Source organism: Coleofasciculus sp. E2-BRE-01 (assembly GCF_040221695.1).
Taxonomy (GTDB): Bacteria; Cyanobacteriota; Cyanobacteriia; order Cyanobacteriales; family Coleofasciculaceae; genus Coleofasciculus.
This window is the reverse complement of sequence record NZ_JAVKEA010000130.1, coordinates 1-103,815: the sequence shown is the minus strand read 5'-3', so window position 1 is coordinate 103,815 and position 103,815 is coordinate 1. Positions and strand designations below refer to the sequence as shown.

Here is a 103,815-nt window from a genome sequence, read left to right as displayed (position 1 = left end):
CTTAAATGGTTTATTTCCACGAACAGTTTTTACTCCGAATACTTCTTGAGCTATACAATTCTTCTCTTCCTTGTCTACTTTCCTTCCTTGTCTCCCTTGTCTTATCCCCACCCTAAAGTAAAAAACCTACACCTGTCAGCTCCCCCTCCTACCCTATGCAGTTTGCCCCCCTCTATCCCCTGCTGTACCCAATTCTGAAAACTGTCTTTCCTGATTGTCTTTGGTCAGGTTCACCCCAGTCGCGAACCATTGCGCTCACGTTTGATGATGGTCCTCACCCTCAGTACACCCCCCATCTTCTGCAAGTCCTAGAGCGCTACGATATCAAAGCTAGTTTTTTTTGGTTAGGGACTTGCGTTCAATCAGCCCCAACCGTTGCTAGTGAAGTGTACGCACAGGGTCACTGGATTGGATTGCATGGTTATCATCACCATTCCTTCCCGTTGTTGACACCCGATGCACTCAAGCAAAGTTTAGAAAAAACCCAAGCCACAATTACCCAAGCTTGTGGACTGAACTCCGATCGCCTGCGGGATGTTCGCCCCCCGAATGGTCTGTTTACTCCCCAAACTCTCAGATTATTACACCAATGGCATTACCGACCTGTGATGTGGAGTGTTGTACCAGAAGACTGGGTACGTCCTGGGACTTCAGTCGTTGTCCGGCGAGTCCTACAGCAAGTACAGAATGGATCACTCCTGGTCTTGCATGATGGTTACTGTGGAGGAGAAGATGTTACCCAAACCACAGCCGTGTTAATCCCAATCCTACTGAATCAAGGATTTAACTTTGTGACCATTGACCAACTCTGGCAACTCAAATAAGGCATTCTGACTGCGAACTCAGTTCTCGCTAGCGCTATCTGTAGAGTGGCATCAGCCAAAAACTGGCATTATTTCAACTATATATAGAGTTAAATGAGTTAGATCTCCCCTCTACTGTCTCCCCTCTGCCTTATCTCCATCTCCGACTGCCAGTTTACACAAGATGACATAAGCGTTACGTATTGTAACCATCTCGGCGAATTTTATTCAGATTTTAAACACAACTACTCCTATTGTGTGCTAAAACAAATGTTTTACACACCATCGAGCCTTCGTGACTTATGCATTACCTCTACCCTCAAAAAATTTGTTGCATGTACGCTGAACTTCGCTAACGTGGTCAAAGAAGAAGAATTCTCTCAATACAGAACAGAACGTTTGTACTAAAATAGGGTGTTTCATGAACTCTAGAGAAACTAAGGCTGTTGAAGTGTCAGCTAACTTCATTAAAATGGCTGATCACATTTCAGCGATTTGTCCGGGACGAACCAGTCGAGTCCCAGAGTACATTAAAGAAGGATTGACATAACCGGGAGACATCAAGCAGACGGATTCAGTTTCGATGGCTTTCCCCAGCGTAACAGTAAAGCTTACGACTCTATTCGCGTACTTCCATCAAGTTAAACTTTAGTCCCTCAATTCATTGGCCCATGCAAATCGAGGAAAGACAATCTATAATGGTTTCATTCTTTAGGCAAATATTCATTTCGATTTCGCGCAAAAGCTCTTAACCGCTGAAGATTATCAGCCAATCTAAGTTGCCCAAAAGCGCGAACAAGTTTTTTGAATTAAAGCTAGAATCAGAAAGTCTCAACAGCCGCCAGGAGGAAAAATTACTTTACCCGGCATTCATATCCCTATTGAGTTAAGAGGAATAAATTTCATCTGAGTTTCTCAGGCTCAACAATTCAATAACCGATTAGAATGCAAAAGTAAGATGAAATCGCTGGCTAAACTTTTAAGTAGATTATTAGACATCTACTGGTCTTTAACTGAAGGAGCATGAGGAAAAAGGCATGACCCAGGCACACGACGTACTTGCAACAATTTCTCAGCCTCAAAGCGAGTTTGAATTCTTGCTAGAGGATGACGCCACTCAAGATGATATGGCGGACGTAAACTCGGAAGCCGTTCAACCCCCGGAGGAGGCAGATGGTAAGCCTGGTAAGGTGCGTTCTACCCGCCGTCGCCCACAAGCGAAAAAGAAGCACTATACCGAAGATTCCATTCGCCTCTACCTACAAGAAATTGGTCGAATTCGGCTATTACGGGCTGATGAAGAAATTGAACTGGCGCGTAAAATTGCTGACTTGTTAGAGTTAGAACGGATTCGCGATCGCTTGTATGATCAGCTTGAGCGAGAACCGAAGGAAGGAGAATGGGCAAAGGAGGTAGAAATGGAACTTCCCGCCTTTCGCAAACGCCTTTTCCTGGGTCGGCGGGCAAAAGAGAAAATGGTGCAGTCTAACCTGCGTCTGGTTGTGTCCATTGCCAAGAAATACATGAATCGGGGTCTGTCGTTTCAAGACCTGATTCAAGAAGGATCTTTAGGACTGATCCGGGCGGCGGAAAAGTTCGACCACGAGAAAGGATACAAATTCTCCACCTACGCGACATGGTGGATTCGACAAGCCATCACTCGTGCGATCGCGGATCAATCTCGTACCATTCGCCTCCCCGTTCACCTTTACGAAACCATCTCCCGGATCAAAAAGACCACCAAAATCCTCTCTCAAGAATTGGGTCGCAAACCCACGGAAGAAGAAATTGCCGATCGCATGGAAATGACCATCGAGAAGCTGCGATTTATTGCCAAATCTGCCCAACTTCCCATCTCCCTAGAAACACCAATTGGTAAAGAAGAAGACTCTCGCCTGGGTGACTTTATCGAAGCCGATGGTGAAACGCCAGAAGACCAAGTATCCAAAAATTTGCTGCGGGAAGACTTAGAAAGCGTCCTGGATACCTTAAGCCCCCGCGAACGAGACGTTCTCCGGTTGCGCTATGGGTTAGATGATGGACGGATGAAAACCCTAGAAGAAATCGGTCAAATCTTTGCCGTGACCCGCGAACGCATTCGCCAAATTGAGGCAAAAGCCCTGCGGAAACTACGCCATCCTAATCGCAACAGTATTCTCAAGGAGTATATCCGCTAGGACTAGGACAATACCAGAAAGCTGGGGTTCTAGGATTGAACACCCAGCTATTCTTTCCCCATTGCTTAAGACCCAGGGTGCTGAAAAGCGTGCATTTTGGGTCGCCGAAACCCTTGATATACCGTAGTGTCGTGGCACACCTTATTTGATGAATTAGAATTACGCCCGGAAACCGTAGGGGCGCATGGCGTGCGCCCGGTTTAACCCTGAGCGAAGTCGAAGGGTTAAACGTCAAATCTAATCCACAATTTTAGCTGGGTCACGCCGCCATCGTGGGTTTCGACTCCGCTCAACCCACCAGCATACCAGTCAGTGCCATTCTGCTTAAGACTGTACGATGCCGTATTACAGAAGTCCCCAGAAATGTAACACACCTTGACCGGAAACATATTCCGTAATCAACGCGGCAATAAAGCCAATCATCGCTAAACGACCATTCCAATTCTCAGCGTTCGCCGTGAACCCAAATTTGGCTTCTTTTTGCTGTTGCTCGTCCATAACTTCGTTGTTTTGGTTACATTATGTAAATTAATGTAACGAATTGTTGGCAAAACGACAAGAATTGGGTCAAGGTGACGGAAAGATAGGTGAATATTATGTCCGGAATACTAAGAAAAATTACTCATTAGCTTTAACGAACGACTCCGGAAAAATAAATTTTGTTTAAAGTTTGATTAAGGGATGTCTATCACCGCCACTCAACTGCCCGCTCGACTCAACGATTATTACCAGCAGATTCGGATTATTCTCGATCGCCAAAATCCAATTACCGGATTATTACCTGCCAGTACAGCCGTCAACGCCCATGGTGACTACACCGATGCCTGGGTTAGGGACAACGTTTACAGCATTTTGGCGGTTTGGGGATTAGCCTTAGCGTACCGCAAACTTGACGCTGATAGTGGGCGCACCTTTGAACTAGAACAAAGTGTGGTCAAACTGATGCGGGGGCTGCTGTTTTGTATGATGCGGCAAGCCGCCAAAGTGGAACGGTTCAAAGACAACCAATCCCTGCTAGACGCACTGCACGCCAAGTACGATACCAGCACTGGCGATGTAGTCGTGGGGGATGATGAGTGGGGTCATTTGCAGCTTGATGCTACCTCCCTATTCCTGTTGATGCTGGCTCAGATGACCGCATCAGGGTTACACATTGTTTACACCATTGCTGAAGTGCATTTCATTCAGAATCTGGTGTATTACATTGGTCGTACCTATCGGACACCGGATTACGGAATTTGGGAACGGGGAAATAAAGTTAATCACGGGAATCCGGAACTCAACGCCAGTTCCGTAGGCATGGCAAAAGCCGCATTAGAGGCGATTAACGGGCTAGATTTATTTGGTGTGCGGGGGTCTCAAGCTTCCGTGATTCACGTTCTCCCCGATGAAATTGCGCGATCGCGGATTACGTTAGAATCCCTATTACCACGGGAATCAAGTTCCAAAGAAACTGATGCGGCGCTGTTAAGTGTCATCGGCTTCCCGGCATTTGCCATCGAAGACGTGGAACTGCTGGAGAGAACTCGTCAGAAAATAGTCGATAAACTACAAGGACTCTACGGGTGTAAGCGGTTCCTGCGAGATGGACATCAAACCGTACTCGAAGATACCACCCGCTTGCATTATGAACCCTGGGAACTGCAACAATTTGAACATATTGAATGCGAGTGGCCCCTATTTTTTACCTACTTAGCCCTAGATGGCTGGTTCCGGGGAGACATTGAACGGGCGCGGAATTATCTGGGGCGTTTGGATACATTGCTGGTTGAGCGAGATGGGATGCGCTTATTACCGGAAGTATATTACGTACCTGAGGACAAAATTGAAGCCGAACGCGCTTCTCCCCGTTCCCAGAATCGCAAACCCAATGAAAATTTGCCGCTTGTCTGGGCGCAGAGTTTGTATCTGTTTGCCCAAATGCTTCATGAGGAATTAATTACGCGGGGAGATGTTGATCCCTTAGGGCGTCATTTTTGCGTAGGGCGTCATCAAGATCCGGTAGTACAAATTGCGCTGTTGGCAGAGGATGAAGCATTACAGGCGCAACTGGCTGCTTATGGGATTGCCACCCAGACCCCCAAACAAGTCGATCCTGTGCAAGTACGTCAGGCGACTGATTTATCCCGATTGTATGCCCAAATTGGACGGTGTGACGCTTTGGGATTAACTGGACGCCCGATTCGACGCCTGCGAAGTTTGACCACATCTCGTATTTTTCGCTTCGGGCAAGAAACGATTGTATTTTTGCCGGCGTTTTTAGACCAGCAACAGTTTTATTTAACGCTGGATTATCATTTCCTGGTGGCTCAAATTAAAAGTGAACTGACGTATATTCAACGCCATTGGGGTGAGTTGGGACGTCCAACGGTGACGCTGCTGTTAACTCATCAGATGGTGCAGACGGCAGAAGAAACCAGTCATCCGGGACAAGAGCAACTTCAGGGTTCCGCTTTACTGGAATTAATCCAAGAATTGCAAGAGGGATTCTGTAATGGGGTGCGGGTCAAGTTAGGGCGTTTAAATCAGTTAATGCTCACAGCAGGCGTTGAACGCATTGATACGCTGCAAGGGTTTGAGTTTAGCGACTCTGCGGTTCAAGATGCAGCACCGCCTGAGTATTACCTGAGGAATCATCCGCGAAAAAATGGTCCGTTAAGTCATACGCAGGAATTCTTGCTGGAATGCGAAACGAATCTCCAACCCTTGCTCGATAGTTTGCGGCATTCAGAAAATTTTTATGAGCAAATTGAATTATTACGCACTCTGAAAAACTTGCGGGGGCTGGATTTTGATACAGGATTTGGTCAACCTCAACGAGTGGTGACGGTGGCGGATTTGCTGAATGAAGTGTATACCAGAGCCAGTAGTGAAGGAGCATCGCCTTACTGGGGTGTGATTCGTCAAGCGGCGGGGTTACTGAATAAAGTCGAAATTAGTTTGTCCGATGCGGTAACGGATATTTTGGTGCGCGGGAAACAGATTACTGTTGGCAAAGCTTACAGTGAGGCTTCTCTAATTAAAAACCCAATGTCTCATCTGGAACTCCGGGCAAAGATTGACGAATTTTGCCGAGAAGATATTCGCGATCGCGTTTTAACTCAGGAAATCCTGATTTACTTGAGTATTCTGATTAAATCCGAACCGCATCTGGTTGATGGCTTACTCACACTGCGAGTTGGGTATTTAATCCTGCTGTTGACGAGTGAATTAGCGGCTGAATTAGGCGTGACCCAGGATGAAGCTTATGAAGCATTGATGCGCTTAAGTCCCTTTGACATTAAAATGCGACTGCGTTCCTGTTTGGCAGGGTATGAAGGCGTTAACCAAAAATTACGCCAACAAGAATCGCTGCATGTTAAACAACCGCAATATGCGATTAATTGGGTGATATTGCCAGAGGAGCAAATCTATATCGACGAAGACCTAGCAACGGCGGGAAATTGGCTGAGAAAACGGCAAATGGATGGTAGTGCAGGTCGGGTTCCGAAAGACTTTTACCCGAAAGTCTGGCAAGTGATGAAACATTGTAAGGGTTTGGTGATTGGCGATAAATTAGAGCGTCGCAATCGACTGGATAGCCAACCCCTGCTCTCAGAAATGACACCTGGGGAAAAGAATTTTGCTCTGCGGGTTGAGCATTTACTCAATAAAATTCAAGTACCAACCTATCGACAAGTGAATATTGAGGCACTTGTGGAATTAGCCGCGATATTGGAACGGAATCCAGAGTTGGAAATTGAAGAATACATTGTCCTGGATGTTTTAATTGGTCATGCGGTACGTTTAGGCTGGTTGGAGCGATATCCAGAACGAGCCGATAAATATGACGAATATAAGGCAGCCGCTTGGCGGGCTTTTTATGATACGTCTCCTAAACAGTGTGCGGCTTATATTGCTAAGGCGTTCCAGTTTTTGGCACAAGTCGAACCTGCCAATGTTGTGTGATTTTGTCATTGGTCATTCGTCATTTGTCATTTGTCATTAGTTATTCGTCAGGCAATAGGGAAGGGAGAATACTGACGTGACACACCTTAATTGGTGAATTAGAATTACATCCAGAAACTGTAGGGGCGCATAATGAATTGAAGAACACTAATCCTATTATGTGGCAACTTAATGTCGATGGAGTCCAAAGTCTGATCGATGACTTTACCGCCCAGATGCAGGAGTATGAAGCTCTAATTAATCGGGATGAGAGCGAACCAATCATTTTTGAAATCGGTTCTCTTGCTCAGCTTCCCCGCATTTTGATTCAAGCCCGTATTGCGGCTAAAATTAGCCAAAAAGAACTTGCTCAACGGCTGGGAATTGAAGAGAGTCTGCTTCAGCGATATGAAGATAGAGAGTATGAATCAGCAACGCTGACACAATTATTAGAAATTAGTGGAGTTTTGGGAATTTCACTTCAACCAAAAACGATGGTTAGGGTGGTTGCACCGTTGAAGACGGCATAAACTGGGGTGAACTTGCGTAACCTAAGACAGCTTGAACGGCTGGATTCGCTAGGTTTTTGTAGACGTAATAGAGGGTTCGTTGATAGGGAGGGAATGCTTCGCTTTTTTATACGGAAGGGGGAGTTGGGAAGCACCTCCAAATAACAAATATATTCCGGTTCCCTCCCCTTGCAGGGGAGGGTTAGGGAGGGGTCTTTCCTTCAACCAACAGCATCCAACAGCATCGTACATATCTTAATCTTCTAGCTTTAACGCCTTTGCATGATGGCGAATGTGGTCTTCCACAAACGAGGAAATGAAATAATAGCTGTGATTATACCCTTCCTGGAAGCGTAATGTTAAAGGAACTCCGGCTTTTTCACAAGCTTGGGCAAAGATACCAGGAAGCAATTGCTGCTTTTCTAAAAAAGGATCGGCTGTCCCTTGATCAATAAGAATTGGACGCTTATATCCAACGGCTAACACTAATTCGCTAGCATCATAGATGTCCCAATCTTTTTCATCCTCACCCAAATAATGTGTAAATGCCTTTTGTCCCCAAGGACATTGTGTTGGTGCGGCAATGGGAGCTAAAGCCGAAACAGAGGTATATTGCTCAGGATTTCTTAAGGCACAAATCAGCGCCCCATGACCCCCCATAGAATGACCAAAAATGCCCTGATGATCAATTTGAGCCGGGAAATGTTGGGCAATGATTGCTGGTAATTCCTCAACGACATAACTATACATTTGATAATGTTCTGACCAGGGTTCTACTGTCGCATCGACGTAAAAACCCGCGCCTGTACCGAAGTCCCAGTCGTCATTTTCTCCCGGAATTCCCGTATCACGGGGACTGGTATCCGGTGTCACCAGCATTAATCCGTACTTTGCCGCAAACTTCTGCGCCCCCGCTTTTGCCATGAAATTTTCTTCAGTACAGGTTAAGCCCGAAAGGAAATAGAGAACCGGGACTCGTTCAGATTTGGCTTGAGGCGGTTGGTAAACAGCAAACCGCATTTTACTGTTGCAGGTTTGAGAGTGATGGGAGTAAAAGCCAACTGTACCACCGAAGCATCGATTTTGTGAGATAATTTTGGGGGCTGTGGACATAGATTAATTGTGTAGTGAGCAGCAGTAGATGTGGCTTTTTAAGTCGGCTGTTTTGATACCTGACGCACAACCCATACCCGCAAGAAGGCTAATAGTCGCTATTGATCCGATAAAGCATGAAGCAAGCGTCAGTCCTGTTCTATTCTCCCACAGACAGGGGATCATCGTCTGCTTTAGATTAGTGATTATTATGAATCACTGCTCAGGGGATCAAGTTGTCACAGGTTGAGAAAACGGCTAAGGTATCCGCGATCGCTCATCTCGAAAAATTTTTCCCTATCCCTTACCTACCCTAGCTTTCAATGAAGTGATAGGGAAAGCGCGATCGCAGGAGAGCGAGATGGTCTAGAATCGAAGCACAATCCGGATTGTGCGGCTATAGTAGAGTAGATTTACCTTGAATTCTAGACCTAAGGTAGCTTAAAATACCCACCTGGAAAAATTCTATCCCCCCTCCCAGGCTTGGCAGAGGGGATAGGGGTGAGGGCGAAACCTGTCTGTCAATTCCGAGCATTTGGGTTTAAATTGATACCAATATCAGGAACTATAGAAATTCTTATAACCCTGGTGATACTGCCTAGAAACGCTTTAAAATCCTTGGGGATGGACAATTGAGCCTTTCTCGTTTTCAATTAGAAAACGGACAACAGCTAGAGAACCCCCCCAATAGACTCAATGACGTATAAACTCATAAGGAGTCAAGTCTCACCAACGGCAGTCAGCCTGTATCAGTAACAATGAGTGGTAGTTCAGTTTTAAATGTGAGGTAAGAGTGATGAGTGATGGTATGGCATTCCTAACAGGGGCTGCCTTTGCGGGGGTAGCGGTTCTGTTTATGATGAAAGGCGGAGACAGTCTTGGCATTACCAATGCCCCTCCCTCTCAAACCGCTCAACTTCCACAGAGCAATCCTTATAATCCCTATAATCCGGCTTATGGGCAGAACCCGCAAATGCCAGTTCAGACGACACCGGGTTTTGCCGGTAATGATTTTGAACAGCAACAGGTTACAGTAGAACGCTTGAAAGGTATGCTGGAACAGCAACGCGCTGAAACGGAACAGCTAAAAGCTCAAGTGCAAAACCAGCAAGCGTTGATTGACAATCTTATGGGACAAACTAATCCCAATAATCCCAATAGTTTCATACCCCCTCGGATTGAAGCAGCGCCCCCTGTAACTCCTGTGCAGCAGTCTGAGCAAGATAATTCGATTATTTCCGGCTTGGTTTGGGGATTGGGTGGTATGGCGGTAACGATTAGTGGTGGTGTTGTCGTTGTGGGATTATTAGCAGTGCTGTCGCGACAACAACAACCCCGTCCATCTCGGACGACTTACGTTGTCCCCCATCCCTACAATGCGCTTCCTTATGCCCCCTCAGCTAGGCGGCGCACTGAAGTAATACCGCCTCCTCTTGATGATAGACAAGTGGATTATGTTGAATATGAGCGTTAGTCCAAAAAGGCAGAAGACAGAGGACAGAAGGCTGTAAGGTTTGTATCAAATTCGCATTGCCTAAACTGGGCTTCTGGAGGGGAAGGCTCACATTCCGGACGAGGTAAAACCATGTCCTCTTTCCGAAGTGAAGGTTCCGGCTCCTGGTGAATGAAGAATGCCCACCTCTTTAGGCTAGGGAGTGCTAACTTGCTACCCTAAAAATAGGAATTCTCCCATCCACCCAAGCCCACGGCATCAAGCGTGCAGATAACAAATGTATGAGTATTAAAGACAAACCGAAATCGCCCCACGGTCGCCAGATTGGTCTTATTCTATTGATTCTGGCGAGTGTATGCTTACTAGGGTACTTGTTTGTACCCAAATCTCCTCGGTTTCCCCTAGTACCCTATAGCAAATTTCTCGACCAACTGGACGACGGTAAAGTCACACGGGTTTCGGTGGGGGAAGACCAAGTGATTTTTCAGCTTAAGCCCACTCAAGATCCCCTGAAGGCGACTCAAGACTTGCTGCAAGCCACTCAAGATCCTCTCCAAGCCACTCAAGACTTGCTGGAAACGCCAGAACCGCCCCTAGACACAGAAGTAGAACCGGATCTGGACACACCCGACAATCCGTTAAATTCACCATCTGACGATCCGCTCAACCCAACCGATGAACTGCTCAACCCGGATGAGCAACAAGGACAAATCTATGCCACACTCAGGGTTTATGATCCAGACTTGGTGAACACGCTTCAGGAACAGGAGATTGAATTTTTTGCTGCGCCTCCTCCCAAAAATGGTTGGTTACTGAGTCTGTTAAGTTGGGTGGTTCCGCCGCTAATCCTCGTTGCCGCCTTTCAGTTTTTCCTGCGCCGCAATGACAGAGACGCTGAAGGTGCGCTTTCGTTTAGTAAAAGTAAGGCAAAGGTTTATGTAGAAGGAGAATCGGCTAAAATTACCTTTGCTAATGTCGCGGGGGCGGAGGAAGCCAAGACAGAATTAGTGGAAATTGTCGAATTCCTGCAAAACCCCGATCGCTTTACCGCAATTGGGGCGCGAATCCCTAAAGGGGTACTGCTGGTGGGACCTCCAGGAACGGGGAAAACACTCTTGGCAAAAGCGGTAGCTGGGGAAGCCGAGGTTCCCTTCTTTAGTATTTCCGCTTCGGAGTTTGTGGAACTATTTGTGGGTACGGGTGCGGCGCGGGTGCGGGATTTGTTTGATCAGGCAAAAAAGAAGGCACCCTGTATTATCTTTATTGATGAATTGGATGCGATCGGCAAATCTCGGAGTAGTGGGAATTTCCATAGTGGCGGAAATGATGAACGGGAACAAACGCTGAACCAATTGCTCACCGAGATGGATGGATTTGCGGCTGGAGATGCGACGGTGATTGTCCTCGCGGCGACGAACCGCCCCGAAAGCTTAGACCGCGCCTTGTTACGTCCAGGACGCTTTGACCGTCAGGTATTGGTTGACCGTCCTGATTTAGCTGGACGTAAAGAAATTTTAAGCATTTATGCCCAAAAAGTCAAATTAGGCGAGGATGTGGATCTGCACGCGATCGCAACTCGGACTCCTGGGTTTGCTGGGGCGGATTTAGCCAATCTAGTCAATGAAGCCGCCTTATTAGCCGCCCGTAAGCGACAGGAAACCATTGCTCAAGCCGACTTTGCTGAAGCCATTGAACGAGTCGTGGCGGGGTTAGAGAAGAAAAGCCGGGTTCTCAGCGATGTTGAGAAAAAGATTGTCGCTTATCACGAAGTTGGTCATGCTTTAGTGGGTGCGTTAATGCCAGGAAGTGGTAAAGTCGCGAAAATTTCCATTGTGCCACGGGGAATGTCTGCGTTGGGATACACACTGCAACTCCCCACAGAAGACCGTTTTTTGATGAATGAAGTGGAACTTCGCGGCGATATTGCCACCCTATTAGGAGGACGCGCCGCAGAAGAAATTGTCTTTGGTAATATCACCACAGGGGCGGCGAATGATTTGCAACGCGCCACAGAGTTAGCTGAACGCATGGTCACGACCTATGGCATGAGTAAAGTGTTGGGTCCTTTGGCGTATAATCAGGCTCAAGGCAATAGTTTTTTGGGCAATAGTGGCGGGAATATACGCCGGAGTGTGAGTGATGAAACGGCAAAAGCGATTGATGTGGAAGTGCGAGAAATTGTGGAAACCTCTCATCAGAAAGCCTTAGCGATTCTCAATCACAATCGCGATTTACTCGAACAAATTGCACAACAGATATTAGCAACGGAGGTGATTGAAGGGGAAAATTTACAAAATCTGCTGCAACAAGTGCGCCCAGTGGATAATTTTGTCGCCTTGGAGAATAATCGTGTAGCTTCATAGGGGAGATGGGGAGCTGGGGAAGCTGGGGGAGCTGGGGGAGCTGGGGGAGCTGGGGGAGCTGGGGGAGATGGGGAAGATGGGGAAGATGGGGAAGATGGGGGAGCAGAGGGAGCTGGGGGAGCAGAGGGAGCTGGGGGAGATGAGGTAGAGATTTCCTAATCAACAAATGACAAATGACAAATGACAAATGACAAATGACAAATGACAAATGACGAAATCCCTCCATATTCTAAATCGTCTCAGTTTTGGTGTTCGTCCCGGTGATATTGAACAAATCCAATCGATGGGGATTGAGGCTTATATTCAATCTCAACTTTCGCCAGACTCCATTCCCGAATCTCCCCAAATCACTCGCCAACTCAATCAATGGCGTACTCTAAAACTGACTCCAGTTCAATTACTCAGACAGTATAAACCTCGCCGCCAAAAACAGCGTTCAGAGGAGGAACGTCAGCAAGCTCGCCAAAAAGCTAAACAACCCTTACAGCAAGCAATACAGGCGCGATTACTGCGTGCGATCGCCAGTCCTCGGCAATTGCAAGAAGTAATGGTAAACTTTTGGTTTAATCACTTTAATGTTTTTGCCAGAAAAGGAGATATTAAATTCTGGATCGGTGTCTATGAACAGCAAGCCATTCGACCTTATGCCCTGGGTCATTTTCGGGATTTGCTAGCCGCAACGGTTCATCATCCGGCAATGTTGGTTTATTTAGATAACTGGCGCAATACTGCCCCCAATAGTCCAGGTGCAAAGGGGAGATTTCGCGGTATTAATGAAAATTATGCCCGTGAATTGATGGAACTTCATACTTTGGGTGTTGATGGCGGCTATAGTCAGGATGACGTAATTGCCTTAGCTTATATGTTAACCGGATGGGGATTGGATTTGGATGAGAATAAGGGGGATAGCAATGGCTTTTATTTCGATAGAAACCGCCATGACTATAGTGATAAACTATTTCTAGGTCAACGGATTAAAGGCAGTGGCGTAGCGGAAGTGGAACAGGCGATCAATACTTTGGCTAGCCATCCAGCGACTGCCCGTTATATTAGTTATAAACTTGCCCAATACTTTGTCGCCGATGACCCGCCTTCCGGTTTAGTGAAGCGACTGGCTAAGGAATTTTTGCAGACAGACGGGAATATTCGCGCTGTCTTAGAAACCCTTTTTAAACGTCCTGAATTTTGGCAGGCGAATGATTATGGTCGTAAATTCAAGACACCCTATGACTATATTATTTCCGCTGTCCGGGCGACGGGTACAAAAGAGCCAAATTTAAAGCGAATTTCGGGTATGTTAAATCAACTGAGTATGCCGCTTTATAACTGTTCCACGCCTGAGGGCTATAAAAATACTCAAGAGGCTTGGTTGAGTCCCGATGCGATGCTGCGGCGGGTCAGTTTGGCAACGGCGATAGCCCAGGGACGCTTGGGTGATAATCAATCGGTGGATGCGAGTCAACTTCTGAATACATTAGGTGATAGTATTTCGGCTCAAACTAAAAGGGAGATTGAGAATAGTCCCGAAAAGTTACGGGCAGCTTTGATTTTAGGAAGTCCAGATATTATGTATCGATAATGGCTCAATTAAACTCAGTAACAGTCATTGTTAGGCGCGTAAGCTTCGAGACTTACTAAGCGAAAACCATGAAGCAGGTCAACTTGTGTGGAGCAGTTATTGATAAATCTATTTCTAGATTAGCTCAACCTATACTGCTAATTGACGGGTTATTTTATAAGTCATAATTTAATGAATGATCATTCTCTAAAATTACTGCTCATTTCTAGTCCCGTGGGTCCCTTGGGTTCAGGATTAACGGGCGGTGTTGAATTAACCTTGCGTAATGTGGCTAGCGATTTAGTCAGACGCGGACATCAGGTCACCATTGTAGCAACGCAAGGGTCTACAGGTTGGGGTATGCCCCTAGTGGAAATTGGGGGAACTGTGCAAACTAGCGCTCAAACACAAACACGAGATACACCGATTATTATTCCCCCAGCTTCGGTTTTGGCAGGATTTTGGGATTACGCACGACAAGTACAATTCGACTATGATTTAATTTTCAATTTTGCCTATGATTGGCTGCCATTTTATTTAACGCCATTTTTTAGTCGTCCCATTGCCCATTTGGTGAGTATGGGTTCTATCTCAGAAGCCATGGATGAGATAATTGAGCAAGTGGTGATCGGGTTTCCGGGTACAGTGGCGGTTCATTCTCACGCACAGGCGGCTACCTATACTTTTGGCGATCGCTGTCGGTGTTTGGGTAATGGTATTGATATATCATGCTATAATTTCTGTCCAGAACCCAAACCGTGGTTAGGATGGGTGGGGCGAATTGCCCCAGAAAAGGGGTTAGAGGATGCAGTGGCGGCGTCTCATAAGACTGGGATTCCCCTGAAAATTATGGGAGTGCTGCAAAATCAGGACTATTGGCAACAGATTTTGCGGGATTACCCGGAAGCGCCGATTGATTATTTAGGGTTTTTCTCGACGAGTGAGTTGCAGGAACAGTTACGGCAATGTCGGGGATTATTAATGACGCCGCGTTGGGTAGAAGCCTTTGGCAATGTGGCAATAGAAGCCCTCGCCTGCGGCGTTCCTGTGATTGCTTACCGTCGCGGTGGACCGGCGGAAATTGTCGAGGAGGGGAAAACGGGGTTTTTGGTAGAACCGGATTCGGTGGCGGGATTGGTTGAGGCGATTAACGGATTGGATAGGATTAACCGCTATACCTGTCGTCAACAAGCCGAAGCCAAATACTCGACGCAGGCGATGTGCGATCGCGTGGAGCAGTGGTTGTACACTATTTTGATGGAATGGGACAAGAGAACTTGATCTCTGGCTGGCATAAGTAGGGTCTGCTGAATAAGTGGTGAGGTGAGGGGAAGATGGGGAAGATGCTGCTTTTAGGCTTGCATTGCAAGGTTTTTAACCGTCTAAGTAGTCGGGCAATGAACAGACTTGGGGAGCATCAAAAGCCTCATTTTTTTATCCCGAACCGCCAGAACCGACCCTAATCGCATCCTATTCTTACCTTGATCTTCCCTACACCCTACCCCCTACACCCCACACCCTACCTACCCTTCACATCCCTTTTCATCCCTTTAGGGATATCAATTTTCCACCTTCATCGCCTTCGCCAATTCCGCCGCGACTAAAGGTCGAGAAAACTGCGGCGGAGGTAACTCACCTTTACGCAACAGTTCCCTTACCTTGGTTCCCGATAAGTGAATGCGTTGATCTGGAGTGCTGGGACTTGTCTTGGCTGTTGCCATTGTCTCCGTCACTTCGCAGTAAAAGGCGTGTTCAAATTTTAGCGGAATAATCCCCAATTCATCCGGCTCAAACTCTTCAAAGATATGCTGAGCATCGTAGGTTCCATAATAGTCACCCACACCTGCATGATCCCGCCCCACAATAAAGTGAGTACAACCGTAATTCTTACGCACGATCGCGTGAAAAATCGCTTCCCTTGGACCCGCATAGCGCATAGCCGCTGGGTTAATCGCTAAAATCACCTGGTTTTGGGGGAAATAGTTATCCATCATAATTTCATAGCAACGCATCCGCACATCGGCGGGGATGTCATCGCTTTTGGTTGCACCAACTAGGGGATGCAGGAATAACCCATCAACAATTTCCAAGGCACACTTAATAATATATTCATGCGCCCGGTGGATGGGATTTCGGGTTTGGAAACCCACCACCGTTTTCCATCCCCGTTCTTTAAACAACGTCCGAGATTGAGCCGGATCAATTTGATACTTAGGAAACAGAGGATGGGGATACCGTTGCAATAACCAAACTGGACCGGCTAGATTCACGTCTCCTTGGTTATAAACCACCTTGACACCGGGATGCTTTTCCTCATCAGTGCGGTAAACATTCATCGCTTCCCGCTTTTTGTCATAGCGATATTTTTGCGTGAGTTCTAAAACGCCGACAAAGCGCCCATTTTGGTCATCCAGACGCACTAAGTCGCCTTCCTTTAATGGTTCAGCAACGTCCTCATTAACGGATAGGGTAACTGGGATAGACCAAGGTAAACCATTCGCCAGACGCATATTATCCACGACTGACTCATAATCCCCTTGCTCCATAAACCCGGTCAAGGGACTAAATCCACCGATCGCGATTAAGTCTAGATCAGATGCTGCCCAGGCATCAAGTTGCACCCTGGGTAGGGAATCCGCTTTCTCTAAAAATTCTGATCGCTGTTGTTCTGAGGCAATGCGATTGATAAGTTGACCCCCATGAGGGGCGATTCCATCCGAATGCTTACTCAATGTCTTTTCCTTTATTGCGTCAACTGCACCTCTAAAATAATCTGCTTTATGGGTTCTGGGCAATTATTCGTCTTATGTCATTCGTCTTATGTCATTCGTCTTATGTCATTTGTCATTCGTCCAGCTTACCCAGTTATAGCGGTACTAAGACAGGTTAGGACATTCTTTACTGTTCCCTGTTTCCTCTTGGACGCGATCGCAAGATTTTCTGGTACACTTATCACCATGGAAAAATGTGCCTGCCTATAACCTCTTCATTAAGCCTTTCAGACCAAGATCAGAGAAATCGCGATCGCACCCTGTCTCTGATATAGTCTTTACCGATGACAATGGAGCCTATAGCCTAAATCAGGACACGATGGTATCGTGTCCCTACCCAATCAATTCTCCCGTAGGGGTACGGCATTGCCGTACCCTTGGTTTAAGGCTACTTTCGTTCAATAATTCCGCCGCCTAGCAGCATTTCCCCGTCATATAAGACGGCGGCTTGTCCGGGAGTAATGCTAAACTGCGGCTGATCAAAAATCAGTTTCATCCGATTCCCGTCTAGGGGAATAACCGTCACATCCACCGGACGACTGCGATAACGGACTTGCACAGACGCCTGAATTGGAGTCGTTGGCGGATGAATCGAGACCCAATTGACTCGCCCCACGGTGCAATCAGGTTGAGTTGCACTAGCGCGATCGCCTACAATAACACGATTCGCCCCTGCATCAATCGCCACAACATATAAGGGTTCAGGTGCAGCAATGCCGAGTCCTTTGCGTTGTCCAATCGTGTAATGGTGAATTCCTTGATGCTGACCTAAGACTTTACCGTTAGTATCAACAATATCTCCCGTGGTTTGGGAAATATACTGATCCAGAAACGTCCGCATTGAACCATGGGACTCAACTAAACATAAGTCCTGACTTTCTGGCTTCTCAGCCGTCTTGAGTTGATAGTCAGCCGCAAGCTGTCGCGTTTGCGTCTTCTGGAGTTCGCCTAAAGGAAATATCGAGGCGGCGAGTAAGTCTTGGCTTAAGTCATACAGGAAATAAGACTGGTCTTTATTCGAGTCTACCGCCCGCAGCAACTGATAGCGATCGCTCTTGGCATCATAGCGAATCCGCGCATAGTGACCCGTGGCAATTTTATCAATGCCTAACGTCTCCCGTGCATAAGCCAACATCGGACCAAATTTAACCGTTTTGTTGCACTGAGAACAAGGCAAGGGCGTGATTCCCGATTCATACCCCGAAACCAGATAATCGACGATATTTGCCTGAAAAACCTCACGACTGTCTACAATATGATGAGGAATGCCCAGTTGCTCACAAATAAACGCCGCATCGACCATCCCCTCAGAACAACATTGACCCTTGCCTTTCATTAACCACAGGGTCAGACCAACGACTTCATAGCCTTGATGATGTAGGGTAGCGGCGGCAACTGAACTATCAACTCCACCGGATAGACCGACGACGACTTTATTCATGACATGAATGGACAACTAATCCTTTTGAAACATCAATTGTTGATCTAGGCTAACATCCCCACCTGCTAAGTAGTCGGACTTTCATTCAAGTTGACGGTTGAGATTAGGCAACAGGCAACAGGCAACAGGCAACAGTAAGGGTTTGAGGCTTGTTAACATTTCTTCGTACAGCGGACAGAATTTATGTTCAGGTACTTATTTAGGGTTCGTCTGTCATACCTGTAGTTCACTGCAATACAAATATTACCCTTTTACCATGGTTATCCTTGTTACGTTGGATCTCGTACCTTGACCTAACCTACTTACTACCCGTTTAGCCTTCTACTGATTACTTTTTAATAACCCAATCTTAACCTTGTTTTATTTGCTTAACTTAATGTAAATCTATTGAGTAAAAATGTATAATTTAAATCCGAACTATTTACAAATCGGTGTTAAAATTTTATTTTTAACAGTTGCTAGAGAGAAGAGAGAACCCTTATGGATTCATCGATGTATTCTATACAACAGCCATCTATGCAACTTGAGACATCTTACCCAGAGATAAAACAATTGAGTGTAAATGCGACACTGCAAGAATTACCTCTCTATAATTTTCAATTTGAAGCATCTCAACCTGGAGAGGAAGTGGCTCAGATATTCCAACAAAATCCTGTATTACCAGGAGTTATTTTAATTGAACAGGGGAGATTTATGGGTATACTTTCGCGGCGACGGTTTCTGGAACAGATGAGCAGTCCCTATGGACTGGAACTCTTTTTGCGGCGACCACTTAAATCATTATATCGTTTTGCCCAGACTGAGGTGTTAGTTTTAACCGGAGATACCCAAATTGTTACAGCAGCACGTCATTGTTTAGAACGTCCTCCCGCCTTACTCTATGAACCAATCGCTGTGGAGTTAACCACCCAAACCTACCGCCTATTAGACGCCTATCAATTATTAGTGGCTCAGTTGTATATTCATGAACTAGCCACCCGGTTACTCAAGCAGCTTTATCAGGAGTTAGAAGTCGCCAACCTGCAATTAGAGGAACTCGCCAAGTCTGATGGTTTGACTGGGGTTGCTAATCGTCGGCGATTTGATGACTATTTACAAACCTGCTGGAAACAACATTGTGTGGGAAACTCTTGGCTGTCGCTAATTATGTGTGATGTAGATTGTTTTAAATACTACAATGATACTTACGGTCATCAGGCGGGTGATGATTGTTTACGAGAAGTTGCATCGGCTATCCAGCGTCAAGTTAAGCGTCCCGCAGATTTAGTAGCGCGTTATGGGGGTGAAGAATTTGTGGTCATTTTACCCCTGACTCCTCTCGATGGTGCAATTCAGGTGGCTCAAGCGATTGCAGAAGCGGTGCGGACTTTAAACATTTCCCATGCAACCTCTTTTGTGAGTCACTGCGTTACGTTGAGTATTGGCGTCGCCAGTACCATTCCTAATCCACGCAGATCACCAACAACCTTGACCGCAGCCGCCGATGCTGCATTATATCAAGCTAAATCAGCCGGACGCGATCGCGTGGTTGTTCATACCCATTGGCATTAATTCTGACGGATAACTTTAACCGTCTCTAGTTTATACCAGGGATTCTCTACTTAAATTGGATCGATTTTCCGTATTAGCTTGGTCTTTATTAAAGTTTAATCGTTTCTTAAAACGATATTAACGTTTCAGGGCATCTTCATTTTCTAGAATATTTCGTACCAACCAACTATTAAATCATTTTACAAACCATAAGACAAATAGTTGATTGTGGGTTTATATGAAAAATAGAGGTTTAAATTTATAGGTTTATGGTTTCTCTTCAAGACTACTACCCCGACTTATGCGTCTTGCCCCAAGCCGAGACCGCTAATCTGACGTTGGATTCTACCATCCGAGAACTTAATCTCTATCACTTTCAGGTGGAATCGGTTCAACCCGGTAGAGACGTGGCTCAATCGTTCCAATTAAATCCTCTATTACCCGGAGTTATTCTCACCCAACATAGAAAACTTGTCGGGATGATTTCCCGAAGGCAGTTTTTGGAACAAATGAGCAGTCCTTATGGATTAGAACTGTTCTTAAAACGTCCGCTGCACTCGTTATACCGCTTTGTCAATGCAGATATTTTAATCCTCAGAGGAGATACAAAAATAGTTGATGCGGCTCGTCGTTCACTTCAGCGTACACCAAAATTTGTTTACGAACCCATTATTGTAGAACTAGAGTCAGGAACCTACCGCTTGCTAGATGTGCATCAATTACTCGTGGCTCAGTCGCAAATTCAGGAACTCACCACCCAGCTTTTGCATGATCAAACTCAAGCTCAAATGATTCAAACCGAAAAAATGGCAAGTTTGGGGCAAATGGTTGCTGGGATTGCTCATGAAATTAAGAATCCAGTCGGGTGTATTACCGGAAATTTTGAATTCTTAGATGATTATTGTGACAAGTTAATTCAGCTATTGACAGCCTACGCCGCAGAAGTTCCCCAGCCATCAGCAGATTTAACTCAACTCAAAGAAGATTATGAACTCGATTTTATCTTAGAGGATTTGCCGAAAGTCCTGAAAAGTATGCAATTAGGCTCAGAACGATTAACCAAAATTGTTGGTAGTCTGCAAAACTTCTCACACATGGATGAGTCGAGACATCAGCCTGCGAATATTCATGAGTGCATTGAAAGTACATTAATTATTTTAAATAATCGACTTAAAAAAGGAATTAACATCATTAACAATTATAGCAAATTGCCATTGGTTAATTGTTCATCGGGTCAACTAAGCCAAGTTTTTATGAATCTGATTAGTAATGCTATTGATGCCCTGACTGAAAAGGCAGAAAAAGCTGGGAATGGGTCTGGCTCATGGCAGCCTCAGATTGAAATTAATACTCGCCTAGTGCAACAGGATAAAAGGGACTGGGTTTTGGTACAAATTAGTGATAATGGTTCAGGAATAGCACCCAATATTCAAGAACGAATATTTGAGACATTCTTCACGACTAAGCCAGTCGGAAAAGGGACAGGATTAGGGTTGGCGATTACTCATCAAATTGTCACTGATAAACATAACGGAAAGTTGTTAATGCAGTCGCAGTTAGGAAAAGGTACAACCTTTGAAATTTTATTACCATTAGAGTAATCAATCTGTAACCATTGGATAATTATCTTGCGCCTGTTCGAGCTTCTTGAAAGCTTTCGGCTTCACTTTCATCTCACCAGATGACCAGGGAATTGAGGGTCAGACAGGTTATGGGGTGTAGGGAAAAATTGAATTCTACTAGAGCATCGGTAAGCGTAATAGCGGTTTGTGGAGACGTTCCACGGTCACATCTCTAAAAAAGGGGTATTTTGTAGCTTTTGTTACAGTTTTTTAGCGAGTCTCGTATCGATTTCGATTACTGTATAGCGCTACGCAGACACGTTAGGACATCAGTTAATCCTAGTAATGACCTGATAACAGGCAATAGAGAACTGTAGGAATATCCTAACCTGCCTTGGTAAGGCTATATCACCCCTTCAGGTGTGTTAACCTAACCTAGCTTAACTCACCATTACCACTATGGATAGCGTAGCTGTGTAAGTCCTGACTATTTTTACCTTAAGGATTTAATAAAACAGAGGCATTTAGGCTTAAAATAATAACAGATAGAGGTTAAACAACATCACAATGATTGATATTTATGGCGGTAAAGATCCACGCGACATTCCCACCTACTCGGCTGGGGACGCATCCCGCTACTTGAATATACCATACTCAACCATTCGGTCTTGGACAGTCGGCTATAAATACAAAGTCACAGACGGCAATAAACAATTTGAACCCGTCATTGCCATTGAGAAAAGAAAACCCTTAATACTGACATTCATCAACCTAATTGAAATTCATGTTCTCAGAGCTATCCGCCAACATCATCACATCGACTTAGCAAAAGTCAGAGTGGCATTAGATTACATCAACAAAACAATTAATATCCCCCATTCTTTCGCACATCAAGAATTTTATACAGATGGTGTTGATTTATTCATTGACCATTATGGCTCTCTAATTAATGCCTCACAGGATGGTAAAAGAATCCTGAAAAATGCATTAGAAACCCACTTAGAAAGAATCGAAGCCGATGAGAAAGGTTTAGCCATCAAGCTATTCCCATTCACCCGCAATCAAGAAGAAAATAACCCACGTTTTGTGGTGATAGACCCGCGTGTCGCCTTTGGTAGAATGGTCATTGCAGGTACAGGAATTCCTGTAGATGTCATTGGCGAACGATTTTATGCTGGTGATTCTTCCCAACAGCTTGCCGATGACTATGAATGTGAAATCCAGAAAATCGAGGAAGCTATACGCTGTGTGAGTCGCCCTGTTGCTGCATGAATCTAAAGCCAAAAACAACTGTCTTTTTCATTGATCGCTGCTTAGGAAAACATCCCATTCTAGAAATGCTGAGAGAAACAGGGGTTAGCGTCGAAATTCATGATGATCATTTTCCACAAAATACCTTGGATCAAGACTGGATACCACAAGTTGGAGAATGGGGTTGGATCATCCTAACAAAAGATGCACGCATTGCCAGAAATACCATAGAACGCCAAGCTGTAGCCAGTGCAGGCATTCGGATGTTCAACCTTGCCTCAAGTCTGGAGAAGAAATAGCGACCGCCTTTCGAGATGCCTTACCATCCATGCTGAAATTCATTTCAGAAAATCAGGCTCCTTTCATTGCAAAAGTGTATAAAGATGGCAAAGTGGTGGCTTGGAAAGACGCAACCGACTTACTCGATGAAATTGAGTCTTGAAACCATGGCTATGCAATGGTTTCGATGCTTTCCGGTAAACAATATTACTTGGACTTTCGACTATAGCAACCCTAAATAGGTTGTAATAAGTAAGATAATTGGTACACTTGTGTGGGATCATAGACAATGATGTCCCCTTGTCTTGTGGAAAAGTTGATCAATGAAACAGTTAATTCAGGGTCTGCATGAGTTCCAGACCAATTACTTTACAGCGCACCGGGAGTTATTTGAGTTACTTTCTCAAGGACAACATCCGCGAGTTCTGTTTATTACTTGCTCCGATTCCCGGATTGATCCCAATCTAATTACCCAAACCAAACCCGGGGAAATGTTTATCATCCGTAATGCGGGGAATATTATTCCTCCCTATGGAGCGACGAACGGTGGAGAAGGTGCAGCCGTTGAGTATGCTATTCATGCATTAGGTATTGAAGATGTGATTGTTTGTGGTCATTCCCATTGCGGTGCGATGAAAGGATTGCTGAAACTCAGCAAATTGGAAGAGGATATGCCAATGGTTTACGAATGGCTCAAACACGCGGAAGCAACGCGGCGGATTATTAAGGAACATTATCAAAGCTACGAAGGGGAAGACCTGCTCAATGTGTCTATTCAAGAGAATGTTCTTAACCAATTGGAAAATTTACGCACGTATCCGGTAATTCAGTCTCGACTTAAAGCCGGAAAATTGCAACTTCATGCTTGGGTGTATGAAATTGAATCGGGAGAAGTTATGGAATATAACCCGGTTCAAGGTCAGTTCATACCACCAAGAACCCAATTTGCTAGAGCCACTTGGATTACGCCAGAACAGCAAGAGCGTATTTTTAAAGGCTCTTATTAATTGTCATTGGTCATTTGTCCTTTGTCAGTGGGATATAGTTTACCATTGACGCAGGCAAACCATTTATTCTTAAGTGTTTCTGGTTGTTAAAACCAGTCCCAATTTGATCAGGAAAAAGGACATGAAATCAGGTAGGGGCACGGCATTGCCGTGCCCTTAGGGTTTCGATAAATTGAATCCCCTCTTACTCAACAGCAAAAGGGGAAAGTTTACATTCAACTTGTTTTCCCAGCGAGTGGGAACAGTTCGCTCAGGGAGCCTTACGGAGACTGGGTTTCAGCGTTCGACTGAGCGCTCACGCCGAAGTCCGCCGAATCGACACCACTGATAAAATTATACGCCATCTGCCCAAAAATTGAACCCAACACAGCCCTCAAACCCTATCCCCGTAAGCCATCGACACCACTCGACAGAAAATATAGGGTTTCAGCGATTTGGCGACTGGTGTCGATTTGTCGATTTCACCGCTATCTTACAAGGTGTGTTTTAGTCCGATGAATCAATCAACGCTTTAATGACGCCGATTTTAGCTTGGGAGACTTTTGACCCTAAGGTGGGATTAGTCGAACCAATAAAATATTCTCCAGTTGGCAGATAATGTAAGGCTAATTCAGGATAGGTAATAATCTCCCAATCTTTATAGACTTCGGTCTTTTCATGACTATGGCTGGGTCGATTACTTTCGTAACACCAGCCTGCGGCAAGTAATTTTTCGATTAGGGTTGACATGGAAAATCAGCTAATTAATTCTCGGATAGAAATTTCGGGAAGCTGTCATGCATTGACATTGGATATCGATGAATGCTACTGACTTAGGTTTGGTGGGCAATGCCCACCCTACGGTAGGGTTTAAATGCTCAACAGTTCCGACTAGCTTTTGGTAGATTTCCCTGTATTCGTTTCTACCCTAACATTCGTCATTTGTCATTTGTTAGGGAACAGGGAACACCTCGACTTCGCTCGGTGTGTCACAGGGAACAGGGAACAGGTAAGGTAGAGTTTTGAGTTAACTTCCCCATCTCCCCCATCTTCCCCATCTTCCCCATCTTCCCCATCTCCCTCATCTCCCCCATCTCCCCCATCTCCCCCATCTCCCCCTAGACAACGGGCAGAAACTTTAAGAAACTTTACAATTGGGAGAGATGACACTATAGTCGGACTGCCATGCACCTAACCTACTTCGGCGCCAATAGCTGGCTACTCGAACTTGGGCAAAAACACATCCTGATTGATCCCTGGCTTGTGGATTCCCTAATCTTTAGCAATCTTCCCTGGTTGTTCAAAGGCGACAAACCTCCAGCCTTGGATGCACTTCCTGATCAGATAGACTTGATTCTGCTGTCCCAGGGACTCGATGATCACGCCCACAAACCTACCTTGGAAAAGCTGGACAAGACGATTCCCGTCGTGGGTTCAGAGAATGCAGCAACGGTGGTGAGAGAGTTGGGCTATACTCAGGTGACGCCGTTAGCCTTTGGTCAAACCTTCACCCTCGCTGACCAAATTGAAATCCGCGCCTTACCAGGGGCACCGATTGGTCCTTTTTTGCAGGAAAACGCTTATCTGGTCAAACAGTTAGAGAGTGGTACAAGTCTCTATTATGAACCTCATGGGTATCCACCAGATCAGTTAAAAGAGTATGCTCCCATCGATGTGGTGATTAGTCCCGTGGTGACGTTGGAATTACCTGTGCTGGGACCGATTATCCAAGGTCATCGTACCGCACTGCAACTGGCACAATGGGTGCAACCCCAAGTGTTTCTACCCACAGCCGCCGGAGGTGGAGTTGAATATGAGGGAGTCCTAGATTCCCTGTTGAATCAGGTTGGTAGTCTGGAGGAGTTGCGATCGCAACTGGCACAGCACAACCTATCCACTCAGGTGATTGACCCTCAGCCAAACGAAGCGCTGGAACTTAACCTGACACCTCAAATGGCTTAGTATTTTGCACATTCTTGTCCGGAGTTATTGGTTCAATTTAGGCAATCATCAAGGACAAAGGACAAACGATCAAACTAAACCCTAAGGAGATAAATCATGTTGGAACTGTATCAATTTGAAATGTCGCAGTTTTCGGAAAAAGTGCGGCTGATTCTAGATTACAAAGGGCTAGCCTATCGCAAAATTGAAGTCACTCCCGGAATCGGACAGCTAGACTTGTATCGCCTATCGGGTCAACGGCAAGTCCCGGTTCTCAAAGATGGAGATACCGTCATTGCTGATTCGACTGCGATCGCGATGTACTTAGATCGCAAGTATCCCGACAAGCCCCTAATTCCCACCGATCCCCACCAACGCGCCCAATGCTTGCTGATGGAAGAATGGGCAGATGAATCCATTGGTGTCAAAAGTCGTAAAGTCTTCTATGGGGCATTAAGTCACAATCCCAGCTATCGCACATCAGTATTACCCAAAGATACACCAGATTTCTTCAAAACCGTTCTGGGTGGTGTTCCGGCAGAAGTGTTTGAGGTTTTGGGGATTGGTTTCGGTTGCAGTGCAGACGCTCTCAAAGACGCCAGAGACAGCCTGAAGCAAGACTTAGAAGCCCTCAGCTTAATCTTGTCCGATCGCCCCTATCTGGTTACAGACAGTCCCTGTTTAGCTGATTTTGCCGTGGCTGGGGTGAGTTTACTGCTGAAATTTCCTGAAGGTTCCTATCTGGATTTGCCTGACACCCTTAAAGGGAAAGGGATTCCTGGTTTAGCCGATAGTAGCGTGTATCAAACCTTCTTCGACTGGCGCGATCGCCTCTATGCTGAGTATCGCACGCCATTGACCACAACGGGAACCAGCGATTCGCAACCAACCTCGATTGAGATTGAGTGACATCCTCCCATCCCCAAACCCCTGTTAAGATGAATGGCACTGACTTAAGCTGGGTTCGTAGTAGGCACGAAGCGTGCCAGAAGCGCTAAAGCGCTTACTACAAACTCTAAAGTCAGTGGCATTCCTGTTAAGATAAACGTCAGCGATTTAAGGGCATGGCACTACCATGCCCTTACTCAACGAACCAAAATCAAACAGCTACCGGAGTGGCTTTCAACTCAAAAATCTTCTCAATGGCATCTTCAACCACCTTATCGGGTGTAGATGCTCCAGACGTTACACCGACAACAATTTCACCATCTGGAAGCCAATTTTCCGTCACCGTCATATCTTGATGCAGTACCTTGTGATCAATCCGATTCCCCGGACCAATTCGCTCAGCGCTATCGATGTGATAAGAGGGAATTTTCCATTCAATGGCAATTTGTTGCAGTTGCGTTGTATTGGATGAATTAAAACCACCAATCACAACCATTAAGTCTAACCGTTCTTCCACCAACTCCAACATCGCATCCTGTCGTTCTTGAGTGGCATCGCAGATGGTGTTAAAACTCTGGAAATACTGATTTAGCTGAACCGGACCATATTTTTTCATCATCGTGCGCTCAAACAGCTTACCAATTTGCTCGGTTTCGCTTTTGAGCATGGTGGTTTGGTTAGCGATGCCAACATGCTCCAAATCCCGCTCTGGGTCAAATCCTTCGGACGTGGCGCGGCTGAATTTTGCCAAAAACTCGCCCCGATTCCCACCATTGAGGATATAGTCAGCGACATATTCGGCTTCTTGTAGATTCAGCACCACCAAATATTTCCCAGCAAAGGAACTGGTGGCTATGGTTTCTTCGTGCTTATACTTGCCGTGGATAATGGAGGTGTATTCTTTTTTCTTATGCTTCTCCACCGTATGCCACACCTTGGATACCCAAGGACAGGTGGTATCGACAATCTTACACTTTTTATCATCGAGCAGTTGCATTTCCTGAACGCTAGCACCAAAGGCGGGTAAAATTACCACATCACCCGCACCAACGATGGAAAAGTCTTTTGTCCCATCTTCAACGGGGACAAAGTTGACGTTCATATTCTGTAGGCGCTGGTTGACGGAGGGATTGTGAATAATTTCATTTGTCATCCAGATGCGCTCAGTGGGAAAATGTTGGCGAGTTTCATACGCCATCGCTACAGCGCGTTCCACACCCCAGCAAAAGCCAAATGCCTCTGCCAGGTGAATGGTCACATTTCCCCGTTTGAGTCGATAGTTATTATCGCGGATTTCTTGAATCAAGCTGCTTTGATATTCAGATTGAAGCTGAGTCGCCACCTCAGCATCGTGACCAAATCCCTTACGGTGATAGTTTTCTGAACTATGGAGTGAACGTTTGAAGGCTTTTGTATCCATGAAACTTGTTTAGCAGATGAGTGTATACAATTCTTAATTCCTTTCGATCATAAAATGAATCCGGTGAGTCAGTTGTCATTTGTCATTCATCGTTCGTCATTGGTCAAGTCGGGGCGGGTTTAGTTATATCAGGGTGCAAAGCAAACGTTAGCAGTAAAACCCGCCCCTACAAGAGACTTTCCATCTCCCCCAGCTCCCCCAGCTTCCCCATCTCCCCTATCTCCCCCATCTCCCTCACCTTCCCCATCTCCCTCACCCCATCCCTCGTCACAAACCGCTATCAAGAACAAGTTGATCCGTAACTTGTAGGGCATAGTGCCAAATTAAATAACCTTGAGGACTCAGGTGCAAGCCGTCGGTACTCAATTCCATGTTCAGATTGCCTTCGGTATCGGCGAATAGGGGATAGAGATCCAGGTAAATGACATCTTCCGACTCCGCGATCGCTTTCAATCGCTGGTTAATCTCGACGATACGACGATTGGGGATTTCCATGAGGCGATCGCGCCCTTCCCAGGTGGCGTTTTCCCCGCTATGGGGCAAAATCGATTGGACGATAATTTTTGCTTCAGGATGAGTGCGCCGCAGGTAACGAATAATTAGCCGTTGGTTAGCTAAAATCGTCTCATCTGTGATCCCTCGAATGATGTCATTGATGCCAATCATCAAAAAGATGATATCCGGCTGGGTTTGATCTAACACATCCAAGCGATTCAGCAATCCGGCTGTCGTTTCGCCAGAGATTCCCTGATTCAGCCAGGTTCGTTGCGTGGGTAGCATCTCATTGGGAAACCAGAGACTGATGGAATCTCCCAGGAGGATAGCTAAATCCTCTGGCTTCTGATCCACCATCACCTCAGCTTCTTGCTCCAGCAGCGCCACCCACTGCTGGTAATTGAACTGGTGGCGGGGTCCGAGTTCGGGGACAAGGGTAGGGGTTGCTTCTGCTTCTGGAGCCGCATCAGTGGCTAGAGACTGGCTAACCGCAGAAGGGATAGCTCCTTGGTATTGGCGCAGCAATACTCCCGCGATCGCTAGCACCAGTAAGCCATTGACAGCGAGGGAGAAAACCGCCCAAATTGGAAAGCTTTTCGAGGTTGTGGACACTTGTCTAGATTCAGCATCGGCTCTCTCATCAGATTGTAGTCCTATTCCCCTTTTGCCGATCATAAAAACCATGACAAAGGGGCAATTCATGAATTGCCCCTACAGGATGTTATTGGCGAATTAACTAGCTTCCGTCTAACCAGAAGCGCTCCCGTTAAACTTCTGAGCCGCGAGGAATGTCAGCTGTACTACCACTGACGCTACCAAACGAGCTACTGGTCAACACATCGGATTCCTTGACAAATCCACTGTAGGCTTCCATTCCATGTTCGCTAATATCCAAGCCATGGATTTCTTCTTCGGCTTGTACTCGTAGTCCCAAAGTCGCTTTCAGGGCTAGCCAAACAATGGAGCTAAATGCGACGGTGAAACCGCCAACACAGAGGATACCCAGGAGTTGAACACCCAGTTGACCGAGTCCTCCCCCATAAATCAAGCCGAGTCGTTGACCCGCATCATTTTCAGCGAAGGTGAAGATACCAACAGCAATGGTGCCCCAGATCCCGTTAACTAAGTGGACAGAAATCGCACCCACGGGGTCATCGATATGGATATTGTCAAAGAAAGAAACCGCAAAAACCACGATAATTCCTGCAATCAGACCAATTATGACGGCTGATAGATAGGAAACGGCATTACAGGGGGCGGTAATCGCCACTAAGCCAGCTAAGATGCCGTTAATAATCATCGACAGGTCAGGTTTACCATCTTTTAACCAAGAGGTAATGGTGGCGGCAATACCTCCAGCAGCAGCGGCGAGGTTTGTGGTTACTGCGATGTAGGGAACTTCGGCATCGGCAGCGAGTTGAGAACCAGGGTTAAAACCAAACCAGCCGATCCACAGAATTAAGCATCCCAGTGTGGCAATACTCATATTGTGACCGGGAATTGCATTGATCTGACCGTCTCTATATTTTCCTTCACGGGGTCCGAGAAAGGCAGCTCCCATCAACGCCGCCCAACCACCAACCGAGTGAACCACGGTTGAGCCAGCAAAGTCGGAAAAGCCCATTCCTCCTAGCCAACCACCACCCCAGACCCAGTGTCCGGTAATCGGATAGGAGATTCCCGTCAACAAAAGACTGAAAACGAGAAAGTCAATAAACCTAATCCGTTCAGCAACCGCACCCGAAACAATGGTGGCAGCAGTTCCGGCGAAGGCAGCTTGGAACAGGAAAAACACGGAGATCGGTAACCCGGTAGGAAATGGATCGAGTCCATAAGTACCCGGATCGGTGCTAGTTAAGAAAAATCCACCTAAACCAATAAATCCAGTTCCTGCACCGAACATGAAGGAAAACCCAATTGCCCAAAATGCAATGGTTGCTAGGGCAAAGACAATCAGGTTTTTGGAGAGAATGTTAACCGCATTTTTCTGACGACAGAATCCGGTTTCCAACATCCCGAATCCGGCATTCATGAAGATCACCAGAATCGCAGCAATCAAAACCCAGATCGCGTTTAACGTTCCCTGAAGTTGGGCAACAGCATCGGCGTCAACCGCCTCAGTTTGAGCCACGGCTGCCGTATTCCAAACCACGACAATAATCGCCGTTAGCGGAATACAAGCTAGCCAGTACGGAGAAAAAGATTTGGCTATGGTTTTTAAGGGGTCAAAATAGGGAGAATCCCAGAAGAATTGGGAATATCCTGGTAAATCAACTTGTCTAGTTTTTGGGGGAGACTTTTTTCGGTCGGAAGTTTTCTCGAACGTTCGTCTAGACATCATTTCGCTCTCTTTCCTGTATTTCTGGTGGAACACATCCTAACATTGAGCTAAGAAGCGGTAAATAAAGTCATTGGAAGTATGACGTAGAAGAGGGGGTAAGTATCTGAGTATGACATAACTCCTCGCCTATTTTCTTCGGTTTACTGCCAGCTTTTAAATAGTGCTGCCTGATTAAGGAATCGGGAGTTTTGGAAGTTGGCGTGTCTACGTTAGACAAAACCCTACAAATAAGTTGCCAGATAGTCAAGAGCCTCAATTCTTCTCAATAACTGGGTTCATTATCTTTAGGAAATTCTCAAATCTTCAATTTTCTGGCTGGATATTTCTGTAACAAAATATACTGTTTTTGGCGTGAGTCCTTAAAATATATTGCGGTAGCCCCCTAGCTAAGAGCTTCTGTCATCAAGACTTGGGTCAACCCGCCACCAGTTTGGTAGCCTGAGTTGGCGGTTTTTTACGCGAGAGCGAACCGCCCTTTTGATTTTGCCTAAGCCTATTGATTTGACAATGATTAAGATTTAAGTAAGCCTAAGAATTTAGGTCTCTCAAATAACCTCTTAATTAATTAAGAAAAATTTCTTTGGTGTTAAGTTTTGATTGTTATCGCTAATCTTTTCAGAGAAAGGCTTCAGAGGTGATACTTTAATACTTTTGTGTTCCTTACCGAGAAGCCCCACACCCCACACCCCATACCCCACACCCTGCCTGTGAAGGGTCAAAACTTAATCTACGACATTTGTGATAAATATTGCTGATATCCCAACTCTTCTAGCGCCGCTTGCTTATCCATGACGGATTGCGTTAAAGTCTGGCGGTACTGCTGCACTCGTTCGAGTAACTCAGGTTGTTGGGATGCCAAAATCTGTACGGCTAACAACCCGGCATTTTTAGCATTGCCAATGGCTACCGTTGCGACAGGGATTCCACCTGGCATCTGTACAATCGAGTAGAGGGAATCTACCCCTTGTAAATGGCGAGTGGAAACAGGAACGCCGATGACGGGTAATGGTGTCAGAGACGCCACCATACCGGGTAAATGAGCCGCCCCTCCCGCTCCGGCGATAATCACCTTGAGTCCACGCTGATGAGCAGTTTGGGCGTAGTCTACCATACGTTGGGGAGTTCGGTGCGCGGAAACGATCGCGACTTCACAGGAAACCTCGAATTCTTCACAAATTGCGATCGCACCCTGCATCGTGGGCAAGTCGGAATCGCTGCCCATGATAATACCAATTTGGGGTTTGTTATTTGTCATTTGTCATTCGTCATTGCTAAAAGAGTCAAAACTCGGTCGGGGCGGGTTTAGTTTCATCTGGGTGAGAGCAGAAACGATAATAGTCAAACCCGCCCCTACACAACTCTCGGAATTTTTTATCTCTGTTCCCTGATTATTGATCAAAGATGTATCAGACAATGATGCAGGATTAATGGTAAAGGACAAATGATTATTATTAATGCACGAGTGCCAGGTTATCAAGGGTTGCAACAGGTAAGGGTTGATGGGGAGGGAAAAATTTCCGCGATCGCACCCATGACGGATATCGCCCCCGATTCCCATACACTCGATATTACAGGCGATTGGCTCTCCTTAGCAGGGGTCGATTTACAGATTAATGGGGCGCTGGGTTTGGCGTTTCCGGATTTAACGCTGGGGGATAGCCAGAAATTACAACAAATTTGCCAATTTTTGGGGAATCAGGGGATTGATGGATTTTTACCCACCTTGGTAACCACCTCGATTGAGAAAATTCAACAATCGCTGGCGGTGATTGCTGATTTTTTAACCACCGCTTCCTATCAGGCGGGAATGGCGCAAATCTTGGGGGTGCATTTAGAAGGACCTTTTCTACATCCTCAGAAGCGAGGAGCGCATCCTCAGGAATATTTACTACCATTAAATTTAGAAAATGTCAAGCAAGTTTTGGGGGATTATGGCAAACTGGTTAAAGTGATGACGCTAGCGCCGGAGTTAGACGAGACAGGTGAGGCGATTAGTTATTTGCGTTCTTTAGGAATTACCGTGAGTTTAGGTCATTCCCAAGCAACGGCGGCTGAAGCGGAGGAAGCCTTTGCCTTAGGTGCTTCAATGGTGACTCACGCTTTTAATGCGATGCCGGGATTACACCATCGCCAACCCGGATTATTGGGTACCGCCATCACTCATCCTCAAGTGCGCTGTGGGGTGATTGCCGATGGACAACATGTTTGTCAGACAATGTTACAGATTCTACTGCAAGCGAGTAGGTATGAAGCGGGATTGTTTCTGGTGAGTGATGCGTTGGCGCCGTTAGGATTAGGCGATGGGATTTATCCCTGGGATGAGCGTCAGATTGAGGTGAAACAGGGTACGGCACGATTAGCGGATGGCACATTAGCGGGAACCACTTTACCGCTATTGGTGGGAGTCCAGAATTTGGTAGAGTGGGGACTGTGTGAAATCGAGAGTGCGATCGCCCTAGCAACGGAGTCTCCTCGACATGCGATCGGTTTACCTGGGATTGGAGTAGGACAACCTGCCAATTTGTTGCGATGGCATTGGCATGAGGACAGATCAAAATTGAGTTGGCAGCGTTTCCAATTCAATGGATGATTTGTCATTAATCATTGGTCATACTCGCTTCCCGAAACGAAGCAAGCTACGTTATTTGTTATTCCTTAAAGAAGGGAGAACTCATATATAATTGAGATGTCTCACCTTATTAACAGGTTGATCAGGATGAGCTGGATTGGGGATCAATCGCTGATTTTGACAATCGACCAACAAATCTAATTTCTCTAATACAGTTTGACCAATCAGCACCTCATCACCCAAAACTAACGCATCCTCCAATGTATCACGTCCTTGCCAATCAATTAGAACTCCAACTACGCCTACAGCTTCTGTTCGTCCATCAGCATAACCGGCTACTCGTTGAGCGCGAATGGTTAAACCAAGACACTGCACGACATGAATAGGAAGCACTGAACAGACTGCACCTGTATCAATCACAGCTTCTGTTTCGTATACACGAACCTGATCAGCCGTTAGTTGTCCTCGCCGTACTAATTCGTCATCCGTTGGATTGGTGAGCTTGACTTTTGCTTTAACTTCACCCATGATTTTACGTGGCACGTTCTCTCACAATACATCAACTATCCAAACATTCTATTTCCATTTTATGAGAACATTACGTTAATCAAACATCTCATCATTTTCTGTAAGTTCTCTGCCTTTTGCCCTCTGGCTGATGATTCTTGATAAAGACATGATGGCAGTAACCCCCCTAGCTCATGGTAAAGTAATTAATCGTCCTAACTCCTCCATCCAACCTGACTCTATGAATACCGTTGATGATAAAACCGTAGTTAAAGACTATTTCAACGCCACTGGATTTGACCGTTGGCGGCGGATTTACGGCGAGGGCGAGGTAAATAAAGTCCAACTGGATATCCGTAATGGACACCAGCAAACCGTCGATACTGTTCTAAGCTGGCTCAAGGCTGATGGCAATCTAGGCGAGTTATCCATCTGTGACGCTGGCTGCGGTGTGGGAAGTCTCAGCATTCCCCTAGCTGAAGCAGGTGCGAAAGTCTTTGCCAGTGATATCTCAGAAAAAATGGTCGGTGAAGCCAAAGAAAAAGCTGGCGCTAGCTTGGCGAATTCTGACAATCTTAGCTTTGCCGTACAGGATTTGGAAGACTTGAGTGGTAACTATCACACGGTTATTTGTCTGGATGTGCTGATTCATTATCCCCAAGATAAAGCTGATCAGATGATCTCCCATCTTGCTTCTCTAGCGGAGTCACGCTTAATTCTTAGCTTTGCTCCCAAAAACATTGTATACAGTTTGCTCAAGAAAATTGGCGAATTGTTTCCCGGTCCTTCTAAAACCACTCGTGCTTACCTACACCGCAAAGCCGATATTATCAAAATATTGGAGCGTAACGGCTTTTCCATTCAACGCACAGGAATGACCAGTACCCAGTTTTACTTTTCTTACCTCTTAGAAGCAACCAGAAATTCCGATTAACTTATTAGGTTCATCTGACAAAGCTTCGGCTCCCCTCTCCCACCCCCATGGAACCAAAAACGAAGCATCCTTTGGCTTCCCCATGGAACAAAAAGCGAAACATCCTTTGGCTTCCCCATGGAACAAAAGCGAAGCAACATCTGGTCTCCCCCTTTTAAAGGGGGACGGAAGGGGGATCTAATTGGGAAGAGGGAGATTCAAAAATGGGCAAGGGGGAAATAGAAAGAGGCTGGGAGTGAGGGCTGATTTTCAAGTAAACAAATCAGGATATTGCTCCTTAGCCCACATCGGTAAACCTGCGGCTGGATTTTCAAGCTGACGGTTCAGTAGCTCGATAATATTGGGCATTTTACTTAACAAGTCAAAAACTACAATATTGCAATCCAATCCCTTAGAATCTGTGAACCCTCTGACATTTTTATCCAGTTCCAGATAAAACTTGGGATTCAGTTCACTCCCAAAGCCGATAATCACAATTTTCAGTTCATCCTGACTTTTCAATCTGGCACTGGTGGTCTGAATTAAGTTCAAAAACTTATCTCGGTCATCAAACTGACCATCGGTGTAAATAACAATAAACGCTTCCCGATTCGCTTCACGATTAGCAAACCATTGATTAATCACTTGCTCAAGGGTTGGCGTTATAAACGTACTACTATCAGGTTGATTTTCATCAAAGACACTAGGAACCTGAACGGTATCTTCAATGTAGATTATTTTGTCACAAGGGCGATTGGGACTAAAAAAGGTTAAGGCAATCTCCTCACAAACCTTGTCCCCATCCAGACTGGTTTCATTGAGAATGCGATAGACGTGTCCTTCAATGACTTCCGGTAGAACTTTCCAGCGAATATTATTATTAAATTCTGGATCTCTTCTCACCATTGACCCACTTTGGTCGATGAGCATGAAAACATCTCGGTTAAAAAGCTTTTTACTTGGCATAGAGTCCCCTTTTTGAATAACACCCTGATTGTGGGTTTCAATAATCGTTGCTTGATGCACAATAGGTGGAGCGCTCGGCGTCGTAGCCCTTGTTTTGTTGGGGCATTTTGCCGAGAGACCCGATATCAATAGTTTAATGGTTTTTGCCACCCAGTTATAAATAGACATCTAAAGTCCCTACAGTCCGCAGGTTGATCACCATTGATTTAATTAAGAATTGTTAAGTGTGTTCTAGATATCACATATAGCTTATATGTATAGCGGTTCTCAAGCGCTGATGATACACCAAACGGATGAAGCCTTGTGCCCCACCCATTTGTGTGTAGGGGTGGGTTTCACTACTATCGTTTCTTATCTCACCAAGATGCAACTCAACCCGCCCCGACTAGGTATCTTTTTGGCTAGAGAGTAATTTCACCAGGGATGCTAACCAATAGGAGAGAATCGATATCAACACCATCAGCCAGATAAGGGGATTCTTGGAGCGGATTCCTTCCTGGAAATTAGCGGGTAAAAACCCGGGTTGAGGTGAGAACTCTTGCCAACTCTCGCCCTCTACCAATAACGATAAACTGCGCCACACACCAGCCTCTTGCAGCGCTTCGGGCTTTTTAATCCCAGTGACGACGATGAGAATACCGGGAGTTGGCGGTAAATGACAGGTGCGTAGTTCTTCGGCTAATTCATGTCTCAGCCTCGCGATATTTCGTGCAATTTTTGGGGTGAGAGTCGGCGGTTGATTGGACAGTTGCTGGGGATTTCGTACCACCGTAACCAATCGCTGCATCTCCGGTAATGACACCTGAAAGCCATAGTTACCCCCTAAGCATACCGCTTGATTGAGTTGTTCGACTAGGGGGTGATACTCTTCGTCAATTAATGCAGATGCGGCTAAACTTCGCAGCAGGGGTTCGTCAGCCGTTGCACCCACCCAAGCCATGGCGATGCGGATTTGGCGGTCTAGAAAATCGACTCGTCCTTTGGGTTCAAGCCCTGTCAGTAGCAGCAGCAACTGGTTATCCACTAATCGTTCTAACACAACCGTTGGTGTTTCGCGATCGATTAAACTGGGTATCGTTAATCCGATGGGTGGCAATTTGGGTTGAATTGACCCATCGTTACCAATTTGTAGCCAACGGTAGTCATAATCTTGTTCAAAGCCGCGACTCTGGATATAGATATCCATCAGTTAATCCCTATTTGTAAAATAGTTTTGATTTATATAGACAAATGACGAATATTACAGTGTTAATAGTGATTTGCCTTGGAGAACAGCAAATCCTCCGTTTGTTTTGCATCCTTGAGCAAACTGCTCTACCGCTTGCTTGAGTTGAGCATCAGGGTTGAACAATTCCCGCACGACGTTAAACATTGACCAATTTCGATTTTGAATATAGACTTTCAACAAAAATCGCAATAAATACCGCAGCAACTGTTCGCTATCTTGGGGACTATATTTGGCATCAAAACTCGTCTTGCGAAAATAAAATCGGGGTTGGTTTAGATTTTCAACCTCGATTTTCAAGAACACCACACAACCAACCGTTTGCACTGGAGTTGTCACCACGGCAATTTTATCGGCTCGTCTTGGCTCTTGAAAAAATTCCAGTAATGGTGCATATTTTTCTTGAATTTGTTTGATCAGATTTTGGGCAGATACTTCATCTTGCATATAGGTTTCACATTTGACTGGTGCCAAAATGACTAACTTGGGTTCGTCCAACTTTTGGTACGCTGTCTTAAACAATGTCATAATCTCATCAGGCTTATTTCTCACCTCATGCCATCTGCCATTCAGTTCCATCAGCGCTGGCGTATCAATTGCCACGATAACTGCTGCACATTCCCGCAACATCTTCTGCACAAATCGCCTCCCCGCCACATCACTGGGTAAAATGTAGCCGCCGGGATAATCTCGAAACTGAAGCCGCAGGTCATCTTTTTTGTCATTTAAGCCTAAATCAAAACGGTAAGAGGGTAAGGATTCGGGTCCAGCGACGGCTAGGGTGCCGCGAATTCCTTTGGTGCGTTCATCGGCTTTAAATTCGTAGGTTAAACTTTTGAGTTGAGCCAGATACCGTTCCAGAATTGCTGCTGTTTCGATATCGGGTTTTAAGTGTAGATTGGCTTGACGACTGGTTGCTTCAAATTGTTCATACATTGAGGTTAATAATGTGGTTTTACCAACTCCACTGGCACCTAGCATGGTTATATTGAGTTCTTTAGGCATCTTTCTCCATCCTTTGGGTAGAGACGCGCCATGACACGTCTGTAGGGGCGGGTTTAGGGATTACTATTGATTCTTGTCTTAATTTTTATACAAAACCCGCCCTTAATTTTAATATAATTCTAGAACAAGTCTGTGTATCTTATGTAGGATGTAGGGGCAGTCGCTGAAATCCAGTTCTTATGAAAGCGGATTGCTTTTTTTGAATCGCCACCCGGAAGCGCTAAAGCGCTGACTACGAGCGAATTGCTCGCGCCAAGTCTAAATCAATTCAAAAACTGAAGTTGTTTGAGGGAGTTAGCGGCTATTGCCTGATCTACTAATGATAACCATTGTTGACGATCATCCCCTTCTTGATTATCGCCAAATTCCTTCGACCAAACCTGAGCTTTTTCTTGGAAAAGAAAGATTTGCCATTCATTTTTCACATCTTTAGCTCGCAAAATCTGATCAACAAACTCTTCTACTTCAGCAAAGGCAGCTTGACCCGGTTCACCGTAAAAATTCTCTAAGGCATGTTGACATTTAAACACGGCTTCTTCTTGTAAGGTTTCTAAGTAGGTGAGGATTTCCTGTGCCTTAATATCTCGCGACTCCATGGCATTTGATGCTGATAAGCGCAGATTAGTTTTATCGGGATTGAGATTATCTAAATGAGGACGAATCCGATAGTGAAAGTTAGCTTTATAGGACATTTCAAAATTCGAGAGGGTTTGGAAGGCGTGCTTGAGCCGAACTAAATTATCAGGAATGATTTCTGCCATAGATTTAAGAAACTCTGAGCCTCTGGCTGGGGTAATTTCTCCGAAATTTCCTTGATTTACCAGTACCTCCGTAACTTGAGATTTTGCCTGTTCCACATACTCTTTTAGTCCCATGTCCATAGCGTGGAAATGTCGGGTGAGATGATTGCGGATTTCATGGAGATATTTGGCATAAGTGGTTTGCCAATCCCCTTCTTCAAACCGTCGGGCAATGATTTCGTTGAGGGGTTCCTCGGTGGGTATACCTGTATCGCTTTTGCAGGTTTGGATAATTGCTTCAACCTGTTGTTTAAAGATATCTTGTTCATCGCGATCCTTGGCTATGTCGAGCTGATCTAATAGTTCTTCCAGTCCCCGGGTTAGATTTGCCCAGAGTTTATTGAATAACCGCAAAAATTTGCCTTGTTCATTGATATCATCAACAATTAAGCCACCTGACCAAACAAGACGGGCTTTCTCTAGTTCCGCATTCAGCAAGATTTGCAGTTCTTTAAGTTTTTTCTGGTAAACGCGGGCATGTTGCTCATCTAAGTAGGTGATGTTATTTACCAGATAGTTGAGAACTAAATCGAGAATGGCATTGGTTTCCTCTGGATTGGAGCAATCGGCAATTTTGCAGCGGATGACATCAATATGTTTATCATGAATACTGGTTTGATGTTTCTGACAGGCTTCCATGTTGTCATCGGTTCCGGTGACATGGTTGAGAATCATAAATGAGTGATTCTCTAGATTGTTTAATGCCTCAGCTGCGGTGTTGTATAAGTCTGTATCCCGTTTTTCCCAGCCATAGCGGAGTCTATCGGGACGGCGAATAAAAATCACTAAATCCACCTCTTGTCCGATGGTTTCTAGGATGAGTTTCTCATCGCCTAAACGAGTATCTCCTAAACCCGGTACATCGACTAAAGCGATTTTACCGACATCAGAATTTTTGAAGGGACAGAATATTTTTACTTCGCGAACGGCTAAATGGTCAAAGGTAATTAATTCGCCTTGGGGAAAGCGGCGTTGGGCGACATATTCATGAATTCGTTCTTTGGGAATGGGGGGAAGTTTTCGGGGTGCGCCAGACAGGAGTAAATGTCTGTACATGGGTAAGTGTTTATGATAATCTTCTTTGAGATGTTCATACATCGACTTTTTGGTCGCATCTGTTCCCGAAAATTCTGGCAAAGTTCCGGCAAATTCATCTATGGTATTGGGAGGATGATCTAATTCTAATTCCTGATAATAGGGCTGAATGACTTCTTGTAAAAAAGTCTGTTCAGAATGAACGGTTACCTCGGCGTAGGGTTCTCCGGGTTGATGATAAATCGTGCTGCGAACAGCGGTACAAGCACCGCCTCGGAGGGCGGGAATTTCATCATCGCTGAGTCCACTGATACTCTGGAGGAAGGTACTTTTTCCTTGACCCATGAGTCCAACGACGCCAATATTTAAGGTAGGGCGGGAGAAGCGATCGCGAAGTTGATGCAGTTGCTCCAGTTGCGTGCTAATCTGTAAGCGCAATGGGGAAAAGTCGATTTGGGTAAGGCGATCGCACACTTCGGGTTGGTCTAGTTTATCCTTTAAGATATGACGCCGTTGATCTAGGGAGCGGAGCAAGTTGGTCAGATTTCTCAGATGTTCCTCGACATCAGCGATGCTCTGAACTAAGGGTTGGCGTTGTTCTATAATTTTGGCTATGGTTTCGGCGCGATTAGACATGATAGCGATTAGACATAATAGTTAATTGGGCGGTTAAAACCGCAGCTACACAAACAAAACCCGTCTGCGGGGGTTTCCACACCCCGAGTTTTTTCTCTTTCCTTGTCAAGCAGGCGCAAGGTAAGTTTGGTGTCGCGATTTCCTTTGCAAGATCTGGGTGTAAGGCTATCCATACATAGTAGCGCGATCGCACAATTGAGGGAAACGATACTTCTGTTTCTACCAAGCCCGGAGACTGACTCACGATGATGGGTTACACCACTATAGAGGATTGTGCGATCGCGTGGCTGGGTAAGTTGCTAATATTGCTAGTATCGAAGTAAGCTGTCATGCATTTAAATTGGGTATTAGTAGCGAGCAAGATGCTCGCACTACAAGACTTTCATCATTAAGGACAAATGATGATCTGCTTCATTAACTTTTATTGTGCCTACCTACTTATAAATCGCAACGCTTTTGGTGTCCAATTACGGGCAATATCAAATTTGATTATTGGAAATTTTTGTTATACTAGAAAAGCTAGATTTTTCTAGTATAAAATACTAAAATTTAAATGCTTCTTTCACACTTGATTTATTCAGTAAAATCAAAATTATAACCGGGACAAAAATGCTGATAATTATGATTAAACCAAAGCCAATTGACATCGTGAAAAATGCAAAAGCAATATAGATAATTTGAAGCAAAAACATTGCGAACCATGACCAGGTATTTAAATTAAAAAAACTACAAACAATTATCGTTGATAATCCAGCAGTAACGGGTAATATGCGAAAAATAAGTTGTCCTATAAAATGTAATGGCGAATCGACAAGTATCTCCATCTCTATATTGCCCCATGTTTGTAATAGGAGTAGACTAAACCAAACTATTAGCCAATAAATACTCAAGTAGATACAAGCAATAGAGATAGCAATTACTTCCCCAGGTCGTTGATTCATAGCTCTCTATTTATGTAGATGTCGATTATTGAATTTTAACAAGGGGTAGATGAAAGTGAGGACACGGCAATGAAAGAACCCCTACACCAATGGTAGGCTGTGAGCTGCTACGAATGGGTGATGTGAGAGAGGTGACGGCGGGTTCCCCTGGCTGTCGAGCGGTAAACGGTGAGGGGGGTTTAACCCGATTCATTTATAGTTAGATAGGGAGACTGTCGCTATTCTATCGCCACCTATGCCCCTTTGCATTAACCCCACCTGCCCAAAACCCGACGCCTCAGAGAATGAGCATCAGCGCTTCTGTCAAAGCTGTGGCTCAGAGTTGCTGCTGAATGGGCGTTATCGGGTGATGCGTCTGATTAGTGATAAGAGTGGCTTTGGCAATATCTACGAAGTCTACGAAGGAAGTACACCGAAAATCCTAAAAGTTCTCAAGGATCATCTCAACCAAGACGCTAAGGCGGTGGAACTGTTTGAACAAGAGGCGGTGGTATTAGGGCGCCTGAATCATCCGGGGATTCCGCAAGTAGATAGTTCTTTCCTCTATCAGACGCGCAATAGTTTGGGGTTGCACTGCTTGGTGATGGAAAAGATAGACGGACCCACCTTAGAGCAGTGGTTAGAACAACAGCACAATCGCCCCATTTCTGAAGCGCAAGCGATCGCGTGGTTAAAACAGCTTGCAATTATTCTACAGCTTATTCATGATCAGCAGTACCTGCATCGGGATATTAAACCCTCTAATATTATGCTTCGCCCTGATGGGCAGTTGGTGTTAATTGATTTTGGTACAGCCAGAGAAGTCACCCGCACCTATCTAGCTAAAGTAGGCGCTGGTGGTGGGATTACAGCCGTTATTTCATCCGGGTATACCGCCCCCGAACAAATCAATGGGGAAGCGGTAAGACAATCGGATTTCTTTGCCTTGGGACGTACTTTCGTCTTTTTGTTAACCGGACATCATCCCAGCCAGTTGTATGATGCTCAAACGGATACATTAAACTGGCGGAATCACACCACCGGGATTTCCCCAAACCTATTGCAGTTTATCGATGAGTTGATGGCGCGACAGGTTCGCGATCGCCCGCCAACTGCCCAAGCTATTTTACAACGCCTAGACACCTTAGATGACCAAACTTCCACATTAACCGAAACTCTGAGAGTGGGAGTCGCTCCCCTCCCTCAATCCGAACCCGCCCCAGAACGCCACTCTGGGCGCTGGCAAGTGGTGATTTTAGTGTTAGCGATACTGGTTATTTTAGGGATTGGGATTATCGGTTCAGGCGGGTTAAATTCTCAATGGGTTTGGATATTTACCCCAGCGCAAGCGCCGCAACGAAAGGGAGATGTGGATTATTTTCCTTACGTGGAGGGAGCCGATAGTGAAGGGAGAACGGCTGAATTTAGTGTGGCGGTACTGTCGCGGGAATATAAATGGAAACTGGGGAGTACGTTTCAAGTTAACTATAATCAGCAGATGATCCCTATTAATGAGTTACGGTCAAATTTAGAGGATGAAGGGATACAAAGTTTGATGGAAAATCCCAGTGAAATTATTTCTGTGGGAACCGCTTCTTGTGAAGGAACGCCCGTGGGAGAAGAACAGCGAGCCTTTCAACGCGCCGAGCAAATCCAACTGTTAGCGAAAAAGTTATTTCGGGATGTTGCCTCGGTGGACAACTATCGCCTCTTAAATCTGGGTCAATTTAACCGAGACGATTGTTTACCGGATCAAGATGCTACGTCGTACCAACGTAGTATTATTATTATCGGCGTGAAAAATAAAACCCCTGGTGTGATTGTCGATGAAGCCTTGCGATCGCGCTTGGAACAGACACCCTTTGGGGATTTTCGCCTAGAGGATTACTCCCTGGGTTCGCCTGAGCGGTTTCAAACCATATCCAGTCAGCTAGAGAACCCGGAAACGCCGGAGACACCAGAGACACCGGAAACACCAGAAAACCCGGAAACGCCAGAGACGCCGGAAACGCCAGAAAACCCGGAAACACCAGAAAACCCGGAAACACCGGAAACGCCAGAGATACCAGGATTGTAGGCGTGATAAGTAGGTGAACACAATTAAACTGAACTGTTCCCTGTTCCCTGTTCCCTCTTGGACTAACTGATGTCCTTTCCGTACCTCGTAGTGCTGTAAAGGCGGATTTGGTATAAACTCCAGTTCCAAGCCACAACGCCCAAAATAGTACACAAAAAAATAGTAGAGACGTTACCTGTAACGCCTCTACCTTTAATCTTTTAATACCCCCAAGGGAATTCGAATCCCTGTCGCCTCCGTGAAAGGGAGGTGTCCTAGGCCTCTAGACGATGGGGGCTTGTTTCTCAGACCTTAATAAATATAACGAACATTTTTGGGCTTGTCAACTCCTGAGCCAAAAAATTAATCGGGAAAATTTATTTCTCCAACTGAGTGACCAGATGAATCAACTCTGGTAAAATAAGCTTCTCCATGGCGAGGGTGACCGCTCCCGTAGAACCAGGAAGGGAGAAAACTAGCTTACGGCGATACACTCCAGCGACAGCCCGTGACGCGATCGCGCGTGAGCCAATCTCTTGGTAACTGAGCCAACGAAAGACCTCACCAAATCCGGGTAAGGTCTTCTCTAATAAACTCGCTAAGGCATCATAGGTGGTATCTCGCGCCGCAATCCCTGTACCCCCGTTAACCACAACCGCCTGAATATCCGAACGCTGGGCGAGGACTTGCAGATACGTCTGAATCTGGTTCGGTTCATCCTTCAGAATTTCGTAAGCGACAACCGAATGACCTGCATCACACAGCAATTGCTGGATGCAGGAACCACTGCGATCAGAGTCGGGCGATCGCGTATCACTAACAGTTACCACAGCACAAGCGATCGAGCTTGAGCCTGTATTGGGATGAGGCTGATGAGTCATATCGGCGGTCTTTAGGCTGATCCAGGGGATATCTAAGCTAGCATCTGAGACTAAAGTCCCGTAGATCCCAAAGAATTGAGATCTACAGGTTCAATGCCCACAAGAATACCACTGAGTTACTCATCCTTTGAGCAGTGGGAGAATCAAGACTTACTAAATCCTAAATCATTCTCCTCAGCATAGCGCTCCATGAAACGCATAAAACGATCCCATTCTTCTTGCGATTTCATGATCACAATTGCTTCTAATGCCGTCGGTTGTCCATTGACAAATTTGCCTTTAACCTCTCGGCTGACCAGCTCTCCTTCTTCGTCCATCAGGTATATACCTGTTATTTCTTCACCATAGTTGCCATTAAGCGCCTTGGGATTATCAAAATAAAATGTTGCCGTACCATTGCTGCCATCACGAGAGCGAGTCAGGCGCACATCAGGTACAACTTCTTCGTCAATGCCTTTAATAAATTGAATTTTAGCCATGAGCCGTTCAATCAAAATTTAAGAAGGTTATCACCAATTGAATGATCAGCCGTGCTTGCCATTTGCACAACGACTGGAGTTGGAAATTTCCTCAAGGTGTGAATCCAGTTCTACGTCCAACCCCGAGGAACTGCTGCGTCTTGAGCGTCCAGACACTGATCATCAATTGTTTAATCTCCGCCCATCTAGTCCTACCTGAGAACAGCAAGCGATTTTGGCGTTTAGATTTCATAAGTGATTTTAGCAAAAACTTTACAATTAACAAAAAAATACCGTTTTCCTGCCATAACGACCGAGGTAATGGCAAAATTGATAGAGCAGATCATCAAAAAATTATCAATCGCTCTCTCATTGGCGTTAGCGTAGCTCGGTAAATCCTGGCTCACCTTACCCCCCTTAGAGGAGAAGGTTTTTCAGGTTCCTGCCAAAAATCTGCACCATTTCACGGCGAATCCTCCAGCGCTTGACCCGAAAGCAGGTACAAGCCTGGGACTCTCGCCACCTTTGCTGGACAAATCCTTAACCAATATCAATGGGCAAAAAGCGCGTTCTCTCTGGAGTTCAACCAACTGGAAATCTTCACCTGGGTAACTATCTCGGAGCCATCCGTAATTGGGTAGAAGCCCAGAGTCAGTATGAAAATTTCTTTTGCGTCGTCGATTTACACGCGATTACGGTTCCCCATAATCCAGCAACTCTAGCCGCCGATACCTACACGATCGCGGCGCTATATCTAGCCTGTGGCGTGGATTTGAACGATTCCACCATCTTTGTTCAATCTCACATCCCCGCTCACTGTGAACTTACCTGGCTGTTTAACTGCGTCACGCCGATCAATTGGCTGGAACGGATGATTCAGTTTAAAGAAAAGGCGGTAAAGCAGGGCGAAAATGTTAGTACGGGTTTACTGGATTACCCGGTGCTGATGGCAGCCGATATTTTGCTGTATGATGCGGACTTAGTTCCCGTAGGAGAAGACCAAAAGCAACATATCGAACTGACTCGTGATATTGTGATTCGGATTAATGACCAGTATGGCAGCAAGAAAAAGCCCGTGCTGAAACTACCCGAACCCTTAATCCGCAAAGAAGGAGCGCGGGTGATGAGTCTCACCGATGGCACAAAGAAAATGTCCAAATCTGACCCCTCGGAAATGAGTCGGATTAATCTACTGGATTCTCCAGAGGAGATACAAAAGAAAATTAAGCGCTGTAAAACTGATCCGATTAAGGGGCTAGAATTTGACAATCCCGAACGTCCAGAGTGTCATAATTTGCTCACCCTTTATACCCTACTGTCGGGGAAAACCCAGGAAGCCGTCGCCGCCGAATGTCAGGATATGGGGTGGGGACAGTTCAAAACGGTGTTGAGTGAAGCCACGATTGAAGCCCTCAAACCAATTCAGCAGAACTATCAAGCGGTTATGGACGATAAAGGCTATCTAGAGTCAGTCTTACGTCAAGGGCGCGAGAAAGCAGAAGCGATCGCTCTCTCAACCCTATCCAGAGTCAAGGCAGCTATGGGCTATTCTACACCACTGTAGAGACGTGCCATGGCGCGTCTGGGAGATGGGGAAGCAGGGGAAGCAGGGGAAGCAGGGGGAGCAGGGGGAGCAGGGGGAGCGGATTACAAATGACAAATGACAAATGACGAATAACAAATGACGAATAACAAATGACGAATGACAAATGACGAATAACAAATGACAAACCTTACTAAACCCTCATTCCGAGACGCCGTTAAATCAGGGGAATTCTTAATTACGGCAGAGGTTAGCCCCCCCAAGGGAGGTGACGCCAGTCAGATGATTAATCTGGCAAAACCACTAAAGAATCGTGTCCATGCGGTTAATCTTACCGATGGATCTAGGGCAGTGTTGCGGATGTCTTCTTTAGCCGCCGCCGCTATTTTAGTCCAACATGGGATAGAACCGATCTGTCAGATGGCTTGCCGCGATCGCAATCGATTGGGGTTACAGGCGGATCTGATGGGGGCGCAGGCTTTGGGCATTCGTAACATTCTTGCCCTCACTGGCGATCCGGTAAAAGTCGGTGATCATCCTGACGCCAAGCCCGTTTTTGATCTAGAATCAGTACGTTTGCTCCAGCTAATCGGTAAACTCAATAACGGTTTCGATGCTAATGACAAGCCATTGTCCGATGGAAAGACAGAGTTATTTGCTGGAGCCGCCGTTGACCCTCAGTTAAAAAGTTGGTCTGGATTACAACGTCGGTTTGAGCGTAAACTAGAAGCGGGTGCCCAGTTTTTCCAGAGTCAACTGATTGCTGATTTCCAGCGGCTGGAAAAGTTTATGGATAAAATTGCGGCTGACACCGATAAGCCGATTTTAGCGGGGATATTTTTGATTAAATCGGCGAAAAATGCTCGATTTCTGAATAAATATGTTCCCGGTGTTAATATTCCCGAATCAATTATTGATCGACTGGCAGAAGCCACCGATCCCCTGCAAGAAGGGATGAAAATTGCCGCTGAACAAATCAAACTCGCGAAACAATTGTGTCAGGGTGTGCATATTATGGTGATTAAGCGAGAAGATTTGATTCCCCAGATTCTGGATTTAGCGGAAATCCCACCTCTGAATCGGTAAAATGAATTTCATAGACCGAAATGTTTTCGGTTGCGATCGCGATGTTCTAGATGTGCCATGGCACGTCTGGGAGTAAGGAAAGAGACAGTAATCGTGGTTAAGAGTAGGTCTTTCAGCATTCGTCAGGAGATATTGGCTGATAGAGTGGGCAATGGCTCACCTTCCAGGCAATGTCCTGATTGACCGACTGGGAATGAGGATAAATCAGGTGTAGCTAAAACGTCAAAAATCATCTCTTGAACAGCAAGGATGTTGACGTTTAATTTTTGGGTTTATATTCAAGCTCTGAACTAAGGTTAGGAGCTTGATTTGAGGACAAAGGAACGGATGAATAAGACGGTAGATACCGAAATTTGTAACGTTACAGTGTATGATAACCAGGCGCTAGTCACGCGCCGAGGGGTTGTACAGCTAACGGGTGAGGAACGGGAACTGGTGATTGCTAATTTGCCCGTAACCCTGCTGAGTGAGTCCGTTCAGGTGTCGAGTACGGGTCATGCAGGGGGGCGGTTATTGGAGGTGCGGACGGAACAAACCACTACTCGTGAAGCGACTCACCCCAAAGTTAGCCAACTGTCTGAAGAAATTGGTCAGTTAGAAGATCAAAGACGTCAGGGACAAGATATGCTGACGTTGCTGAATTTACAGCGGAATTTTATCAAAAATTTAGGTAATCAGTATCTGGAACGCTTGACAAAATCCCAAAACCCTGAACCGTTCAACTTAACTCAAATCGGGGAATTGCTGGATTTTGTCGGAGAACGGTGGCAAGATTTATCGGGTGCGATCGCGCAACAGGATCAGGAGCAGAAACAGGTTAACACTCAGTTGCAGGCGGTGCGAGGGCAGTTTCAGCAGCTCTCTACTCCCCAGATTCATGACAGCTTTAATATTATTGTCACCCTCGAACCACCGGGGGCGGGTGAATTGGCGCTAGAGATTTCTTATAGAGTTAAGGGGGCAAGTTGGCAACCCGTCTATGATGTCCATTGGCGAGATAGCCAGCAAACTGCCAGACTCAGTTATCTGGCTCAAATTACCCAAAACACAGGTGAGGATTGGTTAGGTGTAGCGCTTACCCTTTCCACCGCTCAACCGGGGGTAGGGCGACAAATTCCGCCAATTACGCCTTGGTATATTGATTTGCAACAGTCTAGCGCTTTGGCAAATCGGACAACAACCAACCCGAAGGAGCATACCTCACCCCGCCCTACATTGATGAATATGCCCTTTGCGGGGATAGCGCCAGAACCTGAACCGTCGATAGATGAAGAGTTAGAGCGGTTGAGAGCCGAAAAGGAACTGGGGGAACAGCCGGGACAAAAGGGTATTGTTACCTTTACCCTTGACAGTAAAGCAACGATTCCCAGTGACGGGGTGAGTCATAAGGTTGCCATTTTCCACAGAGATGATTATCCCTGTAGTGCTGAATATGTGGCGATATCGCGCCAACTTAATTTTGCTTACCTGAAAGCAACGGTGACGAATCCGTTGAATGGCGTTACTTTATTACCGGGACAGATTACCATCTTTCGCGATAATACGTTTATTGGCACTAGCGAAATCCCGAATATTGCCCCAGGGCAAGAGTTTCAACTCGATTTAGGCGTGGACGATGGGCTGAAAATTGAGCGGTATCTGGTGGAACGACAAATAGATAAGAAGTTGATAGGGAATCAGCAGCGGGAAGCGGTGACGTATGGGTATCGGTTAACGGTAGCAAATTCACGGGAGCAAGAGGCACAGGTTAAGGTGATGGAACAACTCCCGGTGAGTTGTCATTCTCAACTCAAAGTTCGGCTGACTGATGCTAATCCTCATCTGGAAATTGGTGAGTTGGGTGTGTTGGAATGGTTACTAACTTTGCCTTCTCTTGCTTGTCAGGAGTTGTCCTATCAGTTTACGGTGGAGTATTTGCCGGAATTTAGGGTGATCGGATTAGACATTTAGCCATAAAATTAATTAAGCTGTTCGGCATTTAAACCTTAATATCAATAATGGGGAAATCCTTGTAGTGCGAGCATCTTGCTCGCTACTAATACCCAATTTAAATGCATGACAGCTTAAGACTTATTAGGCTACAGTCTGAATTTGGTGGAAGCGAGTCAAGAAAGTGCAATTTTAAGCCTTGATCGGTGAAAAACCTGACCCAATAGCGAGCGAGACGCTCGCACTACTGTTCCCTCCTGCCTCCTGCCTCCACCACAAGACTGATTCAGCAGACCCTAATTATGAGTACCATTAAACCTTCTTTTGATCGTGCTTATCAGGATTTTCTCCAGGAAATCAAAACTCAGGTCATGCAAAGCCGGATTGAGGCAGCACGGGCGGTTAATCGCTCACTGATTGGGTTGTATTGGTCTTTGGCGCAGTTGATTGTAGAGCGCCAAGAGGCGTTAGGATGGGGTAAAGCTGTAGTAGAACGGCTATCGGCTGACCTCAAGGCTGAATTTCCTCAAATAACTGGGTTCTCGCCGCGCAATTTGTGGTTAATTAAGCAGTTTTATGAAGCCTATGCTGAAGCACCTGAATTTCTGCAACAAGTTGTTTCAGAAATACCTTGGGGTCATAATATTTTGATTATGCAGCGCATTTAAGAGAGCAATTCGACATATTCAGCTTATCAATGTCCCCGTTAATAATCCCGTTCAATGGCTAATGAGCGTTACTCATAAATAGGAGCAACCCCATGACTAATACTCAGCATGAAGTTATTAAAAAAGGATATAAAGCCTTAATCGATTCCTTGGGAGTCGTTGATACTATCCGATTTATTCAATACTTTAGCCCAGGTCAAGGCGATTACACCAAAGAACGCCATCAGTGGCAAGACAAAACGCCGTTAGACGAGATTATACTCTCCATGAAACAGCATCGAGACAGCGATATCAATCAATACGATGAAATTATTGAGTAGTGTTCTTACGCTGTTCGCTATTTGTTGCAGAAATTCCTTGAGGTCATAATATTGTGATTACGCAGCGCATTAAGAATGAGGTGGCTCACCTTACGATTGAGTATTTTAGGACTTACGCAAAGCCTCTATGTGTAGGGTGTGAAAGCGCTTGCGTAACGCACCTCATTGGTGTCAACTTAAGGTGAAGAGTTCTTAGAGCGGGGGGTGTAGGGGCGGGTTTTACAGATAACTATTTATTGAGCAATAAATTTGCCAGTAGAGTAGCCAAATAGGGGTTGATTTGAATCGGGAAACCTAGCCAGCTTCCCTAGGTGACAAGGGGGTGAAAAAATGGGTAGAATGAGGAACGGCGCAAAACTTGGTCGCTCGAGTCATCGAGGCAATCCAGGGTTTTGAAGCTAAGTGTTGGACGATGCACCCACTCGCCCAAAATCGTTTACTCAGTGATGGCAGGTTAGTTAGAGTCTCTGATGGCAGTTAAAAAGACAGAACTGTATCGCTCGTTATGGGCAGGATGTGATGAATTGCGCGGGGGGATGGATGCCTCTCAGTATAAGGATTATGTCCTCACGTTGTTGTTTTTGAAGTATGTCTCGGATAAGTATGCGGGTGATCCGGATGGGATTATTATTGTTCCGGATGGGGCTTCTTTTCAGGATTTGGAGGCGCTGAAAGGGGATAAGGAAATTGGCGAAAAGATTAATAAAGTTATTAAAAAGTTAGCCGATGAGAATGGCTTGGATGGGGTGATTAATGTTGCCGATTTTAATGATGAGGATAAACTCGGCAAGGGTAAGGAAATGGTTGATCGCCTCTCTAAGTTGGTGGGTATCTTTGCGGGCTTGAATTTGAGCGCGAATCGTGCCGAGGGGGATGATTTACTGGGGGATGCTTATGAGTATTTGATGCGCCATTTTGCTACGGAGTCGGGGAAGAGTAAGGGGCAGTTTTATACCCCGGCGGAGGTGTCGCGGGTGTTGGCGAAGGTGGTGGGAATTACGCCGGAAACTCGTCAGGATGCGACGGTGTATGATCCTACCTGTGGTTCGGGTTCGCTGTTGTTGAAAGTGGCAGATGAAGCACCGAATGGGTTGACGATTTATGGGCAGGAAATGGATAACGCGACGGTGGCGTTGGCGCGGATGAATATGATTTTGCATGATTATCCGACGGCAGAGATTTGGAAGGGGAATACATTGGCGTCGCCCTATTGGAAAAATTCGGATGGGAGTCTGAAAACTTTTGATTTTGCCGTGGCGAATCCGCCTTTTTCTTATAAGTCGTGGAGTCATGGCATCAATATTATTAAGGATGAGTTTAATCGGTTTGAGGATGGTGCGCCACCGGATAAAAATGGGGATTATGCGTTTTTGCTGCATATTCTTAAATCGTTGAAACCTAGGGGGAAAGCGGCGGTGATTCTGCCCCATGGGGTACTGTTTCGGGGGAATGCCGAGGCGCGGATTCGCCAGAATTTGGTGACGAAGGGGTATATTAAGGGGATTATTGGTTTACCGCCAAACTTGTTTTATGGCACAGGGATTCCCGCTTGTATTCTGGTGATTGATAACGCTGACGCCGACAGCCGCCAGGGGGTGTTTATGGTGGATGCGAGTCAGGGGTTTATTAAGGATGGGAATAAGAATCGCCTCCGCAGTCAGGATATCCATAAGATTGTGGATGTGTTTACTCATCAAATGGAATTGTCGGGTTATAGTCGCCGGGTGGAGTTGGCGGAAATTGCGGCAAATGACTATAACTTGAATATTCCCCGTTATATTGATGCTAGCGAACCAGAGGATATTCATGACCTGAGCGCTCATCTGAATGGCGGGATTCCCCAGGCGGATATTGATGCGTTAGGGGAGTATTGGCGGGTATTTCCCCAGGTGCGAAGTGCTTTATTTGCGCCGAGTCACCGTCCGGGCTATAGTCAGGGTTTGGTGGCAGCGAGTCAGGTGAAGGCGACGATTCTGAATCATCCGGAATTTAAGGCGTTTGCTGATAGTACGTTGGCACGTTATCAGGAGTGGCGACAGTATCATCAGGGGCGATTAAAGGGGATTGGGATTGGGGATAAACCGAAAGAAGTTATTAGGGTTTTATCCGAGGATTTGTTGGCGCGGTTTGCTGGGGCGGAGTTGTTGGATAAGTATGATATTTACCAGCTTTTGATGGATTACTGGGCGGAAACGATGCAGGATGATGTCTATGTGCTGGTGCAGGATGGGTGGGAAGTTGGGAAGGTGCTGCGGGAGTTGGTGGTGAATAAGGGGGAGAAGCTGAGGGAAACGCCGGATTTGCTGATTGGGAAGAAGAAGTATAAGGCGGATTTGATACCCCCCGAATTGATTGTGGCGCGGTATTTTGCGGATAAGCAGGCGTATATTGATGGGTTACAGGCGGATTTGGATGGGGTGACGCAGGAGTTGGAGGGGTTGATTGAGGAGCATAGTGGGGAAGATGGGGCGTTGAGTGATGCTCAGACGGATGGGGGGAAGGTGACGAAGACGAAGGTGAAGCAATTAATCGTTGCTAATGGACAATTAACCATTGATGGTTCGGAGTTGTCTGTTGATGGGGAACAGTTATCGATTCTGGAGCGATGTCTGGAGTTGTTTGAGCAAGAGGCGGAGATGAAGAGGGTGGTTAAGGAGGCTCAGGCGTCACTGGATAAGGCGGTGTTTGCTCAGTATGGGAAGTTAACGGAGGAGGAGATTAAAGGGTTGGTGGTTGATGATAAGTGGCAGAAAACCCTAGAGGCGGCGATTTCAGGGGAAATTGAGCGGGTGACGCAACAGTTGGCGAATCGGGTGAAGACGTTGGAGGAGCGATATGCGGAACCGTTGCCGCAGTTGGTGGCTGAGGTTGAGATGTTATCGAGTCGGGTGGATGAGCATTTGAGGAGGATGGGGTTGGAGTGGAATTGATAATTGATAATTGATAATTGATAATTTTATGAAGGGGTAGGGAGATGAGTTTGGTGATTGCCGAATGAGATTGTGAAAGCGAGTGGGTTGTCAGAGGATGAGTTTTTGGTAGAGGTTGCTTTGCTGCTCTTTCAACAGGAGAAGGTTAGTTTGGGAAAAGTGGCAGAATTGCTCAATATGTCTCAGATTCGTTTTCAGCGTTTGATTGCGTAACGAGGTATTTTACTCCATTATGATGTGGCTGAATTGCAGGAAGATATTGAGCATTTTAGGGCAAAAGGATGGCTGTGATTATTGTCAGTGACACTTTTTCCTTGGCGGCAACAATTTTCTATATAATAGAGAATGATGAGTAATTATAAATTGCCAGAAGGCTATAAGCAGACTAAGATTGGGTTGATTCCTGAAGATTGGAAAGTAGAGAAATTTCAGGATATTACTGAAGTAATTACCTGCGGTCTGGCAGCTACACCTAAATATGTAACGGAAGCAAAAGGCAAGCCTTTCTTATCAGCACAAAATGTCCGAGATGGTAAAGTTGTTTATGAAAATTATAAGTTTGTAAGCAAGGAACTTTTTGCTCAAATCACTAGACATAATAAGCCAAGTAGGGGAGATATTCTTTATACCAGGGTGGGGGCAGGAATTGGAGATGCAGGTGTAATTGAAAATGATTTTGAATTTGCCATATATGTTAGCCTAACTTTAATTAAACTTAAATATGACAAAGCAGATAGCTATTTTATTTCAAATCTTCTCAATAGTGAGCGGTATAAGTTCTTAGCTAAAAATGGATTATTTGCAGGAGCAGGCGTACAGAATTTAAATGTTGAAGTCGTTAGAAATTTTGCAATACCTCTACCGCCACTTCCAGAACAACGTGCGATCGCGCGAGCCCTATCCGACGCTGACACCCTCATAGCCGCACTGGATAAGCTGCTTGCCAAAAAGCGCCACATCAAAACCGCCACCATGCAGCAACTCCTCACGGGCAAGAAACGCCTGCCGGGGTTTGGTGAGGGGAAAGGGTATAAAAAAACTGATATTGGTTTGATTCCTGAAGATTGGGATATTGTAAAAATAGGTAAAATAGCAAATATTTTCGTTGGAAAAGATGTAGATGAGGCGCACTTTTCAAATGGGCAAGACAATAAATATAAATACCCAGTTTATTCAAATACTGTTGATAATAGGGGTCTATATGGTTACTACGACTATGCGGAGTTTTCTGGCGATAGTCTTACAGTCGTAGGTAGAGGTGTTGGATTAGGAACTGCATTCAGTCGGAGTGGTGGTTTTGGGGCTATTGGTCGGTTAGTTGTTGTATTTCCGGCAGCAAAATGCGACAACAGATTTTTGACTGATTATATCAATTATAAAATTGACATATTTAGTGAAAGTAGTGGGATTCCTCAGTTAACGGGTATAGGTCTTGCAAAATATAAGGTTGCACTACCAGTGAAGGAAGAACAACGCGCGATCGCACAAATCCTCACCGACATAGACACCGAAATCGCCGCCCTAGAAAAACGCCGCGCCAAAACCCAAGCCATCAAACAGGGGATGATGCAAGAACTTTTAACTGGAAGGACAAGGTTAATATAATAATGAAATTTTGCATAAAACCGAAGTAAACAATGAACCAATCTAAAATACTCACCCAATTACAAGGCACATCTATCGAAGAGCGTATCCTTATCATTGAAGCAATTCTGCAAACCGTTAAAAACGATATGCGTTCAACTTCCTCTCAACCGCTTCCCTCTGAGGAATACCCCCTGCGAGGGAAAGTCGTTCGCTATGACAATCCCTATCAACCCGTAGCCTTAGAAGACTGGGAAGCCCTAGTATGATTATCCTAGACACGCATATCTGGATCTGGTGGGTTGACGATAATCCTAAACTTTCTACCCAAAACCGATAAGAAAAATAGGCTAATTTTTAAGTATCCTCATCCAGTTATCAAACAGTAGTCATTAGAGGGAAAAACTATTGTGAGCAATGTTGGACAAAAAGAACGAATAACCCAAAACCGAGTAATCAAACTCTTCCAAACCCAACTCGGTTACACCTACCTAGGTAACTGGCACCGTCGAGAAAACAACCGCAACATTGAACCCGAACATTTAACCCAATGGTTAAGTAACCGAGGCATTAACCAAACCCTAATCACCAAAACCCTGCGCCAACTCGAACAAGCCGCCGCCCTCGGTGATAAAACCCTCTATGATGCCAATAAAGCCGTTTATCATCTCCTCCGCTACGGCGTCAAAGTTAAAGCAGGTGCAGGAGAACAAAACCAAACCATCTGGTTAATTGACTGGGAACATCCCGAACAGAATACCTTTGCCATCGCCGAAGAAGTCACCATAAAAGGACACAATAAAAAACGCCCCGATATCGTCCTCTACATCAACGGAATCGCCCTCGGTATCCTCGAACTCAAACGTTCCATCGTTTCCATAAGTGAAGGCATCCGCCAAAACCTAGACAACCAAAAAAAAGAATTTATCCGCCCCTTCTTCACCACCCTACAATTAATTATGGCGGGAAACGATACCCAAGGAATCCGCTACGCCACCATCGAAACCCCAGAAAAATATTATCTGGAATGGAAAGAAGAAAACCCCAACTACAATCCCCAAACCGATACCAACACTCGACAATATCTTTCTAACTCCGACTGTGATACCGCCAATAATCCCCTCGATTGCGCCCTAATTCGTCTGTGTAACAAAACCCGCTTTCTGGAAATTCTCCACAACTTCATCATCTTCGACACCGGCATCAAAAAAACCTGTCGCCCCCATCAATACTTTGGCATCAAAGCCGCCCAAACCCAAATAAAAGACGGCAAAGGCGGCATTATTTGGCATACCCAAGGTTCCGGTAAAAGCCTAACCATGGTATGGCTAGCCAAATGGATACGGGAAAACATCACCGATGCGCGAGTTCTAATTCTCACCGATCGCACGGAACTCGATGACCAAATTGAAAGCGTTTTTTTAGGCGTTGATGAAAACATTGTCCGGATTCTCAATGGTACGATAAAAGAAAAAGGACAAATTCGCCAACAACACTACAGTAACGGCGGCGCTGCCCTTATCGCTACCTTAGAAACCAATGAAGACTGGCTGATTTGTGCCTTAATGCATAAATTTGGCAGCCATTCAGAACACCCTACCGATAAATTTGTAGCCGAATTAGCCACCGCCTATTCCCGCGATCGCCAAATTAAAGGAAATCTATTTGTCTTCGTCGATGAATGTCACCGCACCCAATCCGGGACACTCCACGACGCGATGAAATCCATCCTCCCCAATGCCATCTTTATCGGCTTTACCGGTACACCCCTCCTCAAAAAAGACAAACAAAAAAGTATCGATATTTTCGGCAATTACATCCACACCTATAAATTCGATCAAGCCGTCACCGATGGTATCGTTCTCGACTTGCGCTACGAAGCCCGCGATATTGACCAAACTATTACCTCACACCAAAAAATCGACCAGTGGTTTCAGGTAAAAACTCGCGGCTTAACCGAATCCGCCAAAACCCAACTCAAACGCAAGTGGGGAACCATGCAAAACCTCCTCTCTAGCAAATCTCGCCTCGAACAAATCGTTGATGATATCCTCCTCGACATGGAAACCAAACCCCGACTGATGGACGGGCGCGGTAATGCCATGTTAGTCTGTTCTAGTATTTACCAAGCCTGCAAAATTTACGAGCTATTCAGCCAAACGGATTTAGCCGGAAAATGCGCGATTATTACCAGTTATAAACCCGCCCCATCGGATATCAAAGGACAAGAAACCGGAGAAGGCTACACCGAGAAACTGCACCAGTATGAAATATACCGAAAAATGCTGGCAGATTTTTTCAACCAACCCGAAGACAAAGCCATGTCTCAAGTAGAAGAATTCGAGGACAAAGTTAAAGAACGCTTTATCAAACAACCCGGACAAATGCGCCTGCTGATTGTCGTGGATAAACTCCTGACTGGCTTCGATGCGCCTCCCGCGACTTACCTCTACATCGACAAAACTATGCGAGATCATGGCTTATTCCAAGCCATCTGTCGCGTCAACCGCCTGGATGGGGAGGATAAAGACTATGGCTATATCGTTGATTATAAAGACCTATTTAAACAACTCGAAGGCGCTGTCACCGACTACACCAGTGGCGCATTTGACGGCTACGATCCTGACGACGTAGCCGGATTACTGAAAAATCGCCTGGAAAAAGGGCGCGATCGCCTCTCAGAAACCCTGGAAACCGTCAAGGCGCTATGTGAACCCGTTTCCCCTCCCCGCCACACCTCCGACTACCTGCATTACTTCTGCACCGCCGACACCCGCGATCAAGACGCCCTCGCCAATAATGAACCCAAACGAGTCGCCCTCTACCAATCCGTCAACGCCTTAATTCGCGCCTATTCCCACCTCGCCAATGAGATGACAGAAGCCGGGTATACCCCCCAGGAAGCCAACCAAATTAAAGCCGACGTTAACCATTACAGCCAGATGCGCGATGAGGTAAAAATCGCCAGTGGAGACGCTGTAGACATGAAACTCTACGAACCCGCCATGCGCCACCTCCTCGACACCTACATCCGCGCCGAATCCAGCCAAGTTGTCTCGAATTTTGAGAATTTAGGCTTAATTCAACTGATTGTTAAAAACGGGGTGAACGCCTTAGAAACCCTCCCCGATACCCTACAACAGAATCAAGACGCCGTCGCAGAAACCATCGAGAACAATATGCGGAGAATCATCATTGATGAGAGTCCCGTCAATCCCAAATATTACCAGGAAATGTCCGACTTACTGGATACCTTAATTGAACAACGGCGACAGCAAGCCACCACTTATCAAGACTACCTCGAAAACGTCAAACAACTGGCAGAACAACTTGTCCAACCCGAAAGCACAGCTAGGTCAAATTATCCCCCCTCCCTCGACACCGCCGCCAAGCGATCGCTCTACGATAACTTAGGACAAAATAAAGCCCTGGCGCTGTCTATCGATCAGGCAGTCCGCTGCACCAAAAAAGAGGGTTGGATCGGCAATCGGTTTAAGGAACGGGAAATCGAGCGAGCCATCCGCACCGCGATCGGCGATACTACTATTAATATAGCGGAAATATTAGAGCTAGTCAAGAATCAAGATGAGTATCAATAACCTAGACACAGAACTAACCGTAATCATCCGAAACATTCCCATCCAAATTGAGCGCAAGCCGATCAAAAACTTCCACCTAGCTGTTTATCCCCCCGATGGGCGCGTCCGCGTTGCTGCCCCCTTACACTTCAGTGAAGATAACATCCGCCTCGCCATCATTTCTAAACTCTCTTGGATTCAGAAACAACAAGCCAAATTTGCCGCCCAACCCCGCCAACCGAAACGGGAAATGATATCCGGGGAAAACCATTATGTCTTTGGCGCTCCCTATCAACTGCACGTCATCGAACGACAGGGGCGTCACGAAATCGCGATCGCGAATCCTAACACCCTGCAACTCTTTGTTAATCCCGGTACATCTACCCAAAATCGCGCCGTAGTCTTAACCGAATGGTATCGCGAACAACTCAAAGCCAGAATCCCCGATTTACTCAACCAATGGCAACCGATTATTGGGCAACAAGTGGCTGATTGGGGGATTAAGAGAATGAAAACTAAATGGGGGAGTTGTAATATCCGCGATCGCCGCATTTGGTTAAACTTAGAGTTAGCTAAAAAACCAACTCAATGCCTGGAATATGTCCTAGTTCATGAGTTAGTTCATCTCTGGGAACGCCATCATAATCAACGATTCCACGCCTACATGGATCAGTATTTACCCCAGTGGCGGCAATGTCGGGATATTTTGAATCGTGAACCTTTGGCAGATATGTAGGGTTTGCTGAATATGTCCCTATTTATAGCAACCGCCATAGCGGTTAGGACACATCATTTATGTAGAGACGTTGCATGCAACGTCTCTACAATGGTGCCTTTGTCATAAGTTTAAGAGACATGAGTCTCACCGGAACCAACGATACCCACCTTATGACGGAACATTAATTCACCGCCATACCAACCGCTCGCTAATAGCAGAATTGCCACGATTGAGGAAAGGATCAGTCCCACGGGAATAATAATAGTCACTGGTTTGCCCAATCGCAGGAAAAAGTTAACACCACTCAACACCAGTACCGCCACATTGAGCAGCGCATGTACCCAACCGGCTGTACGCTGGCGGACTCGGGAAATACGCAGGAAGTCTACAAGACCAATTAGCGCGGCTGCAATTGCTGACAGTAATCCCAGTCCCAATAGCCAAACTGAGGCTCTTGACCAAAATACATCGCGGGTTAGCCAATAACCGATATCTGTACCAGCGACACTACTCAAGAACGCGATTGGGAAGATGACAATAATCGGATGGATAGGATGACCAAAAATCGCGACCGAACTGGTAATTCCTGTTCCCCGATATTCTGTCTCCCGGCTATCGATGAGGGGTGGAATGCTGGGATAAGGGACGTTTTCGCTTTGAGTTTGAAAATCTCTAGTCTCCATGGTTTTCTCCTAATGGTTCTATGGAATTAAATCACTGCTTTATTGAGACAGTTTAGAAACATACTCAAGTCGGGATTTAAGCCAATTTCCGGCTTCTTTGACGTTCTGGCTGAAGGGCTGCTGGGTGTTGAGAAATACGCGAGCGCAATTACGTCCGGGTAGACCGGAAATTGAGCCACCGGGGTGGGTTCCCGCCCCAGTCAGGAATAATCCGTCAATCGGGGTTTGGTAATTAGCAATTTCGGGTAAAGGACGGAAAAAGATCATCTGCTCTAGGGTCATATCAATGTGATAATGATTCCCTTTGTAAACGCCCAGGCGATCGCTTAAATCAGCCGGACTCTCAACTCGACGGGCAATGACGGCATCTTTAACGTTTGGCGCATACTCTGCCAGCTTGTCTATGATCCGATCCGCGACTTGGTTCTTTCGCTCTTCTGTCCACCCTGTACCAAACAAACCCGTCCCTTCAGCGCCACGAATTTGATAGGGGGCATAAAACTCAATCCATAGCGTATGTTTGCCCTCTGGTGCCATCGAAGGATCGAGGACGGTTGGCACAGCCACCCACAGCGAGATATCCTGATCCGGAATCTGTCCCATGATCGGCAAATTATGAGCTGCTTCGACCTGATTAATCGAGTCGGCAATTAGCACTGACCCCATTAGATATTCATCTTTATGGTCATACGCTTCAAAACGGGGGGCTTCTGAGAGGGCACAGTCGATCTTCAAAATGCCATCATTACTATTGACAATCCGACGCTTGATCCGCTCGTTTAACTGAGGCGCGATCGCTTGAGCATCGGCTGGATCAATAAGCTGAAGAAAGAGACGCTGGGCGTCAATGCTGGAGATAATCCCTTTTCTGGCTCGATACTCCTGACCCCCTGCAACCCGAACGGCTTCGGCTCGTCCATTGTTGCCCATGAGAATCTGCTCAACATGCTGATCGCATAAGATAGTGCCTCCATGATGGTTCACCAGCTTAATTAAGGCTTGGACTAAGGCACCCGTACCCCCACGCGGTCTGGCGGTACCGGGGTCATGACGGAGTGCCATCATTATCGCCCCCATCGCGATCGTTTTCTCAGCCGGAGAAGCCCCCAGTTCAGAGGCAAGTCTAGCTAAGGGAGCTTTGACAAATTCGGAGTCAAACCACTCATTTAATGAATCCTTAGGACTTGTCAGCATGGTACGGAGCAAGTCCAGGCTTTTATCCACGCCTCCTAGCAATGAGAGCATGTCTTGCAGATTATGCAACCCATAGTTCCCTAAAATATCAATAATCGATTTAGGGGGTGCGTTGAATATAGGAGTAATGGCTTGAATCAGGCGATGCCAAAAGTCCATATACTCTCGATACTTCTGGGCATCACGCTGGCTATAGCGAGCGATTTCTGCACAAGTCTTTTCAACGGAGCGATGAGCTAAGAAATACTTGCCATCAGGATGTGGACAGAAAATCGTGGGATCGCAGTATAGATACTCAAGTCCAAACTTGGTTAACTCTAGTTCTTCAACAACTGGTCCTAGGTGAATAAATTCGTGATCGATCGCACACAGGTTAAAATAGAAGCCCGGAGCTTCTTCCGGCATAGCTTCCTCAGTTGTAGCGGCTCCACCTACGATAGAGCGCTTTTCTAGTAGCAAAACGCTGTAACCTGACTTGAGCAAATACCCGGCACAAACTAAACCATTATGTCCGGCACCGATGATGATGACATCATAAGTTTCCATAAGGGAGAGATATTGGCTGATATTTCTCAGATAGTAAGCAACCTGAATGGTTTGTTGAATCTACCCTAAGGAGTAAGTTACTTAAACAAAGGATACTGACTTATGCAACAGCGAAAGCTGTTGACTCCCCCTTTTCAGGGAGAACGCATGTTGGCTTGTTGATTAGTTTCTTAAAGCTAAGACTGGCTTCCCAGTAGATACAACCTGTTCAATAATATCAGCCGCTCGATTCACTCCTCCAGTCCGATGAATTGCTTGTTGTAACCGTATTGCATTTTGTTGGTAGGAATCTTCTCTCAATACCTTTTCAATTACACCTCGCAGCCGGGAAAGATTTAAGCGTGCTAAGGGGACAAACTCGCCCGTACCCGTCCAAGCAATACGTGCTGCCACACCAGGTTGATCATTAGCAATCGGAATCGCTACCATTGGCACACCATTGCTCAAGGATTCTAGAGTGGTATTCATACCTGCATGAGTAATAGTCAAAGTCGCTTTTTGCAACAATTCCAATTGGGGTGCATAGCCAACAACTAACGGCGAACCGGGTAATTCTGGTAGAGATTCTGGACTCGCAGAACCACCCAGAGAGATTACCAACTGGACATCTAATCCAACACAAGCTTCCGCAATTCGGTTAAAAACAGGCATCAAGCGGTTTTGAAGAGTTCCCATTGAGGCGTAAATTAAAGGTTTTCCAGTTAGCTTTTCAAAAGGGAAAGGAGCAGGTTCTCGACTGGCAGGATTATGATAAGGTCCTGTGAAATGAAAACACTCAGGTAAATACTGCCTGGGAAATTCCAACTCAGCAGGCTGTTGACTCAGTTGAGCCAGTTGGGAGTAAGCATCACGGTAGCTAGAATTAACGGGTAAATTCCACTTTTGGCGGTACTCTGTAATTACGTTTTGGATAGGTCGTCCAAGCCGATCAAGTAACTTGTAACCCAATCGGTTTCGCAGACGCGCCCACCAAGCTGGATTATAGCGCCAGTGAGTGAAAAAGGGAGGAAGATTGTAGTCTCGATTTAACATTAAGGCACAGCAGACAGTCACAAAGGGAATGTCCAATAATTCAGCAACTGTTCTTCCTCCGGGTGAAACTTGATCGACTAGCAGCGCTTCCACACCAGCCGCTTTAATAGCGTCCGGAGCTTCTCGGAAAAACATTGCTGTCCGTTTAGCTATCCAATTGATAGTGTATTGCAAGGCGGGGCGACCATTGAGTTTACCTAATTGGGCAAACAATTCGGCATTTGCCCCAAGAGGGTACTCAGATTCACCAATTGCCCAAAAATCCAGTCCTGCTGCCACAGTTTTGGGCTGAGCATCGAGTATTCCAAACAGGGTAACACGATGACCACGCTTGTTTAGCTCGTATCCTAAGGTAGTCATTGGGTTGAGGTGACCTGCTGAAGCCGGACAGATGATGCCAAAGTGAGTCATATCAGTTTGAGATTGTAAATGGCATGAGCGTAGAGCGATCGCGCCAATACGTTAACCTCCAGAGTACTCTATTAATAGCGATCGCAATAATTATAGGGGTTATGAATGAAACTGTTTGTGCCAGGTCGCCTTTGTCTGTTTGGTGAACACAGCGATTGGGCGGGAGGCTACCGCCGCCTGAATCCTCAGCTTGGAAAAGGCTACACCATTATCACAGGAACCAACCAGGGACTCTATGCCAACGTCAAGCCCCACCCTACTCATTTCATTCTTCACGCTTCCCTGAGTGATGGTATTCGTCCAGAACCCATTCAGTTGCCTATGGAACGCTCTGTTCTCCTTGCTGAAGCCCAAAAGGGAGGGTTTTGCAGTTATGCGGCTGGCGTCGCTTATCATTTTCTTACCTATTTCCAAGTAGGTGGCGTAGAAATCGATAACTATTGCACTGATTTACCCATACAGAAAGGGTTATCATCCAGTGCCGCTATTTGCGTTTTAGTCGCACGCGCCTTTAATCATTTATATGATCTGAAAATGAATCGGCGAGGCGAAATGGAATATGCTTATCTGGGTGAGACAACTACACCTTCTCGCTGCGGACGTATGGATCAAGCCTGCGCTTATGGGAATCAACCAATTGGCATAATTTTTGATGGCGCATCGGCGGATATTATCGAGCTAAATGTTCCAAAAGATTTGTTTTTTGTCATTGTTGATCTGGGCGCGAGTAAAAATACCCAAGAAATCCTCAGTCGGCTGAATCAGTGTTATCCCTTTGGTACTGATAACGTACAGAAGAATGTACAGCACTATCTCGGCACTATTAGTTATCAAATTACTCAAGAGGCGGTTGAAGCACTGCAAGCAGGAGATGCTCCCAAGCTGGGTCAGTTGATGACAAAGGCTCAAGCTGAATTTGATCGCTATCTCATCCCCGCTTGTTCCCAACAATTGACAGCTCCCGTTTTGCACCAACTGCTCAATCATGAGCCGATTCAACCTTATATTTTAGGGGGCAAGGGTGTTGGTTCTCAAGGCGATGGTACTGCCCAATTTATTGTAAAAAATAAGACCAGTCAACAAAAAGTTATCCGAATTATTCAGCAAGACTTTCCCCAAATGCATCCCTTGACGTTAACCATTCATTCCAATTCCGAGTAGTCTTGACCCTTCACTTTGCTAGTTGGGCATGGCGCGTGAGTTTTGAGTGTATAGGGGTGAGTTTATGTGCTTTCGGGCAGCTATTGATGATAACCTTAAGTAGGTGAACACAATTAAAGTTAGCGGTGGAGATTAGGGAACAGGGAACAGGGAACAGGGAACAGTAAGGGTTTGAGGCTTGCTTACATAACTTAATCTAGTTAAGTTTATTTCCACCAACCTACTTACCTCAAAACCATTCTTTCAAAGATAACGTTACCTCAAACCCATTCTTTCCAAATGTAGGGGCGGGTTTCACTACTATCGTTTCCTTTGCACCCAGATGTCACTAAACCCGCCCAGACTAAGTTTTGAATTTTGACCTTTTTAAATAAAATTAAGGCTTTGAGGACGATTTAAGGTTCATTTAGTGCAAGAATAAGCCTTGATAAGTAAAACCAACTGACACAATAGCGAGCAAGACGTTCGCACTACAACAACAACCTTTACCTGTTCCCTCTCCTCACCCCAATACTGATTCAGCAACTTTTAACTAAAATTCCCCCTCGTCGTTATTAGATTCCAGAAATCCTTGTTCAACGAGAAACTCTTTCGCTACTTCAGCAGGTTCACGTTGTTTCCCAGTTACCTGGTAATTGAGACGTTGCATTGTCTCATCTGTAATTGTTGCCGAAAGCTTGTTGAGTATCGTGGCAATTTCTGGGTTTTCTTCTAGGACATCCTGACGCACAACGGGCGCAACTTCATAAGGAGGAAAGAAATTTTTGTCATCTTCCAGTCTGACCAAATTCAGAGCGCTGACTTCTCCATCTGTGGCAAAACCAACGGCAATATCAGCTTGATCTTGAGCCAAGGCTTGATACCTCAATGCGGCGTTCACGGCTTTATACTCTGCTAGTTTGAAATTCCCGTACACTTGCTTCAGCCCGGATAATCCATCAGGACGCCCTTGGAACTCATAGGTGCCAACCATCTTCAGTTCATTAGCTTGAGGCACTATATCAGAAATCGTTTCAATTCCATACTGTTGGGCATCATCGGGCGTCATAAACAGCGTGTATGTATTATTCATGGGTGCGGGTTCCAGCCACTCTAAATTAAACTGTTCCGCATACTCCTGGGAAACGATTTCATAGACTTCTTGGGAATCGCTATTCCGAGGACGCTTCAAAATTGTGATCAATCCAGTCCCTGTATATTCTGGATATAAATCAATTTCTCCCGATTTGAGACTCTCATGAGTCACCTGAGTCCCCCCTAAGTTAAGTTTGCGTTCTACGGGAAAGCCTTCCTCTTCTAATACCAGCGCATACATTTCTCCTAAGATAAATTGTTCAGCAAAATCTTTTGAGCCAACTCGAATCGCTCCTGATTCTGCACTATCACCACCGCAACTGCTGAGGGTTGCGATCGCGAAAAGAGTTAGTAATGGTAGAATTACCAATTGACGGATTTTTTGCATTATGCAGGTTTTCTGGGTTTTCTTCCAAGGGTCTAGCCAAAACAATTTTAGCTGTAGAGACGTAGCATGCTACGTCTCTACAATACAATGATGATTCAATTACTGAATCTCTAAGGGCATCCGCCCAGATAGTAAGGCTTTGGTCGAAGACTCACCTGCTTTTTTCAACTGTCGCGTTAGTTGCAGATTCAACAAGACTAAAGCCAGGGATTGACCAACCAGGGCTAATAATACTGATGTTCCCGCCGCATATTCGATGCTAGCCCAAGGAAACGCCGAAAATAGCCATACCGCAGGGTCTACTGACGGAGACATGGACAACAATTCCAGAATAATTGGCGGTAAGATAATCAGTCCACCAACCACCGTTGCAGCCCAAACCGCCCGCTTCGGTGTTTTCATCAACAGCATAAGCTGTCCAATTGAAGCATAGAAAACGATGAGACTGACAGTTACTAATAGTCCCAAAACCGCAGGTGTCTTGTATTCACTGGGCGACCACAGCAGAATCCATGGCAGTAAAATAGCAGACGCGATCGCTAAATTCAAGAAAATCGCCACAGGGGCGGGACTGGTTTTGCCCCAGATTAAGTCTGCCATAATTCCAGCCTTGCGGGACGAGCGTTTGGCATGGCGGTAACGCGCCCAATCTTGCATCGTTTGACGATGGGGACTCAACGCGGCGATTAACCCTAAAAACAGGATCAAGTTAAACACCAGCAGGATTTCCAGATTCTCAAACAATCCTTCGGCATAGGTTCTCCATTCATGTACCTGAGGATTTAAGCCAAATCCGAGAATCATCACTTCAAAGCAAGCCGTTAACCGATAACTTTGTCGTTTACTCAGTAAGGTAGCCGTAGGATTGTGAAAATTCCGATTTAACCCCTGCCAAATCCAATAACTCCATAAACCCGCATTGAGAATAGCAAATCCCGCCATCATCCAGATTGTCTTACCGATGGGGAGATAAAACCAACCCAAATCCCCAAAATCACCGTTTGGATAAGTATTAACCGCATCTAGATAACTCGAATTAATCAGGTAGGGCAACAAAATTGCCGGATTAAACAAGGTCAGCCAATCCGTGGAGTAATGGTTCATCCCCCCGTCAATAACGCTGGTGATAATCGACAGGAATAGGAGAATTCCGCCACCCCCCAACCAAGCTTGAAAACCTCCCAACCAATTACCGACTAAGCCAAAAAGTAACGCCCCACTGAAAAAGAATAGGCAACTAGCACCTAGAACCGTGTAGAACGCTAGAATCTGACTCAAACCAATGTGACCCGCCAAACCCGCCACCAGATGCAAGGGCAAGGCGAGGGCGGCGACTAGATAAAGTAACAGGGGGACTCCCAATAATTTGCCGCCTAAAATACTCAGCGTTGAACCCGGAGTCAGCCGTAGAAAATTCAGCGTACCCCGACGTTCTTCCTGAGACAAATCACTAATCAGCATATAAGTGCCAACGACTAACAGGGCAAAAATACCGATTAGGCTGAGTCCCAAAAAGACATCCTGCCACCAGAGTGACCAATTGATCACAAATCCACCCAAACCATCGGATAGACAGGTTGGAATCGTGGAGTATTCCTCAGTTGAACCTGTACAATAACGGTTGTAAACCATCATGGTATCTTTAGCCACGGGTAATTGACCCGCGAAAGCCATCAGCAGCAGTAACTGTCCCAGGAAAGACATGGCGACGGCAATTAAAATATTGCGGGGTTTAAGCCGTCCTTTGATTTCCCGAAATAACTGGGGATTCCATTCACCCAGTTGGTTAACTAAATTCAGTGCCATCGTAATCTCAGTCTCCGTAGGTAAAAGCTTATAGTGTTCTAACTCGATAAGTTTTGTGCGTCCTCCAGTTCGTTCCCGATGAGCGAATACTCAACAACTCATCATTACAAGTCGTTCTTCTCCTTCTCACTGCTTCCCCTCTTCCGTAATCCTCAATCCCCATTTTCCCGACAAAATTAAAAAATTGAAACATTGATTCCGGTCAGGGGGGTCAATTAGCCGTTATCATAAGAGACTGCCTGGTCAGTCATAAGGTTCAGGTGTCCACGTTTTGAAATTGTCCCCAAGATTACACGATAAGTTATGGCACAGCAGCACTACCGCATTACCCTTTTGCCCGGTGATGGCATTGGTCTAGAAATTATGGCAGTCGCGGTAGATGTGTTAAAAGTGATTGGCGCACAGTTCGACCTTAGCTTTGAATTCACTGAAGCCTTAATCGGAGGGGCGGCAATTGATGCTACTGGGGAACCCCTACCGACTGACACCCTGAAAAAATGTCGCCATAGCGACGCTGTTTTACTGGCTGCCATCGGCGGTTATCAATGGGATAACCTGCCGCGCCATCAACGCCCCGAAACGGGTTTGTTGGGATTACGAGCAGGATTAGGTTTATTTGCCAATTTGCGACCTGCCACTATATTACCCCAACTCATTGATGCCTCAACCTTGAAACGGGAGGTGGTTGACGGGGTGGATATTATGGTGGTGCGAGAATTGACAGGTGGGGTTTATTTTGGTCAGCCAAAGGGTATCTTTACCACTGAAACGGGGGAAAAGCGCGGTGTAAATACGATGGCGTATACCGAAGCCGAAATTGACCGCATTGGACGAGTGGCATTTGAAACGGCACAGAAACGTCAGGGTAAACTCTGTTCTGTCGATAAAGCTAATGTTCTCGAGGTATCTCAATTATGGCGCGATCGCATGACTCAATTAGCGGCTGAGTATCCGGATGTGGAGTTATCTCATCTGTATGTTGACAATGCTGCCATGCAGTTAGTCAGGGCACCTAAGCAGTTTGATACGATTGTCACGGGCAATTTATTCGGAGACGTGCTTTCTGATGCGGCGGCGATGCTCACCGGAAGTATTGGCATGTTACCATCTGCCAGTTTAGGGGAAAAAGAACCCGGCGTTTTTGAACCCGTTCACGGTTCTGCCCCGGATATTGCGGGACAAAATAAGGCAAATCCCTTGGCTCAAGTCTTGAGTACGGCAATGATGCTACGCTATGGGTTGAATCAACCAACGGCGGCTGACCAAATTGAACAAGCCGTTTTTAAAGTTTTAGAGAAAGGTAACCGTACAGGGGATATTATGTCAGCAGGAATGACGCTTGTCGGTTGTCAGGAGATGGGAAATGCTTTGATTGAGATTCTCAAACAGCCATAAGTTAAGTTAACCAGGAGCGCAGCGACTCGCTCTACAGCGAAACGTCCGACAAGAATCATGGTGGTGAATTAAACAATAGGGTTAGGCGGGTGGTATACACATCACAGCAATGGCAAGAAGAGTATCAAGACACTCGGACAGGGTTACCGATGTTGTTAGACCCGGGTCTTCTCAGAGCCGCTCGGCAGATATACCATACCTATTATGAAGTCCATCCCCACCTGACCCAACGTCCCATGGGTGTGGCAATTGACCGTTTTACCTATCGTGGCAAGTTGATTTTTCGGGCGAAACCGATTCTTTTACCGCAAGAGTGTTTTGTGCCACTGAGTCAGCTTGAGGCGGAAATGTATTAGTCATTTGTCATTTGTCATTTGTCATTTGAGCAGAAAAGACGTGTGGCAACTTTTGGAACTCAATACAGAACCGAAACGGTATGACCTGTTTTCCAACCTAAAACGATCATACCGTGAGAAATGTGAAGCCTCGCGTCTTAAGACCGAGGCTTCACATCAGCTTAGAATCCACTCTCTTTTAAGGAGTGGAGATGTCAACCGACAATGGCAGTTGCTAGGAACATGACTCCCACTGAGCAAATTGCCAAGCCGAAAACCCGCAGGATAGCCAATGCATTCTCACTCCATCGCTTGAGAATAAGTTGACTTGCCATCATCGCGCCGAAAGCAATAATCCCCTGAATGAGCGTAAATCCCAGCAGGTATGCCGCTATCGGATTCATCTCGGCACCAATAATGGCTTCTCCATAAGCATAACCATGGAATAATCCCGCGATCGCAGCCAGTCCAGTTAACACTTTATAATCGAGACGGTATTGCCCTATCAGCATTGCCCCAAACAGAACCACCGAACCCGCAATTGCCAGTTCAGTCATCGGCAAGTCAATCGCTAACAGGTGAATCCCTGTACCTACCATTGCCGTTAACAAAAAGGCAACCGGAATAAAACCACCCCGAACAAGATTCGCGGCTAATAAACCCACAGCCACAACAAACGCCAAATGGTCAAATCCGATAACTGGGTGTGCGAATCCAGAGAGCAACCCTTCCCAGATATTGGCAGGGGTTCTACCCCCAACCGGGTGGTGAGCAGCGGCACGTTCAGCCGCCCCTAAGACACCAATCCAAACCAACAGAGCAATCTGAACCCAGTCAAATCCTGGTTTTTTTAGAGTAGAGCGTTTTAACGGATAGTGCCGCATAGTAGACTGTTTAAACTTCAATCGTTCACACCTCATCAATGACATATTTGGGAAAGGCGGATTTATTATAGCGGTTCTCAGTGTCGGGGCGGGTTTAGTTTCATCTGGGGTTAAGGATAGCTGGGGAAGCTGGGGGCGATGAGGGTGTCTCAAAATTCAAAACTCAACACTAAGTCAGGGCGGGTTTTGCACAAACGTTATAGCAATCGCCATAGCGGTTAGGACGCATCATTTGGTAGAGACGTTGCATGCAACGTCTCTACTTCCTTATCCCTGACTCGCCATCACAAAATTAGAAAAACTAAGTTGATTCACCTGATGCCATTGGTAAATCTGTTCGCGAAAGCCCTTCCACTGCTCGTAAACCTCTTTAAACGTACTATCTTGAGCAGCATTCTCCTCATATATCTCAAAGGATGCCTTCTGAGCCGCTTGCATAATCTCTTGAGAATAGGGCGTCAGCTTCACTCCAGCCTCCAGCAGTTTTCCTAGGGCTTGTTGATTTAAGGCATCATACCGTGCCAGCATATTTAGGTTGGCATCCATGGCTGCCATTTTGAAGACTTCCTGATACTCTTTGGGCAATTTATCCCACTCTGCCTTATTCACTTGCACTTCTAACGTTGCTCCTGGCTCCCACCAACCGGGATAGTAGTAGAGTTGAGCCGCTTGATGCAAGCCGAGTTTCTCGTCATCATAAGGACCCACCCATTCAGCCGCGTCAATCGCCCCCCGTTCCAATGCTAGGTAAATCTCGCCACCGGGTAAAACTTGGGCATTGACCCCTAACCGGGACATCACGTCACCCCCTAACCCAGGAATCCGCATGGTCAAACCCTGGAGTTCCGCCACCGAGTTAACTTCCCGCTTAAACCAGCCGCCCATCTGAGTTCCCGTATTCCCAGCCGGAAAGTTAATCACGCCGAAGTCACTATAAAGCTTGTGCATCGCCTCTAAACCACCGCCATGGTATAACCAGGCATTCTGTTGTTGGGCGTCTAAACCAAAGGGAACAGTTGTGCCAAATGCCAAAGCTGGGTTTTTGCCGATGTAATAATAGCTAGCGGTGTGACCACATTGCACCGTGCCAGTTTGTACTGCATCTAGCACCTGCAATCCGGGTACAATTTCACCAGCAGCAAAGGGCTTAATCGTGAACCGTCCATTGGTCATTTCACTGACACGCTGGCTCATGGTTTCTGCGCCGCCAAAAATAGTATCCAACGATTGGGGCCAACTCGTTGCCATGCGCCACCGAATTTGGGGTTGGCTACCGCTTTGCGCCCCTGAATTAGTGGCGGTTGGGCGACACCCCGCTAAGGCGGCGGTGCCTGTTGCACCAATGACAGCATTCCCGACAAATTTTCTACGTTTCATGAGTTTGCCCGTTGCACCAAGTTGATGACTGACTGTCCCAGCTTGCCCTTGGGATTTTGGTAATCTGGGATACTTTTTCTCTGCAAGCCCTGATTTTACCAGAGGAAGTTTCCCTTTGAGTATAAAAGTATAACCTGCCCTCTGTAGAAACGTGCCATGGCACGTCTCCAGTCAATTGTCGGAGCGGGTTTAGCTACTGTAGGGGCGGGTTTAGCCACTAAAGCTTGCTGATCACTGATAACTGAAAAACAAAACCCACCTTGGCTTGTGACCGATAACGGTCACCAAAACCCGCCCTGATTGATCAGTCATAAGTTATACATCAAAAAATGATGAGTTTCATAGATTGTAGTTATTCAATAAATTCCAATTGCCCATGACTTGGTTTATATTTGCTACCCTAACCGCTGTTTTTGAATCGCTCAAGGATGTCACCAGTAAACATGGTTTAAAAACTATTAATGTTTATATTGTCTCGTGGTCGTTAATTGTCTTCACACTTTCCTTATTGCTGCCTTTTTTATTTTTTATTAACATCCCTGAACTGGGGAATCGGTTTGGACTTGCCTTGCTCGTTGGTGGCAGTCTCAATGTGATTTCGATGATTTTATATATTAAGGCGATCAAGGTATCTGATTTATCGATCACAGTTCCTTTAATTACGTTTACTCCCCTGTTTTTATTAGTCACCTCTCCGCTGATTGTTCAAGAATATCCGACAATCATGGATGCCATAGGCATGGTCTTGATTGTCGCCGGATCTTATATTTTGAACTTGAAAGAAAAAAAGCAGGGTTACTTGGCTCCTTTCAAATCTCTGTTCCGGGAAAAGGGACCGAAGCTGATGATCCTGGTGGCGTTTATTTGGAGTATCACCTCTAACGTTGACAAGGTTGGGGTGCAAAATTCCTCACCAACTTTTTGGGCGATCGCGAATTATTCGTTTATTGCAACAGCGATGACACCAATCATGTTGTATAAGGCTTATGATCGCTTAACCCAAATCCGCCAAAATTTTATCTCCTTGGTACCTATTGGACTCTTTCACGGTGCAGCCGTCCTCTTCCAAATGCAGGCGATTAACATGACACTGGTGGCTCATGTCATTTCGGTCAAGCGCATGAGTGTCTTACTCAGTGTACTGCTGGGGCATTTTATTTTTAAAGAAAAAGGCATCAAAGAACGGTCAATTGGCGCAGCAATTATGATTTTTGGGGTTGTGTTAATTACACTCTGACTACAAATTAATAGAGGCATTGTCTGGTTTTTTTTTGTTGCTGTAGAGTTCCAATCGGGTGAATTTTATGAGGTTAGAATAAGATCCCCCGTCCCTGGATATTGGGTAAACCACTGAAAACCAATAACCTTTGGCTCAATACTTTAGGGGGATATTATCTTAGCTATCAAATTGCCACAAACTCTAGTCACAAGAAAAAAGCGATGGTAGCCACAAATAAAAATATAGTTTACGATCAATGTATAGGTTTGTAAATAGACCAAAAAATTAGCCTTTCGGTAGATACCTGCCTGTCTATCCGGATATAACAGAAGTAAAGGTTTAAAGAGGGTGTATTCAACGACAACCATCAAGAGTCTAAGCTAACACACATTTCAATGTCTGTCTTGACATCCTGGCTGTTTGCAGTGTAAGGACGGGGTCAGTTGATTCCGCAAAAACGGACAAAACCCATAACTATAGCAGATAAAATGTATAACCGCTTAGTGGAACCTGTGAGTCTAAACCTAGGGTCACCAATTGCCTGAAAAAATCTTGATGGGAGTAATTTAGGCAGCACAAAACGTTGTAGCAGTCTAGGGAATCACCAGTTGTGAAAATAGCATTGCTGATTGGGGTAAGTGAGTACGGCTATGGTTTTCACCCCGTACCCGGAGCCGTTAACGCTGTTGAAGCGATGCAACGTGTTTTGCAGTATTCTTTTGATGAAGTAGAAACGCTGATCAATCCGAATCCTCCCGTGATGCGGGAAACCATCGAAACGCTATTGAGTAAGCGTGACGAGGAAGATGTCGTGTTGTTGTTTTTCTCAGGTCAATGTATCCAAGATTATAATGATACCGTATATTTAGGAACTGGCATCACCGCCACTCGCATGACTGATGACAATTCCCTCAAAGAATTAGTCAAGGCAACCGTTGTTCCCGCTGGTTTAATCCAGGATATACTTAGCAACAGTCCCTGTCCGCAGAATATTGTGATTATCGACGGTTACTGTAGCAATATTTTGGATTGGGAAATAACGGCAAACGACTATAATCAGGTGGGGTTAAAACAACAAATGACGGGTGAGAAGTGGGCACTTCTGAGTTGTTTTAGTTCCATACCCTATTTCAACCAATCCGAGCAATCTCAACCCTCGGATTACACTCGTTACTTAATCGAAGGACTAGCAACAGGACTCGCCGATCGCAATCATGATGATTGGATTTGTGTCAAGGAACTTCATGACTATGTTTCTCAGCAGCTTAAAATCGTTGCTCCCGCTTTAAAACCTAGATTATATGCTAGCGAACCTTACCAAGCGATCGCACTGAGTCAAGTTCCCCTGAATCGCCTCAGCTTGAAGTATCGTAAAGAAGCACAGCGCTGGATCAGAGGGGGTGAAATTTCTGTTGGCGGTCGTTCGGCTCTGGATACATTAGCCCAAAGTCTACATCTCACTCCAGCCGATTGTGCGGCAATAGAAGCCCAAGTTTTAACTCCCTATCGCGAGTATCAGGAAAAATTACAGCGATATAAAAAAGCGTTTCGGGAAGTTTTCCGAGCCGATAATTCACTCAACCCCAAGTCTCGTAAACTCTTAAAAGATTTACAACAGTCTTTAGGATTGAAAGATCAAGATATTAAAGACACCGAACAAATAATTCTATACCAAAAGCAATCCCGCCAAACGTCCCAGTCGAATCCCAATAGTAATCGGGACGTCGAGAGAACAGGAGGAACAGACATTAGAGAATCTCTAAGTCGGCGTTCTGTTTCACTCATTCGAGATCAACGAGATCAAGAAGAAACCACCGACGTATCCACACCCATGGAGGTGTCACCCCAATCAGTTGAGCCTACAGAACCCACTGTTTCAGCTTCTGCACCTGGGGAGGTGTTACCTCCAGCCGAGGAGAGTCTCCCACCGACTCAACCCGTTGATTCCCCAGCACCGCCGATCCCGCCATTCACGCCGACAGAGGGATCACCCCAATCACACAAGAGTGTCTCACCCAATCAACCCGTTGATTCCCCAGCACCACCCGTCTCCGCCTCCACACCGCCAGAAGTTCCATCGCCACAACAGGAGAGTGCGATCGCGCCCTCATCCACCTTTGACTCGATTAATCCTGAACCAACCCAAGAATCAACGGCATCCAATGGCAATCAACCGGATCGACTCCCATTAAAACCCAATTCTATCCCCGAATGGTATATGCAAACGCCAGAGGAACCGGAAACCGAACCGACTGCTGGCGTCCAAGTATCATCAAATCTTAGCAATTTCTTAAATCCTGAACCCGCCGTTTCTAAATCCTCCAATAAACTCCTCCTTTGGGCAGGAATTGGTGGCGGTTTAGCTACATTAGCGCTACTGATTAGTTTATTTAATCGTGCCGCCGTCCAACCGTCAACCGATGCAACCGATACCGTTGTATCATCATCAACACCCTCTCCCACAACGACAAAATCCCCCAACGGCGCTACTTCCAGTCGCTCCCCATCTCCATCTCCCTCTCCTGAACCTAAACCATCGCCAGAACCTGCCACTTGTTCAGTGATTGTTACCGGAAATGTTCGTTCTGATCCCGCATCATTTCGCGATAATGTGATTACCTATTTAACTAGAGAACAAGTACCAATAACAGGCAAACAAACCAAAGGTGGCTGGATAGAAATAAAACTTCCCAATCAAGGTTTAGCTTGGGCGCATCGGGAGGTAATCTTAGACGAAGAGGATATAGATTCCTGCATGTTTGAACAGGGAATGACGATTGAACTGGTTCCCGATATTCCACCGCCGCCCGATTTCGTTTATGACGATGACGAAGATTAACAACGGTAGAGACGTTTCCAGGGAACGTCTCCAAGACCTGACATCTTATTTCTCATTGGTTAAACTAAAATGAAATAATGCCATCTAAACCCTTAACGCCAATCGGTGGATATGAAAGCCAGCTACACCCTAAGTCAATCGTTAATTGCCGCAGACAGTCCCTCGACGGTAGACTTACTGATTACCTTTCAAGGATCAGAGTCGAGTCAGCAGAACTCCTCGCGTCGTCCGCTGAATCTCAGCTTAGTCCTAGATCGTTCGGGTTCAATGGCGGGAGCTCCCCTACGATATGCCATTCAAGCCGCCCAAAATCTGATTGATCATCTCAGTGCTGATGATTTTATTTCGGTGGTGATTTATGATGACACCGCCGAGGTGATTATTCCCCCCCAATTAGTTGGTGATAAAGCCGCCCTTAAAGCAAAAATTGGTAAAATTCGCGCCAGGGGCTGCACCAACTTAAGTGGCGGATGGTTGTTGGGATGTACTCAAGTTCAAGCTAACCAAAGTCCAGAACGAATTAATCGCGTCTTACTTTTAACCGATGGATTGGCAAATTATGGGATTAAAGATCCGCAAGTGCTGACGAAAACAGCCTTAGAAAAAGCAGAAGCGGATATTGTCACCACAACCTTAGGGTTTGGTAATTATTTTAACGAAGATTTACTGATTAACATGGCGAATGCTGCCAGGGGAAATTTCTACTTTATTCAGTCTCCTGATGACGCCTCCCAAGTGTTTGACATTGAGATGGAAAGTTTAGTCTCAGTTGTGGCGCAAAATCTCAGGGTGAGGCTACAACCGGAAGAATTTGTTAAGGTTGGTGAGATTCTCAATAACTATCGTTTTTCCCAGGTAGGTAATACGATAGAGGTTGTGTTGGGGGATGTGTATGGCGTTGAACAAAAGCCCTTAGCGATTCCCTTAACCGTGTCGCCGCGATCGCAATCCGGAATGACGACGATTGCTACAGTGACGTATGACTATCAAACCATTGTCGAAGGCAGTATCCAAGACATTAGCAATCAGTTTTCCATTACCTTAACCGTCGGTTCAGAAGCAGAAGCCAAAGATATCCAGCCTGATCCGCAAGTCTTGGAACAAACCTCTCAGTTAAGAATTGCCAAATTAAAAGATGAAGCCGTTTCCCTGGCGGACAAAGGAGACTTTCAACAAGCAGTGGTTAAGCTGCGGGAAACGATCGAGGAACTCAAACGTAAGACATTAGACGAATTCTTTGACATTGCTGAAGAAATAGCCCAACTGGACTACTATGCCCAATGTTTAGAAAATCGACGATTTGACCGGGCAATCCGCAAAGAAATGCGGGATCAATCTTATCAAACCCAAACCCGCGATCGCGAAGATTTAAAATTCCGTGGAACCACAACAGGTGCCGCCAGTGGGTTAGAGGTAACAACGAATCCCGACAGTGGTGTTTTAGTCAAATGTGAACGGGTTGGGGGTAAGCTACGAGTGCGGGTTATTTCTGAGGGATATAATCCGGATTTAAACGTGCAGTTTCCCCGCAGTATCCGCGAACAAGGTGTCACTTATGTCGTGGATGAAATTACCCCTTCTGCTAATGGCACATTTTATCGCGCCTCAGGCAACATTCGCCGCCTGGTTAAACCCGGTGAAGAAAAAGCATCCACTCAAAAAACCCGCCAAGCTAAACAATTACAAACCGCTAAAGCCCAAGGAACGGCGGCTGATTTAGAAACCACAGATACGGTGGGAGATGGAGTTCTAGTTCAGTGTATCAAGGACGGGAAAAAACTGCGAGCCAGAGTGGTTTCGGATGGCTATAATCCCGACTACAATATCCGTTTTCCGCGCACGATTCGAGAGGAAGGGATATTATATGTAGTGGATGAAGTTAAGGAAAATCCCCAGGGAGGTTCCTATATTGCTTATGGTAAAATTCGCAAATTAGTTCAGTAGTTGTTGGGGGAATTAGATAGATCATTAAAACTCAGAGTTTGCTAAACTAGCACGATTAGGCTGAATACTTAAATAGCCGCAAAATCCCTATGGTTAGAACATTAACCCACTGGACTGTCGCCGATTATCATCAGATGATTGAAACTGGCATTTTGGCAGGTCGGCACGTTGAACTAATCAATGGACAAATTATCGATATGGCTCCAGAACTCCCGATTCATCGGGTTACCTATCGACGCGGTGTGAAGTACCTAGAAGCTCTTTTAGGGACTCAAGCGGTTGTCTTTGCCACAGCCCCAGTTACATTACCCAGTAATAGTGAGCCACAACCGGATATTTGTATCGCCATACCCCCAGAATCGCGTTATGATCAGCGTCATCCGCAACCCAACGATATTTATTGGCTCATTGAGGTATCCAATTCAACCCTTTCCTATGATTTAAACGAGAAGGCTCAGATATATGCGCGGCATCAAATAGTAGACTATTGGGTGATTGATATTCCAGGGAATCAGTTGTGGGTGCATCGTGAACTTAACCAAGGAATATATCAATCTGTGGTTAAGTATTCGACGGGTATAATTATGCCATTAGCATTGCCGCACGTCGAAGTGGACGTGCTTAGATTATTACAGTGACGTTTTCAATCCTCAAACCCTTACAAATGACGAATGACGAATGACGATCCCCACCGTTAACTTTAGTTGTGTCCACCCAATTAAACCAAAGGAGACTGATGATAATTATCGAGTAAATCCGCCGGATTTTGATACACTTTCATACAGCCTGCTTCTTTTAACTCGGCTTCCGAGAAACCACCGCAAAGCACGCCAATAACATCTAGATTTATTTTACAGGCGGCTATAGCATCATAAGGACTATCCCCCACCACAATTGCATCTTGGGTTGTCACCCCATCCAGCTTCCCTAATGCGGCTTGAAAGATGTCGGGATGGGGTTTGGACTTTTCAACATCGTCTGTAGAGGTTGCACCATCCACTAAGTCTTCAATATCCAACAGTTTTTTGTAGTGAGTCAGGGTTTCGGTTCTGGCTGAAGACGCCACGACAACCTTTTTGCCATCGGCTTTTAAGCGTTCAAAGAGTTGGCGCACTCCCTCAAAGGGACGCACCTGAGACAGAAGATTTTCTTGATAGAATTTTTTGCGATAAGTGGCAATATCCTCACCAAGGCGTTCAAATTCCGCTTGAGAAATAAAGACAGGGATGATATAGTTACTCCCCTTACCGATTTGATGACGGATTTTATCGTAAGGCACATCATAGCCAAACTGTTTAAACGCTTCAACCCACGCCTGGGCGTGCAAATCAACGGAATCAACTAAGGTGCCGTCTACATCAAAAATAACAGCCTTTGGCATCACAGGTTCTCCTTTGGTTTCCCTTCATTATGCCGATGCCATTCTGGGAAATCAATCTAGCCTGAGAGAGATAATACCAAATCCATCTTTGTCACCCTCTTTTTAGCTTGGCTTCTTTTTCCTTGGAACCTTCTGCCTTCTGCCCTCTGCCCTCTGCCTTGCCTCAACCCAAAACATTAATGTCAACCTACTTAGTAGCGAGCAAGATGCTCGCACTACAAATAATTTCGTTATTATTGACAATTGGGTGAGTCTAAAGAAACTTAACTATGGTAAATTAAACATATAAGTACCCCTAACCAATGACAAAGGACAAAGAACAAAGGACAAAGGACAAAGAACAAAGGACAAAGGACAAAGATTTAGTCCTGATCGGCGGCGGTCATAGCCACGCGATCGCACTGCGGATGTTGGGGATGAATCCCTTGCCCGGAGTACGGTTGACGCTGATTACTAATGTGTCTCATACCCCCTATTCGGGAATGCTACCGGGTCATGTGGCTGGGTTCTATACCTTTGATGAATGTCATATCGATTTGCGGCGTCTTGCTCAATTTGCTGGCGCTCAATTATATATTGATAAAGCCGTAGGTTTGGATTTAAACTCGAATAAAGTTATCTGTGCCAATCGTCCTCCCGTTGCCTTTGATGTCTTATCCATTGATATTGGCAGTACCCCGGCTAAAGAATCGGTTCCTGGCGTAGCTAAATACGCGATTCCGGCTAAACCTGTCCCCCAATTTTTAACGCGATGGAATCAAATCATCGAAACAATTAGCCAACATCCTCAGCAATCTCTGAGTTTAGGAATTGTTGGTGGTGGTGCAGGTGGCGTGGAACTGGCAATGACAATGCAACGGCGTATTCATCAGGCAAAAAACTCCCATCACACCTCGGTCAATATTCATTTATTTAATCGGGGGGATCAACTCTTGTCGGGGCATAATTCCTGGGCGCAGCGATATGTTGAGAAGTTGCTAAAAAAACGGGGAATTCAGGTGCATTTAGGGGAAACGGTTTCTCAGATATTGCCGGATAAAATTTGCTGTGATTCAGGTTTAGTTGTCGATTGCGATTACAGCTTCTGGGTAACCCAAGCCTCTGCACCAAGTTGGATTGCGGAATCAGGACTACAGACGAATTCAAAAGGGTTTATTTTAGTTGGTGATACGTTACAATCCTTCTCTCATCCTTATATGTTTGCCGCTGGTGATATTGCCACCATGGTAAATCATCCGCGTCCGAAAGCTGGGGTATTTGCGGTGCGCCAAGGGAAGCCTTTAGTCGAAAATTTGCGTCGCTTTGTACAGGGAAAAACGCTACATCCTTACAAACCCCAACGGCGGTATTTGAGTTTAATTGGCACAGGTGATGGCGGCGCGATCGCATCCTGGGGTCCCTTTGGCTGGCACTCCCGACTGCTATGGCGTTGGAAGGATCATATTGATCGCAAGTTTATGCGGCAATTTAGGGATTTGCCAGAAATGGAATCGGCTAATCCTGTTCCAAAGAAAACGCCGAACTTGACGAAATCCCCCCGTTTAGTGAAGCCGAAAAACGCCCCACCGATGTATTGCGCTGGCTGTGGTTCTAAGGTGGGTAGCACTACCCTAGAACGAGTGTTAAAACGGTTGCAGGCTGAGTATCATTTCTCCACACCAGATGATATTATTCTCGGATTGGGAACGGCAGATGACGCGGCGGTGATCAAAGTTCCCGCCGATAAACTATTAGTGCAAACGGTTGATTATTTTCGCACTTTAATCAATGATCCCTTTATCTTTGGACAAATTAGCACTCATCATTGTCTCAGTGATTTATTTGCCATGGGTGCAACGCCTCAGAGTGTTTTGGCAATGGTAACGGTTCCCTATGCGACAGCCGCCCAACAGGAGGAAACCCTCTATCAATTATTATCGGGGGCGATGAAGGTATTATCTCAAGTACAAGCGCCGTTGGTGGGAGGACATACAACGGAAGGGACAGAATTAACTTTTGGTTTATCCTGTAATGGGTTAGTGCATCCTCAGCAAATTATCAAAAAAAGTGGGATGAAACCGGGCGATCGCGTAATTCTGACTAAAGCCTTAGGAACCGGGATTTTGTTTGCTGCACATCAACGTTTACAAGCAAAAGGGCGCTGGATTGATCAGGCGGTTGAGTTGATGCTGTTATCGAATCAGGAAGCAGTTAAAGTATTTCGAGATCATGGGGTAACGGCTTGTACTGACGTAACCGGATTTGGCTTGGTGGGACATCTGGTGGAAATGGTGCAAGCATCGGGGGTGACGGTGGAATTAGAGTGGGATAAAATTCCCCTGCTGGAGGGGGTGACGGAACTTGTGCAGCAGGGAATTGTCAGTTCACTGTATCCCCAGAATGTCCAAGCTGCACAGTTTATCAGCAATCAGGAAGAGATGTGCGATCGCGTTAATTATCCGGTACTTTTTGATCCGCAAACGTCTGGCGGGTTATTAGCAACAATTCCTAGTGAACAGGCGGTAAACTGTGAGCAAGTTCTGCAAGAATTAGGATATAAAGATAGTCGCATTATTGGTCAAGTCATGCCAGCTAGTTCCGATGTTCCACCCTTACGATTCTTCTAGGCGGTCTCTAAAGAAATGTAAAGCTTGCAGAAGATTAGTAGGACTTACGCAAAGCCTCTATGTGTAGGGTGTGTTAGCGAAGCGTAACGCACCTTTCCCCTGAAATTTTGGCTGGTGGGCAATGCCCACCCTACGGGATATCAAGGGTTTCGGCGCTGCAAAAAGCCTTAATCAGCGTGCCATTGACATTAGAGTTTGTAGTCAGCGCTTTAGCGCTTCTGGCACTAAAGTGCCTACTACGAAACCAGCTTAAGTCAGTGACATTTGTCTTAGTCAAGGTGTTTTACTATGAATGTAACGGTGCGAGATGTTGAATGTTTAAAAAGCATAGAACCTAAACAGCTTCAGGCATATTTAAAAGCTCATGGCTGGTATGAAGACCGTCCATTTTTGGATAATGCTATGATTTGGCTCAAGCCGGATGAGCAGCGAGGAGAATTTGAGATTTTATTGCCCCTAAAAACCAATCTAGGGGATTATGTAACTCGGATTAGTGAGGCGATTGAAACGTTAGCCGTTGTCGAGAATCGTTCTCAAGTTGAGATTTTGAGTGAACTGCTTTCTGGTGGAAAAACGATTACACTTCAGGGAGTAGTCATGCACATGAACACGCCTAATTCCGACCCCTTAAGCGGTCAGATAACATTGCTGGGTGTTGTTGGAGATAAGCTGCGGAAAATTAAGACTGAGTTAACAGGTTATGACTATATTTTAGCGGTGAAAGCGTATCAAGAACGTTGTCCGATAATCTGTCGGGGTGAATTAAGCAAAGAGAATGGTAGTTTTGTGTTAAAAAATGTTCAGGATTTGATGTTTGATGAATCCTGGGAGCATTAATATATATTGGTTTCCGACTAGACCATTAGTCTAGTAAAAGATTGTCATACTGGTGGCTATAACCTAAAATGATCATCATAATTTCCCCACCCGACAAAATTAGGCGCTCTTTCTGTATCCCCAAAATGTCCAAGCTACCCGGTTGATCAGCACTCAAAAACAACTGTGCGATCGCGCGGTAGGATGAGGATCACGCTACAATAACCCTGATATCTAATGGTTGAAGTCAAAATGGAAGTTTTTCAACTGACAACTACTGTCAATGCCTCCGGTCATTTGATCCTTGATATTCCCACACAACTCTCTCCTGGACCCGTGAATATTGTGTTGGTACTCAGTTCATCTGTTGCATCTAAAGTGCAAAACCAGAACTATGATTTTTCTGATTTGGCAGGGCGACTGAATTGGCGAGGAAATGCAGGAGACGAGTAGGGTGGGCAAATGGATATAATTTCTGGTGAAATTGTTAAATTAACGTAACTTGCCCACCCTACAAGATATGCGATCGCACTTACCTTTCAGCGATAGCCCGCACAGTCTCCACTGGTAACGATAACGCTTCAGCAATTTGTTCTACAGTTAAACCCATTGCCAATAACTTGGGAATCGCATTTCGTTGCGCTAACTCCGCTTGTTCTCTTGCCTGTTGTTCTTGTATTTTTTCCTGTTCAGCTTGTTCTTTTGCCCGTTTTTCTAACCTTCGCTGTTCAATAATTTCCACAAACGAAGCAAATCGCTCCCCATCAGGATGGTATAGCTGTAAATTTCCTGCTTCCAATTCAAATCGAATGCCCAGACGGGGACTAATCCAACCCGACATTCTCGGAATTGGCTGTAATACTTCGTTATCCCGTTGCCATCCTTTGAGGATTCCAGGCTGAGGATTAAACAGGTAATATTCCTCGACACCATAACGTTCATAAAAATAACGCTTGGTTTCCTCTAATTCTGTCTTCGTATTACTGTGAGAAGCGATCTCGAAAACCACTTGGGGCGGAATATTGTCTTCTTCCCACTGTTTATAGGAACGTCGATCACCCTTGGGACGTCCGATGACAACCATGACATCAGGCGCTTGTCTAATCCAGGGTTCGCCTTCCACTGGATACCAGAATAAATCTCCAGCAACGAAGACATTAGGATTCTCAAGAAACAGGGCATCAATTCCACCTTGAATGGTGACAATTAAGCGGAATTGGATTGTATTGTCTGCCAAGGGTTGACCGTCACTTTCGGGGTAGATGATTTTAGAGAAGGTAGAAAGGGGCATGATATCACAGGAACAAACATTTTTTGTCACTTTAGCATATCCCCAAAAGACGCTGGAGAAATCCATCGTGCGCTGTATTCCCAGACTGTACAAGCCGCCAGGTTGATCAGCACTCAGGAACAATTGTGCGATCGCGCCAAGTCTCAAGAATTTTTTGGTAGCTAAGGCTACAGTTTTTCGGTTTTGTCAACTTAAGCCCTGGGGATGAAAACTATGCCGTTAATATTTCTAAATATTTTTAGCTTGGCAGTGTAGAAAATTAGCGGATAGAATAACTGGAATATCCATCATTCAAGGTTAAATCAATGAAACTGCCCTTCGCGATCGTACTGCTGGCGTTGATTGGTGTGATGGTGTTTTTGATATGGCGCGATTCCCAGCATAATGAAGGGATAGACCCCCATTTACTCAAAGCCGTAAAAGGGAATAAGGGTTTAGCCAAACGACTGCTGGATCAGGCGCAAATGAAATATCCCGGCAAATCTGATCGGTGGTACGCGGAGAAAATTATTTATGATTTAGAGCGTGACGGTGCGGGTAGTGGGCGTCGTTCCAGCTATGGGGTTAATCGCCGAGAATTGCGGGAGAATATTTTCCTGGCTGGCTCGATGATATGGCTGGTGAACTCAGTTACCTCCTTGGTTGGTCGTTTGTTGAGATGAGTCATCTGTCATTTGTCAGTTGTCATTGGTAACGTTAGCTATTTCCGGTGTTCCACCCTTGAAATGATCAGCAACGGCTAGATTTGGGAGTCAGGGATTTGGTAATCGTGAAGAAGTCGGGGATCTGGTAGTAGTCTGAAAACAACCATTACCCAATTTCTTACTACGGTTATGAGCAATCGCGAGAAACTACGCCAACTCCTACTCCAACTTGACAACAAGAGCTACAAAGCCTACAAGGATATTAAGGGACGCTATAACTTTTCGGATTTCACCTTAATTGTCGATCGCGTCCAAGGTGATCCCTTTGCCAGTCCCAGTCATGTTCGGGTGCAACTGTCCCAAGCGGTGGCGGATTTTCCCAAAACCCTTTACCAAAGTCGTAGTCGAGAAATCGCTTTACGGGATTACCTGACACGCCAGTTTGATTTAGTGGCGCGAGAATTCAGTTCCCACCGGGGAACCGGGAATAGTGGGCGGATTGCAATTATGTCTGTGGGACAATCGGTAATTGAGCGCACGGCTGCATTTATCAATGATGAACTCGTCGAAGTTCGCTTTGTCGTCGGATTACCTGCACGGGGACGACGTATCTCTGGGCGTCAGGCGGCGGAAATGTTGTGCGAGGATATTCCAGAGATTGTTGATCAAGCGCTGAAGTACGACTCTCTGGATGCCGTAGAGATTAAACAGCACGTTGAAACCATTGAAGATACAGACTGGATGCGTCAACAGTTAGCCGAACGGAATTTAGTGGCATTTATTGCCGATGATGCCATTCTACCCCGACGCAGTGGCGTGGATGATCGCCCATTAGAGGACAATGCCTTACCCTTCCAATCCCCAGAAACCTTGCGGGAAACGTTTAATTGTCCCAATCGGGGAGAGGTAACCGGGATGGGGATTCCAGCAGGAATTACCCTGATTGTCGGCGGTGGTTATCATGGTAAGTCTACCGTCTTGCGATCGCTCGAGGTGGGGGTCTATAATCACATTCCCGAAGATGGACGGGAATTGGTGGTGACTCAAGCCTCAGCCGTAAAGATTCGGGCAGAAGATGGGCGTAGTATTGCCAGTGTCGATATTTCGCCGTTTATTAACCAACTACCTCAAGGTCGGTCTACTCGTCAATTTTCCACCGCCAATGCGAGTGGGAGTACCTCCCAGGCGGCGAATATTATTGAAGCGTTAGAAGCCAATACCCAGTTATTACTCGTGGATGAGGATACGGCGGCGACAAACTTTATGATTCGCGATCATCGGATGCAACAGTTGATTGCCAAAGACAAGGAACCGATTACGCCGTTTATCGATAAGATACGCCAACTCTACACCGATTATGGGGTATCCACGATTGTAGTCATGGGGGGTAGCGGTGATTACTTTGATGTCGCTGATACTGTCATCGCCATGGATAACTTCCAACCCTACGATGTTACCGAAAAAGCCCGCGCGATCGCGAAACAGTATCAAACGGAACGGATTCCCGAAGGCGGAAAAGAGTTTGGCGAGATTGCGCCGCGTATTCCGTTACCCGAAAGCATTGACCCCAGTCGCGGTTCACGAGACGTTAAGCTGAAGGTGCGGGATGTGGATGAAGTTGTCTTTGGCAAAGAGGAAATTGATTTAGCCGCCGTTGAACAGATTGTGGAGAAAGGGCAATTACGGGCAATTGCTGAAGCGATTGTTTATGCCAAACGACACTATATTAATGGGCGACATACAGTTGCCGAAGTGCTAAATCGGATGATGGCAGATCTTGAATCTCAGGGATTAGATTTGCTGGGAAATTTGCCAGAAGGAGACTTAGTATTATTCCGGCGATTTGAGTTAGCCGCCGCCTTAAATCGATTGCGAACATTGCAGGTACGGGATCATCATTAACATCCTCTCCTACTCGTCTAAGTCGGGGCGGGTTTAGTTACATCGGGTTGCCACCGAAAAGATAGTGGTGAAACCAATATAGTGGTGAAACTCGCCCCTTCACCTACCAGTCGCCTGTTCAAAGCCAACCCCCGCTTGCCAGCAGGGGTGTTGAAGACGTTTCCATGCCTATAGATGTTCCTCAGCAACCTCTACTTACATGCTTTTATCTCGGCTTACTGGTAAACAAAAAGTAGAGGAGTGCGATGCCAGCCGGGATTCCCAGATACGGGGAATAGGTTGAAAGCGTTAGAACAAGTACAATGACATCTAGAAGGTTGTGGAATAAATCGAAGTTGTCCATAATGTAATGTGGAATGGTGATGCACTACTCTTTGATCACAACATGCTGCTAACCGGGTTATTGTTGAGTTGTTACGGAGATAGACCTGAGTTATTAGTGAATTAACCGATATTAAAGAATCCCCATCATATACAGAAAAATGCGGTTATGATATAAAACAGGATTGAGGGTGTGCATAATGACGCGATCGTTCAGGGTAAAGCAAGACTACATCGCTAAAGTTAAATTAGCCGTTCAATACAAGGGTTATCCCCGTCAACAAGATTTAGCTGACGAGTTAGAGCTATCTCTTGCCACTGTCAGTAATTTCCTGAATGGCAAATTTGTCTACAATCTAAACTTTCAAGAGATTGCTGAAAAATTAGGATTTGATTGGACAGAAATTTGCGAAACACAAAACAAGGAATCACATAAATCAAGAAAAGAAAATATAAAACGGCTGAATCCAGAACTTTACGTTGAGCGAGAACCTGATAATTTTCAATATATTGAGAGAGAACCTTACGAATCTCAATGTTATGAATTTCTGGCTAAACCTGGTGCATTAATTCGGATTAAAGCACCTGAAGAAATGGGCAAGACGACGCTCTTAAGTAGAGTACTCAGTCGGGTAAATCAGCAAAATTATAAAACACGAACCCTAAGTTTTGAGCTAGCTGATTGTACAGTATTAAACAATTTACGCCAATTTTCTCGCTGGTTTTGTGCCAGCGTCGCCAAAAAACTGGAACTTCCAAATAATTTGGATGATTATTGGGATGATATTTTTGGCTGTAATAGTAACACCACCGCTTACTTTCAAGACTATTTACTACCCAAAATAGACAGTCCTTTAGTTCTCGCCTTAGATAATGTTGATCGAGTTTTTGAACATCAGGCTATTGCCGATGACTTTTGCCGCCTTTTACGTGGCTGGTATGACTTAGCCAGACGCAGCGATCGCAATAGTGCTATCTGGAATAAACTTCGCTTAATCATAGCACATTCAACCGAAGTGTATAGTGCGCTCGATGTTAATCACTCCCCTCTAAGTAATGTAGGGTTTGTTATTGAATTAGCCGAATTGACTATAGAGCAAGTACAAAATTTAGCCGAACTGCATGAATTAAATTGGCAAGCTAGCCAAGCCAATCAACTCATGGCAATGGTGGGCGGACACCCCTATTTAGTGAAACTTACGTTGGATTACATTTACCGTCAGAATGTGACTTTAGACTATCTTTTGCAAATAGCACCAACAGAAGCGGGAATTTTTCGTGATCACCTGCGGAAACATTTAGGAACTTTAAAGCAACATCCAGAGTTAGCCGCAGCATTTTATGAGGTAGCCATAGCAACAGAGCCTGTCCAGATTAGTTCAGAACAAGTTTTTAAATTACACAGTTTAGGTTTGGTCAAGCTGCAAGGTAATCAAGTAACACCACGTTGCAATTTATATCGTCAATATTTCCCAGAACGTCTGGGTGTTCAAGGACAGATGGTTTATAATTCATAGTTTTTAACATGGCTTACAAATACGTATTTTCCGGAACCTTGCCACTTGATGCACCCAGCTACGTCAAACGGCAAGCAGATGACGAGCTTTATCAGGGACTTAAAAAGGGAGATTTTTGCTATGTCTTGAACTCACGGCAAACGGGAAAGTCAAGCTTGCGAGTACAAGTGATGCATCGGCTCAAACAAAACGGATTTTCTTGTGCTGCTATTGATGTTTCAATGGATGGTACGCAGCGAATTACTCAAGAGCAGTGGTATGCTAGCATTACCCGCAGGTTGGTTCAAGACTTTGAACTCGATGTCAATTTACGTAGCTGGTGGCGTGAATATGATATGTTTCCTCCCTTAGTACGATTAAGAGAGTTTATCGAAGGCATATTATTAGCACAAGTTAGCCAAAACATTGTAATTTTTATCGATGAAATTGATAGTGTTCTCAGCCTTAATTTTTCAACGGACGATTTTTTCGCCTTTATCCGAGGTTGCTATAACCAGCGTGTCGATAAACCAGCATACAAACGCCTAACATTTGTGCTACTAGGAGTGGCTACACCATCCGATTTAATTCGAGATAAGAAGCGAACACCTTTTAATATTGGTCGGGCGATTCAACTGCATGGTTTTGAATTACAGGAAGCTAAACCATTAATCAAAGGATTAGAAGGAAAAGTTAGCAATCCCCAGAACGTTCTGCATGAAATCTTAAACTGGACAGGAGGTCAACCGTTTCTGACACAAAAGCTTTGTCAATTAGTTTGTAACTGTTCATATAGGTTGACCGATGGTGATGAAGCACAGTGGGTTAAACAGCTTGTGGGACAGCATTTAATTGAAAATTGGCAAGCACAGGATGAACCGGAGCATTTGAGAACAATCCGCGATCGCATCTTGAGCAACGAGCAACGAGCAGGTCGGCTGTTAGCATTATACCAGCAAATTCTCCAACAGGGAAAAATAACGGCGGATGGTAGTTCTGAACAAATGGAACTAGGGCTATCGGGGTTAGTCGTCAGACGACAGGGTGAATTACAGGTAAAAAACCGTATTTATGAGTCTGTTTTTCATAAAAACTGGGTTGTACAAGCCTTAGACAATTTACGTCCGTATAGTCAAGAAATTAATGCTTGGATTGCTACCCATGGTCAAGATAACTCCCAGTTGTTGCGTGGCGAGAAATTGCGAGACGCTTTGGCTTGGGCATTAAATAAAAGTCTCAGTGATCAGGATTATCAGTTTTTAAGCGCCAGCCAAGAATTAGAAAAGCAAAAAGCTCAGAATGCTTTATCTAAAATTAAAAATTATTTAGAGGCACGCCGACAGGGAACACTGAATCCCGCGTTAGCAATAAAAACTCAAGAGACGGTTTATGAGTTTCTGGAACATCTTTCTCTTGACAACTTTAGAGAAATCGTATTTGACCTAGAAGTTGGATTTGATGTTGTCAATCAAACCCTATTAATGATGGATAGTGTACCAAAAAATCAAAAATTTGATGCTATTCTTCATGAAATGCTACGTTCTTTGACACTCAAAACAGGAGAAGTGATTGGGGCAGATCGAACAACTATTTATTTATTAGATGAAGACAAAAATGAACTTTGGTCACTGAGCGCCGAAGGTTATAATAATAGCACTCTTGAAATTCGGATTCCTGTGGGTCAAGGAATTGCCGGAGAAGTTGCCCAAACCAAGGAAGTTATCAATATTCATTATGATTTTTATGATGATCCACGCTCTACAGCGTCCAAAAAGTTGGACAATAAAACTGGATATCGCACCTATACAATGCTGGTTTTGCCACTGGTAGACGAGCTGGGTAATTTGGTGGCTGTTGCCCAATTACTCAATAAATTAAAACAACCATTAATCTCCCGAAATCCTCTATATGAACGAATTGATAAGCAAGGCTTTACATCAGACGATGAAAATATTTTTCGGCAATTTGCTCGTTCAATTCAAATGATTCTTAAATCATCTCAGTTGTTTTATAAAGCCGCTCAAAAACAAAACGCTGCATCGGCACTAATGAAAGCCACTCATTCTCTTAATCAGAGTAGTTTAGACCTAGACCAAACCCTTAAAAAAGTAATGGAACAGGCAAAAGAGTTGATGAATGCAGATCGGAGTACATTATGGCTGTTGGATGAAACCGGAAATAATCTTAAAGCCAAAATACCTAAACCGAATGGTTCCATAAAAGAAGAATTTATACCTATTGGAGTTGGTTTTGCGGGTCAAGTTGCCGCATCCCATGAACCGTTAATTATTCCCTTTGATTTGTATCATGATCCACGTTCTAAGATATCCCAGGAATTTGATCAACGCAACGGGTATCGGACTTGTAGCTTGCTCTGTATGCCTGTATTTAATGCCGACAAAAAATTGATTGCTGTTACCCAATTAGTTAACAAAAAGAAACAGGGAGATTTTCCAGGCTATAATCCAGCCGATTGGCCCCAAGCTCCCGATTGTTGGAAGGCAAGTTTTGATCGTAGAGATTTAGAATTGATGGAAGCCTTTAATATTCAAGCAGGTGTTGCGCTTCAGAATGCTAAGCTATTTTATGAAGTTAAGCAACATCAACAAGAACAGCGAGATCTGATTCGGAATATTTCTAGTGGTGTAATTTTTACCGATAAACTCGGTTTTATCACTCGCGCTAATGACAAAGCAAAGTCTTTGTTAGGATTACGTGATATCGTCGGAAAATCATTGCATCACTTGCTCCGGCTACAAAACTGTGAATTTGCCGAATTGCTTGATGCGGTTTTGACGGCCACTGATGATAAAAATTATGAAAAATTATATGTGTCTCAAACTTTATTATCAAATACATCTGTAGATGTATATCTGGTTGACTTACGCATTATATCAGTTCCAGATTCTAGGGATGCAACTCAAGTCTCTGCCACAATCGTGATGTTAGATGACAGCAATAATCCTCAAGGTAAGGAAGCACAGAATAGTTGGGATAAAGCCTTTGAACTAGATTTTACAAGTGAGGTATAACTAATATCTGACACCAGTTACAATGACCAAGACTATTATCGGGCAATGCCGACCAAAGTCTCGAAACAGATCATCAAAAAGCTGGTGGAGAGTTGGAAATCTTAGGTGGAGGCTCACAAAGACTGGTAAAAGCACCCAGACAAATACAAGAACAAGAGTGAACCCCGCCTTCCTAGTGCGCCGTGCCGCCGATACTGGTCAATCCATTGTGCAAGACTGAACCCATAAGTTTCTATAAGTTCAGTCTACACGGTATAATCATCCCAGTCGTAAACTTGCTCACGATTCTGCCCCACCATGGCTCAATTAAAAATTGTTAACAATTTTGATGGCAGCTTTGTCCTTGAACCAGACGCCCAGACCCATTTATTTAGCTTGTTGAACGGTGAATCATTCCGCCAGCAAGTCGCGGGACAACTGCACTGTCAAGACTTGGAATTCACCGAGTTACTGTTTCAACCTGTCCCCTACAGCGAAGGGACTCCCAAGGGGATGCCACGGCAGTTTGAACAGTATCACGAATCGGACGATTATGCAATTATAAACGTCCCGCCCAACTTCATGTTCAAAGCCAAAATCTTCAACCCCAGCCGCCTCTGCGCGATTTATAGAAAAATAGCCTAAGGATTGCTGATGAGTTCTGAAACGCCAATTCCCGCTCTCTCTGACCTAGAGTATATCCCTTATCTGGACGAGGAGGGTAATCTCCCGGAATCCTTATCCGGTAAAATCGGTGTCTATGCCATTTTTGACCAGGATAAAACTCTGCAACTGGTCAACTATTCTCGTGATATTTATGTCAGCTTAAAACAACACCTAGTCCGTCAGCCTCAATCCTGCTATTGGTTGAAAGCGGAAACCATTGAGCGCCCCAATCGCACTCGCTTGGAAACAATCCGCAAGGCTTGGATTGAAGAAAATGGAGACATTCCGCCAGGGAATGGTCAAGATGAAGCGATTTGGAATCAGCCGATTGATGCGAAAAAGGCGATGACAGATGAGGATAAAGCCACCTATAACAAGAGTGAAGAATTAGGTCAAATTAAGCTGTTAAAGAAAATAGCACGGCGCGTTGAAGCGGAAATAGTCGAACAATTAAATGCCCGTGGTGTGCAAGCTGAGATTCGTTTTAATCCTAAGTTAAAAGAGCAGGGATTACTGGATTTAAAATAAAAGTCTGGTTAGTGAATCGCCCAGAAAGCAGGTTCCTTTCTTAGATATCTATAGTAACTAGCCCAGAAACCGGGTTTCTTTGAGTGAAAGGTTGATATAACGTTGTCATCCTCACGAGAAACCCGATTTTTAGGAATACAATTCGGTTTCTCAGAGTTGCTTAAGATATCATAATTCATATTCATCATTCATAAACAGCTTGCCTAAATCGCTCATGACGCCAACGCTGCTCAATAATCGCTATCGCATCCTCCAGACGCTGGGGGCAGGTGGGTTTGGGAATACCTTTCTCGCTGAAGATACTTACATGCCGTCGGGACGTAAGTGTGTGATTAAGCAGCTTAAACCCATGACTCATGATCCCCAAACCTATCAGCAAGTAAAAGAGCGATTTCAGCGGGAAGCGGCGGTTTTAGAAGAGTTAGGTGAAAGTAATCACCAAATTCCCCGATTATTTGCTTATTTTTCCGAGTCTGGACAATTTTACTTGGTTCAGGAATGGATTGAAGGGGATACCCTGACTCAAATTGTAGACCGGGAAGGTCGGCTGAATGATGGTCAAGTCAAGGCAATTTTGTTGAGTCTGTTGCCTGTACTGGATTACGTCCACAGTTGTCACATTGTTCACCGGGATCTTAAACCGGATAATGTGATTGTCAGGCGGCGAGACGGATTACCTGTGCTGATTGATTTTGGTGCCGTGAAAGAAGCGATTAAAACGGTTGTTCATTCCCAAGCCAATACCACCCCATCGATAGTCATTGGTACACCAGGGTTTATGGCTGCCGAACAAGCGGCAGGACGTCCTCGCTATGCTAGTGATCTGTATAGTTTGGGCTTAATTGCGGTATTTTTGCTCACGGGTAAATTACCGCAAACCCTAGAAACCGATACCCGCACGGGCGAAATTTTATGGCGTCGGGATGCGCCGAATTGTCACTCCCATTTAGCTACGGTGATTGATCAGGCGATTCGCTTTCACCCGCGCGATCGCTTTGCGGATGCTAAGGAAATGCTGGACGCCTTAAACGCCCATCCAACAACGATCGCGACACCCACATTATCCCTTTCTAGTTCTAGCGAATCTGTCCCTTCTACCCGTAAGCCAGCCGTTCCGCCAACCGTTCCCATCCGCAGAAAACCTCTACAAGCAGACGAGGAACAACCCTCTCGGCGCTTCGGCGGTTTAATTGCTGGTGGCTTACTCCTGAGTGCTGTGGCGATTGGCTGGGGTTTAAACCGTGTATTAGAACCCTCCAATCGCATACCGTCACCCTCAGAGTCAGTATCCGCCTCCTCTGGAAACACCCCTCTGCCCTCACCTACACCGCCCCCAACCTCTTCACCTCCGCCCACTCCGCCGCCTAAACTGGTGAACCCGGAATCTCCAACATCCCTATACCCAACTGATCCCACATTCCGTATCCAAGAATCCCCAGAACTCCTGCCGTCTCCTGATCCCCCCGCACCCTTTGCCTCTGAACCTTCAGTGTTATCCTCCCCCTCTCCTTCCCCGTCTCCTGTCGCTTCCCCAACCCCGACACCTTCACCCTCACCTGCACCCGAAAACCAGACGCCCAAACCGCCTCTATCCAATAAAATCCCTGGATTCACACCAGGAACCTCTCGAAAAGTTGTCGAAGCCGCCTTAGGCACGCCAACCCAGCTTTCCAAAGGGTTGTGGCATAATACCCAGGCGTTACTCTATGAAGATTTTATTCGCGATCGCGTCAGTCTCGGTTATCTGTTTGATCGCGATACCAAGCGTTTGCGCCAAACTGAGGTGGCTTTTGCCCAATCAGTGGGATTAGAAACCATGGCAGATACCTTAGATAAAATGCTGAGTCGCAATCTCTCACCAGACATTCGCCAGGGATTAACTCAGGTTTATCAGCGTCAATCCACTCGTTATCGTTTCACCAGCAACAATGGTTCTCCCTTAAAAGGGGTGATTGAACGCAATGAACGCGATCGCATTTATATTGGGGTGTGGGAAGCTGATTTACATTAAGGTCATTCGTCATTCGTCATTCGTCATTTGTCATTCGTTCAACATATTCGCGTGAATCCTCGCCCTCAACTCTCGTAGGGCGAGGAGGGATAGCGGGATGCCGGAAGAATGGAGGCATCCAATTTTTTACGCTACACATAAGCCGTTATTTCTCTTAATTAACTCGACTTTGCTAGGAGCAAACTGCCCAATCCGTTTCCAGGTATAGTCACAAACAGAGATATTTTTGGTCTTTTTGGTATCGGTAAACCCGCCAACGTAACCGATGTAGATTTTTTCGGCTTTCTCTGCTCTAACCAAATCACCGATCCTTAGACCAAACGGAGTGATTGTCCCGCCCTTACGTTTCCTTGTCCCTGACTTATCCGGTACTTCAAAGTGTAATTGACGGCGGAAAAAGCCATACTCTTTTCCCCGCTTCACCGCACCAGGGCGGGTGATGATTTTAAACGGAGAGGAAGTGACGTTAACGCTACCCCTGTGGGTGTAACCGTATGAGTTAGAGCCAGTGAACGGGACATATCTGACAAAATACCCGCAAGCCAACGTCACCCCATCAACCGCGTGAGTTTCTGGTTTGGCTATGGACTTGTTAACCTTATCCTTCTCTAACCCTAGCTGGGTTCGGAGTTGGGATGTACCGTTCCCATCCTTTTGCCAACCTTCGCGGACATAGACAGGGGCGATTGTTTCCATTTGGGATATTGCCCAATTCTGACCTGTCATCACTGGGGAGAAGCCCTTGCCCGATTTGGCACGTTTGCGTTGGGTTTGATCTACATCAGCCTTGACCCGCTCATAACCAATCGCCGTCACCGGGAAGATAGCCGCTAATTCCGTGACTACCCGTAACTCCAACTGCCGGGAAGCTTTGATAGATGGGGGTATTTTGCATTGTTTGCGATTGTCAAATCTGCATTGCCGATGGTTACGCTGTTTGAACGGGACATTCCGATTGATTCTTCGTCCCCGCCGTCCCCGTCGTAACATGGCACGGGTTTCCATCCGTTTCTTGACCCGTCCAAACGGGAGGATTAGATGTAGCTGTAGCAGGGTGCATTTAGCGGACTGGACACCGATACCGGAATAAGATTTGCCCGGATCGACTCCAACAGAAATGGGCTGCATCTCCTCAGCCGATGTTGGTGTGGTGAGTTGGACGTAATAGACTTCTAGGTCTGACCATTTTCCCACTGCTCTACCAACATTCACCCACCGTCTAGCCCTGGATGGTTTGGTGGGCATTAAAGGTTTTCCTTCTTTACTGACTACTGGAACACGATTCATAGATATAATCCACTCGTGTAATGTTTACGTCTCTTAAGGCATTGATAGGGGTGTGTCCTGGATTTAGAGGGTGCCTAGAGATTCCTAGACCTACAGTGATCCAAACTAGAGAAACGTTCGGAAGTGATTGCCCCCTACCAACTCATGCCCTATTCATGACTTCCTGGCAGGTTCCCTCTGCCAATCCCTAACCTCAACGAAGTAGGTTAGGGTTCATGAACACTCAATCCGCCAGTATTTTGCTCCAACTTTGGGAACCAATAATACCATCAGCCGTGATCCCTTGTTGTTGTTGGAATCGCTTAACGGCGGCGGCTGTCGCTGGACCATATACTCCATCTGGTGTCGCCCCGACACGACGTTGTACATATTTGACCACAGATCCTGTGGCATGGTTTTCTCGCAACACTGGCATGGCTAAGATTTGAGTAATGATCTGCCAGGTTTTAGCATCAGCAGTACCTGTGGGTGTAACCCCAACGATCGCCTGAAAGGTTTTGAGTGCTGCTGTAGTATCCGCTTCGTTGGAACCATCTTCTTTTAATGGTGTACCTTTGGGACTTCTGATTTTGAGTCGATTTAAGGCTTTTTGAAGGTCAACAATTGGATTTTGGGAAAGAGGAATCGTCGGTGATGCGGTTTGTCCAGTTAATCCTGTGACAATTGCATTTGCCACGGCTTCGGCATCGTAGCGATCCATGTCCTCTTGATTATCGCAGAAACAGCACTCAACTAGAATCGCTGGCATTGCGGTATTCCGGAGAACGTACAAATGGGAACCATCTTTAATCCCGCGATCAAAGTACCCTAGCTCTACAATATTATTTAATACAGGCTTAGCCATATCCTTCCCTGTATTGCTGATGGCAAAGACTTCTGCGCCTTTAGCTTTGCCGTTAAAGGCATTAAAATGGATGGATATAAATTGATCGACACGATTGGTATTCGCTGTATTGCACCGTTGTTGCAGGGAGTTGCTCACACTCCAAGCACGACTAGGTGTACAGTCTACGACTTGATGACCCAGGGATTTGAGCTTCGAGATCACTCTCGTCCCCACCGCCTTAGTCATATCATCTTCTTTTCTGATATTGCTAGCACCAGTATCTGGAGGGCAGTTATGTCCGATATCAATTCCGTATTTCATTGTTGACTCCCAATTGGTGATGAGATGTTAGTTCACTTAACTCGAATGTCGCTGACTTAAACTGGGTTCGTAGTAGGCACGAAGCGTGCCAGAAGCGAAGACAGCGCTTACTACAAACTCTAAAGTCAGTGCCATTCCACTTAACTCTGATGATGACCGATGACTGAACCGATGCACTAGGGGTTGACATCCCTACCACCCTTTTGTTCCGTTTGTGAAATCGGCAATAGTGGTTCAGAACATCTGTCTGCATCTCCCCAATTCCGATAATCCGATCCGGAGAAAATTCTGGAAACGTACTAATCTAGAGAAATTTTGGGAATTCTAGGATAGCAAGACTATGGATGAGTTTATGGCAGCCGCGATCGCTCAAGCCAAGCAGGGACTCCGGGAAGGGGGAATTCCCATTGGTTCGGTGTTAGTCAAAGAGGGTCAGATTATTGGTCAGGGATATAATAAGCGCGTTCAAGATAATGATCCTGTGACCCACGCCGAGATTGATTGCCTGCGTCATGCGGGCAGAATCGGCAACTACAATGACACAATCCTGTACTCTACATTAATGCCCTGTTACCTCTGCGCCGGGGCTGTTGTGCAATTTGGGATTAAAAAAGTGATTGCTGGCGAGTCTCAAACCTTTGCTGGTGCTAGGGAATTTATGGAATCCCATGGCGTCGAGGTTGTGGATTTGAATCTAGAGGAGTGCCAGCAGATGATGAGCGACTTTATTCAACAGCATCCCAAACTCTGGAATGAAGATATCGGCGTTTAGCCGAAGAGATGGGGAAGATGGGGGAGATAGGGGAGATGGGGGAGATGGGGGAGATGGGGGAGATGGGGAAGATGGGGGAGATAGGGGAGATGGGGAAGAGTTTTGAAAGTTGTAGGGGCGGGTTTCACAACTATCTTTTCGGTTACACCCAGATGTAACTAAACCCGCCCCGACTTGACCAATGACCAATGACCAATGACCAATGACAAGTTAATAAAAGTTCATCAGAACTTCACTGAGTTTTTTTTGGACTTTATCTGGACTTGATAGACGATTGGCTAATCTGGTAAATAAGCTAAGGCAAGTCGATTCACACCCAAGCAATCTCTCCTGCCAACTGGCTTAATCAGCATCGGCAATTTGCAATTTGGTGAAATTTGAGAAAGACGCCTTGTTTCGCACAACTGATACTGGAAATTGTTACTAGGACTTATTAATCATGACTGGTTCTCCTTTAAAAAAATTTCTCTTTACGCCGATAATTCTTTCAACCGCCGTCTTCTCAGCTTTGACCTTACCTCTAGCGTTCTTCGGAGATCAAGAGGTCACGATCCAACTCCAAGAAGAGCCTGTACATCATGGAAAACTCCGGGATGTTGCTACTCCTTACCTAGGGTTGGCAAGTGTTTTAGGTGTAGGGACGGGAATCGCGACAATCGCTGTAACCGGGTGGCGGCAATCGTCTAAGAAATCTGCCCAAGCTGAAGAACAGCTTTCGGATTTAGAGCGAAATCTTCAAGAAAAGGAACAACTTTTAGAAGAACTGAAACTTTCTAAATCTCGACTCGCAGCGGCTGGACTCAATAATTTTTTAGAGAAAGAAGGCGAACAAGAATCAGGTCTGCTTTCTGAGAACGAAGATCAACCCCTGGTTGAAGAAACTGTTAAAGCAGAACCGGAAATCATTCCACCTTCTGAAAATGAAGCTCAACCTCTAGTCGAAGAAACGGTTGAACCCCAGCCTGCACTAACACCTACTGTGGTGAAATCTGAGGAACAGCCAATGAGTGTTCCTTTCACCATCACCACACAACCCTTCTATACTCAACCTGTTACCGCTCATCCCGTTAGCAGCCAAACAGCGTCAGCGAAATTTGCCTCGGCTCAAAGCTTCCTGGGTTATCAACCCAAAACATCGGTTCCCTCTGCATCAACTGGGGTAGCAGTTGGTTCATCTGAGGTTGAACAACTTCAGGTTCAACTACAAAACATCATGTCTCAGATGATTGTCATGCAAGCCGAACTACAGGCGGCTCAAAAGGGACATGCAACCCAACCGCGCCATTCAACATCACTCAAGGCGATTCAGTCTTGGTCTCAACACCCTCAGGCGGTAATTTAATAGTCCATACCCCCCCTTTTTTTAGCTATACGTCCGATCCTCTCTGGTTGAATACTGACACTGGGATGGAGACAAGGCAGATGGCAGCAGGTTACAGGGTATAAGGGAAAGATAAGGGTTGCAAGGTAGAAGGAAATAATGACGGTTTCGGTGAATATGATTTCAGACAAACAACTACGCTTCGGGATAAAAAATTAGCGTCAAATGATGACTCTCACCTCTAGTTAAGGTGTGAGAGTTTTCCCTTTTATCCACTTTTGTTTGGTTAGGGATCTGCTTGAGATGGGGAAGTCCGCGTTATACTCACAGAGTTAGCCTGGGCAGGATTTCACCAACCATGTCTACCGGATCTTACGAGAAAAGTAATTGGGCTTGGCAGTTTCAGCAGTGGCAAAAACAAGTAGGGGAATGGTGGGAACTCCAATTGTCCCGATTTTCACCGGATTTTCCAGGGGGTTCCGATTGGTCTTTACCCGCTTGGTTAAGTTCGCCAGTTCTGTTCTTTATTGCTAGGGTAATCTTTTGGGTACTGATTGCTTTGCTGGTATGCTGGATTGCTCTACAACTCATGCGACGGTTTTCTCCTTATGTTTATTCGTGGAGAAACCAACTGCATCAGCAATCTGAGAAACTTACAACCACGCCAGATAGAACCTTATCCGTTGCTGATTGGTTGGCGCGATCGCACAACGCCCAAACTCAAGGTAACTATCGTGACGCCTGCTTGTGCCTGTATCGAGCTATGTTACAACAGTTGCATGATAGTGGACATGTTCCCCAACAACCCAGTCGCACGGATGGGGAATATCTGCATTTAGTCCAACAGTTCCCTCAGTCTAGCGCCTATCAACGCTTACTGATCACCCATCAACAGCTTTGTTTCAGTCAGACTCCAGCCTCGCGATCGCTGTTTGAGGAGTGTCAGCAAGCCTATCAACAAATTAAGCAAGGGTGATGAGAGTATCTAAACGACGGTTAGGGGTATTGAGTGCGATCGCGATCGCGGTTCTGATCCTGATTACCCTAGTCGCTGCGCCAGCGAACAATAAACTTAATAGTGGTTCAACCTATAACCGCGCCCCTGATGGCTACGGGGCTTGGTATACATTTATGGCAGAACGGGGAACTCCCCTCCAGCGCTGGCAAAAGCCATTGAGTGAATTCGGCGATCGCCAAGATGTCACCTTGTTGCGCGTTCACAGCCGTTTAGTGCCGCATCAATTAGGGAGTACCGAGGACAACTGGGTTAAAAAAGGGAATACCCTAGTTATCGTTGGTGTCCACCAACCCGTAACCGAAGCCGCATTTAGTACCCTACAGGATAGTCCAGTTGGCAACGTTAAAATTGACACTAGGCGGCGACATAAGTCCAGCAACGATGCCATTCTTAGTGATAACTTTGGCGCGATTATATGGCAACGACAACGCGGAAAAGGACAGGTTGTTTTCGTTACCACTCCCCATTTCGCTGCCAATGCATATCAAGATTTTCCAGCCAATTATGAACTCTTAGCTAAACTGGTCACTCAGGAAACTATAGACGATAAACTAATTAACTCATCTGCCAACGCCAATCAACTATGGGTCGATGAATACATCCATGGTTATAAAGATAAAGAAGCAATTGAACGCGAAGTTGGCGAAAATGTCATCAGTTATTTAATCAAAACCCCCCTATTTCCTCTGCTAATCCAAGGCATTGTTATCCTACTCGTGGCGATTTGGGCAGCTAATCGTCGTTTGGGACAACCCGTCACCCTATCCGCCCCAGTGGTGGATAATAGTGAAGCCTACATTCGGGCGCTAGCGGCTGTCTTACTCAAAGCTGGGAGTCATGACTTTATCGTAGATAGGGTTGGCAAAGCAGAACAGCGACAACTCCAGAAAGACTTAGGATTAGGAGAGACTCCCCTCAACCATCAATCCCTAGTAACGGCTTGGGCAAGGCAAACGGGGCGTCCCGCCAAAGACTTAGAACAACTGTTGCAAGTCTCTAACAAACGCCGCTTGAGTGAATCTGACTTGCTAAACTGGTTGAGAAAATGGTCGGAACTATAAAAAAGTTTTGAGGCAAGTAGGAGCGAGTTTTACCGATAACGCTGCGCCTCAAATCACGAACTTAACTAGAATAATACTGACTTAAGGCTGGTGGACAATGCCCACCCTACTGGCGTGGCACACCTTATTTGATGAATTAGAATTACGCCCGGAAACTGTAGGGGCGCAAAGACTTGCGCCCGATTCAATGGTCAAATCTATTCCACAATTTTAGCTGTGTCAAGCCACTACGGTATAGAATGGCAAATGACGACATGACGAATGACAAATGACGAATGACCAATGACAAATGACCAATGACAACACCATCTTTAATCGCATCAGCCAAACCCTGGGCAAAGTTGTTTTGGGTCAATCGACTGTCGTGCAACAGTTGCTTGTCGCCCTACTGAGTGGAGGTCATGTCATTATCGAAGGTGTACCGGGAACCGGAAAAACCTTACTGGTGAAAGTGCTGGCAAAATTAATACAAGCCGATTTTCGCCGAATTCAACTTACTCCTGATATTTTGCCCTCAGATATTCTCGGAACCAATATTTTTGACCTGAATAGCCGCAGTTTTACCCTCAAGCAAGGACCCGTTTTTACCGAGATTTTGCTGGCGGATGAAATTAACCGTACACCCCCAAAAACCCAAGCCGCGCTATTAGAAGCGATGGAAGAACAACAGGTGACGTTAGATGGGGAAAGTTTGCCTTTACCGGACTTATTCTGGGTGATTGCGACTCAAAATCCCCTAGAATTTGAGGGAACTTATCCGTTACCCGAAGCGCAGTTAGACCGCTTTTTATTTAAACTGGTGGTGGATTATCCCGATACCGCCGCCGAAAAGCAAATGTTGCTGAATGTGCAGAAGGGATTTCGGGCTAAACGTTTTGATTTGGAACGTCTCAAACCTGTAGCAACGGTAGGACATATTCTGAATGGGCGTAAAGCGGTGCAAGCGGTTGAGGTGGATGAGAAAATATTGGATTATTTATTAGCATTGGTGGGAGGTTCACGTAACCATCCGGATTTAGCATTAGGGGCGTCTCCTCGGGCGACGGCGACGTGGTTACAAACGAGTAAGGCGTATGCTTGGTTAGCGGGGCGTAATTATGTGACACCGGATGATGTGAAAGCAGTTGCGCCGCCGTTGTTGCGTCATCGTCTGATTTTGAAACCAGAGGCACAGTTGGATGGGTTGATGGTTGATGGGGTGATTGCGTCGTTATTGAAGCAGGTTCCGGTTCCGCGATAATGGGTATAGCGATGAATAATTCAAAATTCAAACCATAGTCAGGGCGGGTTTAGTTGCATCTGGGTGAGGCAAGAAACGATAATAGTGAAACCCGCCCCTACAAATTTAATATGATTATTCCGTCACAACGTCTTTATTGGCTGCTGCTACTGGGTATGGTAATCGCCCTTTTGCTGGCTGTTGTATTTAATCAGCCAAGCAGCATTTGGGGAACTCTGGGATTTGATGCGATTGTCCTGAGTTTAGCGGTTTGGGATGAACAACGGGCTAAACCGTATCGTGTCACAGTGACGCGCTATCCGTTACATCGATTATCCATCGGGCGGGATAATCCTGTGGTATTATCGGTGCGATCGCGATCGTCATCTGCCCAGATTCGCCTGCGTGATCATTACCCACTAGAGTTTGATGTCTCTACACCGACTCTCTCAGCAAAGCTGGAACCCAATCACACTCAGGACTTTACCTACACGGTTCACCCCAAAAGTCGCGGCGAGTATCAATGGGGAGATATTCAAGTGCGACAACGGGGGCGCTGGGGATTAGCATGGCTGGATTGGACTATCCCCGCCAGTCAGACGGTGGCGGTGTATCCAGATTTGCTGGGATTGCGAGAACTTTCGATTCGCCTCACTTTAGAAAATACCGGAACCATGCGCCGAGCGCGACGCCTGGGTGCGGGAACTGAGTTTGCAGAACTTCGGGAATATGGCGTTGGCGATGATACTCGACTGATTGATTGGAAAGCCACAGCCCGCCGTTCCCGCCCGTTAATCCGAGTATTAGAACCCGAACGAGAACAGACGTTAATTATTTTACTCGACCGAGGGCGGTTAATGACGGCACAGGTGCAGGGATTAAAGCGATTTGATTGGGGATTAAATGCGACATTATCCCTAGCTTTGGCGGGATTAAATCGAGGCGATAGAGTGGGAATTGGTGTGTTTGACCGAGAGGTTATCAGTTGGATTCCACCGGAACGGGGTCAGCATCAGTTATCGAAATTAATAGAACGGTTGACGCCAATTCAACCTGTATTATTAGAACCGGATTATTTTGGCGCGGTGACGCGATTAGTGAATCAACAAACTCGTCGTGCTTTAGTGGTTTTGATTACCGATATTGTTGATGTAACCGCTTCGGCTGAACTCTTATCAGCCATGGGACGCCTTACGCCGCGTTATTTGCCCTTTTGTGTGACATTACGTGATCCCCAAGTTGACACTATTGCTCACACTCGGACTTCTGATCTAGAAGCAACGTACTCTCGTGCCGTTGCGTTAGATTTAATTGCCCAGCGTCAGGTAGCTTTTGCCCAATTGAAGCAAAAAGGGGTATTGGTATTAGATGCACCAGCGAATCAGATTAGTGAGGAGTTGGTTAACCGTTATTTACAACTGAAGGCGCGGAGTCTGCTATAAATGATTTATGAACAAGGGCGGGTTTTGGAAAAAGGTTATGGGTTGCTGGGTTAAGTTTGTCTCTAAAGAAAGCCCCTACAAATGAAACCCGCCTTAATTCCAACCTGAAAAGGGAGAACAAAACCTACCCGATTTCCAACCGCGATCGCACGCCAAAGATGTCGCGGTGGTGAGAGGGTGGGGCAGGGCGGGTTTTGCAGAAAGGTTATTGGTTTCTGGGTTAAGTTTGTCCCTAAAGAAAGCCCCTACAAATCAAACCTGCCCTAATCCAAACCTGAAAGGGGATAAAAAAACCTATCGGTTTCTCAAGCGCGATCGCACGCCAAAGATGTCGGGGTGGTGAGTGGTTGGGGGTGGGCGGTTTTTGATTAAAGGTTATTGTTTTGTGGGTTATTTTTGTCCCTAAACACGCCCCTACAAATCAAACCCGCCCTAATCCCAACCTGAAAAGGGATAAAAAAACCTATCGGATT

82 protein-coding genes, 1 tRNA gene and 1 pseudogene are annotated in these 103,815 nt (G+C 45.7%); 54 read left to right on the top strand and 30 right to left on the bottom strand.

Going from position 1 to position 103,815, the window contains the following annotated elements:
- Positions 1-155 precede the first annotated feature (155 nt).
- The 3 genes from RIG66_RS15990 to rpoD all read left to right on the top strand — a co-directional run bounded on the left by RIG66_RS15990 (position 156) and on the right by rpoD (position 2,980).
- Entirely contained in the window at positions 156-824 is a 669-nt protein-coding gene (locus tag RIG66_RS15990; protein WP_446379647.1) for a polysaccharide deacetylase family protein, read from the top strand.
- A gap of 400 nt (positions 825-1,224) precedes the next feature.
- Positions 1,225-1,353 (top strand): hypothetical protein, encoded by a 129-nt coding sequence (locus RIG66_RS15985; RefSeq protein WP_006104794.1) that lies wholly within the window; start codon positions 1,225-1,227, stop codon positions 1,351-1,353.
- Positions 1,354-1,840: 487 nt separating this feature from the next.
- Positions 1,841-2,980, top strand: a complete 1,140-nt coding sequence (rpoD, locus tag RIG66_RS15980) for an RNA polymerase sigma factor RpoD (protein WP_446379645.1) — start codon at positions 1,841-1,843, stop codon at positions 2,978-2,980.
- A gap of 345 nt (positions 2,981-3,325) precedes the next feature.
- Here the strand turns inward: rpoD and RIG66_RS15975 are convergent, their stop codons facing one another.
- Positions 3,326-3,478, bottom strand: coding sequence for a chlorophyll a/b-binding protein (locus tag RIG66_RS15975; protein ID WP_446379643.1), 153 nt, complete (start codon positions 3,476-3,478; stop codon positions 3,326-3,328).
- Between the two features lie 183 nt (positions 3,479-3,661).
- Between RIG66_RS15975 and RIG66_RS15970 the strand changes: the two genes are divergently transcribed.
- A complete protein-coding gene (locus RIG66_RS15970; protein ID WP_446379642.1) occupies positions 3,662-6,928 on the top strand; it encodes a glycoside hydrolase family 15 protein in 3,267 nt (1,088 codons plus the stop codon).
- A 158-nt stretch (positions 6,929-7,086) separates the two neighbouring features.
- Positions 7,087-7,437 carry a helix-turn-helix domain-containing protein gene (locus tag RIG66_RS15965; RefSeq protein WP_446379640.1) on the top strand — a complete coding sequence of 117 codons (351 nt, stop codon included), beginning with the start codon at positions 7,087-7,089 and terminating at the stop codon, positions 7,435-7,437.
- Between the two features lie 234 nt (positions 7,438-7,671).
- Here RIG66_RS15965 and fghA read toward each other — a convergent pair whose 3' ends face one another.
- Positions 7,672-8,529: an S-formylglutathione hydrolase gene (gene fghA, locus RIG66_RS15960; protein ID WP_446379638.1), complete on the bottom strand. Its 858-nt coding sequence runs from the start codon at positions 8,527-8,529 to the stop codon at positions 7,672-7,674.
- Positions 8,530-9,316: 787 nt separating this feature from the next.
- On the opposite strand from fghA, the gene RIG66_RS15955 reads away from it, so the two are divergent.
- The 4 genes from RIG66_RS15955 (at position 9,317) to RIG66_RS15940 (ending at position 15,163) form a co-directional block, all read left to right on the top strand.
- Positions 9,317-9,982 carry a hypothetical protein gene (locus tag RIG66_RS15955; protein ID WP_446379636.1) on the top strand — a complete coding sequence of 222 codons (666 nt, stop codon included), beginning with the start codon at positions 9,317-9,319 and terminating at the stop codon, positions 9,980-9,982.
- Between the two features lie 260 nt (positions 9,983-10,242).
- Entirely contained in the window at positions 10,243-12,324 is a 2,082-nt protein-coding gene (gene ftsH, locus RIG66_RS15950; RefSeq protein WP_446379635.1) for an ATP-dependent zinc metalloprotease FtsH, read from the top strand.
- Positions 12,325-12,532: 208 nt separating this feature from the next.
- Positions 12,533-13,903 (top strand): DUF1800 domain-containing protein, encoded by a 1,371-nt coding sequence (locus RIG66_RS15945; RefSeq protein ID WP_446379633.1) that lies wholly within the window; start codon positions 12,533-12,535, stop codon positions 13,901-13,903.
- 171 nt (positions 13,904-14,074) lie between these two features.
- Entirely contained in the window at positions 14,075-15,163 is a 1,089-nt protein-coding gene (locus RIG66_RS15940) for a glycosyltransferase family 4 protein (protein WP_446379631.1), read from the top strand.
- Positions 15,164-15,441: 278 nt separating this feature from the next.
- On the opposite strand, the gene sat is transcribed toward RIG66_RS15940, so the two are convergent.
- Both sat and mnmA read right to left on the bottom strand, forming a co-directional pair.
- Positions 15,442-16,614, bottom strand: coding sequence for a sulfate adenylyltransferase (sat, locus tag RIG66_RS15935; RefSeq protein WP_446379629.1), 1,173 nt, complete (start codon positions 16,612-16,614; stop codon positions 15,442-15,444).
- A 427-nt stretch (positions 16,615-17,041) separates the two neighbouring features.
- The gene (mnmA, locus tag RIG66_RS15930) at positions 17,042-18,094 is read right to left on the bottom strand and encodes a tRNA 2-thiouridine(34) synthase MnmA (RefSeq protein ID WP_446379627.1); all 1,053 of its coding nucleotides are present in this window, start codon (positions 18,092-18,094) and stop codon (positions 17,042-17,044) included.
- A gap of 480 nt (positions 18,095-18,574) precedes the next feature.
- On the opposite strand from mnmA, the gene RIG66_RS15925 reads away from it, so the two are divergent.
- The 5 genes from RIG66_RS15925 to RIG66_RS15905 all read left to right on the top strand — a co-directional run bounded on the left by RIG66_RS15925 (position 18,575) and on the right by RIG66_RS15905 (position 23,723).
- A complete protein-coding gene (locus RIG66_RS15925) occupies positions 18,575-19,645 on the top strand; it encodes a diguanylate cyclase (protein ID WP_446379625.1) in 1,071 nt (356 codons plus the stop codon).
- Between the two features lie 248 nt (positions 19,646-19,893).
- Entirely contained in the window at positions 19,894-21,225 is a 1,332-nt protein-coding gene (locus RIG66_RS15920) for a sensor histidine kinase (protein ID WP_446379623.1), read from the top strand.
- A gap of 528 nt (positions 21,226-21,753) precedes the next feature.
- On the top strand, positions 21,754-22,458 hold the full coding sequence (locus RIG66_RS15915; protein ID WP_446379621.1) for a DUF433 domain-containing protein: 705 nt from the start codon (positions 21,754-21,756) through the stop codon (positions 22,456-22,458).
- Positions 22,455-22,736 carry a PIN-like domain-containing protein gene (locus RIG66_RS15910; RefSeq protein WP_446379619.1) on the top strand — a complete coding sequence of 94 codons (282 nt, stop codon included), beginning with the start codon at positions 22,455-22,457 and terminating at the stop codon, positions 22,734-22,736. Before RIG66_RS15915 ends, RIG66_RS15910 begins: the two co-directional genes overlap by 4 nt.
- A 303-nt stretch (positions 22,737-23,039) precedes the next feature.
- Positions 23,040-23,723, top strand: a complete 684-nt coding sequence (locus tag RIG66_RS15905; protein ID WP_446379618.1) for a carbonic anhydrase — start codon at positions 23,040-23,042, stop codon at positions 23,721-23,723.
- A 486-nt stretch (positions 23,724-24,209) separates the two neighbouring features.
- Here the strand turns inward: RIG66_RS15905 and RIG66_RS15900 are convergent, their stop codons facing one another.
- Both RIG66_RS15900 and RIG66_RS15895 read right to left on the bottom strand, forming a co-directional pair.
- Entirely contained in the window at positions 24,210-24,452 is a 243-nt protein-coding gene (locus RIG66_RS15900; RefSeq protein WP_446379617.1) for a hypothetical protein, read from the bottom strand.
- Between the two features lie 195 nt (positions 24,453-24,647).
- Entirely contained in the window at positions 24,648-24,872 is a 225-nt protein-coding gene (locus RIG66_RS15895) for a hypothetical protein (protein WP_446379615.1), read from the bottom strand.
- A 15-nt stretch (positions 24,873-24,887) separates the two neighbouring features.
- Between RIG66_RS15895 and RIG66_RS15890 the strand changes: the two genes are divergently transcribed.
- Both RIG66_RS15890 and RIG66_RS15885 read left to right on the top strand, forming a co-directional pair.
- A complete protein-coding gene (locus tag RIG66_RS15890) occupies positions 24,888-25,664 on the top strand; it encodes an MBL fold metallo-hydrolase (RefSeq protein WP_446379614.1) in 777 nt (258 codons plus the stop codon).
- A gap of 96 nt (positions 25,665-25,760) precedes the next feature.
- Complete coding sequence (locus RIG66_RS15885; RefSeq protein WP_446379612.1) at positions 25,761-26,552, top strand: glutathione S-transferase family protein; 792 nt, start codon at positions 25,761-25,763, stop codon at positions 26,550-26,552.
- A 190-nt stretch (positions 26,553-26,742) separates the two neighbouring features.
- Here RIG66_RS15885 and RIG66_RS15880 read toward each other — a convergent pair whose 3' ends face one another.
- From RIG66_RS15880 to purE, 5 genes are all read right to left on the bottom strand, one after another.
- A complete protein-coding gene (locus RIG66_RS15880) occupies positions 26,743-27,951 on the bottom strand; it encodes a 4-hydroxy-3-methylbut-2-enyl diphosphate reductase (protein ID WP_446379610.1) in 1,209 nt (402 codons plus the stop codon).
- Positions 27,952-28,079: 128 nt separating this feature from the next.
- A complete protein-coding gene (locus RIG66_RS15875; protein WP_446379608.1) occupies positions 28,080-28,235 on the bottom strand; it encodes a hypothetical protein in 156 nt (51 codons plus the stop codon).
- Positions 28,219-29,058, bottom strand: a complete 840-nt coding sequence (locus RIG66_RS15870) for a GDSL-type esterase/lipase family protein (RefSeq protein WP_446379655.1) — start codon at positions 29,056-29,058, stop codon at positions 28,219-28,221. The genes RIG66_RS15875 and RIG66_RS15870 overlap by 17 nt, the downstream gene beginning before the upstream one ends.
- A 154-nt stretch (positions 29,059-29,212) precedes the next feature.
- Entirely contained in the window at positions 29,213-30,787 is a 1,575-nt protein-coding gene (locus tag RIG66_RS15865) for an ammonium transporter (RefSeq protein WP_446379606.1), read from the bottom strand.
- 727 nt (positions 30,788-31,514) lie between these two features.
- Positions 31,515-32,042, bottom strand: coding sequence for a 5-(carboxyamino)imidazole ribonucleotide mutase (gene purE, locus RIG66_RS15860; RefSeq protein WP_446379604.1), 528 nt, complete (start codon positions 32,040-32,042; stop codon positions 31,515-31,517).
- Between the two features lie 186 nt (positions 32,043-32,228).
- Between purE and nagA the strand changes: the two genes are divergently transcribed.
- Positions 32,229-33,377, top strand: a complete 1,149-nt coding sequence (gene nagA / locus RIG66_RS15855) for an N-acetylglucosamine-6-phosphate deacetylase (protein ID WP_446379602.1) — start codon at positions 32,229-32,231, stop codon at positions 33,375-33,377.
- A gap of 81 nt (positions 33,378-33,458) precedes the next feature.
- Here nagA and RIG66_RS15850 read toward each other — a convergent pair whose 3' ends face one another.
- On the bottom strand, positions 33,459-33,899 hold the full coding sequence (locus RIG66_RS15850) for a clan AA aspartic protease (protein WP_446379600.1): 441 nt from the start codon (positions 33,897-33,899) through the stop codon (positions 33,459-33,461).
- Positions 33,900-34,104: 205 nt separating this feature from the next.
- On the opposite strand from RIG66_RS15850, the gene bchM reads away from it, so the two are divergent.
- On the top strand, positions 34,105-34,797 hold the full coding sequence (gene bchM / locus RIG66_RS15845; protein WP_446379653.1) for a magnesium protoporphyrin IX methyltransferase: 693 nt from the start codon (positions 34,105-34,107) through the stop codon (positions 34,795-34,797).
- Positions 34,798-35,046: 249 nt separating this feature from the next.
- On the opposite strand, the gene RIG66_RS15840 is transcribed toward bchM, so the two are convergent.
- From RIG66_RS15840 to RIG66_RS15825, 4 genes are all read right to left on the bottom strand, one after another.
- Positions 35,047-35,910, bottom strand: a complete 864-nt coding sequence (locus RIG66_RS15840; RefSeq protein ID WP_446379598.1) for a VWA domain-containing protein — start codon at positions 35,908-35,910, stop codon at positions 35,047-35,049.
- A gap of 217 nt (positions 35,911-36,127) precedes the next feature.
- Entirely contained in the window at positions 36,128-36,928 is an 801-nt protein-coding gene (locus RIG66_RS15835; RefSeq protein ID WP_446379596.1) for a hypothetical protein, read from the bottom strand.
- Positions 36,929-36,982: 54 nt separating this feature from the next.
- The gene (locus RIG66_RS15830) at positions 36,983-37,972 is read right to left on the bottom strand and encodes a hypothetical protein (protein ID WP_446379594.1); all 990 of its coding nucleotides are present in this window, start codon (positions 37,970-37,972) and stop codon (positions 36,983-36,985) included.
- Positions 37,973-38,235: 263 nt separating this feature from the next.
- Complete coding sequence (locus tag RIG66_RS15825; RefSeq protein WP_446379592.1) at positions 38,236-40,443, bottom strand: dynamin family protein; 2,208 nt, start codon at positions 40,441-40,443, stop codon at positions 38,236-38,238.
- A gap of 1,176 nt (positions 40,444-41,619) precedes the next feature.
- Between RIG66_RS15825 and RIG66_RS15820 the strand changes: the two genes are divergently transcribed.
- Positions 41,620-43,440 (top strand): serine/threonine protein kinase, encoded by a 1,821-nt coding sequence (locus tag RIG66_RS15820; protein ID WP_446379590.1) that lies wholly within the window; start codon positions 41,620-41,622, stop codon positions 43,438-43,440.
- 204 nt (positions 43,441-43,644) lie between these two features.
- Here the strand turns inward: RIG66_RS15820 and RIG66_RS15815 are convergent.
- The 3 genes from RIG66_RS15815 to psb28 form a co-directional block, all read right to left on the bottom strand.
- Positions 43,645-43,717: transfer RNA gene (locus RIG66_RS15815), tRNA-Glu, on the bottom strand.
- A 79-nt stretch (positions 43,718-43,796) separates the two neighbouring features.
- Positions 43,797-44,300 (bottom strand): MogA/MoaB family molybdenum cofactor biosynthesis protein, encoded by a 504-nt coding sequence (locus RIG66_RS15810; RefSeq protein WP_446379588.1) that lies wholly within the window; start codon positions 44,298-44,300, stop codon positions 43,797-43,799.
- 143 nt (positions 44,301-44,443) lie between these two features.
- Positions 44,444-44,779, bottom strand: a complete 336-nt coding sequence (gene psb28 / locus RIG66_RS15805) for a photosystem II reaction center protein Psb28 (protein ID WP_446379586.1) — start codon at positions 44,777-44,779, stop codon at positions 44,444-44,446.
- 532 nt (positions 44,780-45,311) lie between these two features.
- Between psb28 and trpS the strand changes: the two genes are divergently transcribed.
- The 11 genes and pseudogenes from trpS to RIG66_RS15750 all read left to right on the top strand — a co-directional run bounded on the left by trpS (position 45,312) and on the right by RIG66_RS15750 (position 59,132).
- A complete protein-coding gene (gene trpS / locus RIG66_RS15800; RefSeq protein ID WP_446379584.1) occupies positions 45,312-46,322 on the top strand; it encodes a tryptophan--tRNA ligase in 1,011 nt (336 codons plus the stop codon).
- Positions 46,323-46,481: 159 nt separating this feature from the next.
- The gene (locus tag RIG66_RS15795; RefSeq protein ID WP_446379582.1) at positions 46,482-47,387 is read left to right on the top strand and encodes a methylenetetrahydrofolate reductase; all 906 of its coding nucleotides are present in this window, start codon (positions 46,482-46,484) and stop codon (positions 47,385-47,387) included.
- Positions 47,388-47,714: 327 nt separating this feature from the next.
- On the top strand, positions 47,715-49,337 hold the full coding sequence (locus RIG66_RS15790; RefSeq protein WP_446379580.1) for a mucoidy inhibitor MuiA family protein: 1,623 nt from the start codon (positions 47,715-47,717) through the stop codon (positions 49,335-49,337).
- A 281-nt stretch (positions 49,338-49,618) separates the two neighbouring features.
- Positions 49,619-49,984, top strand: coding sequence for a DUF1016 N-terminal domain-containing protein (locus RIG66_RS15785; RefSeq protein ID WP_446379578.1), 366 nt, complete (start codon positions 49,619-49,621; stop codon positions 49,982-49,984).
- 92 nt (positions 49,985-50,076) lie between these two features.
- The gene (locus RIG66_RS15780; RefSeq protein WP_446379576.1) at positions 50,077-50,304 is read left to right on the top strand and encodes a hypothetical protein; all 228 of its coding nucleotides are present in this window, start codon (positions 50,077-50,079) and stop codon (positions 50,302-50,304) included.
- A gap of 470 nt (positions 50,305-50,774) precedes the next feature.
- Positions 50,775-53,234, top strand: a complete 2,460-nt coding sequence (locus tag RIG66_RS15775; protein ID WP_446379574.1) for a type I restriction-modification system subunit M — start codon at positions 50,775-50,777, stop codon at positions 53,232-53,234.
- 44 nt (positions 53,235-53,278) lie between these two features.
- Positions 53,279-53,525: pseudogene (locus tag RIG66_RS15770) on the top strand (UPF0175 family protein).
- A gap of 54 nt (positions 53,526-53,579) precedes the next feature.
- Complete coding sequence (locus RIG66_RS15765; RefSeq protein WP_446379572.1) at positions 53,580-54,839, top strand: restriction endonuclease subunit S; 1,260 nt, start codon at positions 53,580-53,582, stop codon at positions 54,837-54,839.
- 32 nt (positions 54,840-54,871) lie between these two features.
- Entirely contained in the window at positions 54,872-55,087 is a 216-nt protein-coding gene (locus RIG66_RS15760) for a hypothetical protein (protein WP_446379570.1), read from the top strand.
- Positions 55,088-55,228: 141 nt separating this feature from the next.
- On the top strand, positions 55,229-58,417 hold the full coding sequence (locus tag RIG66_RS15755) for a type I restriction endonuclease subunit R (protein WP_446379568.1): 3,189 nt from the start codon (positions 55,229-55,231) through the stop codon (positions 58,415-58,417).
- Positions 58,404-59,132 (top strand): M48 family metallopeptidase, encoded by a 729-nt coding sequence (locus RIG66_RS15750; protein WP_446379566.1) that lies wholly within the window; start codon positions 58,404-58,406, stop codon positions 59,130-59,132. The genes RIG66_RS15755 and RIG66_RS15750 overlap by 14 nt, the downstream gene beginning before the upstream one ends.
- 110 nt (positions 59,133-59,242) lie before the next feature.
- On the opposite strand, the gene RIG66_RS15745 is transcribed toward RIG66_RS15750, so the two are convergent.
- The 3 genes from RIG66_RS15745 to RIG66_RS15735 form a co-directional block, all read right to left on the bottom strand.
- Positions 59,243-59,797, bottom strand: coding sequence for a DUF2231 domain-containing protein (locus RIG66_RS15745; protein ID WP_446379564.1), 555 nt, complete (start codon positions 59,795-59,797; stop codon positions 59,243-59,245).
- A gap of 39 nt (positions 59,798-59,836) precedes the next feature.
- Positions 59,837-61,537: a beta-carotene ketolase CrtO gene (gene crtO / locus RIG66_RS15740; protein ID WP_446379562.1), complete on the bottom strand. Its 1,701-nt coding sequence runs from the start codon at positions 61,535-61,537 to the stop codon at positions 59,837-59,839.
- A 162-nt stretch (positions 61,538-61,699) separates the two neighbouring features.
- The gene (locus RIG66_RS15735) at positions 61,700-62,980 is read right to left on the bottom strand and encodes a glycosyltransferase (protein ID WP_446379560.1); all 1,281 of its coding nucleotides are present in this window, start codon (positions 62,978-62,980) and stop codon (positions 61,700-61,702) included.
- A gap of 105 nt (positions 62,981-63,085) precedes the next feature.
- Between RIG66_RS15735 and RIG66_RS15730 the strand changes: the two genes are divergently transcribed.
- A complete protein-coding gene (locus RIG66_RS15730; protein ID WP_446379558.1) occupies positions 63,086-64,141 on the top strand; it encodes a mevalonate kinase family protein in 1,056 nt (351 codons plus the stop codon).
- Between the two features lie 532 nt (positions 64,142-64,673).
- On the opposite strand, the gene RIG66_RS15725 is transcribed toward RIG66_RS15730, so the two are convergent.
- Positions 64,674-65,603 carry a glycine betaine ABC transporter substrate-binding protein gene (locus RIG66_RS15725; protein ID WP_446379556.1) on the bottom strand — a complete coding sequence of 310 codons (930 nt, stop codon included), beginning with the start codon at positions 65,601-65,603 and terminating at the stop codon, positions 64,674-64,676.
- A 99-nt stretch (positions 65,604-65,702) separates the two neighbouring features.
- Positions 65,703-67,409, bottom strand: coding sequence for an ABC transporter permease (locus tag RIG66_RS15720; protein ID WP_446379554.1), 1,707 nt, complete (start codon positions 67,407-67,409; stop codon positions 65,703-65,705).
- 303 nt (positions 67,410-67,712) lie between these two features.
- Between RIG66_RS15720 and leuB the strand changes: the two genes are divergently transcribed.
- Together leuB and RIG66_RS15710 are read left to right on the top strand one after the other, a co-directional pair.
- Complete coding sequence (gene leuB / locus RIG66_RS15715; RefSeq protein WP_446379552.1) at positions 67,713-68,804, top strand: 3-isopropylmalate dehydrogenase; 1,092 nt, start codon at positions 67,713-67,715, stop codon at positions 68,802-68,804.
- An 89-nt stretch (positions 68,805-68,893) separates the two neighbouring features.
- Positions 68,894-69,160 (top strand): hypothetical protein, encoded by a 267-nt coding sequence (locus RIG66_RS15710; RefSeq protein ID WP_044210808.1) that lies wholly within the window; start codon positions 68,894-68,896, stop codon positions 69,158-69,160.
- 194 nt (positions 69,161-69,354) lie between these two features.
- Here RIG66_RS15710 and RIG66_RS15705 read toward each other — a convergent pair whose 3' ends face one another.
- Together RIG66_RS15705 and RIG66_RS15700 are read right to left on the bottom strand one after the other, a co-directional pair.
- Positions 69,355-70,044 carry a HupE/UreJ family protein gene (locus RIG66_RS15705; protein ID WP_446379550.1) on the bottom strand — a complete coding sequence of 230 codons (690 nt, stop codon included), beginning with the start codon at positions 70,042-70,044 and terminating at the stop codon, positions 69,355-69,357.
- A 246-nt stretch (positions 70,045-70,290) separates the two neighbouring features.
- Entirely contained in the window at positions 70,291-71,400 is a 1,110-nt protein-coding gene (locus RIG66_RS15700) for a TRAP transporter substrate-binding protein (protein WP_446379548.1), read from the bottom strand.
- Positions 71,401-71,776: 376 nt separating this feature from the next.
- On the opposite strand from RIG66_RS15700, the gene RIG66_RS15695 reads away from it, so the two are divergent.
- The 4 genes from RIG66_RS15695 (at position 71,777) to RIG66_RS15680 (ending at position 78,040) form a co-directional block, all read left to right on the top strand.
- Positions 71,777-72,637, top strand: coding sequence for an EamA family transporter (locus RIG66_RS15695; RefSeq protein ID WP_446379546.1), 861 nt, complete (start codon positions 71,777-71,779; stop codon positions 72,635-72,637).
- Positions 72,638-73,229: 592 nt separating this feature from the next.
- Positions 73,230-75,458 carry a caspase family protein gene (locus RIG66_RS15690; RefSeq protein ID WP_446379544.1) on the top strand — a complete coding sequence of 743 codons (2,229 nt, stop codon included), beginning with the start codon at positions 73,230-73,232 and terminating at the stop codon, positions 75,456-75,458.
- Between the two features lie 111 nt (positions 75,459-75,569).
- Positions 75,570-77,402, top strand: coding sequence for a VWA domain-containing protein (locus RIG66_RS15685; protein ID WP_446379542.1), 1,833 nt, complete (start codon positions 75,570-75,572; stop codon positions 77,400-77,402).
- Positions 77,403-77,491: 89 nt separating this feature from the next.
- Positions 77,492-78,040 (top strand): Uma2 family endonuclease, encoded by a 549-nt coding sequence (locus RIG66_RS15680; RefSeq protein ID WP_446379540.1) that lies wholly within the window; start codon positions 77,492-77,494, stop codon positions 78,038-78,040.
- 80 nt (positions 78,041-78,120) lie between these two features.
- Here RIG66_RS15680 and RIG66_RS15675 read toward each other — a convergent pair whose 3' ends face one another.
- A complete protein-coding gene (locus RIG66_RS15675; RefSeq protein WP_446379538.1) occupies positions 78,121-78,783 on the bottom strand; it encodes an HAD family hydrolase in 663 nt (220 codons plus the stop codon).
- Positions 78,784-79,085: 302 nt separating this feature from the next.
- On the opposite strand from RIG66_RS15675, the gene selD reads away from it, so the two are divergent.
- The 3 genes from selD to RIG66_RS15660 all read left to right on the top strand — a co-directional run bounded on the left by selD (position 79,086) and on the right by RIG66_RS15660 (position 82,658).
- A complete protein-coding gene (gene selD, locus RIG66_RS15670) occupies positions 79,086-81,389 on the top strand; it encodes a selenide, water dikinase SelD (RefSeq protein ID WP_446379536.1) in 2,304 nt (767 codons plus the stop codon).
- 288 nt (positions 81,390-81,677) lie between these two features.
- Complete coding sequence (locus tag RIG66_RS15665) at positions 81,678-82,226, top strand: hypothetical protein (RefSeq protein ID WP_446379534.1); 549 nt, start codon at positions 81,678-81,680, stop codon at positions 82,224-82,226.
- A 216-nt stretch (positions 82,227-82,442) separates the two neighbouring features.
- Complete coding sequence (locus RIG66_RS15660; RefSeq protein ID WP_446379532.1) at positions 82,443-82,658, top strand: hypothetical protein; 216 nt, start codon at positions 82,443-82,445, stop codon at positions 82,656-82,658.
- Positions 82,659-82,737: 79 nt separating this feature from the next.
- Here RIG66_RS15660 and RIG66_RS15655 read toward each other — a convergent pair whose 3' ends face one another.
- Complete coding sequence (locus tag RIG66_RS15655; protein WP_446379651.1) at positions 82,738-83,496, bottom strand: Uma2 family endonuclease; 759 nt, start codon at positions 83,494-83,496, stop codon at positions 82,738-82,740.
- A 305-nt stretch (positions 83,497-83,801) separates the two neighbouring features.
- Between RIG66_RS15655 and RIG66_RS15650 the strand changes: the two genes are divergently transcribed.
- The 7 genes from RIG66_RS15650 (at position 83,802) to RIG66_RS15620 (ending at position 94,075) form a co-directional block, all read left to right on the top strand.
- Positions 83,802-84,158, top strand: coding sequence for a hypothetical protein (locus RIG66_RS15650; RefSeq protein ID WP_446379531.1), 357 nt, complete (start codon positions 83,802-83,804; stop codon positions 84,156-84,158).
- A 171-nt stretch (positions 84,159-84,329) separates the two neighbouring features.
- A complete protein-coding gene (locus RIG66_RS15645) occupies positions 84,330-86,042 on the top strand; it encodes an ABC-ATPase domain-containing protein (protein WP_446379530.1) in 1,713 nt (570 codons plus the stop codon).
- 521 nt (positions 86,043-86,563) lie between these two features.
- Complete coding sequence (locus tag RIG66_RS15640; RefSeq protein WP_446379528.1) at positions 86,564-87,880, top strand: AAA-like domain-containing protein; 1,317 nt, start codon at positions 86,564-86,566, stop codon at positions 87,878-87,880.
- Between the two features lie 8 nt (positions 87,881-87,888).
- On the top strand, positions 87,889-90,891 hold the full coding sequence (locus RIG66_RS15635) for an AAA-like domain-containing protein (RefSeq protein WP_446379526.1): 3,003 nt from the start codon (positions 87,889-87,891) through the stop codon (positions 90,889-90,891).
- A 297-nt stretch (positions 90,892-91,188) separates the two neighbouring features.
- Positions 91,189-91,515 carry a hypothetical protein gene (locus RIG66_RS15630; RefSeq protein ID WP_446379524.1) on the top strand — a complete coding sequence of 109 codons (327 nt, stop codon included), beginning with the start codon at positions 91,189-91,191 and terminating at the stop codon, positions 91,513-91,515.
- Positions 91,516-91,524: 9 nt separating this feature from the next.
- Entirely contained in the window at positions 91,525-92,064 is a 540-nt protein-coding gene (locus tag RIG66_RS15625) for a GIY-YIG nuclease family protein (RefSeq protein WP_446379522.1), read from the top strand.
- A gap of 214 nt (positions 92,065-92,278) precedes the next feature.
- Positions 92,279-94,075, top strand: coding sequence for a protein kinase domain-containing protein (locus RIG66_RS15620; RefSeq protein WP_446379520.1), 1,797 nt, complete (start codon positions 92,279-92,281; stop codon positions 94,073-94,075).
- Positions 94,076-94,201: 126 nt separating this feature from the next.
- Here the strand turns inward: RIG66_RS15620 and RIG66_RS15615 are convergent, their stop codons facing one another.
- Complete coding sequence (locus RIG66_RS15615) at positions 94,202-95,362, bottom strand: RRXRR domain-containing protein (RefSeq protein ID WP_446379518.1); 1,161 nt, start codon at positions 95,360-95,362, stop codon at positions 94,202-94,204.
- 223 nt (positions 95,363-95,585) lie between these two features.
- On the bottom strand, positions 95,586-96,509 hold the full coding sequence (locus RIG66_RS15610) for an N-acetylmuramoyl-L-alanine amidase (RefSeq protein ID WP_446379516.1): 924 nt from the start codon (positions 96,507-96,509) through the stop codon (positions 95,586-95,588).
- A gap of 340 nt (positions 96,510-96,849) precedes the next feature.
- Here RIG66_RS15610 and RIG66_RS15605 point away from each other — a divergent pair, with 340 nt between their 5' ends.
- From RIG66_RS15605 to RIG66_RS15575, 7 genes are all read left to right on the top strand, one after another.
- Positions 96,850-97,281 carry a nucleoside deaminase gene (locus RIG66_RS15605; RefSeq protein WP_006099789.1) on the top strand — a complete coding sequence of 144 codons (432 nt, stop codon included), beginning with the start codon at positions 96,850-96,852 and terminating at the stop codon, positions 97,279-97,281.
- Positions 97,262-97,387 (top strand): hypothetical protein, encoded by a 126-nt coding sequence (locus tag RIG66_RS15600; RefSeq protein ID WP_446379514.1) that lies wholly within the window; start codon positions 97,262-97,264, stop codon positions 97,385-97,387. The genes RIG66_RS15605 and RIG66_RS15600 overlap by 20 nt, the downstream gene beginning before the upstream one ends.
- A 333-nt stretch (positions 97,388-97,720) precedes the next feature.
- On the top strand, positions 97,721-98,623 hold the full coding sequence (locus RIG66_RS15595) for a hypothetical protein (RefSeq protein WP_446379512.1): 903 nt from the start codon (positions 97,721-97,723) through the stop codon (positions 98,621-98,623).
- A gap of 337 nt (positions 98,624-98,960) precedes the next feature.
- Entirely contained in the window at positions 98,961-99,578 is a 618-nt protein-coding gene (locus tag RIG66_RS15590) for a DUF4129 domain-containing protein (RefSeq protein WP_446379510.1), read from the top strand.
- Positions 99,578-100,681, top strand: a complete 1,104-nt coding sequence (locus tag RIG66_RS15585; protein ID WP_446379508.1) for a DUF4350 domain-containing protein — start codon at positions 99,578-99,580, stop codon at positions 100,679-100,681. The genes RIG66_RS15590 and RIG66_RS15585 overlap by 1 nt, the downstream gene beginning before the upstream one ends.
- A 289-nt stretch (positions 100,682-100,970) precedes the next feature.
- Positions 100,971-101,921, top strand: a complete 951-nt coding sequence (locus RIG66_RS15580; RefSeq protein ID WP_446379506.1) for an AAA family ATPase — start codon at positions 100,971-100,973, stop codon at positions 101,919-101,921.
- A gap of 113 nt (positions 101,922-102,034) precedes the next feature.
- Positions 102,035-103,342 (top strand): DUF58 domain-containing protein, encoded by a 1,308-nt coding sequence (locus RIG66_RS15575; RefSeq protein ID WP_446379649.1) that lies wholly within the window; start codon positions 102,035-102,037, stop codon positions 103,340-103,342.
- The last annotated feature ends 473 nt before the right edge of the window (positions 103,343-103,815 follow it).

Coding starts and splice junctions, on each gene's coding strand:
- RIG66_RS15990 (WP_446379647.1), top strand. CDS start 156: ATGCAGTTTGCCCCCCTCTATCCCCTGCTGTACCCAATTCTGAAAACT.
- RIG66_RS15985 (WP_006104794.1), top strand. CDS start 1,225: ATGAACTCTAGAGAAACTAAGGCTGTTGAAGTGTCAGCTAACTTCATT.
- rpoD (WP_446379645.1), top strand. CDS start 1,841: ATGACCCAGGCACACGACGTACTTGCAACAATTTCTCAGCCTCAAAGC.
- RIG66_RS15975 (WP_446379643.1), bottom strand. CDS start 3,478: ATGGACGAGCAACAGCAAAAAGAAGCCAAATTTGGGTTCACGGCGAAC.
- RIG66_RS15970 (WP_446379642.1), top strand. CDS start 3,662: ATGTCTATCACCGCCACTCAACTGCCCGCTCGACTCAACGATTATTAC.
- RIG66_RS15965 (WP_446379640.1), top strand. CDS start 7,087: ATGTGGCAACTTAATGTCGATGGAGTCCAAAGTCTGATCGATGACTTT.
- fghA (WP_446379638.1), bottom strand. CDS start 8,529: ATGTCCACAGCCCCCAAAATTATCTCACAAAATCGATGCTTCGGTGGT.
- RIG66_RS15955 (WP_446379636.1), top strand. CDS start 9,317: ATGGCATTCCTAACAGGGGCTGCCTTTGCGGGGGTAGCGGTTCTGTTT.
- ftsH (WP_446379635.1), top strand. CDS start 10,243: ATGAGTATTAAAGACAAACCGAAATCGCCCCACGGTCGCCAGATTGGT.
- RIG66_RS15945 (WP_446379633.1), top strand. CDS start 12,533: ATGACGAAATCCCTCCATATTCTAAATCGTCTCAGTTTTGGTGTTCGT.
- RIG66_RS15940 (WP_446379631.1), top strand. CDS start 14,075: ATGAATGATCATTCTCTAAAATTACTGCTCATTTCTAGTCCCGTGGGT.
- mnmA (WP_446379627.1), bottom strand. CDS start 18,094: ATGAATAAAGTCGTCGTCGGTCTATCCGGTGGAGTTGATAGTTCAGTT.
- RIG66_RS15925 (WP_446379625.1), top strand. CDS start 18,575: ATGGATTCATCGATGTATTCTATACAACAGCCATCTATGCAACTTGAG.
- RIG66_RS15920 (WP_446379623.1), top strand. CDS start 19,894: ATGGTTTCTCTTCAAGACTACTACCCCGACTTATGCGTCTTGCCCCAA.
- RIG66_RS15915 (WP_446379621.1), top strand. CDS start 21,754: ATGATTGATATTTATGGCGGTAAAGATCCACGCGACATTCCCACCTAC.
- RIG66_RS15910 (WP_446379619.1), top strand. CDS start 22,455: ATGAATCTAAAGCCAAAAACAACTGTCTTTTTCATTGATCGCTGCTTA.
- RIG66_RS15905 (WP_446379618.1), top strand. CDS start 23,040: ATGAAACAGTTAATTCAGGGTCTGCATGAGTTCCAGACCAATTACTTT.
- RIG66_RS15900 (WP_446379617.1), bottom strand. CDS start 24,452: ATGTCAACCCTAATCGAAAAATTACTTGCCGCAGGCTGGTGTTACGAA.
- RIG66_RS15890 (WP_446379614.1), top strand. CDS start 24,888: ATGCACCTAACCTACTTCGGCGCCAATAGCTGGCTACTCGAACTTGGG.
- RIG66_RS15885 (WP_446379612.1), top strand. CDS start 25,761: ATGTTGGAACTGTATCAATTTGAAATGTCGCAGTTTTCGGAAAAAGTG.
- RIG66_RS15880 (WP_446379610.1), bottom strand. CDS start 27,951: ATGGATACAAAAGCCTTCAAACGTTCACTCCATAGTTCAGAAAACTAT.
- RIG66_RS15865 (WP_446379606.1), bottom strand. CDS start 30,787: ATGATGTCTAGACGAACGTTCGAGAAAACTTCCGACCGAAAAAAGTCT.
- purE (WP_446379604.1), bottom strand. CDS start 32,042: ATGACAAATAACAAACCCCAAATTGGTATTATCATGGGCAGCGATTCC.
- nagA (WP_446379602.1), top strand. CDS start 32,229: ATGATTATTATTAATGCACGAGTGCCAGGTTATCAAGGGTTGCAACAG.
- bchM (WP_446379653.1), top strand. CDS start 34,105: ATGAATACCGTTGATGATAAAACCGTAGTTAAAGACTATTTCAACGCC.
- RIG66_RS15840 (WP_446379598.1), bottom strand. CDS start 35,910: ATGTCTATTTATAACTGGGTGGCAAAAACCATTAAACTATTGATATCG.
- RIG66_RS15835 (WP_446379596.1), bottom strand. CDS start 36,928: ATGGATATCTATATCCAGAGTCGCGGCTTTGAACAAGATTATGACTAC.
- RIG66_RS15830 (WP_446379594.1), bottom strand. CDS start 37,972: ATGCCTAAAGAACTCAATATAACCATGCTAGGTGCCAGTGGAGTTGGT.
- RIG66_RS15825 (WP_446379592.1), bottom strand. CDS start 40,443: ATGTCTAATCGCGCCGAAACCATAGCCAAAATTATAGAACAACGCCAA.
- RIG66_RS15820 (WP_446379590.1), top strand. CDS start 41,620: ATGCCCCTTTGCATTAACCCCACCTGCCCAAAACCCGACGCCTCAGAG.
- RIG66_RS15810 (WP_446379588.1), bottom strand. CDS start 44,300: ATGACTCATCAGCCTCATCCCAATACAGGCTCAAGCTCGATCGCTTGT.
- psb28 (WP_446379586.1), bottom strand. CDS start 44,779: ATGGCTAAAATTCAATTTATTAAAGGCATTGACGAAGAAGTTGTACCT.
- trpS (WP_446379584.1), top strand. CDS start 45,312: ATGGGCAAAAAGCGCGTTCTCTCTGGAGTTCAACCAACTGGAAATCTT.
- RIG66_RS15795 (WP_446379582.1), top strand. CDS start 46,482: ATGACAAACCTTACTAAACCCTCATTCCGAGACGCCGTTAAATCAGGG.
- RIG66_RS15790 (WP_446379580.1), top strand. CDS start 47,715: ATGAATAAGACGGTAGATACCGAAATTTGTAACGTTACAGTGTATGAT.
- RIG66_RS15785 (WP_446379578.1), top strand. CDS start 49,619: ATGAGTACCATTAAACCTTCTTTTGATCGTGCTTATCAGGATTTTCTC.
- RIG66_RS15780 (WP_446379576.1), top strand. CDS start 50,077: ATGACTAATACTCAGCATGAAGTTATTAAAAAAGGATATAAAGCCTTA.
- RIG66_RS15775 (WP_446379574.1), top strand. CDS start 50,775: ATGGCAGTTAAAAAGACAGAACTGTATCGCTCGTTATGGGCAGGATGT.
- RIG66_RS15765 (WP_446379572.1), top strand. CDS start 53,580: ATGATGAGTAATTATAAATTGCCAGAAGGCTATAAGCAGACTAAGATT.
- RIG66_RS15760 (WP_446379570.1), top strand. CDS start 54,872: ATGAACCAATCTAAAATACTCACCCAATTACAAGGCACATCTATCGAA.
- RIG66_RS15750 (WP_446379566.1), top strand. CDS start 58,404: ATGAGTATCAATAACCTAGACACAGAACTAACCGTAATCATCCGAAAC.
- RIG66_RS15745 (WP_446379564.1), bottom strand. CDS start 59,797: ATGGAGACTAGAGATTTTCAAACTCAAAGCGAAAACGTCCCTTATCCC.
- crtO (WP_446379562.1), bottom strand. CDS start 61,537: ATGGAAACTTATGATGTCATCATCATCGGTGCCGGACATAATGGTTTA.
- RIG66_RS15735 (WP_446379560.1), bottom strand. CDS start 62,980: ATGACTCACTTTGGCATCATCTGTCCGGCTTCAGCAGGTCACCTCAAC.
- RIG66_RS15730 (WP_446379558.1), top strand. CDS start 63,086: ATGAAACTGTTTGTGCCAGGTCGCCTTTGTCTGTTTGGTGAACACAGC.
- RIG66_RS15725 (WP_446379556.1), bottom strand. CDS start 65,603: ATGCAAAAAATCCGTCAATTGGTAATTCTACCATTACTAACTCTTTTC.
- RIG66_RS15720 (WP_446379554.1), bottom strand. CDS start 67,409: ATGGCACTGAATTTAGTTAACCAACTGGGTGAATGGAATCCCCAGTTA.
- leuB (WP_446379552.1), top strand. CDS start 67,713: ATGGCACAGCAGCACTACCGCATTACCCTTTTGCCCGGTGATGGCATT.
- RIG66_RS15700 (WP_446379548.1), bottom strand. CDS start 71,400: ATGAAACGTAGAAAATTTGTCGGGAATGCTGTCATTGGTGCAACAGGC.
- RIG66_RS15695 (WP_446379546.1), top strand. CDS start 71,777: ATGACTTGGTTTATATTTGCTACCCTAACCGCTGTTTTTGAATCGCTC.
- RIG66_RS15685 (WP_446379542.1), top strand. CDS start 75,570: ATGAAAGCCAGCTACACCCTAAGTCAATCGTTAATTGCCGCAGACAGT.
- RIG66_RS15680 (WP_446379540.1), top strand. CDS start 77,492: ATGGTTAGAACATTAACCCACTGGACTGTCGCCGATTATCATCAGATG.
- RIG66_RS15675 (WP_446379538.1), bottom strand. CDS start 78,783: ATGCCAAAGGCTGTTATTTTTGATGTAGACGGCACCTTAGTTGATTCC.
- selD (WP_446379536.1), top strand. CDS start 79,086: ATGACAAAGGACAAAGAACAAAGGACAAAGGACAAAGAACAAAGGACA.
- RIG66_RS15665 (WP_446379534.1), top strand. CDS start 81,678: ATGAATGTAACGGTGCGAGATGTTGAATGTTTAAAAAGCATAGAACCT.
- RIG66_RS15660 (WP_446379532.1), top strand. CDS start 82,443: ATGGTTGAAGTCAAAATGGAAGTTTTTCAACTGACAACTACTGTCAAT.
- RIG66_RS15655 (WP_446379651.1), bottom strand. CDS start 83,496: ATGCCCCTTTCTACCTTCTCTAAAATCATCTACCCCGAAAGTGACGGT.
- RIG66_RS15650 (WP_446379531.1), top strand. CDS start 83,802: ATGAAACTGCCCTTCGCGATCGTACTGCTGGCGTTGATTGGTGTGATG.
- RIG66_RS15645 (WP_446379530.1), top strand. CDS start 84,330: ATGAGCAATCGCGAGAAACTACGCCAACTCCTACTCCAACTTGACAAC.
- RIG66_RS15640 (WP_446379528.1), top strand. CDS start 86,564: ATGACGCGATCGTTCAGGGTAAAGCAAGACTACATCGCTAAAGTTAAA.
- RIG66_RS15635 (WP_446379526.1), top strand. CDS start 87,889: ATGGCTTACAAATACGTATTTTCCGGAACCTTGCCACTTGATGCACCC.
- RIG66_RS15630 (WP_446379524.1), top strand. CDS start 91,189: ATGGCTCAATTAAAAATTGTTAACAATTTTGATGGCAGCTTTGTCCTT.
- RIG66_RS15625 (WP_446379522.1), top strand. CDS start 91,525: ATGAGTTCTGAAACGCCAATTCCCGCTCTCTCTGACCTAGAGTATATC.
- RIG66_RS15620 (WP_446379520.1), top strand. CDS start 92,279: ATGACGCCAACGCTGCTCAATAATCGCTATCGCATCCTCCAGACGCTG.
- RIG66_RS15615 (WP_446379518.1), bottom strand. CDS start 95,362: ATGAATCGTGTTCCAGTAGTCAGTAAAGAAGGAAAACCTTTAATGCCC.
- RIG66_RS15610 (WP_446379516.1), bottom strand. CDS start 96,509: ATGAAATACGGAATTGATATCGGACATAACTGCCCTCCAGATACTGGT.
- RIG66_RS15605 (WP_006099789.1), top strand. CDS start 96,850: ATGGATGAGTTTATGGCAGCCGCGATCGCTCAAGCCAAGCAGGGACTC.
- RIG66_RS15600 (WP_446379514.1), top strand. CDS start 97,262: ATGAAGATATCGGCGTTTAGCCGAAGAGATGGGGAAGATGGGGGAGAT.
- RIG66_RS15595 (WP_446379512.1), top strand. CDS start 97,721: ATGACTGGTTCTCCTTTAAAAAAATTTCTCTTTACGCCGATAATTCTT.
- RIG66_RS15590 (WP_446379510.1), top strand. CDS start 98,961: ATGTCTACCGGATCTTACGAGAAAAGTAATTGGGCTTGGCAGTTTCAG.
- RIG66_RS15585 (WP_446379508.1), top strand. CDS start 99,578: ATGAGAGTATCTAAACGACGGTTAGGGGTATTGAGTGCGATCGCGATC.
- RIG66_RS15580 (WP_446379506.1), top strand. CDS start 100,971: ATGACCAATGACAACACCATCTTTAATCGCATCAGCCAAACCCTGGGC.